This window comes from Micromonospora reichwaldensis, assembly GCF_031845925.1.
GTDB classification, from domain to species: domain Bacteria; phylum Actinomycetota; class Actinomycetes; order Mycobacteriales; family Micromonosporaceae; genus Micromonospora; species Micromonospora reichwaldensis.
Map to the genome: position 1 here is coordinate 1 of NZ_JAVRFL010000003.1, position 115,343 is coordinate 115,343.

Annotated in this window: 87 protein-coding genes and 2 pseudogenes; 62 read left to right on the forward strand and 27 right to left on the reverse strand. The window is 73.1% G+C overall.

Annotated features, from left to right (window positions below):
* The 10 genes from RM555_RS02730 to RM555_RS02775 form a co-directional block, all read left to right on the forward strand.
* The coding region (locus RM555_RS02730) for an AMP-binding protein (protein ID WP_311410279.1) at positions 1–1,628 on the forward strand (1,628 nt) is incomplete at its 5' end.
* Positions 1,625–2,785, forward strand: a complete 1,161-nt coding sequence (locus RM555_RS02735; protein WP_311410280.1) for a CaiB/BaiF CoA transferase family protein — start codon at positions 1,625–1,627, stop codon at positions 2,783–2,785. The genes RM555_RS02730 and RM555_RS02735, both read left to right, overlap by 4 nt.
* A 91-nt stretch (positions 2,786–2,876) precedes the next feature.
* Positions 2,877–4,574, forward strand: coding sequence for an AMP-binding protein (locus RM555_RS02740; RefSeq protein ID WP_311410281.1), 1,698 nt, complete (start codon positions 2,877–2,879; stop codon positions 4,572–4,574).
* 57 nt (positions 4,575–4,631) lie between these two features.
* The gene (locus RM555_RS02745; RefSeq protein WP_311410282.1) at positions 4,632–5,816 is read left to right on the forward strand and encodes an acyl-CoA dehydrogenase family protein; all 1,185 of its coding nucleotides are present in this window, start codon (positions 4,632–4,634) and stop codon (positions 5,814–5,816) included.
* The gene (locus RM555_RS02750) at positions 5,813–6,826 is read left to right on the forward strand and encodes a bifunctional MaoC family dehydratase N-terminal/OB-fold nucleic acid binding domain-containing protein (protein ID WP_311410283.1); all 1,014 of its coding nucleotides are present in this window, start codon (positions 5,813–5,815) and stop codon (positions 6,824–6,826) included. The genes RM555_RS02745 and RM555_RS02750 overlap by 4 nt, the downstream gene beginning before the upstream one ends.
* Positions 6,826–7,947 (forward strand): acyl-CoA dehydrogenase family protein, encoded by a 1,122-nt coding sequence (locus RM555_RS02755; protein ID WP_311410284.1) that lies wholly within the window; start codon positions 6,826–6,828, stop codon positions 7,945–7,947. Before RM555_RS02750 ends, RM555_RS02755 begins: the two co-directional genes overlap by 1 nt.
* Entirely contained in the window at positions 7,944–8,369 is a 426-nt protein-coding gene (locus RM555_RS02760) for a MaoC/PaaZ C-terminal domain-containing protein (protein ID WP_207914272.1), read from the forward strand. Before RM555_RS02755 ends, RM555_RS02760 begins: the two co-directional genes overlap by 4 nt.
* 1 nt (position 8,370) lies before the next feature.
* Positions 8,371–9,552: a lipid-transfer protein gene (locus tag RM555_RS02765; protein ID WP_311410285.1), complete on the forward strand. Its 1,182-nt coding sequence runs from the start codon at positions 8,371–8,373 to the stop codon at positions 9,550–9,552.
* Positions 9,553–9,697: 145 nt separating this feature from the next.
* The gene (locus RM555_RS02770) at positions 9,698–11,272 is read left to right on the forward strand and encodes an ABC transporter substrate-binding protein (RefSeq protein WP_311410286.1); all 1,575 of its coding nucleotides are present in this window, start codon (positions 9,698–9,700) and stop codon (positions 11,270–11,272) included.
* A gap of 141 nt (positions 11,273–11,413) precedes the next feature.
* Positions 11,414–12,355 carry an ABC transporter permease gene (locus tag RM555_RS02775; RefSeq protein ID WP_311410287.1) on the forward strand — a complete coding sequence of 314 codons (942 nt, stop codon included), beginning with the start codon at positions 11,414–11,416 and terminating at the stop codon, positions 12,353–12,355.
* Here the strand turns inward: RM555_RS02775 and RM555_RS30935 are convergent.
* Entirely contained in the window at positions 12,333–12,734 is a 402-nt protein-coding gene (locus RM555_RS30935) for a zinc ribbon domain-containing protein (protein WP_396888662.1), read from the reverse strand. The two genes, RM555_RS02775 and RM555_RS30935, sit on opposite strands and share 23 nt — an antisense overlap.
* Positions 12,735–12,892: 158 nt before the next feature.
* Here RM555_RS30935 and tnpA point away from each other — a divergent pair, with 158 nt between their 5' ends.
* The 6 genes from tnpA (at position 12,893) to RM555_RS02805 (ending at position 18,299) form a co-directional block, all read left to right on the forward strand.
* A complete protein-coding gene (gene tnpA, locus RM555_RS02780; RefSeq protein WP_311410288.1) occupies positions 12,893–13,288 on the forward strand; it encodes an IS200/IS605 family transposase in 396 nt (131 codons plus the stop codon).
* 108 nt (positions 13,289–13,396) lie between these two features.
* On the forward strand, positions 13,397–14,371 hold the full coding sequence (locus tag RM555_RS02785) for an ABC transporter permease (protein WP_311410289.1): 975 nt from the start codon (positions 13,397–13,399) through the stop codon (positions 14,369–14,371).
* 27 nt (positions 14,372–14,398) lie between these two features.
* Entirely contained in the window at positions 14,399–15,469 is a 1,071-nt protein-coding gene (locus RM555_RS02790; RefSeq protein WP_311410290.1) for an ABC transporter ATP-binding protein, read from the forward strand.
* The gene (locus RM555_RS02795) at positions 15,466–16,299 is read left to right on the forward strand and encodes an ATP-binding cassette domain-containing protein (protein WP_311410291.1); all 834 of its coding nucleotides are present in this window, start codon (positions 15,466–15,468) and stop codon (positions 16,297–16,299) included. The genes RM555_RS02790 and RM555_RS02795 overlap by 4 nt, the downstream gene beginning before the upstream one ends.
* 3 nt (positions 16,300–16,302) lie before the next feature.
* Positions 16,303–17,772, forward strand: a complete 1,470-nt coding sequence (locus RM555_RS02800; protein WP_311410292.1) for an MmgE/PrpD family protein — start codon at positions 16,303–16,305, stop codon at positions 17,770–17,772.
* Positions 17,769–18,299: a nitroreductase/quinone reductase family protein gene (locus tag RM555_RS02805; protein WP_311410293.1), complete on the forward strand. Its 531-nt coding sequence runs from the start codon at positions 17,769–17,771 to the stop codon at positions 18,297–18,299. Before RM555_RS02800 ends, RM555_RS02805 begins: the two co-directional genes overlap by 4 nt.
* A gap of 24 nt (positions 18,300–18,323) precedes the next feature.
* Here RM555_RS02805 and RM555_RS02810 read toward each other — a convergent pair whose 3' ends face one another.
* Both RM555_RS02810 and RM555_RS02815 read right to left on the reverse strand, forming a co-directional pair.
* Positions 18,324–19,277, reverse strand: a complete 954-nt coding sequence (locus RM555_RS02810; RefSeq protein ID WP_311410294.1) for a quinone oxidoreductase family protein — start codon at positions 19,275–19,277, stop codon at positions 18,324–18,326.
* A 10-nt stretch (positions 19,278–19,287) separates the two neighbouring features.
* Complete coding sequence (locus tag RM555_RS02815) at positions 19,288–20,553, reverse strand: FAS1-like dehydratase domain-containing protein (protein WP_311410295.1); 1,266 nt, start codon at positions 20,551–20,553, stop codon at positions 19,288–19,290.
* 148 nt (positions 20,554–20,701) lie between these two features.
* On the opposite strand from RM555_RS02815, the gene RM555_RS02820 reads away from it, so the two are divergent.
* The 3 genes from RM555_RS02820 (at position 20,702) to RM555_RS02830 (ending at position 23,093) form a co-directional block, all read left to right on the forward strand.
* Positions 20,702–21,499, forward strand: coding sequence for a hypothetical protein (locus RM555_RS02820; protein ID WP_311410296.1), 798 nt, complete (start codon positions 20,702–20,704; stop codon positions 21,497–21,499).
* Positions 21,496–22,311, forward strand: coding sequence for an SDR family NAD(P)-dependent oxidoreductase (locus RM555_RS02825; protein ID WP_311410297.1), 816 nt, complete (start codon positions 21,496–21,498; stop codon positions 22,309–22,311). The genes RM555_RS02820 and RM555_RS02825 overlap by 4 nt, the downstream gene beginning before the upstream one ends.
* Before the next feature lie 89 nt (positions 22,312–22,400).
* The gene (locus RM555_RS02830; protein WP_311410298.1) at positions 22,401–23,093 is read left to right on the forward strand and encodes a DUF6348 family protein; all 693 of its coding nucleotides are present in this window, start codon (positions 22,401–22,403) and stop codon (positions 23,091–23,093) included.
* A gap of 121 nt (positions 23,094–23,214) precedes the next feature.
* Here RM555_RS02830 and RM555_RS02835 read toward each other — a convergent pair whose 3' ends face one another.
* Genes RM555_RS02835 through RM555_RS02845 form a run of 3 tightly spaced genes read right to left on the reverse strand, consistent with a single transcriptional unit; the run spans position 23,215 to position 25,856 of the window.
* Positions 23,215–23,772, reverse strand: a complete 558-nt coding sequence (locus RM555_RS02835) for a nuclear transport factor 2 family protein (protein ID WP_311410299.1) — start codon at positions 23,770–23,772, stop codon at positions 23,215–23,217.
* A complete protein-coding gene (locus tag RM555_RS02840; RefSeq protein WP_311410300.1) occupies positions 23,765–24,586 on the reverse strand; it encodes an SDR family NAD(P)-dependent oxidoreductase in 822 nt (273 codons plus the stop codon). The genes RM555_RS02835 and RM555_RS02840 overlap by 8 nt, the downstream gene beginning before the upstream one ends.
* Before the next feature lie 55 nt (positions 24,587–24,641).
* A complete protein-coding gene (locus RM555_RS02845; RefSeq protein ID WP_311410441.1) occupies positions 24,642–25,856 on the reverse strand; it encodes an MFS transporter in 1,215 nt (404 codons plus the stop codon).
* Between the two features lie 112 nt (positions 25,857–25,968).
* Between RM555_RS02845 and RM555_RS02850 the strand changes: the two genes are divergently transcribed.
* From RM555_RS02850 to RM555_RS02860, 3 genes are read left to right on the forward strand one after another with little or no spacing between them, the layout of a single operon-like run.
* The gene (locus tag RM555_RS02850) at positions 25,969–26,853 is read left to right on the forward strand and encodes an SDR family oxidoreductase (protein WP_311410301.1); all 885 of its coding nucleotides are present in this window, start codon (positions 25,969–25,971) and stop codon (positions 26,851–26,853) included.
* A 37-nt stretch (positions 26,854–26,890) separates the two neighbouring features.
* Positions 26,891–28,039, forward strand: a complete 1,149-nt coding sequence (locus tag RM555_RS02855; protein WP_311410442.1) for an acyl-CoA dehydrogenase family protein — start codon at positions 26,891–26,893, stop codon at positions 28,037–28,039.
* A gap of 10 nt (positions 28,040–28,049) precedes the next feature.
* Entirely contained in the window at positions 28,050–29,195 is a 1,146-nt protein-coding gene (locus RM555_RS02860; RefSeq protein ID WP_311410302.1) for an acyl-CoA dehydrogenase family protein, read from the forward strand.
* A gap of 78 nt (positions 29,196–29,273) precedes the next feature.
* On the opposite strand, the gene RM555_RS02865 is transcribed toward RM555_RS02860, so the two are convergent.
* Together RM555_RS02865 and RM555_RS02870 are read right to left on the reverse strand one after the other, a co-directional pair.
* Complete coding sequence (locus RM555_RS02865) at positions 29,274–30,080, reverse strand: SDR family oxidoreductase (protein ID WP_311410303.1); 807 nt, start codon at positions 30,078–30,080, stop codon at positions 29,274–29,276.
* Positions 30,080–31,231, reverse strand: coding sequence for an acetyl-CoA C-acetyltransferase (locus RM555_RS02870; RefSeq protein WP_311410304.1), 1,152 nt, complete (start codon positions 31,229–31,231; stop codon positions 30,080–30,082). The genes RM555_RS02865 and RM555_RS02870 overlap by 1 nt, the downstream gene beginning before the upstream one ends.
* 182 nt (positions 31,232–31,413) lie before the next feature.
* On the opposite strand from RM555_RS02870, the gene RM555_RS02875 reads away from it, so the two are divergent.
* Positions 31,414–33,051, forward strand: coding sequence for a FadD3 family acyl-CoA ligase (locus RM555_RS02875; protein WP_311410443.1), 1,638 nt, complete (start codon positions 31,414–31,416; stop codon positions 33,049–33,051).
* 52 nt (positions 33,052–33,103) lie between these two features.
* Complete coding sequence (locus RM555_RS02880; protein ID WP_311410305.1) at positions 33,104–34,324, forward strand: acetyl-CoA C-acetyltransferase; 1,221 nt, start codon at positions 33,104–33,106, stop codon at positions 34,322–34,324.
* Between the two features lie 622 nt (positions 34,325–34,946).
* Here RM555_RS02880 and RM555_RS02885 read toward each other — a convergent pair.
* The 5 genes from RM555_RS02885 to RM555_RS02905 all read right to left on the reverse strand — a co-directional run bounded on the left by RM555_RS02885 (position 34,947) and on the right by RM555_RS02905 (position 39,216).
* A complete protein-coding gene (locus RM555_RS02885) occupies positions 34,947–35,714 on the reverse strand; it encodes a hypothetical protein (RefSeq protein WP_311410306.1) in 768 nt (255 codons plus the stop codon).
* Positions 35,711–36,277 (reverse strand): RNA polymerase sigma factor, encoded by a 567-nt coding sequence (locus tag RM555_RS02890; protein WP_311410307.1) that lies wholly within the window; start codon positions 36,275–36,277, stop codon positions 35,711–35,713. The genes RM555_RS02885 and RM555_RS02890 overlap by 4 nt, the downstream gene beginning before the upstream one ends.
* Before the next feature lie 128 nt (positions 36,278–36,405).
* The gene (locus RM555_RS02895) at positions 36,406–37,065 is read right to left on the reverse strand and encodes a Type 1 glutamine amidotransferase-like domain-containing protein (RefSeq protein ID WP_311410444.1); all 660 of its coding nucleotides are present in this window, start codon (positions 37,063–37,065) and stop codon (positions 36,406–36,408) included.
* A 474-nt stretch (positions 37,066–37,539) separates the two neighbouring features.
* Positions 37,540–38,616 (reverse strand): phosphotransferase family protein, encoded by a 1,077-nt coding sequence (locus tag RM555_RS02900; protein ID WP_311410308.1) that lies wholly within the window; start codon positions 38,614–38,616, stop codon positions 37,540–37,542.
* 12 nt (positions 38,617–38,628) lie between these two features.
* The gene (locus RM555_RS02905; RefSeq protein WP_311410309.1) at positions 38,629–39,216 is read right to left on the reverse strand and encodes a TetR/AcrR family transcriptional regulator; all 588 of its coding nucleotides are present in this window, start codon (positions 39,214–39,216) and stop codon (positions 38,629–38,631) included.
* 197 nt (positions 39,217–39,413) lie between these two features.
* Here RM555_RS02905 and RM555_RS02910 point away from each other — a divergent pair, with 197 nt between their 5' ends.
* Together RM555_RS02910 and RM555_RS02915 are read left to right on the forward strand one after the other, a co-directional pair.
* Positions 39,414–40,370, forward strand: coding sequence for an SDR family NAD(P)-dependent oxidoreductase (locus RM555_RS02910; RefSeq protein WP_311410310.1), 957 nt, complete (start codon positions 39,414–39,416; stop codon positions 40,368–40,370).
* A gap of 46 nt (positions 40,371–40,416) precedes the next feature.
* Entirely contained in the window at positions 40,417–41,232 is an 816-nt protein-coding gene (locus tag RM555_RS02915; protein ID WP_311410311.1) for a sugar phosphate isomerase/epimerase family protein, read from the forward strand.
* 74 nt (positions 41,233–41,306) lie between these two features.
* On the opposite strand, the gene RM555_RS02920 is transcribed toward RM555_RS02915, so the two are convergent.
* Positions 41,307–42,059 carry an enoyl-CoA hydratase/isomerase family protein gene (locus tag RM555_RS02920; protein WP_311410445.1) on the reverse strand — a complete coding sequence of 251 codons (753 nt, stop codon included), beginning with the start codon at positions 42,057–42,059 and terminating at the stop codon, positions 41,307–41,309.
* 182 nt (positions 42,060–42,241) lie between these two features.
* Here RM555_RS02920 and RM555_RS02925 point away from each other — a divergent pair, with 182 nt between their 5' ends.
* From RM555_RS02925 to RM555_RS03000, 16 genes and pseudogenes are all read left to right on the forward strand, one after another.
* Positions 42,242–43,102, forward strand: a complete 861-nt coding sequence (locus RM555_RS02925; RefSeq protein WP_311410312.1) for a CoA transferase subunit A — start codon at positions 42,242–42,244, stop codon at positions 43,100–43,102.
* On the forward strand, positions 43,099–43,926 hold the full coding sequence (locus RM555_RS02930; RefSeq protein WP_311410313.1) for a CoA-transferase subunit beta: 828 nt from the start codon (positions 43,099–43,101) through the stop codon (positions 43,924–43,926). Before RM555_RS02925 ends, RM555_RS02930 begins: the two co-directional genes overlap by 4 nt.
* Positions 43,923–45,038 carry an NAD(P)H-dependent flavin oxidoreductase gene (locus RM555_RS02935; RefSeq protein ID WP_311410314.1) on the forward strand — a complete coding sequence of 372 codons (1,116 nt, stop codon included), beginning with the start codon at positions 43,923–43,925 and terminating at the stop codon, positions 45,036–45,038. The genes RM555_RS02930 and RM555_RS02935 overlap by 4 nt, the downstream gene beginning before the upstream one ends.
* Positions 45,039–45,040: 2 nt before the next feature.
* Positions 45,041–45,916 (forward strand): SDR family NAD(P)-dependent oxidoreductase, encoded by an 876-nt coding sequence (locus tag RM555_RS02940; RefSeq protein ID WP_311410315.1) that lies wholly within the window; start codon positions 45,041–45,043, stop codon positions 45,914–45,916.
* A pseudogene (locus RM555_RS02945) lies at positions 45,913–46,706 on the forward strand (SDR family oxidoreductase). Before RM555_RS02940 ends, RM555_RS02945 begins: the two are co-directional and overlap by 4 nt.
* 60 nt (positions 46,707–46,766) lie before the next feature.
* Entirely contained in the window at positions 46,767–47,240 is a 474-nt protein-coding gene (locus RM555_RS02950; RefSeq protein WP_311410317.1) for an FAS1-like dehydratase domain-containing protein, read from the forward strand.
* Positions 47,237–47,758 carry a MaoC/PaaZ C-terminal domain-containing protein gene (locus tag RM555_RS02955; protein WP_311410318.1) on the forward strand — a complete coding sequence of 174 codons (522 nt, stop codon included), beginning with the start codon at positions 47,237–47,239 and terminating at the stop codon, positions 47,756–47,758. Before RM555_RS02950 ends, RM555_RS02955 begins: the two co-directional genes overlap by 4 nt.
* A complete protein-coding gene (locus RM555_RS02960; RefSeq protein ID WP_311410319.1) occupies positions 47,755–48,543 on the forward strand; it encodes an enoyl-CoA hydratase family protein in 789 nt (262 codons plus the stop codon). Before RM555_RS02955 ends, RM555_RS02960 begins: the two co-directional genes overlap by 4 nt.
* 12 nt (positions 48,544–48,555) lie before the next feature.
* On the forward strand, positions 48,556–49,530 hold the full coding sequence (locus RM555_RS02965; protein WP_311410446.1) for an NADPH:quinone oxidoreductase family protein: 975 nt from the start codon (positions 48,556–48,558) through the stop codon (positions 49,528–49,530).
* 29 nt (positions 49,531–49,559) lie between these two features.
* Positions 49,560–50,810: an acyl-CoA dehydrogenase family protein gene (locus RM555_RS02970; protein ID WP_311410447.1), complete on the forward strand. Its 1,251-nt coding sequence runs from the start codon at positions 49,560–49,562 to the stop codon at positions 50,808–50,810.
* A 1-nt stretch (position 50,811) separates the two neighbouring features.
* Positions 50,812–51,951, forward strand: coding sequence for an acyl-CoA dehydrogenase family protein (locus RM555_RS02975; RefSeq protein ID WP_311410320.1), 1,140 nt, complete (start codon positions 50,812–50,814; stop codon positions 51,949–51,951).
* Between the two features lie 6 nt (positions 51,952–51,957).
* A complete protein-coding gene (locus RM555_RS02980) occupies positions 51,958–52,974 on the forward strand; it encodes an acyl-CoA dehydrogenase (protein ID WP_311410321.1) in 1,017 nt (338 codons plus the stop codon).
* A gap of 79 nt (positions 52,975–53,053) precedes the next feature.
* Complete coding sequence (locus RM555_RS02985; protein ID WP_311410322.1) at positions 53,054–53,920, forward strand: enoyl-CoA hydratase; 867 nt, start codon at positions 53,054–53,056, stop codon at positions 53,918–53,920.
* Positions 53,921–53,923: 3 nt separating this feature from the next.
* Entirely contained in the window at positions 53,924–54,703 is a 780-nt protein-coding gene (locus RM555_RS02990; protein WP_311410323.1) for an electron transfer flavoprotein subunit beta/FixA family protein, read from the forward strand.
* A gap of 12 nt (positions 54,704–54,715) precedes the next feature.
* The gene (locus RM555_RS02995) at positions 54,716–55,675 is read left to right on the forward strand and encodes an electron transfer flavoprotein subunit alpha/FixB family protein (protein ID WP_311410324.1); all 960 of its coding nucleotides are present in this window, start codon (positions 54,716–54,718) and stop codon (positions 55,673–55,675) included.
* Between the two features lie 213 nt (positions 55,676–55,888).
* The gene (locus tag RM555_RS03000) at positions 55,889–56,485 is read left to right on the forward strand and encodes a helix-turn-helix transcriptional regulator (RefSeq protein WP_311410325.1); all 597 of its coding nucleotides are present in this window, start codon (positions 55,889–55,891) and stop codon (positions 56,483–56,485) included.
* 15 nt (positions 56,486–56,500) lie between these two features.
* Here the strand turns inward: RM555_RS03000 and RM555_RS03005 are convergent, their stop codons facing one another.
* The 9 genes and pseudogenes from RM555_RS03005 to RM555_RS03045 form a co-directional block, all read right to left on the reverse strand.
* Positions 56,501–56,710 (reverse strand): response regulator transcription factor, encoded by a 210-nt coding sequence (locus tag RM555_RS03005; RefSeq protein WP_121401277.1) that lies wholly within the window; start codon positions 56,708–56,710, stop codon positions 56,501–56,503.
* Between the two features lie 63 nt (positions 56,711–56,773).
* Complete coding sequence (locus RM555_RS03010) at positions 56,774–59,941, reverse strand: amino acid adenylation domain-containing protein (protein ID WP_311410326.1); 3,168 nt, start codon at positions 59,939–59,941, stop codon at positions 56,774–56,776.
* Entirely contained in the window at positions 59,931–60,941 is a 1,011-nt protein-coding gene (sbnB, locus tag RM555_RS03015) for a 2,3-diaminopropionate biosynthesis protein SbnB (protein WP_311410327.1), read from the reverse strand. Before sbnB ends, RM555_RS03010 begins: the two co-directional genes overlap by 11 nt.
* On the reverse strand, positions 60,935–61,951 hold the full coding sequence (gene sbnA, locus RM555_RS03020) for a 2,3-diaminopropionate biosynthesis protein SbnA (protein WP_311410328.1): 1,017 nt from the start codon (positions 61,949–61,951) through the stop codon (positions 60,935–60,937). The genes sbnB and sbnA overlap by 7 nt, the downstream gene beginning before the upstream one ends.
* On the reverse strand, positions 61,938–62,393 hold the full coding sequence (panD, locus tag RM555_RS03025; protein WP_311410329.1) for an aspartate 1-decarboxylase: 456 nt from the start codon (positions 62,391–62,393) through the stop codon (positions 61,938–61,940). Before panD ends, sbnA begins: the two co-directional genes overlap by 14 nt.
* A 2-nt stretch (positions 62,394–62,395) precedes the next feature.
* Entirely contained in the window at positions 62,396–63,673 is a 1,278-nt protein-coding gene (locus RM555_RS03030; RefSeq protein ID WP_311410330.1) for an MFS transporter, read from the reverse strand.
* 46 nt (positions 63,674–63,719) lie between these two features.
* Positions 63,720–70,184, reverse strand: coding sequence for a non-ribosomal peptide synthetase (locus RM555_RS03035; RefSeq protein WP_311410331.1), 6,465 nt, complete (start codon positions 70,182–70,184; stop codon positions 63,720–63,722).
* Positions 70,185–70,276: 92 nt separating this feature from the next.
* Positions 70,277–72,064 (reverse strand): annotated as a pseudogene (locus tag RM555_RS03040) (non-ribosomal peptide synthetase); the annotation flags it as partial.
* A 20-nt stretch (positions 72,065–72,084) separates the two neighbouring features.
* Positions 72,085–72,303 (reverse strand): MbtH family protein, encoded by a 219-nt coding sequence (locus tag RM555_RS03045; protein ID WP_091630286.1) that lies wholly within the window; start codon positions 72,301–72,303, stop codon positions 72,085–72,087.
* A 218-nt stretch (positions 72,304–72,521) separates the two neighbouring features.
* On the opposite strand from RM555_RS03045, the gene RM555_RS03050 reads away from it, so the two are divergent.
* The 14 genes from RM555_RS03050 (at position 72,522) to katG (ending at position 102,881) form a co-directional block, all read left to right on the forward strand.
* Complete coding sequence (locus RM555_RS03050) at positions 72,522–73,526, forward strand: TauD/TfdA family dioxygenase (protein ID WP_311410333.1); 1,005 nt, start codon at positions 72,522–72,524, stop codon at positions 73,524–73,526.
* A 139-nt stretch (positions 73,527–73,665) separates the two neighbouring features.
* Positions 73,666–80,190, forward strand: a complete 6,525-nt coding sequence (locus RM555_RS03055) for a non-ribosomal peptide synthetase (RefSeq protein ID WP_311410448.1) — start codon at positions 73,666–73,668, stop codon at positions 80,188–80,190.
* Entirely contained in the window at positions 80,187–87,305 is a 7,119-nt protein-coding gene (locus tag RM555_RS03060; RefSeq protein WP_311410334.1) for a non-ribosomal peptide synthetase, read from the forward strand. Before RM555_RS03055 ends, RM555_RS03060 begins: the two co-directional genes overlap by 4 nt.
* A 60-nt stretch (positions 87,306–87,365) precedes the next feature.
* A complete protein-coding gene (locus RM555_RS03065) occupies positions 87,366–88,256 on the forward strand; it encodes an acetaldehyde dehydrogenase (acetylating) (RefSeq protein WP_311410335.1) in 891 nt (296 codons plus the stop codon).
* Positions 88,253–89,272 carry a 4-hydroxy-2-oxovalerate aldolase gene (dmpG, locus tag RM555_RS03070; RefSeq protein WP_311410336.1) on the forward strand — a complete coding sequence of 340 codons (1,020 nt, stop codon included), beginning with the start codon at positions 88,253–88,255 and terminating at the stop codon, positions 89,270–89,272. The genes RM555_RS03065 and dmpG overlap by 4 nt, the downstream gene beginning before the upstream one ends.
* 92 nt (positions 89,273–89,364) lie before the next feature.
* The gene (locus RM555_RS03075) at positions 89,365–90,351 is read left to right on the forward strand and encodes a class I SAM-dependent methyltransferase (protein ID WP_311410337.1); all 987 of its coding nucleotides are present in this window, start codon (positions 89,365–89,367) and stop codon (positions 90,349–90,351) included.
* Positions 90,351–91,136 carry a 2-keto-4-pentenoate hydratase gene (locus RM555_RS03080; RefSeq protein WP_311410338.1) on the forward strand — a complete coding sequence of 262 codons (786 nt, stop codon included), beginning with the start codon at positions 90,351–90,353 and terminating at the stop codon, positions 91,134–91,136. Before RM555_RS03075 ends, RM555_RS03080 begins: the two co-directional genes overlap by 1 nt.
* A 111-nt stretch (positions 91,137–91,247) precedes the next feature.
* Complete coding sequence (locus RM555_RS03085) at positions 91,248–92,543, forward strand: aspartate aminotransferase family protein (RefSeq protein ID WP_311410339.1); 1,296 nt, start codon at positions 91,248–91,250, stop codon at positions 92,541–92,543.
* Positions 92,544–92,581: 38 nt separating this feature from the next.
* The gene (locus tag RM555_RS03090; protein WP_311410340.1) at positions 92,582–93,508 is read left to right on the forward strand and encodes an ornithine carbamoyltransferase; all 927 of its coding nucleotides are present in this window, start codon (positions 92,582–92,584) and stop codon (positions 93,506–93,508) included.
* A gap of 120 nt (positions 93,509–93,628) precedes the next feature.
* Entirely contained in the window at positions 93,629–96,790 is a 3,162-nt protein-coding gene (locus RM555_RS03095) for a type 2 lanthipeptide synthetase LanM family protein (protein ID WP_311410341.1), read from the forward strand.
* Positions 96,791–96,799: 9 nt separating this feature from the next.
* Complete coding sequence (locus RM555_RS03100; protein WP_132240586.1) at positions 96,800–97,006, forward strand: hypothetical protein; 207 nt, start codon at positions 96,800–96,802, stop codon at positions 97,004–97,006.
* A gap of 98 nt (positions 97,007–97,104) precedes the next feature.
* The gene (locus tag RM555_RS03105) at positions 97,105–100,044 is read left to right on the forward strand and encodes an ATP-binding protein (RefSeq protein ID WP_311410342.1); all 2,940 of its coding nucleotides are present in this window, start codon (positions 97,105–97,107) and stop codon (positions 100,042–100,044) included.
* Between the two features lie 108 nt (positions 100,045–100,152).
* On the forward strand, positions 100,153–100,581 hold the full coding sequence (locus tag RM555_RS03110; RefSeq protein WP_311410343.1) for a Fur family transcriptional regulator: 429 nt from the start codon (positions 100,153–100,155) through the stop codon (positions 100,579–100,581).
* 23 nt (positions 100,582–100,604) lie between these two features.
* Positions 100,605–102,881 carry a catalase/peroxidase HPI gene (gene katG, locus RM555_RS03115; RefSeq protein ID WP_311410344.1) on the forward strand — a complete coding sequence of 759 codons (2,277 nt, stop codon included), beginning with the start codon at positions 100,605–100,607 and terminating at the stop codon, positions 102,879–102,881.
* Between the two features lie 160 nt (positions 102,882–103,041).
* On the opposite strand, the gene RM555_RS03120 is transcribed toward katG, so the two are convergent.
* Positions 103,042–104,541: an FAD-binding oxidoreductase gene (locus tag RM555_RS03120; protein WP_311410345.1), complete on the reverse strand. Its 1,500-nt coding sequence runs from the start codon at positions 104,539–104,541 to the stop codon at positions 103,042–103,044.
* Positions 104,542–104,756: 215 nt separating this feature from the next.
* On the opposite strand from RM555_RS03120, the gene RM555_RS03125 reads away from it, so the two are divergent.
* The 3 genes from RM555_RS03125 to RM555_RS03135 all read left to right on the forward strand — a co-directional run bounded on the left by RM555_RS03125 (position 104,757) and on the right by RM555_RS03135 (position 107,817).
* Positions 104,757–105,962 (forward strand): hypothetical protein, encoded by a 1,206-nt coding sequence (locus tag RM555_RS03125; protein WP_311410346.1) that lies wholly within the window; start codon positions 104,757–104,759, stop codon positions 105,960–105,962.
* Positions 105,963–106,027: 65 nt separating this feature from the next.
* Positions 106,028–106,495 carry an SRPBCC family protein gene (locus RM555_RS03130; protein ID WP_311410347.1) on the forward strand — a complete coding sequence of 156 codons (468 nt, stop codon included), beginning with the start codon at positions 106,028–106,030 and terminating at the stop codon, positions 106,493–106,495.
* Positions 106,496–106,590: 95 nt separating this feature from the next.
* Entirely contained in the window at positions 106,591–107,817 is a 1,227-nt protein-coding gene (locus RM555_RS03135) for a PP2C family protein-serine/threonine phosphatase (protein ID WP_311410348.1), read from the forward strand.
* Here the strand turns inward: RM555_RS03135 and RM555_RS03140 are convergent, their stop codons facing one another.
* Entirely contained in the window at positions 107,818–108,183 is a 366-nt protein-coding gene (locus RM555_RS03140) for an STAS domain-containing protein (protein ID WP_311410349.1), read from the reverse strand.
* A 203-nt stretch (positions 108,184–108,386) separates the two neighbouring features.
* Between RM555_RS03140 and RM555_RS03145 the strand changes: the two genes are divergently transcribed.
* From RM555_RS03145 to RM555_RS03155, 3 genes are all read left to right on the forward strand, one after another.
* Positions 108,387–108,809, forward strand: coding sequence for an ATP-binding protein (locus RM555_RS03145; RefSeq protein ID WP_311410350.1), 423 nt, complete (start codon positions 108,387–108,389; stop codon positions 108,807–108,809).
* A 113-nt stretch (positions 108,810–108,922) separates the two neighbouring features.
* Positions 108,923–109,429 (forward strand): hypothetical protein, encoded by a 507-nt coding sequence (locus RM555_RS03150; RefSeq protein ID WP_311410351.1) that lies wholly within the window; start codon positions 108,923–108,925, stop codon positions 109,427–109,429.
* A gap of 178 nt (positions 109,430–109,607) precedes the next feature.
* Positions 109,608–111,737, forward strand: a complete 2,130-nt coding sequence (locus tag RM555_RS03155) for a cellulase family glycosylhydrolase (RefSeq protein WP_311410352.1) — start codon at positions 109,608–109,610, stop codon at positions 111,735–111,737.
* Positions 111,738–111,811: 74 nt separating this feature from the next.
* Here the strand turns inward: RM555_RS03155 and RM555_RS03160 are convergent, their stop codons facing one another.
* Complete coding sequence (locus RM555_RS03160) at positions 111,812–113,071, reverse strand: MFS transporter (RefSeq protein WP_311410353.1); 1,260 nt, start codon at positions 113,069–113,071, stop codon at positions 111,812–111,814.
* A gap of 124 nt (positions 113,072–113,195) precedes the next feature.
* Entirely contained in the window at positions 113,196–114,347 is a 1,152-nt protein-coding gene (locus RM555_RS03165; RefSeq protein WP_311410354.1) for a SagB/ThcOx family dehydrogenase, read from the reverse strand.
* Positions 114,348–115,343: the final 996 nt, after the last annotated feature.

Sequence of the window (115,343 nt, forward strand, 5' to 3'; positions counted from 1 at the left end):
CCGCCGCCACCCCCCTCCTGCCCGCCCTGTCCCGCCTGCTCGACGAACAGCCGGACCTCGCCCTCACCCTCGCCGGCACCCCGTTCACCGTGGCTGAGCTCGATGCCGCGTCGCGTCGCCTCGCCGGGTTCCTCGCCGACCGCGTCGCTCCCGGCGACCGGGTCGTCGTCCTCGCCCGCAACGGCCGCCTGGCCCTGCTCGCCTGGTGGGCGACGACGCTCCGCGGCGGTTTCGTCGTCCCGCTCAACACGAGCAACCGCGGCCCCGTACTGGCCCACCAGGTGCGCGACGCCGACCCGGTCGCGATGATCATCGAGGACGAGTTCGTGCCCGTCCTCGACGACGCCCTCGCCGGCACGGGGCTACGGGCGCCGGTCCTCGTCGGCGCCCCCGCGGGCGGCCGGCCCTCCTCGGGCCCGGTGCCCGCCTGGGCCACCGAGGTCGTCGACTTCGACGCCGCCGTCGCCGAGGGCGCGGCGGTGCCGACCACCCCGGACCTCGACGCGTACGCCACCAGCCACCTCATCTACACGGCCGGCACGACCGGACCGTCCAAGGCGTGCCTGGTCAGCCACGGCTACGTGGCGAACATGGCCCGCCAGATGCGCGAGAACCTCGAGCGCCACCCCGGTGACGTCCTCTGGTCGGCGATGCCGCTGTTCCACATGGCCGCCGTCGGGCACGTCATGGGCTCGCTCCAGCTCGGTTCGGCCATGGACGTCGCGCGGCGCTTCTCGGTCAGTGGCTTCTGGGACGAGATCCTGCGCTCCCGCGCGACGATGGCCGCGCTCATGGGCTCGATGCTGCCGATGATCGGCGGCGCCCCCGAGTCCGAGGCCGCCCGCAGGGCCTTCGGCCAGCTGCGCGTGGTGTCCGGCTCGCCGGTCACCGCCGACCTCGCCGCCCGCTGGACCGAGCGGTTCGGCGTCGAGCGGGTCGGCTCGGGCGCTTACGGCCTGACCGAGGCCAGCCTGATCACGCTCACCCCGCCGGGAGGCTACCGCGCCGGGGCCGCCGGCAAGGTCAACGACTCCTTCGAGGTACGCATCGTCGACGAGCACGACAACCCGCTGCCCGTCGGCGCGGTCGGCGAGATCGTCGCCCGCCCCACCCGCCCGGCGATCATGTTCAACGGCTACTGGCGGCAGCCGGAGAAGACCCTGGAGGTCTTCCGGGGCCTGTGGTTCCACTGCGGCGACTACGGCCGTCTCGACGAGGACGGCTACCTCTACTTCGTCGACCGCGGCAAGGACTACCTGCGCCGCGGCGGCGAGAACATCTCCAGCTTCGAGATCGAGGGCATCGTCGCCGCCCACCCGGCCGTCGGCGAGGTCGCCGTCCACGCGGTCCCCTCCCCGCTGGCCGAGGACGACCTCAAGGTGACGGTCGTGCCGGCGCCCGGCGCGCGGATCGACCCCGCGGAGCTCTTCGAGTGGCTGCACCCACGGCTTCCGCGGTATGCCGTCCCCTCCCACATCGAGGTCCGCGCCGAGCTGCCCAAGAACGCCGTCGGCCGGGTCCTCAAGCGGGTCCTGCGCGAGGAGGGCGTGACCCCGCGGACCTGGAGCACGGACCCCCGCGCCGTGACCCGCACCCCGGTCCCGGCGAGCGCCGGGGAGCAGGCGTGAGTGTCGACCCCGGCCCGGTCACCGGCCCGCGGTCCGCGGGGCCGCTGGCCGGGCTGCGCCTGGTCGAGCTCGGCGGGCAGGGGCCGGTGCCGTTCGCGACGATGATGCTCGCCGACCTCGGTGCGCAGGTCGTGCGGGTGGACCCGCCCGGCGAGCCCGACCGGCGGGAGCGCGCGCGGGTCAACGCGATCGACCGCGGCCGTACGACTGTCACGCTCGACCTGAAGTCGGAGGCCGACCGGCTGCTCGTGCACCGGCTGCTCGCCGACGCGGACGTGCTGCTCGACCCGTTCCGTCCCGGGGTGCTGGAACGTCTCGGCCTGGACCCGGCCGAGCTCACCGGGCGGTACCCGCGCCTCGTCGTGGCGCGGATGACCGGCTGGGGCCAGGACGGTCCCCTCGCCTCGGCCGCCGGGCACGACCTCAACTACATCGCCGTCTCCGGGGTGCTCGACACGATCGGCCTGCCCGGGCACGGCCCCGTCGTGCCGCCGATGTACCTGGCCGACTTCGCCGGCGGCGGCATGGTGCTGGCCTTCGGCGTCCTGGCCGCCCTGCACGAGCGCGTCACCTCCGGGCGCGGGCAGGTCGTGGACTCCTCGATGCTCGAGGGCAGCGGGCTGCTCACCGTCGTCATCCGCTCGATGCTCGGGCGGGGCGCCTGGAACCTCACCCGTGGGACGAACTACCTCGACGGCGGGGCGCACTTCTACCGGGTGTACCGCACCGCCGACGACAGGTTCATGTCCGTCGCGGCCATCGAGGCGAAGTTCTACCGCGCGTTCCTGCTCACGCTCGGCCTCGATCCGGAGGACGGGCCGGGGCAGTTCGACGAGTCGGGGTGGGCCGGCTGGGCCGAGCGGATCGGGCCGGTCTTCGCCGGACGCACCCGGCAGGAGTGGACCGGCCTCTTCGAGGGCGTCGACGCGTGCGTACACCCGGTGCTGGACGTCGCCGAGTCGGCCGGGCACCCGCAGGTGCGGGCCCGGCGCGCCGTCGTCGAGGTCGAGGGGGTCGCCCAGCCGGCCCCGGTGCCCCGCTTCTCGCGGACGCCCGCCGGGATCCCGCGGGCCCCCCGGCGCCGGGGTGAGGACACCGACCGGGTGCGCTCGGCGCTCGCCGAGGCCAGCCCGTGGGAAGCCCTGTCCAGGCCTTGACCTGCGTCACACCCCACCCTACGATCTCGACCAAGCGCTTGCTTGTTGCCGCTGGTCCGCATTCGACGACGAACGAGACGGAGCGACGTCAATGACGACTCAGACTTCGGTGGCCCGGACCTCGGGGCCCGCCGTCTTCGGCGACATCGTGCGCGGGCGTACGGGTGACGACCAACCGGGCCTCCTCTTCGAGGGCCGCACCATCACGTGGGGCCAGGTCGTGCAGGAGGCCGCCGACCGGGCCGCCGCCCTGGCCGAGGTGCCCCGGCCCGAGGGCAGGCCGCTGCACCTGGGGGTGCTCCTGGAGAACACCCCCGACCACGTGTACTGGATCTGCGCGGCGGCGCTGTCCGGCGCCACCGTCGTCGGGATCAACCCGACCCGACGCGGCGCCGAGCTGGCCCACGACGTGCGGCACACCGACTGCGACCTGCTCATCACCGAGGACCGCCTCGCCGGCCTCGTCGACGGGCTCGACCTGGGCATCCCCGCCGAGCAGGTGCGCAACACCGACTCCCCGGAGTACGCCGCCTGGCTGGCCCGGCACGCCGGCGCGCCGGTGCCCACCGACGCGGTCGACCCCGGCGCCAACCTGCTGCTCATGTTCTCCTCGGGCTCGACCGGGGCCCCGAAGGCGGTCATCTGCTCGCACGGGCGCCTCGCCGCGGTCTCCGAGGCGCTGCTGGCCCGCACCGAGCTGACCCGCGACTCGGTCAGCTACCTGTCGATGCCGCTGTTCCACGGCAACGCCGTCATGCTCAACCTCGGGCCCGCCATGGTCTGCGGCGCGACGATCTGCATGGTCCGCAAGTTCTCCGCGTCCGGCTTCGTACGCGACGTGCACGAGCACGGCGTCACCTACTTCAACTACGTCGGCCGGGCCCTCGCCTACGTCCTGGCCCAGCCGGTCGACCCGCGCGACGCGACGAGCACGCTGCGGCGCGCCGTCGGCACCGAGGCCTCGGCCACTGACATCGCGCGCTTCACCCGGCGCTTCGGCGCCGTCATCTCCGAGGGCTACGGCTCCAGCGAGGGCGTCATGCGGATCAACCGCACCCCCGGGACGCCCGACGAGGCGCTCGGCGTGGCCGTCGCCGGCGCCGAGATCAAGGTCATGAACGAGGCCACCGGGCTGGAGTGCCCGCCGGCCAGGCTCGACGGGACCGGGCGGCTCGTCAACGCCGAGGAGGCCATCGGCCAGCTCGTCGGAGTCGGCATGGCTGCCCGGTTCGAGGGCTACTACAAGAACCCCGAGGCCGCCGCCGAGCGCATCCGCGGCGAGGACTTCTGGTCCGGGGACCTGGCCTACCGCGACGCCGACGGCTACTTCTACTTCGCCGGCCGCTCCTCGGACTGGATCCGCGTCGACAGCGAGAACTTCGCCGCCGGACCGGCCGAGCGGATCATCGAGCGCTGGGACCGGGTGGCGGTCGCCCCCGTCTTCGCCGTGCCCGACCCGCGCACCGGCGACCAGGTGATGTGCGCGCTCCAACTGCGCGGCGGCGCCAGCTTCGACCCCGAGGCGTTCACCGCCTTCCTCGACGAGCAGGCCGACCTCGGCACCAAGTGGCGGCCCCGCTTCGTGCGGATCGTCACCGAGATCCCCACCACGGGCAACAGCAAGGTCGCCAAGCAGGTCCTGCGCCGCGCCGCCTGGGTCACGACCGACCCCGTCTACGTCCGCGACGGCGCGTCCACCGCGTACCGCCCGCTCACGGCGGCGGACGTCCAGGACCTCGAGAAACAGTTCGCCGACAACGGACGCACCGCGCTCCTGCCGGCCACCTGACCCGCCGGCTCGCCCGGCCCGCCGACGGGCGGCCCACGCCCCGAGAAGAGGACAGCCATGTACCTGGAGTACACCCCGGAGCATCGAGAGCTGAGCCGGGAGCTGCGCGCCTACTTCGCGCGCCTGCTCACGCCCGAGGTCCGCGAGGCGCTGGGCGGCACCAACGAGGACCGTCCGGCCTACCGCGAGATCATCCGTCAGATCGGCAGGGACGGCCTGCTCGGGCTCGGGTGGCCCAAGGAGTACGGCGGCCAGGGCCGCCCGGCGCTCGACCAGTACATCCTCTTCGACGAGATCAACCGCGCGCAGGCGCCGTTCCCCTTCGTCACCATCAACAACATCGGCCCGATGCTCATGCGCTACGGCACCGAGGAGCAGAAGCGCACCTACCTGCCGGGCATGCTCACCGGCGACGTCATCTTCGCCATCGGCTACAGCGAGCCGGGCTCCGGCACCGACCTCGCCTCGCTGAAGGCCAGGGCCGAGGCCACGCCCGAGGGGGGCTGGGTCGTCAACGGCCAGAAGGTCTTCACCAGCGGCGTCAGCCAGGCCGACTTCGTCTGGATGGCCGTGCGCACCGACCCCGCCGCCCCGAAGCACAAGGGCATCACCATCCTCATCGTGCCGACCTCGGACCCCGGCTTCAGCTGCACGCCGATCGCCACCAGCGGCATCACTCACACCAACGCCTCCTACTACGAGGACGTACGCGTCGGCCCCGAGGCCCTCGTCGGCGAGGTCAACGGCGGCTGGCGCCTCATCACCGGCCAGCTCGGTCACGAGCGGGTGGGGCTGGCCGCCATGGGCGGGCGTACCGAGCAGTTGTGGACCGACGTCGCCGCGTGGGCCGCCGAGCCCGACGCCGACGGCGTCCGCGTACTCGACAAGCCGTGGGTGCGCACGGAGCTGGCCCGCGACTACGCCGAGCTGACCGCGATGCGCCTGCTGAACTGGAAGATCGCCGTCGTCGCGGAGGGCCAGAACCCGGCCCCCGCCGCCGCGTCCGTCGCCAAGGTGTACGGCACGGAGACCCACGACCGGGTCTGCCGCAACCTCGTCTCCGTCGTCGGGCCGCGCGCGACCCGGCGCCCCGGCGCCCCGGACGCCGTCCTCGGTGGACAGCTTGAGGCCTACACCCGCGGCTCCTACATCAACACCTTCGGCGGCGGCACCAACGAGGTGCTGCGCGACATGATCGCGGTCGCCGGCCTCGGCATGCCGAGGAAGGGACGGTCCGCATGAGCACCACGACGCGGACCCCGGCCCTCGACGCCACCGACGAGGACGCCTTCCTCGCCCGCCTGCGCGAGTTCGTCGGCCTCGAGGCCACGCCCACCCGCCACGCCCAGGACGCCGTCAACCAGGCGATGATCCGCCACTTCGTCGAGGCGATGGGTGACGAGAACCCCGTCTACGTCGACGAGCGGGCCGCCCGGGCCACCGGCCGCGAGGGTGTCGTCGCGCCGCCGCCGATGCTGTCCACCTGGCTCATGGTCGGCTACCGGGCCCACACGGCCGGCGCCGCGTCGGACACCCCCATGGCCCGGCTGCTCGCGATCCTCGCCGAGGCCGGCTTCGTCGGGGTCGTCGCGACCAACGACGAGCACGAGTACGTGCGCGAGCTGCGCCTGGGCGACGAGATCAAGATGACGACGGTCATCGAGGACGTCTCCCCGCGCAAGACCACGGGCCTGGGTACCGGCCACTTCATCACGACGCTGCGCACCTACACCGACCAGGACGACGAGGTCGTGGCCCGCCAGCGCTTCCGCATCCTGCGCTTCGACCCGTCCCGCGCCAGGCCCCCGGCACCGGCCGCCGCCGACCCGGCGCTGCGGCACAAGCCGTTCGTCCTGCGCGACAACGCCTTCTGGTTCGAGGCCGCCGCACAGCGTCGCCTCGTCATCCAGGCCTGCACCGACTGCGGCACGCTGCGCCACCCGCCCGGCCCGATCTGCCCCTCCTGCCACTCGTACGCGTGGCACGAGGTAGAGGCGAGCGGACGGGGCACGGTGCACAGCTACGTCGTCAGCCACCACCCGAAGGCGCCCGGGTACGACTACCCGCTCACCGTCGTGCTCGTCGACCTGGCGGAGGGCACGCGCCTCGTCGCCGACTTCGTCGGAGCGGCCGACGAGGTCGAGATCGGCATGCCCGTGCAGGTCGACTGGCTCGACTACGACGAGAACCTCACCCTGCCGCGTTTCCGGGCCGCGACCTCCGCATCGGAGCCCGCCGGAGAGGAGAACTGATGGACTTCCAGCTCGCCGAGGACCAGGTCACGGTCAACGACCTGGCGCGCGACGTCTTCTCGCGCAACGGCGACCCGCAGCGCCTCTCCGACGTCGAGGCCGGGCCGGACCGCTTCGACCGCGTCCTGCACCGCGACCTGGCCGGGTCCGGCGTCCTCGGGCTGCTCGTGCCCGAGGAGCACGGCGGCGCCGGGCTGGGCCTGTGGGAGGTCGCCGGGGTCTTCGTCGAGCAGGGCCGCACGCTGGGCACCGTCCCGCTGTGGGAGACCCTCGTCGGCGGCGTCCTGCCGCTGGTGCGCTACGGCGACGCCAAGCAGCAGGCCGAGTGGCTGCCCCGCGTCGCCGCCGGGGACGCGGTCCTGACCGTGGCCGTCGACGACCTGGCCGACGCCCGGCCGTACGACGCCCGCGTCCGCGCCCGGTCCGGGCCCGGCGGGCAGGGGGCCAAGCTGAGCGGCACCGCCGTCGGCGTCCGCTCGGCGCACCTCGCCGACGCGATCGTCGTCCCGGCCACCGACGAGGAGGGCACGGTCGGGCTCTACCTCGTGCCGACCGCCGGCGCGGGGGTGCGCCGCGACACCTTCGAGCGCACCGACCGGGGGCTCGCCTCCGACGTGCGCCTCGACGGCGCCGCCGCGGAGCTGCTCGCCGAGGGCCCGGGGGAGGACCGGCTCGACTGGCTGCTGCGCCAGGTCTGGATCGCCGTGGCCGCCCTGCAGAGCGGCGTCAGCCAGGCCGCCGTGCGCCAGGCCGCCGACTACACCTCCGGGCGCGAGCAGTTCGGTGTGCCGATCGCGACCTTCCAGGCCGTCGCCCACCAGATCGCCGACTGCCACATCGACACCGAGGCGATGGAGGTCACCTACCTCAACGCGCTCTGGCGCGAGACGACCGACCGGCCGTCCCGCGCGGCCGTACACGTCGCGAAGTACTGGGCCGCCGAGGCGGGCGACCGCGTCGCGCGCACCGTGCAGCACGTGCACGGCGGCATCGGCGCCGACGTCACCTACCCGATCCACCGCTACATGCTCTGGACCACCCAGCTGGCCAACACCGCCGGCTCGGGGGCCTGGCACCTGCAGCAGGTCGCGGACCTCGTCGACGCGGGGGAGCAGCTGTGAGCGGCACGCAGATCACCATCGCGCAGGTGAGCGTCGGCGACACGCTGCCGGAGCTCGAGATCCCGCTGACCCGGACCCTCATCGTCGCCGGCGCCCTCGCGACCCGCGACTACGAGGACGTGCACCACGACCCGGCCCAGGCCGAGCGGCGCGGCACCCCCGACACCTACATGAGCATCAACAACACCAACGGGCTCGTCGGCCGCTACGTCACCGACTGGGCCGGCCCCGCCGCGCGCATGGTGCGCCTGAGCACCCGCCTCGGGGTGCCGAACTTCCCGGGCGACGTCATGCGGCTGACCGGAGAGGTCGTCGGCGTCGAGGAGGACACCGTGCGCGTCGCGGTGCGTGGCACGAACAGCAAGGGCGCGCACGCCGTCTCCGAGGTGACCGTGCGCCTGCCCCGCGGAACGGAGCAGTGACGTGACGTCCAACTTCCTGTCGGGGCGTACCGCGATCGTCGGCATCGGCGCGACGGAGTTCTCCAAGGACTCCGGCCGCAGCGAGCTGCAACTGGCCGTCGAGGCGGTCTCGGCCGCCCTGGCCGACGCGGGCCTGAGCCCCGCCGACGTCGACGGCATGACGACCTTCACCATGGAGACCAACCCGGAGAACATGGTCGCCCGCAGCCTGGGCATCCCCGAGCTGAAGTTCTTCTCCCGGATCCCCTACGGCGGCGGCGGCGCCTGTGCCCCCGTCCAGCAGGCCGCCATGGCCGTCGCGAGCGGCGTCGCCGACGTCGTCGTGGCCTACCGCGCCTTCAACGAGCGCTCCGGCGTCCGCTTCGGGCAGGGGCCGCCGCCGGCCAAGACCCAGGCCACCTCGGACAACGAGTACCGCTCCTGGGTCAACCCGTACGGCCTGCTCACCCCGGCCCAGCACACCGCGATGTTCGCCCGCCGCTACATGCACGCGTACGGCGCGACGAGCGAGGACTACGGCCGGGTCGCCGTGCTCGCCCGCAAGCACGCCGCGAACAACCCCAGGGCGTGGTTCCACGGCAAGCCGCTCACCCTCGAGGAGCACCAGGCCTCCCGCTGGATCGCCGAGCCGCTGCACCTGTTCGACTGCTGCCAGGAGACCGACGGCGGCCAGGCGATGGTCGTCGTCAGCGCCGAGCGCGCCAGGGACCTGCCCGCCACGCCGGCCTACATCGTCGGGGCGGCCCAGGGTCTGGGACCGGACCAGTACCAGATGGTCAGCTACTACCGCGAGGACCTGACCCGGATCCCCGAGGTCGAGCTCTGCGCCCGGCAGCTGTGGGCCCAGTCGGGCCTCGGACCCGCCGACATGGACGCGGCGATCCTCTACGACCACTTCACCCCGTACGTGCTCCACCAGCTCGAGGAGTACGGCTTCTGCGGTCGTGGCGAGGCCAGGCACTTCATCGCCGACGGCAACCTCGAGGTCACCGGGTCGCTGCCGACCAACACCCACGGTGGCCAGATCGGTGAGGCCTACCTGCACGGCACGAACGGCGTCGCGGAGGGCGTCCGCCTCGTCCGGGGGACCTCGACCAACCAGCCCGACGGCGTACGCACCGTCCTGGTGACGGCGGGCGTCGGGGTCCCGACCAGCGCACTGATCCTCTCCGCGGAAGCCTGAGCCGCCGGGCGGCCGGCACCCGCACACCCTGAAGACCATCGCATCGACCCACCGATCCCACCGATCCCGCCGGGCAGCCGCCGGACGGGGCAGCACCACCACCGATCAGCCGGAACGACTCGGCTCGTTTTTTGGAAGGATGAGAATGGGCGTCAGGAACAAGACCAAGAAACGTGTGTTCGCGCTGATCGCCATCGGGGCCCTCGCCGTGGCCGGCTGCAGCTCACCGGACAGCTCCGGCACCACCAGCGCTTCCGGGGGCGAGATCGACACCTCGGCCGTGCTCAAGTTCGCGTCGGCGGGTCCGCTGCGCGACCTCGACCCCGCCGTCCAGACGAGCTACGGCGCCTGGGGCTACCTGTTCCTCGTGTGGGACCGGCTGACCATGCTCGACAAGGACGACAAGATCGTTCCTGGCCTGGCCAAGGAGTGGAAGTTCGTCGATGGCGGCAGCGTCCTCGAGCTCAAGCTGCGTGACGACGTGAAGTTCCACGACGGCACGCCGTTCGACGCCGAGGCCGTCAAGGTCAACATCGAGCGCGGCAAGACCCTCGCGGGCTCGACCCTCAAGAGCGAGCTCGCCGACATCGAGTCGGTCGAGGTCGTCGACGCGACGACCGCGCGCCTCAAGTTGGTCAAGGGCAAGGGCGTCCAGCTGCCCGCGTCCTTCACCGGCACGGCCGGCATGATGGTCAGCCCGAAGGCCATCAAGGACGGCGTCGACATCAAGACCAACCCCGGCACCGCCGGTTCCGGCCCGTACGTCGCCACCCAGCTTGTACCCCAGGAGAAGCTCGTCCTCAAGCGGGCCGACAGCTACTGGGACCCGAACGTCGGCCGTCTCGGCGGCATCGAGCTGCAGCGCGTGCCCGACGCCGCGGCCCGCCTCAACGGCCTGCAGAGCGGCCAGGTCGACCTGGCCCCGCTCAGCTCGGCCGGTGAGATCGCCACGGTCGAGAAGATCGTCACCCCGGGCAGCGGCCTGCAGCAGCACCAGGTGAAGTTCAAGAACCTCGTCGGGGTCTACATGCGCGCCAACAAGGGCGCCGTCGCCAAGCCCGAGGTCCGCCAGGCGATCGCCCACGCGGTCGACCCGGCGGCGATCAGCGCGCTGTTCAGCGGCTACTGCACGCCGACGCGCCAGCTCGTGCCCGAGACGGACCCGAGCCGCATCCCGAACTACACCTACCCGTACGAGTTCAGCGTCGACAAGGCCAAGGCCCTGGTGCAGCAGGCCGGCGGCGCCAAGGTCTCCGTCACCTTCGCCGCGGGCACGAACGCCGAGCAGCCGGCCAACGTCGTGCAGGCGTCGCTGCGGGCCGTCGGCATCGACGCGTCGCTCAACCCCGTGCCCAACACCGAGAACGAGCCGCGCTTCATCGCCGGTGACTTCGAGCTGATGGTCGCCACGTCGTGGAGCCCGAAGGCCGACCCGGCGGCGACGGTGAACACCTACCTGCTGAACACCTACAAGCTCGCCGCGGACCCCTCGCTCGTCGCGGCCAAGGCGGCCGAGGCCGCCAACCCCGCGCTGTCGATGGACGAGCGCGCCCCGCTGTACCACGACATCTGGAAGACGACGCTCGAGCAGGCCTGGTTCCTGCCGCTGTGCAACCAGACCAACGCGAACGTGTCGAAGGCGAACGTCGTCGGCGGCGACAACATCCCGATGTCGAACATCGGTATCTGGGACCTGCGCAACATCGCCGTCACGAAGTGACCGGTCGCTCCTGACCACCCGGTGGTGCCGCCGCCGGACCACCCGCTGCGGGCGGGCCGGCGGCGACACGACACCGCCCGCGCCGCCACCAAGCCGGGCGAGGCTCCGTCCCAGGCACCACGCTCAGAGTCGAGGTAGGACATGCTCCGCTACGCCGGCAGGCGACTACTCGCGGCAATACCCCTGCTGTTCGTCGTCCCGCTGCTCGTCTTCGCCCTGATCGAGCTCGCCCCGGGGGACCCGGCCGTCATCCTCGCCGGCGACGAGCCGACCCCGGAGCGCGTCGAGGCGATCCGCGAGGAACTCAACCTCAACGATCCGGTCCTCCTGCGCTACCTGATGTGGATCGGCGACGTCGTCCGCGGCGACCTCGGCACGTCCTTCCTGTCGGACCAGACCGTGACCGAGCTGCTGACGCGGCGGATGGCCACGACGTTGTCGCTGGTGCTCGTCGCGATGATCTTCGCCATCGTGCTCGGGGCCACCCTGGCGCTCGTGGCCACGCTGCGCTCCGGCGGCATCGTCGACCGGATCGTCAACGGGTTCGCCTCGATCTCGATCGCCATCCCGGGCTTCTGGTTCGGCCTCGTGCTCGCCTCGGTCTTCGCGGTGGGGCTGCAGATGTTCCCGGCGTTCGGCTACCAACCGCTCTCCGACGGTTTCTGGCCGTGGCTCTCCCACCTCATCCTGCCGGGCATCGCCCTCGGTCTGCTCCCCGCCGCCGAGGTGACCCTGCAGCTGCGCTCGGCGCTCGGGCAGGTCATGAAGACCGACTACGTCCTCAACGCCGAGGCCAGAGGGCTGTCGCGCGCCAGCGTCGTGTTCAAGCACTCCCTGAAGAACGCGTGCATCCCCGTCATCACCGTCCTCGGCTTCCGCGTCGCGGAGGTCCTCGCCGGGTCGGTGACCATCGAGATGATCTACAACATGCCGGGCCTCGGGCGTACCGCCGTCGAGGCCGTGCAGGGGCGCGACGTCCCGGTGCTGCTCGGCTTCGTGCTGTTCAGCACGACGATCGTCGTGCTCGTCAACCTCATCGTCGACATCTCCTACGGCTACTTCAACCCGAAGGTGCGGTCTTAACGATCCCCACGGATGGGTCCGGGGGGTTTCCTCCGGGGCCAGGCCCTGGATTCCCAGCTCGGACCGCACCTGATCCACCGTCGCGGAAGGAGGCGATCAGATGTCTTACGTCGTCGGCACTGGCACGGTCGCGTTCGGCCGTGGCGAGGATCGTCCTCGCGGCGTTTCGGTCGCGGCATGCGGTATAGCCGCATGCCGCGCACTCGAAGGTACGGATACCCAGTCCGAGGCGAAGATTGGCTCTCTCGCCGCACGCGGAGCAGGTCATCGTGGTGTAGGCGGGCGGTACCAGCACCACCTTGCGGCCCGCCCGCGTACCACGCTCGATCAGTTCCTTCTTACACGCGCCGATTGCCGCGTCGGCCGCTTTGCGGGCCATCGTGGTGCGGGCGAGGAATTTCGGTTTGAAGTCCTCAACCGCGATCAGCGCGTGGTGGTCAGTGACGATCTTGGCCCAGACGCGGGCGTCGTGGGTGTTCTGTCGGGCGGCCTTCTTCGCGACCCGGGCGGCCTGGCGCTTCGCGGTCTGGTCTCGGCGTGGACGAGGTCAGGTCGAACAACACCGTCGTTTACCGCTGCCACTACCACGTCGTCTGGTGCCCGAAGTACCGGCGCAAGGTCATCGACGGCAAGGTCGACGAGCGGCTCAAAGAGATCATCCGCGAGGTTTGCGCCGAACGGAACGCACCGATCGAGACGATCGAGACGATGCCCGACCAGGTGCACCTGCTCGTGGTCGTGGACCCCCAGTACGGCATCCACCGCCTGGTCAAGCAGATCAAAGGTCGATCCTCCCGCCTGCTGCGCCAGGAGTTCCCGCACCTCAAGTCCCGGATGCCGACCCTGTGGACCAACTCGTACTTCGTCGCCACGACCGGCGGCGCCACTTTGGAGGTGGTCAAGAGGTATGTCGAGAACCAGCGCAACGTGTGACCAGCCCCCCAACCGCCCTAGCGGCGGATGGGCTATCCCTGACCTGCTCCGCAGGGGTTCCGCTTCCTCCCCACGGCTAAAGCCGGGGGTTTCCACGGAAGACATTCGATGAGCGCGAACCAGACCCCCACGTCTCCGGTGCCGGGGAACGACCCGCCCGACGCCAACGCGCCGGGCGTCCTCGCCGACACCGTCCTCGCCGAGGTGCCCGCGGCGGCCGTCGGCACGGGTGACCCGGAGCCGGTCGCCGCCCCCGGCATCCTCAGGAGCATCGTGCGTCGCCCCGCGACGATCGTGGCCGGCGTCTTCCTGCTCGTGCTGACCCTCATCGCGATCCTCGCCCCGGCCCTGGCACCGTACGACCCCGACGTGCAGAACCTGCTCCAGCGGCTCAAGCCGCCGAGCGCCGAGCACTGGCTGGGGACCGACGACTACGGCCGGGACGTGCTGAGCCGGCTCATCTTCGGGGCGCGGGTCTCGCTGTGGGCGGCGCTGCAGGCCGCGGCCGTCGCGCTCGTGCTCGGCCTGCCCCTCGGCATGATCGCGGGCTACCGCGGGGGCTGGGTCGACGCGATCCTCACCCGCCTCATGGACGCGCTCATGAGCGCCCCGTCGCTCGTGCTGGCCATCACCATCGTCGCGGTCCTCGGCGCCGGCATCACCAACGCGATGCTCGCCATCGGCCTGGTCATGGCCCCGCGCTTCTTCCGGGTGGCCCGCGCCGGCACGATGGACGTGCGGCACGAGACCTACATCGAGGCGTCGATCGCCCTGGGTTGCAGCACCCTGCGCACCACGGTGCGGCACGTGCTGCCCAACGTGCTGCCGCCGATCATCCTCGTCATCTCGGTGTCGCTGGGCACCGCCGTCGCGGCCGAGGCGAGCCTGAGCTTCCTCGGGCTGGGCGTGCAGGCCCCCGCGGCCAGCTGGGGCTCGATGCTCTCGACGGCCTCCTCGAACATGCGCCTCGCGCCGTACCTCGTGTGGCCGCCCGGCGTGATGATCTTCCTCGCCGTCCTCGCCTTCACCTACGTCGGTGACGGCGTCCGTCGCGCCCTCGTGCGCACCCGGTCGGGCAATTGACCGGCCCGGCAACCACCAGGAGCTGACATGGCACGTGACACGGCATCCGGCGGGACCGCCGGCACCAGGACCGGCGCCACCGATCCGGCGGCGGACCTGCTGCGCGTGGAGAACCTGAGCGTCGAGTTCCCCGCGCCCTCGGGTGGGTGGCAGACGACCGTTCAGGACGTCTCGTTCTCGCTCAAGCCGGGGGAGTCGATGGCTCTCGTCGGCGAGTCCGGGTCGGGCAAGACGGTGACCTCGATCGCGGTGATGGGCCTGACCGCGGCGACCGGCGGGCGGATCGCCTCGGGCCGGGTCGTCTTCGACGGCGTGGACCTCACCGCGGGCACCCCGAAGCAGTGGCGGGACCTGCGCGGCCCGGGCATGGGCATGATCTTCCAACAGCCGATCCGCAGCCTGAACCCGGCCTACACCGTCGGGGACCAGATCGCGGAGTCGGTGCGCAAGCACCTGGGCATGAACCGCAGACAGGCCCGGGCCCGGGCCGTCGAGATGCTCGACATGGTGCAGATCCCACGGGCGGCGCAGCGGGTCGACGAGTACCCGCACGCGTTCTCCGGCGGCATGTGCCAGCGCGTCATGATCGCGATGGTCATGGCGTGCAACCCGCGCCTGCTCATCGCCGACGAGCCGACGACGGCGCTCGACGTGACGGTGCAGGAGCGGATCCTCGAACTGCTGCGGGACCTGCAGGAGCAGACCGGTGTGGCGCTGCTGTTCGTCAGCCACGACCTCGCGGTGGTGGCCGAGCTGTGCCGGGAGGTCGTGGTCATGTACGCCGGCGAGGTGGCCGAGAACGCGCCCTCGGAGCAACTCTTCTTCCACCCACGGCACCCCTACACCTCGGGCCTGCTCGGGTCGATCCCGAAGCCTGGTCTCAGCACCGACCGACGGTTGCGCGCGATCCCCGGCGGCATCCCCTCCCCGGGCGCCTGGCCGCACGGGTGCCGGTTCAGCAGCCGGTGCGAGTACACCCAGCCGGGCCGGTGCGACGTGGCCCACCCGGGCCTGGTCCGTGTCGACGGCGCCGCCGGGCACCACGCGCGGTGCGTGCGCGTCGCGGAACTCTCTCTGGACGGAGTGACGGTCGGATGAGCCTGCTCGAGGTCGAGGGCCTCACGAAGTCGTTCAGCTCCGGTCGGGACTGGCTCGGCCGGCGTACGAAGTGGTCGCACGCGGTCAAGGGGGTGAGCTTCACCCTGGAGCGCGGCGAGTGTCTCGCGGTGGTCGGCGAGTCCGGCGCGGGCAAGTCGACGGTCGGGCGCATGGTGCTGCGCCTCATCGAGCCGGACTCCGGGTCGGTGACCTTCGACGGGATGAACGTGCTGGCCACGAAGCCGAAGCAACTGCGCGAGCTGCGCCAGCGGATGCAGATGATCTTCCAGGACCCGTACAGCTCGCTCGACCCGCGAATGACGATCAAGGACGCGGTCGCCGAGCCGTTCCTCGTGCACACGGACAAGGACCGCGGCACGCGTGAGCGGGAGGCCGTCGAGCTGCTCGACAAGGTTGGCATCGGCTCGCGTTACCTGGGCCGCTACCCGGCGGAGCTGTCCGGCGGGCAGCTGCAGCGGGTCGCGATCGCCCGGGCGTTGACGATGAAGCCGAGCCTCATCGTGTGCGACGAGCCGGTCGCGGCGCTGGACGTGTCGGTGCGGGCGCAGGTGCTCAACCTGCTCCGGGACCTGCAAGAGGAGCTGGGCCTGGCGTACCTGTTCGTCTGCCACGACCTGGCGCTCGTCGAGGTCATCGCCGACCGGGTCATGGTGATGGCCTCCGGTGAGGTCGTGGAGACGGACACGACGGAGCAGATCTTCGCCGACCCGCGGCAGGAGTACACGAAGAAGCTGCTCGCGGCGATCCCCGTGCCGCTGCCGCGCGACAGGCAGGGCAACCGGCTCGTCGCGCCGGGAAAGGTGGGCTGAGCGGTGACCGACGCGACGGAACCGACCCGGACGCAGCTGCTCGCGCGGTTCGCGACCACGCGCCACGAGGACATCCCCGAGCCGGTACGCGACTACGGCAAGCTCGTCCTGCTCGACTCCCTCGTCTGCGGGCTGGCGGCGGTGCGGTTGCGGCGCAGCCGCATGGTCCAGCGGGTCGCCGCCCGGTTCGGCGGCCCGGCCGAGGCGACGGTGTTCGGGCTGGGCCAGCGCGTCGCGGCGATCAACGCCGCGCACGCCAACGCGGACATGATGAACGCGTTGGACGCGGACGACACCTTCTTCAACTCGGCGCACTTCGCGGTGTTCGGGGTCGCGGCCGGACTGGCCGAGGCCGAGCGGCTGCACGCCGACGGGGCGAGCCTGTTGCGCGCGAGCATCATCGCCTTCGAGATCAACGCGCGGCTGAACCTGTCGACCTCGCTCATGGCCTTCTCCGACGGTCAGTTCCGCTGGTCGCCGCTGTCGTCGCACGGGTACGCCTCGATGGGCACGGCCGCCGCGTGCGCCGTCGTCGGCGGCTGGGAACCGGAGCGCCTGACCCACGCGCTCGGCCTGGTCGCCTGGCTGGCCCCGCCGGCGAAGAACTCCTACATGGCCGAGCGACGCTCGTTCAACGCGTTCAAGTACGGCCCGTACGGGGCGATCGCGCACGCCGGGATGCTCGGCGCGGCACTCGCCGAGGAGGGCTACACCGGCGACCTGGACGTGCTGGACCGCACCCCGGGCTTCATCGAGGCGATGGGCTTCCTCGGCGGTGATCGGCACGAGATGGTCGCCGGCCTGGGGTCGACGTGGTGGATCAGCGAGACGTCGCTCAAGCCGTACCCGACGTGCCGCTTCACCCACGCGGCGCTCGACGCGATCCGCGCGTTCCCGAGCACCCACGGGGTGCCGGTGTCGCAGATCGAGTCCATGGAGATCCGGCTGAGCCCGGCGGCCTACCGGACGTTGCAGTTCCGGGAGCCGGCCCCGCAGATCCCGGACACGCTCGTCGCGCCGCTGGACGGTGCCTTCAACATGCCGTACGCCGCGGCGCTGGCGTTGCTCGGGCACGCCCCGGGTCCGCAGTGGTACGACCCGCAGCGGCTGACGGACCCCGAGGTGTGGGACCTGGCGCGCCGGATCACGACCGCGCCCGACCCGGTGCTCGACGCCGAGTGGGAGGCCGACCTCAGGGAGCACCCGGGTGGTCAGATCCGCCGGACGCGGGGAGCGCTGACGATCCGGGCCGGCGGCCGGGAGTACGTCGTCGAGTCGGACTTCGCCCAGGGCGACCCGTGGAGCGAGGCGACCCGGGCGGACTGGGACTTCGTGGTCGGCAAGCTGGCCACGTTCTGCGACGGGATCCTCGACGCGGGTACGCAGGAGCAGCTCGTCGAGGTGGTCCGGGGCATCGAGGACGTCGCCGACGTCGCCGGGACGCTGTCACCGTTGCTGGCCCGGGCGCGATGAGCAGGGGGAAGCGGATCGGCGCGGAGACGAGGTCGTTCGCCTCGTACGGCCGGTCGTGGCTGATCGTCATCCGTGGGCCGCGCGGGATGGCGTTCGACCGGTTCCTGGTGCGACGGACCGGGTTCTCGCTCGTGTCGTTGCAGTACGCGCTGGCGGGCAGGTTTCCCTACAACCCGACGCTGCTGCTGACGACGGTGGGCCGCCGGTCCGGGCAGCTGCGCGACGCGGCGTTGCCGTACGTGCCGCACGGGCCGGACCTGGTGGTCGTCGGCTCCAAGGGCGGCGGTCCCAAGGACCCGGCCTGGGTGGTGAACGCGCGTCATCACGACCTCTGCTGGATCGTCCTGCGGCGCCAGACGATCGCGGTGCGGGCGCGGGTGACCGACGGGGAGCGCGACCCGGAGCTGTTCGCGCACGTCGTGGCGCAGAAGCCGAACGTGGGGCGCTACGCCGAACGGGCCGCGGGCTTCGGGCGGCAGATCCCGCTCGTCGTCCTGTCCGCCGTGTCGGGGGAGCCGCTCACCTAGGAAGTCCTGTCGCCGCGGCCCCGCTCAGCCGGTCGTGAGGACGATCCGCCCGACGAAGTCGGAGGCCTCCAGCCGGTCGTGCGCGGCCGCGGCCTGTTCGAGCGGATACGTGGCGGCGACCGCGGGGGCGGCGGCGACGGCCGAGAGGGTGAGGGCCTCGCGCAGTTGGCGGGCCACCGCCTCGGGCCCGGGCCGGCCGATGCCGCGCAGCGTCCAGCCCTTGACCATGAGTCGACCCAGGTGCAGGTGGGCGTGGCTGTCGGCGGTCACGCCGCAGGTGACCAGCCGCCCGCCGGGGGCGAGAATCTTGAGCGCATTGGACCACAGGGTGCCGCCGACCGACTCGACGACGACGTCGGCCTCGCCGCCGGGCAGGGCGGCACGCAGGGACTCGACGACGTCGGGGCGGTAGTGGTCCACGACGTCGAGGGCGCCGAGAGCGCGTACAGCGTCGGCCTTCGCCGGGGCGCTGGTGCCGACGACGCGCGCGCCGAGGTGGTGGGCGTACTGGACGGCGAAGGAGCCGACGGCGCCCGCGGCGGCGACGACGAGGACCCGGTCGCCGGGGCGCACCCCGGCGAGGTTGACGACCGCGTCGTAGGCGGTGCGTCCGGCGGTGGGCACCGCCGCGGCGTGGACGGCGTCGAGCGCGGCCGGCCGCGGGAGGCAGTGCGTGGCCGGGACGACGACGAACTCGGCGTGGGTGCCGGTGGTCAGCCCGACGACCGCGCCGCCGGGAGCGAAGCCGGTGACGCCGGGGCCGGTCCGCACGACGGTGCCGGCGACGTCCCGGCCGAGGATCGCCGGCCCGGTGACCGCCATCCCGTGGGTGCCGCGCCGGATGTACGTGTCGACCCGGTCCAGGCTCGCCGCCTGGACCCGCACGAGCACCTGACCGGGGCCGGGCGCCGGGGCGTCGAGCTGGCCGAGCCGCAGGCTGTCGGGGGAGCCGGAGTCGACGACGTAGCTGGCGAGCACGGGGTTCCTCTCAGGGCAGGGCGAGGGTGGCGGAGGCGATGACGTGGTCGCCGAGGCTGTTGGTGCCGCGTACGTCGACGGTGACGTGCGTTCCCCCGGTGGCCCCGGGCGCCGGCTCCAGGCCCTTGACGACACCGTCGAGGGTGCAGGTGTCGCCGGGGTGGTTCTGCGCGGCGAGGCGGGTGCGGAAGTCGACGACGCGGGCCTCCGGTCCGGCCCAGTCGGTGAGGTAGCAGTTGACCAGCGCGCTCGAGCCGAGGATGTTCATGTAGACGTCGCGGGCGCCCCGCTCGAGGGCCGCGTCGCGGTCGAGGTGCACGTCGTTGAAGTCGAAGGTCGCGGTCGCCAGCGCCGCGATGGACAACTGGGTGACGGGGACCGGCCAGGGGGCGAGGCGTTGCCCGGGGCTCACCTCGGCCCCGGTGCGGGTGCTCGTGCGGCGTTCGGGCCGCGGGGCGGTGAGCACCGGCAGGAGCTGGCCGTCGCGGGTGCGCCGGTGGGCCACGACGATCGGCATGCCGTCGTGCACGAGGTCGGGGCGCAGGTCCACGACGTCTGCGCTGAGGCGGGTCCCGTCGGCGAGCTCGGCGGTGCCGACGAGGTAGGGGCGCTCGTCGAGGGGGGCGGCGGCATAGCCGGGTTGCAGGTGCGCGGTCAGGGTGCCGGTGGTGCCGGCGGGCGGCAGGTCGGTCGGGGCGGTACCGACCGGGCGTACCGGCCGGGCGAGGCGGTCCCCGGGCGTCGCCGGGACCTCGGCCCGGGTCGCCGGGTTCCAGCGGAGCATCCGCAGGACGACGCGTCCGACCGGCTCGCCGTCGAGGGTGCGGTAGTCGCTGACGAGGTCGACGAAGTGTCCCCGGCCGAGGCGGGTGGACTTCTCCGGGGAGACCGCGCCGATGGAGGGGAACTGCTCGAGGTGGTCGCCGGGGCGCAGCGGGCGTACGTAGGTGTGCTCCGTCTGCACGGCGGCCACCGAGGTGAAGCCGCGCTCGGCGAGGACCTCGTTGACCCGGTCGAGGCTCTCGGCGTGGCGGTGGCTGCGCCGGTTGCCCGGCAGGGTCCACATGTTCAGCGAGGTCGCCGGGGCCACGATTCCGCCCCAGGCGGAGCGGGCGGCCCACTGCGGGTCCTGGTAGGCGGGGTTCTCGTCGCCGACGGCGTCGCACCAGATGCGGATGGCCGCCTCGGTGACCGCGTCCTTGGCCCGGCGCGGCGGGTCGGTGAGGCCGATCAGGGCGTCGAGCCGGGCGCGGAAGTCCGCGTCGCTGGCGGTCATGGGACTCCTTCGCGGACACAAGGTCAACCAAGCGCTTGCTTGACCGTAGTGCCGGCGCGGCCCTAGGGTCAAGCGTCAGCGGCCGAGCGCGGCGGCTACACCGGTCCGATCGCGCTCCACCAGCGCCCCCACCGTGGAGAGGGCCGAGATGATCCCGAGCACCCCGGAGACCGCCACCCGCGCCTTCTTCTCGTTCCCGAAGGTGACCGACCCCGCCCGCCATCGCGACTACAACGCGTGGCACCAGCTCGACCACCGCCCCGAGAACCTCGCCCTGCCCGGCGTCGTCCACGGCGACCGCTGGGTGCGTACCCCCGCGTGCGAGCGGCTCGGCAGCTATCCCGACCCCGCCCTCGCCGGCAGCCAGTACCTGGCGATGTACTGGTTCGCCGAGCCGGCCGCGGACTCGATCGCCGAGTGGAAGGACCTCGGCGACCGGACGATCCACCAGGGCCGGCGTCCGGAGCTGGCCTGGACCGAACGGCCGATGACCCGGATGTTCCGCCCCGTCCGGGGCTACGTGGCGCCCCGGGCCCTCGTCACCCTCGCCGCGCTGCCGTTCCGGCCCCACCGCGGGGTGTACGTCGAGGTGAGCCGGGTCGAGACGTCCCCGCACCCCGACGTGGCCGACCTGTCCCGGTTCGAGCACGAGACCCAGGTGCCCGACCTGCTCGCGCGCGACGGCGTCGCGGGCGTGTGGACCTTCCGCAGCGCCCCGAGCCGCGGCAACCCCGACGGACCGGTCACGCGGATCCGTCTCACCTACCTCGAGGCCGACCCGGTGGGGTTCGCGCGGGCCCTGGCCGCCGACCCGCTGCCGGCCCCGCCCGCGGCGCTCGCCAGCACGGCCACCCCGCTGCTCACCGGGCCCCTGGCCACCATCACCCCCTGGGAGTGGAACTGGTTCGACGAGCCCGCCGCGACGGAAAACGGGGCGGGGGCATGAGCGGGGCCGCCGGCGTGACCGGGCTGCGCGAGCGCTACGGGCCCTGGGCCCTGGTCGTCGGCGGTTCCGAGGGGGTCGGCGCCGCCTTCGCCGAGCAGCTGGCCCGGGCCGGCCTCGGCATCGTGCTCGTCGCCCGCAAGCCCGAGGCCCTCGAGGAGGTCGCCGACCGGGTCCTGGCCCACGGGGCCCCGTGCCGCGTGCTCGCACTGGACCTGCTCGACGCGGACGCGACCGCCCGGATCGCCGAGGCCGTCGCCGACCTCGACCTCGGCCTGCTCGTCCTCAACGCCGGCGCGAACACCTACCGCAGCCGCTTCGTCGACGCGGACCTCGCCCGGGTCCAGGCCGTCATCGATCTCAACGTCACCCGCCCGCTCGAACTCTGCCGGGAGCTCGGTGCCCGGCTCGCCGCACGCGGCCGCGGCGGCATCCTCGTCGTCGGCTCCTCGGCCGGCTACCTCGGCCACGCCGACATCGGCGTCTACGCCGCGGCCAAGGCGTTCGCCCGGATCTTCACCGAGGGCCTGTGGCTCGAACTCGGGCAGGTCGGCGTCGACGTGCTGCACCTCGTGCTCGGGCTCACGGCCACCCCCGCCATGCAGCGGGCCGGCCTCGACCTCACCGGAGCGGCCCACCCGGCCGACGTGGCCGCGCAAGGGCTGGCAGCCCTGGGCGCCGGCCCGGTACACGTCGTGCGCCAGCAGGCCGAGGTCGCCGCGCGGCGCTCCGGCCCGGACCGGGCCGCCCTCGTCGCCGGCAACCACGGCGGGATGCGCGCGATGCTCGGCGGGTCGCGCCCCGACCCGAGCTGACGGCCCGGTCCGGCGGCTGGTGCCTTGACCGCTCGTTCACGGTCTTGCTCGGCCCACGGCACCGAGCACTACCGGTACGCTGAACCATCATGATCGAATATCGGCCGACTCCACAGCCCCTTCCTGCCGAGCGTGTGCTGGAGCTCGCCGCGCCGATGCTTGCCGAGGTGGGTGGCGAGTGGCGGCTGACCGATGGGCCCATGCTGCGGTCGGGATCGTTGGGCGTTCGGGTTCTTCCGGCGGACAGCGACGATTACCGTCACCTGGACCTGGAGATCCTGCTGAATGCGGACCGGCCTGATGTGCCAACGGTCGTCGACTGCACGCTTGGCCTCGCGGCCGATCCGGTCGAGGCGGCCCGTCAGGCGATCCAGGCGTGGATCGAGACCTGCCTGGTGACGGTCCTGGAGATGATCGAGCAGCGAGGGCGACTGGCGAACCACTTCAGGTCCGGCGACCAAGGCGGGTTCGCCGGCTGGCATGCGATCGTTGGCAGTGCGACCGGATGGTCCACCGACGGAACACAGGGCAAGCAGGAGTGGTTCGCCGAGGCGATGCCGTGGTCGACCCTGGCGCCGGTGATCGCGGCCGGGCTCGACCGCCCGTATCTCAACGGTGTTCGTATGCTGGTCGGCCAGGGTGGTGACTTCACCGACTGTGAGGTCCGGATCAACGGCCGGCGGCACGAACCGTCCGCTGCGGCGCTCGCCGCCCTGGACTGGCCACGCACCGACAATTTCGGCCTGGCCCGCACCTTCGTCCTCCTGGTCGGCCCCGACTAGTGCCCCGATAACGAACGTGTGAGGTGTTGGGGCCAGGCTGCTCTGATCCGCAGCGACGCCGCCCGGCCGGCAGGCCAGACGGCGTCGTCATCCAACACCGTGAACATTCGTGGTCACGGCATCAGGCACCCCGGCAGTCGGGCGGCCACGGGCGGCTGACCGGGTCGGACCCGTCGCGGGCTCCCCGCAGCGAGGCCTCGGGGATCGGCCACTGCCCGGCGAGGTCGTCGACCCGCTGCCACTCCGAGACGGTGAGACGTTCCCGCACCCGCCACTCACCCGCCCGCCGGGTGACGAGGTCGATATAGCGGAACCCGCTGACGATGTTGCCGTGCGGCGGCTCCGACGGGCTGCGCTGGAACGCGATGCCGTACGTCTCGGCCCGGGCCCGGTCCGGGTCGGCCGGGTCGAGCTCGACCAGGACGTTCGTCAGGTAGTGCATCGTCATGGTGCGCCGCGCCACGAGCGCGAAGACCACGTCCAGCGTCGTGTCCCGGTCGGCCACGGTTCCGCCGAGGGTGATCCGGGCGTCCGGGTGGAAGGCGCTCGCGGCGAGGTCCCGGTCCATCCGGTCGACCCCGCGCGCGTAGCGCAGCAGGGCCCGCTCGATGGCCCGCTCGGCGAGCAGCGCGTCCAGCCCGACCGAGCCGGACGGGATGGACCGGGGCTGCTCAGACACCGAAGCCCCCGTCGACGTCGAGCTTCTGCCCGGTGACGAAGTCGGCCCGGTCGCTGGCCAGGAAGCAGGCAGCCTCGGCGACGTCGAGGGCGTCACCGAACCGCCGCAGCGGGGTCGAGGACCGGGCGACGGCCAGGGCGCGTTCGTCGAGGTCCCCCGAGGCGATGAGCCGCTCGGCCATACCGTCGGTGAGCATGCCCGGCCCGACGCAGTTGAACCGGATGCCGAAGCGGCCCTCCTCGTTGGCGAAGGCCCGCACGAGCGCCTCGACAGCCGCCTTCGGTGCGGCGGAGAGGCCGTCGCGGGTGGGGTAGCGCGCCGTCGCCGCGGTCGTGATCGCCACGACGTTGCCGCGGCTCTCCCGCAGGGCCGGCAGGCAGGCCGAGACCAGCGTGAAGAAGGCGGTCGTGTCGTTGGCCACCTGCGCGGCGAACTGCCCGGGGCGCACCGTCGACAGGTGGCGCATGGGCACGTGCGGCCCGGCCGCGTGCACGACCGTGTGCAGCGGACCGTGGCTTCCGATGAGTTCGGTCACGAGCGCGGCGGTGGCCTCGGCGTCGGTGAGGTCGAGGTGGTGCGCCGAGTGCGTGCCGGACGTGACGGGCGGCAGCGCGTCGCGCACCTGCCGGGCCGCCTCGGCGTTGCCGCGGTAGGTGATCGCCACCGCCGACCCCCGGCGGGCCAGCTCGAGGGCGACGACCCGGCCGATCCCGCCGCTGCCGCCGGTGACGAGCGCGAACCCGGTGCGGTGGGCGAAGTCGGCGGGCACGGGCAGCGCCGCCGCGGGTGTGGTCGGAGAGGACTGGTCGGTCACGGCGAACTCCTTCGAGGGGCGGTGGGTCGGCAGGGAGCAGGAGGGGCCGGGGTGGTCACGTCGCGGGCAGGGGGGCGGTGCCCCCGCGCCGCAACCGCACGATCACCGTGATCGCCGTCGCGAGGCACGCGGCGGCGTACAGCAGGAAGGCGGTCGCGGAACCGAACCACGTGCTCAGCCCGCCGAGCAGGAGGGCACCGAACGGCATGCCGCCCCAGCCGAGGAAGTAGAGGCTCATCGCCCGGCCGCGCTGCGCGTCGTCGACGACCCGCTGGACGACGGTCTGCAGGATCACCATGGCGCCGATGCTGAACGAGCCGCACAGCAGCGCGGCCCCCGCGAGCACGGGGACTGTCGTCGCCGCCCCGAGCAGCGCGGTGCTCATGGCGAGCAGGCCGAGGGTGGCCGCGGCGTGCCACACGGTGGCGACGCGCCCGGAGAGCCGGGCCACGACGAGGACCCCGAGGAACGAGCCCAGCCCGGTCAGGGCCACGAGAATGGGGAAGACCGTGTCCGGATGGTCCGAGGTCGAGGTCGCCCGGATGGCGAGCTGGGTCGTGAAGGTGCACCCGAAGAAGGCGTTGACCCCCACGATGACCAGGCAGAGCGCGGCCGGGGGCCGCTCCCGGGCGTGCCGGATGCCGGCGCGGACCTGCACCGCCAGGCTCTCGCGGACGACGGGGGTGACCGGCGGGACGCGACGGGTGCGCACCGCGACTGCGGCGGCGACCGCGGCGAGGCTGAGCGTCGCGTACATCACGAACGTGCCCAGTGGTCCCCAGGCCACGAGGATCAGCCCGGCGACCGCGGGGCCGATCGAGCGGGCGAGGTTGAGCCCGGCGGCCTGGATCGGGACGGCGTTGCCGAGCGCCTCGGCCGGGACGGTGTTGGCCACGAGCGCCTGGGTCACCGGGGACAGGAAGCTGATCCCGGTGCCGGCGAGGAAGGCGAGCACGAGCAGCACGGGCAGGTCGACGACCCTGGCCGCGACCGTCGCCGCGCAGACCCCGGCCAGGGCGCTGGTTGCCAGGAGCACGCCGATCTGCAGCCGCCGCCGGTCGAAGGCGTCGGCCAGCACCCCGGCGGGGATGGAGAAGAGCGTGAACGGCACGAGCAGGCAGAAGAAGAGCGCGCCCATCGTCGCGGGGGTGCCGTCGACCTCGGTGAGCACCGACTGGAAGGCGATGTTGCAGCCCCAGTAGCCGGCCTGGGACAGCACCAGGGTCAGGAGTACGAAGCGGAAGTCTCGGAATCGCAGGGCCGAGAACATCGTCACGTGGTCCGCCGTCCTTCTGTCGTTTCGCGGACCCTACCAAGCGCTTGCTTGCATAGCTAGTGTCGGATGTGGTTTTCTGGCCGCACCACGAGTGAAGGGGCGTGTCGTGAGCGGCTTCTGCGTAGGACGAACGGTGATCGTGACCGGTGCGGGACAGGGGCTGGGCCGGGCGCACGCCCTCGAGTACGCCCGGCAGGGCGCCGACGTGGTCGTCAACGACGTCGGGAGCAGCCGGGAGGCGGCCCAGGCCGTCGTCGACGAGATCCGCGCAGCGGGCGGTCGCGCGGTCGTCAGCACCGGCGACGTCAGCGACTGGGCCTACGGCGAGCGCCTCGTGCGCGAGACCGTCGAGACCTTCGGCGGGCTGCACACCCTCGTCAACAACGCCGGCATCAACCGCGACCGGATGCTGGTCAACATGAGCGAGCAGGAGTGGGACGTCGTCCTTCGGGTCGACCTCAAGGGCCACTTCGTCCCGATGCGCCACGCCGCCGCGTACTGGCGGGACGAGGCCAAGGCCGGCCGACAGGTCGCCGCGCGCGTCGTCAACACGTCCTCCGGCGCGGGACTCATGGGCAGCGTCGGGCAGGGCAACTACGGCGCCGCCAAGGCCGGGATCGCCGCCCTGACCCGGATCGCGGCCGTCGAGTGGGCCCGCTACGGCATCGTCGTCAACGCGATCGCCCCCTCGGCCCGTACCCCGATGACCGAGGCCGTCTTCGCCGAGGCGATGGCGGCCCCCGAGACGGGCTTCGACGCGATGGACCCGGCCAACGTCTCCCCACTGGTGGTCTGGCTCGGGTCCGACGCCGCGCAGGCCGTCACCGGAGCCGTCTTCGAGGTCGCCGGCGGCGAGGTCTCGCTCGCCGACGGCTGGCGCCACGGGCCGACCGCCACCAGGGGCGAGCGGTGGAAGCCGGAGGAACTCACCGACGCGATCGCCGACCTCGTCGCCCGCTCCGCGCCGCCGACCCCCGTCTACGGCGCCTGACATGGGTACGGACGCGGCGCAGGCCACCGGTGCGCCGGTGAGCGACGAGCAGTTCCGGGCCGAGATCCGCGGCTGGCTCCACGAGGCCCTCACCGGGCCGTTCGCCGGGGCCGTCGGCACCGGCGGCGAGGGACGCGAGCACGAGGCGCACGAGCTGCGCCGCGAGTGGGAGCGCCACCTGGGCCGGGCCGGCTGGATCGGCCTCGGCTGGCCCAGCGAGTACGGCGGTCGCCCCGCGACCCTCGCCCAGCAGGTCATCTACCACGAGGAGTACGCCCGCGCGGCCGCCCCCGGCCGGCTCGGGCACATGTCCGAGCAACTGCTCGGCCCGACGCTGCTCGCATTCGGCACGCCGGAGCAGAAGGCGCGGTTCCTGCCCGGCATCACCAGCGGCGAGGACATCTGGTGCCAGGGCTACTCCGAGCCCGACGCCGGCTCGGACCTCGCCGGGGTGCGTACCCGCGCCGAGCGCCGGGGCGACAGCTACGTCATCACCGGGCAGAAGGTGTGGACCTCCCTCGCGCACCTGGCCGACTGGTGCTTCGTGCTGTGCCGCACCGACCCCGGCTCGACCCGTCACAAGGGCCTGTCCTACCTGCTCGTGCCGATGCACCAGCCCGGCGTCACGGTGCGCCCGATCACCCAGCTGACCGGCACGAGCGAGTTCAACGAGGTCTTCTTCGACGGGGCCGTCGCCGCCGTCGAGCACCGCGTCGGCGCCGAGGGCGAGGGCTGGAAGGTCGCCATGGGCACCCTGGGCTTCGAGCGCGGCGTGTCCACCCTCGGCCAGCAGATCGGCTTCCGTCGGCGCCTCGACGCCGTCATCGCCCGGGCCCACGAGAACGGCGCCTGGCAGGAGCCGGCGCTGCGTGACCGCCTCGTCGATGCCTACATCGGGCTGGAGGTGATGCGGCACACGGCGGTGCGGCTGCTCGCGTCCGCCGGTGCGGGGCTGTCCGGCCTGGAGGCGTCGATCTCCAAGCTGCAGTGGGCCACGTGGAACCGCTCGCTCGGCGAGTTGGCGGTCGACGTCGAGGGGGCCGGGGCGCTGCTCACCGGGCCCGGGTACGAGCTGGACGACGCCCAGACCCACTTCCTCTTCAGCCGCGCCAACACGATCTACGGCGGCTCCAACGAGATCCAGCGCAACATCATCGCCGAGCGCCTGCTCGGTCTGCCCCGGTGAGGTGAGGACGATGACCGAAGCGAGCGCCGGTCCCCAGCGTGTGGCCGAGGCGTTGTCGCCCGAGGCGGCCGAGGAGGTGGCCCAGGTCCGCGCCTCCGTCGTCGAGGTGCTCGACGAGCGGGCCGGCCTGCGCCGTACCCACGAGCTCATGGTCGAGGCGCCGGGCCACGACCCGCGACTGCACGAGCTGCTCACGGCCGAGCTGGGCCTGCTCGGCCTCGTCGTGCCGGAGCATCTCGGCGGGCTCGGCCTCGACGTGTCCGCCGCGACCGCCGTCATCGAGGAGCTCGGGGCCCGGCTCGTGCCCGGCGCGCTCGCGACGAGCCTCACCGCTGTCCTCGCCGCCCGCGCCCTCGGCCCGAGCGCCGAGCCCCTGCTGGCGCGCGTCGTGGCCGAGCAGCTGACCCTCGCCAGTGCCCTCGCCGAGGACGGCGCGGGCTGGGATGTCGAACGGACCGCCACCCGGGCCACCGGCACCGGGGACGAGTGGGCGCTGACCGGGACCAAGACCCTCGTCGCCGGAGTCGAGGCCGCCCGGGTCGTCCTCGTCACCGCCCGGAACGCCGGCGGTGACCTCGGCGTCTACGCCGTGGACCCGACCGGCGCCGGGGTGGACGTGCATACGCGCATGACCCTCGACCAGACCCGGCGGCTGAGCACGGTGCGCCTCCGCGAGGCCGCCGCCAGCCGGGTCGACGCCCCCGGCGGCGAGGGGGCCCGGGTGCTGCTCGACCACGTGCGCGCCATGCTCGCGCTGGAGTCGGCCGCCGCCGCCCGCGCCTGCCTCGACCGCACCGTCGAGTACCTCAAGGTCCGCAAGCAGTTCGGCCGCCCGATCGGGTCGTTCCAGGCCCTCAAGCACCGCTGCGCCGACCTCGCCGTCGCGGTCGCCGGGGCGCGGGCCACGGCCGACCACCTCGTCACGACGCTGCGTACCGGGGCCGCCACCCGCTCGCACGACGCGGCACTGGCCAAGCTCGTGTGCACCGACACGCTGATGACCGTCGCGGCCGAGGCGATCCAGCTGCACGGCGGCATCGGGTTCACCTTCGAGCACGACGCGCACCTGTTCTTCAAGCGCGGCAAGTCGGCCCAGCTGCTGGCCGGTTCCCCGGCGACGGTCCGCGCCGAGGTGGCGGCGCTCGCCGGTCTCTGAGCCGGCCGCCGACAGCACATGACAGCGGGGTCCGCGCCGGTCGATGCGGACCCCGCTGTCGTACGTGCGCCGCTGGGCTCAGCCGAGCGGACCGGTGCCGGGCGGCTGGGCGGCCAGATGGCGCGACGGGATCTCACCGCCACCGGCGACGACGATCTCGGTGCCGGTGACGTAGCCGGCCAGCGGCGAGGCGAGCAGCAGGCAGGCCGCGGCGACGTCGGACGGGGTGGCCATCCGCCGCATGGGGATCGTCCGGGCCACGCGGTCCTGTCCCGCCTCGTCGCCGTAGTAGAGGTGCGACAGCTCGGTCCGCACGAGACCCACCGTCACCTGGTTGACCCGTACGGCTGGCGCGAAGTCGATTCCGAGGCACCGGGTCAGCATCGTCAGGCCCGCCTTGGCAGCGGCGTACGCGGCCGTGTCCGGGGCCGGGTTGGCCCCGGCGACCGAGCCGATGTTGATGATCGTCCCGCTGCCCTGCCGCTGCATGACCTCGTTGGCCTGCTGGGCGACGTAGAACGGCGCGAGCAGGTTGAGCGTGACGATCGCCGAGACGAAGCGGGGGGAGACCGTCGCGGTGTCGGCGTTCGGCGCGCCGCCGGCGTTGTTGACCAGGATGTCGAGCCGGCCGAACCGGTCCACCGCCGCGCCGACGAGGGCCCTGGCCTGCTCCGGGTCGCGCACGTCCGCCTGGACGAAGACGGGCGTGTGTCCGTCGACCTCGGGCAGTTGCTCGGGCTCGCTGCGGCCGCACACGAGCACCCGCGCCCCGGCCCTGAGGAAGGTGCGGGTGATCTCGGCGCCGATGCCCCGGGTGCCGCCGGTGACGATGGCGACCTGGCCGGTCAGGTCGACGCCCTCGGGCGTCGTGGGGGAGTGGGCCATCAGAGCCTCTCGATGATCGTCACGTTGGCCTGGCCGCCGCCCTCACACATCGTCTGCAGGCCGTAGCGTCCGCCGGTGCGCTCGAGCTCGTGCAGGAGGGTGGTCATGAGCCGGGCGCCGGTGGCGCCGAGGGGGTGGCCCAGGGCGATCGCGCCGCCGTTGACGTTGACCCGCTCCGGGTCGGCCCCCGTCTCCCTGATCCAGGCGAGCACGACCGAGGCGAACGCCTCGTTGACCTCGAACAGGTCGATGTCCTGGATCGACAGCCCGGTACGCCCGAGCGCGTGGGCGGTGGCCGGGATCGGGGCGGTGAGCATCCACACCGGGTCGTCGGCGCGTACCGACAGGTGGTGGATCCGGGCGCGCGGGGTGACCCCGTGCGCGGCCACGGCCCGCTCGCTCATCACAAGCAGGGCGGCGGCGCCGTCGCAGATCTGGCTCGCCGCGGCGGCGGTGACCCGGCCGCCCGGGGTGAGCGGATTGAGGCCGGCCATCTTCTCCAGGCTCGTGTCGGCGCGCGGGCAGGTGTCGGTGCCGACGTCGCCGACGGCGCGGATCTCGCGGGTGAAGCGGCCCTCGGCGATGGCCCGCAGGGCCCGCTCGTGGCTGCGCAGGGCGAAGCGCTCCATGTCCTCCCGGCTGATGTCCCACTTCTCGGCGATCATCTCGGCGGAGCGGAACTGCGAGATCTCCTCGTCGCCGTAGCGCTCGCGCCAGCCGGTGGAGCCGGAGAAGGGGTCGGCGAAGCCGTACTGCTGGCCGGTGAGCATCGCGGCCGAGATGGGGATGGCGCTCATGTTCTGCACGCCCCCGGCGACGACGACGTCGTTGACCCCGGCCATGACGGCCTGGGCCGCGAAGTGCACCGCCTGCTGGCTCGAGCCGCACTGCCGGTCCACGGTGACCCCGGGCACGTGCTGCGGGAGGCCGCCGGCGAGCCAGGCCGTGCGGGCGATGTCGCCGGCCTGCGAGCCGATGGTGTCGACGCAGCCGAACACGACGTCCTCGACGGCGTCGGGGTCGATCCCCGAGGAACTCATGAGGCTGGTGAGCGCGGCGGCGCCCAGGTCAGCGGAGTGGATGCCCGCGAGCGCGCCGCCGCGTCGCGTGACGGGGGTGCGGACGGCGTCCACGATGTATGCCTCTGCCACCGGGTTCCCTTCCTGCGGATGCCTCGCCGGTCGGTGCCGGACGTCGGATCGGTTGAGTCTGCGTGGCTCGCTGACGGGGTGGCCGGCGTCGCCGCAGCTAGTCTAGCAAGCGCTTGGTTGGTAGTCTGTGCTCCGCGCCAGACAAGTGACCGGCTCCGCGTGAGGAGATGTGCGTGAGTGACGTGTTGACCACGATCCCCGCCCTGCTGCGGCAGGCCGCGCAGGACGCCGCCGAGATCGAGGCCCTGGTCGACGGTGACGTACGGATGACCTTCGCCGAGCTCGACGCGGCCGTCACCCGGTTCGCCCGGGCCGCGGTCGCGCACGGTCTCGAACCGGGGGACCGCGTCGTCGTCTGGGCCCCGAACAGCGCCGACTGGGTCGTCAGCGCCCTCGGCGTGCTGGCCGCCGGGGGCGTGCTCTGCCCCGTCAACACCCGCTTCCGGGGGGAGGAGGCGCGGTACGCCATCGCCAAGGTCCGGGCCACGATGGTCATCCTCGACGACACCTTCCTGCGCGCCAACTACCTGGCCGCGCTGCGCGGCGACGGGCCGCCACCGGCCGTCGGGCGGCCCGTGCCGCTGCTGCCCTCGGTGCGTACCGTCGTCGACCTGTCCGCCGCCGCCGACCGCGAGCAGGCCGGTGCCGGCGTGTGGTCCCTGGCCGGCTTCACCGCGCTGGCCGACCAGGTCGACCCCGCCGTCGTCGACGGACGGATCGCCGCCCTCGACCCCGAGGGCCTGGCCGACATCCTGTTCACCTCGGGGACCACCGGCTACCCCAAGGGCGCGATGGTCTCGCACGCCTCGAACCTGCGCGTCGACCTGCAGTGGGCCCGGCTCGTCGGGCTGCGGCGCGGCGACCGCTACCTCATGGTCAACCCGTTCTTCCACAGCTTCGGCTACCGGGCCGGCATCCTGGCCTGCCTGATCATGCGCGCCACGATCATCCCGGTCGCCGTGTTCGACGTCGGGACCGTGCTGCGCCTCGTCGAGCGGGAACGCGTCACCGTCTTCCCCGGCGCGCCCACCGTCTACACCTCCCTGCTCGAGCACCCCGACTTCGGCGCCTACGACGTCAGCTCGGTACGCCTGGCCGTCACCGGCGCCACGATCGTCCCGGTGCCGCTGCTGCGCCGGATGCGCGAGGAACTCGGCTTCCGCGACGTCATCACCGCCTACGGCCTGACCGAGACGTGCGGCACCGCGACCGTGTGTCCGCCCGACGCCGACATCGAGCGGATCTCGACCAGTTGCGGACGGGCGATCCCGGGCACCGAGCTGCGGATCGCCGGTCTCGACGGGCAGGCGCTGCCGGCCGGTGAGTCCGGCGAGGTCCTCGTGCGTGGCTACAACGTGATGCTGGGCTACTTCGAGGACCCGGTCGCCACCGCGCAGGCCATCGACGAGGACGGCTGGCTGCACACCGGTGACGTCGGCTGGGTCGACGAGGACGGCTACCTGCGCATCACCGACCGGATCAAGGACGTCTACGTGGTCGGGGGCTTCAACGTCTACCCCGCCGAGGTCGAGCGCGTGCTGGGCGAGCACCCCGTGGTCTCCGACGTCGCCGTCGTCGGGGTCCCCGACGCGCGGATGGGCGAGGTCGGCCGCGCCTTCGTGCAGACCGTTCCCGACTGGAGTGGGGACGAATCGGTGCTCGTCGACGAACTCGAGGCGTGGTGCCGGGAGCGGCTGGCGAACTTCAAGCGCCCCCGCAGCTTCAGCGTCGTTCCGGCCCTGCCACGAACCCCCAGCGGAAAGATCCAGAAGTTCAAGCTCACCGCGGCTCGCGGGCCCGACACCCCCGACCAGACCTGACACCGACGGCACCGCCGTCACGGGCACACCGGGCCGAAAATCGGAGGACACCATGCAGGACGTAGTCATCGTCGCCGCGGCGCGCTCGCCGATCGGTCGGGCCTTCAAGGGGTCGTTGGCCTCGATGCGGGCCGACGACCTGGCCACCCAGATGGTCCGGGCGGCCCTGGCCCAGGTGCCGTCGCTCGACCCGACCCGGATCGACGACCTCATGCTCGGCTGCGCGCAGCCGGCCGGCGAACAGGGCTGGGGCCTCGGGCGCGTCGTCGCCGTCGAGCTCGGGCTCGACCGGGTCCCCGGGACGACGGTGCAGCGCTACTGCGCCTCCAGCCTGCAGACGACCCGGATGGCGCTGCACGCCATCCGCGCCGGTGAGGCGGACGTGCTCGTCTCCGCCGGGGTCGAGGTCGTCTCGCACTTCGCCGCCGGTAAGTCCGACGGCATGCCGGACACGAAGAACCCGATCTTCGCCGCGGCGGGGGAGCGCACCGCCGCCCGCGCCCAGGGTGGCGCCGGCCCGTGGACCGACCCGCGCGCCGCGGGTGAGCTGCCCGACGTCTACGTCGCGATGGGCGAGACCGCCGAGAACGTCGCGAGCCACCGCGGGGTGAGCCGCGCCGAGCAGGACGAGTGGGCCGCCACGAGCCAGCAGCGGGCCCAGGCCGCGATCGAGTCGGGCTTCTTCGCCACCGACATCACGCCCGTGACCCTCGCCGACGGCACCGTCGTGGCCACCGACGACGGCCCCCGCGCCGGGGTGACCGTCGAGTCGCTCTCCGGCCTCAAGCCGGTCTTCCGGCCCGACGGTACGGTGACCGCGGGCAACTGCTGCCCGCTCAACGACGGGGCGGCCGCCCTCGTCGTCATGTCCGGCCGCAGGGCCGCCGAACTCGGCATCACGCCGTTGGCCCGGATCCTGTCCACGGGCGTCTCGGCGATCTCGCCGGAGATCATGGGTCTCGGCCCGGTCGAGGCCTCGAAGCGGGCCCTCGCGCTGGCCGGGCTCTCGATGGCCGACATCGACCTCGTCGAACTCAACGAGGCGTTCGCCGCGCAGGTCGTCCCCTCGATCTGGGACCTCAAGGCCGCTCCCGAGCGGGTCAACGTCCACGGCGGCGCGATCGCCCTGGGCCACCCGTTCGGCCAGACCGGAGCCCGGATGGCGACGACGCTCATCAACGGGCTGCGGGCCCGCGACGGCCAGCTCGGTCTCGAGACGATGTGCACGGCCGGCGGCCAGGGCATGGCGATGGTCGTAGAACGGCTCTCCTAGGGCCCCGCGCCCACCGGGCACAGGGGCCCTGACCAGCGCCCGGTCAGTCGTTTGACCGGCAGGCCATTCCCGGTCCGGTCGATGTCAACCCGGACCGGCGCGAGCCCACTCTCTGACCGCCTGCTGCCGGCCTTGCCCCAGATTCGGGGAGGACCGCCTCGCCGGCAGTTGCCCGCCGAGCAGAATCCGGCTGCCGGTTCAGGCGGCAGGATGCCCAGGTCGTCGGTCCGCTGCGGGTGACGGGACCAGCGTCCGTGGGGCCGGAACGACGGTGTCGAGCTGCCCCACGCATGCGATCAACCGGCGCCAAACCCCTGCCCCGTCCGTGGGGGCAGCTCGACAGCGCGCCTGACCCGGTGCCGGCGTACGGGTTCCGGTGCAGGTCGGGTACCAGAAGTGCAGAGGTGGGGCGCGAAGCACTCGGGACGCTACGAGGGCGGCCGACCCGACGACCCACGTCCGCTACTCACGATGAGTAGATCGGTGGACGTGAGCTGGCACCCGCTGTTGGGTGACGCGCTGGCGGCACACGTTCATTGCCGCGACGGCCATGAATACTGCGGGACCGATCCGGACGCGATGGCGTTACCGGGAAGTCGGGGTCGGTGTACGCCGTTGAAGATCAACCGCCGGTCCCGGGGTGCACCCGCTTTCTCAGGTTGGGTGGCGACCGTTCCGCCACCACCTTTCCGGCGGCGTCGTACCCGACCAAGACCGGCGGGTCGACGCTCTCGTTGGCGAGGTACCAGAAGAAGAACACGTCTTCCGCGCGTACGGCTGACCGCACGGACCCGTCGGGCAGTCGCAGTTCCGCCCGTACCGCATCCCCGGCGGCAGCCCACATCGTGTGTATTCCCCCGCCGTCCTCGGATCCGCCCATGGTGCTGAGCGGCTCCGTGCCCCGGTCCGTCGCGCCCGTGCACTGTCCCCCGGCAAGTTTGAAGCTTGTCGGGGCCGGCCGGTCGAGGTCACCGGGCGGCTCGAACAGGGGGGCTATGCAGGTGGTGCCGTCCTGGCCCTTGGCGGACCAGACGGACAGTACGGTGCCGTCCGGGCCCGGTGCCTGGGCCACTCGTCGTGCTGTCTGGACGTCCACCGCGCCCCCGGTTTCGGTCGCCCAGAACGACAACGGCTTAGTGAATGACTCGGGCAGCAGTCCTCCGGCGACGGCGATGCCCGCACCCGAAGCGACAAGGCCGGCAGTCAACAGGGCGGTAAACACGACCCGCCGTCTGTGCGACCGTGGAGGGGCCTCCGGGAGGTCGCCGGCGATGTTGACCAACAGGTGTGCGAGCGCTGCTTCCCGAGTCGAGGCAGGCCAGCGGTCATCGACTGCGGTAACCGGCCTGAGCTTCTCGACACTGATCATCATGTCGCGATCCTTGGTCATGCGGTGCCTCCTGCAGATGGCAGTGGACGTTGGGCAGCGTCGACGTGAGGCGGTGCGTCCGGCTCGCCGCTGGCGCGTAGTCGCCGCCGCGCCCTGAACACACGTACATGGAAGGCCGGTAGTGAGCAGCCCGCCACCCGCGCCGCCTGCTCCGGGGTCAAGCCGTCCCAAGCGATCAGCAGCAGCGCCTCCCGCTCCTTCGGGGTCAGCGTCGCCAGTTGGGTCAGCACGGTAGCGCGCTCCGTGGCGAGAACATCGGCGGCAGCCGCCGGTTCCGCGACCTGCCGGAACCGTTCCAACTCGACGGCCACTCGTGCCTGCCGATGTCCCGATCGGCGCAGGTTGGAGATGGTGTTGCGGGCGACCACGAGCAGCCAGGGCAAGGGGTCGTCCGGAACGCTGGCGAGCTTCCGCCAGGCCACCAGGAACGTCTCCGACACCACATCCTGTGCGGAATCGGAGTCAAGGTGTCGCAACGCGTACGCCATCACCCGAGGTCCGTGTTCAGTCCACAGCTCCACGAACCGTTGTTCATGCCGCTCGGCTGCGTGCTCTTCTCTCACACCACGTAGTGTCCGGCCACACTTCGGAACTTACGGCGACAAGCTGCGAGAGAGCGGGCAGGTGCAGTTCACCCCGGGACGGTGGTCATGCGGCCTTCGCGCCTCGGCGAGCCCAGCGCCGTTCGCGGCTACGAGGGGAACAGCCTCCAGTGCCCCTCGGAAACGACCTCGACGGTGCCGCCGGTCACTCTGATGGCCGTCTGGTCGTCGATTGCGTACGCCGGACCGCCGATCTCGGCCGCCCATCTCTCGGCACCAGCCATGGTGTTGTCCGGCTCGAGACCCAGGTGCGGGAAGATCGAGAAGTCGACGACCCCCAGTGTGCGGTCGTCGGGCGCTGACTGCCACTCGACGAAGTCCGCACCGATCCGGGGGGTCAGCACCATGCTCCCCGCACTCAACCCCACCCAGACGGTGTCCCGCAGCGACGGCAGGAGATCCGCCAGCCCGGACTGCCGCATCCAGTGGCACAGGTACGTCGCATCGCCGCCGGCCACGAGCATGACGTCAGCCGCCCGGACCCAGGGGACCCACCGCTCCTCGCCGATGCTGGGCAGCGCTGTCAGCTCGAGGACGCCCAGTGACTTCCAGCCCAGGTCGCACATGGGTAACGGCGTCTGCCCGGTGATGAAGCGCCAGGCCGAGGCTGGCCCGCCCATGGGGTTGCCGTACACCGCCGTAGGGATGCAGAGGGCACTGGAGTCGGCGATCGGCTTGCCCAGCAGGTCGACCAGCGCGTCGCGGATGCTCGGGTTCGTGACGCCCGCGGACGTGAGAAGAAGCTTCACGCTTGCCTCCTGTGCGTAGCGGTCATGACGCTCTCCCCGAGAGTCGGAGATCGGGTGCATGGGAGTGCAGACTGGACACCATAACGAAACTCATCGCCGTTGCGACCCCTCAAGCCCTTCGCACGCACATCGGCGGTTCCGGACACCACCGGGGCTTGGCAAATGTCACTGTGGGTAGTCGATGATCTTTGTGTGCTGGCGGCGACTCGGCGGTCAGCCTGCTGCGTGACTTGCGGATGTCGATGGCCGTTGGTACTCGGTGGGCGTACGCGGCTCGGCGCTGCAGCCCGTACGCCGACACCCGGCACCGCACAACCTCGGCACGGGCAACGACCCGCATCCTCGTCGACTCTCGCTGGCGGCCGGCAGGTGCGCGGTCGTCGACCCTCGGCAGGGGCCCCGGTGCGGACACGACCGGGTTCCTGTGCCGGGTCGGAGGGTGTCGGGGTGCGTGGGTCCACGGCCGGGCCAGGATCAGTGCCGGCGCAGCGCTGCCGCGAGGGTCGCGGCCCGGCCGGCGACGGCGGCCGACTGCGCGGCGAACGAGGCCGCGGTGCGGTCGCCACCGCTCATCGCGCCCTGCACGACCCTGGTGTGCACGCCCTCGACGATGCACGCGGTCTTCCACCAGTTGTAGGCGACGAAGTAGTCGATCCGGGCCGGGTCGGTGCCGGTGGCGAGGCAGTACCGGGCGAGCAGCTCGTTCCGGGTCGAGAAGCCGGGCAGGACCGTGGCCGGATCGTGCAGCGCACGGGCCGCGTCGTCGGCCTGCGCCCAGTAGACGAGCAGCTGGCCGACGTCGGCCAAGGGGTCTCCGACCGTGGTCAGCTCCCAGTCGAGCACGCCCTGCACCCGCCACCGGGAGTCGAGCATGCAGTTGTCGAGGCGGAAGTCCCCGTGCACGATCCCCGAGCGGGACTGCTCGGGAGCCGCGGCCACGAGATGCTCGTGCGCGGTCTGCAGATCGGGCAGGTCGCGGATCCTGGTCCGGTGCCAGTTGTCGTGCCAGCGCCCGAGTTGGCGGGTGATGTAGTCACGGCGACGGGCCAGACCCCCGAGCCCGATGAGCTCCGGCCCGAGCCCGTGCAGGGCCACGAGGGCGTCGACGAGCGTGGGGCCGATGAGCGCGCGGTCGGCCTCGGTGGTGAGCCGCTCGACGTCGGCGGGGCTGCGCAGGATCGTGCCGTCGAGGTGCTCGAGCACGACGAGCGGGGCGCCCGCCACCTCGCCCGTCTCCTCGACGGCGAGCACTCGCGGCGCCGGGAGGTGGCCGTGCAGCCCGCGCAGGATCCGCGCCTCGCGCAGCACGTCGTGCGCGGTGGCCGGGTGGTCCCCGAGCGGTGGACGTCGCAGCACGACGACGTGGTCGGCCGCGTCGGTGGTCCGGTAGGTGAGGTTGGAGCGTCCCCCGGCGATGAGTTCGTGTCGCAGGTTCCCCCGCAGCTCGGGCACGGCGCGGCCGAGCCAGGCGTCGACCCCCGCCGGGAGCCCGGCGTGTCGGGTGGTGCCGCTCGGGGCCGGACCGGTCCGGGCATGACCTGCTGCCGTCATGGGGGCGCCTCCTCAGTCGCGGGCGAGGATCCCGTCGAGGTACACCGAGACGAGGTCGTCGGCGAAGGTCGCCCTGGTGTACGACGGGGTCGGCTTGAACCAGCGGACCGAAAGCCACAGCGAGTCACGCAGCATGCGGTGCAGCACGCGTACCGGGATGTCGTTGCGGAAGTCGCCCGTGGCGATGCCGGCCTCGAGCACCTCGATCCAGGCCCGCTGGATCGACGTGGCCGACTCGCGGATGTGCTCGTAGCCCTCGATCGTGGGCAGGTAGTTGCTCGAGTTCTGGTAGATCTCGGTCGCGTGCGGGTGTGCCTCGATGTTGGCCAGCGAGCTCGTCACCAGCTCGCGTAGCTGGGTCGCCGGGCCCTCCCCGGACGCCAGCACCTTGGCGTAGCGGTCGGTCAGGTCGGTGAGGTAGTCCGAGATGATCGCGTCGACCATCTCGTCCTTCGACTTGAAGTGGTGGTAGAGGCTGCCCGAGAGGATGCCGACCGAGTCGGCGATCTCGCGGACGGTCGTGGCGCCGATTCCCTTGGCGGCGAACAGGTGCGCAGCGTTGTCGAGGATGACCGAGCGGCGGTCCTGGGTCGTCGACATCTGGGATGCTCCCGGTTCCTCGAACGTAGTTGGTCAAGCGCTTGTTTATACCACTCGGCACCGCCTGCGCCGGTGCAGGTGAGGACCTTCCTTGACTTGGGCGCCGCCGCCACCTACGGTTCGGCCAATCAAGCGCTCGTTCGGTCGCGCGAGGGTGTGGCGCTCCGGACCCCGATCGCCGAAAAGGGGCTGCCCGCATGCCCGATCCGAGGACCGGTCCGACCCCGACCGTCCCGCCCGGCAGCGGGCCCGGTCGTTCACCCGCCGCCAGCCCGGACGAGGGGGCCGGCCTGCTCGCCGGCCGCGTCGTCATCGTCACCGGCGCCGCCAACGGGCTGGGGGCGGCGTACGCGCGCGGCATCGCCGCGGCCGGGGCCCACGTGGTCGCCGTCGACGTCGACGAGCAGGGACTCGAGCGGCTCGGCGGGCAACTCGCCGCAGCTGGTGGCCGTGGCTCGGCTCGGGTCGCCGACGTCGCGGACTGGGCGACCGCGCACGACGTCGTGCGTGACTGCCTCGCCGAGCACGGCCAGCTCGACGGCATCGTCAACAACGCCGGCGTCTTCGCCATGGCGCACGCCGGCACGGAGTCCGAGGCCACGGTGCGCCGGCTGCTCGAGGTCAACGTGCTCGGCACCATCGCCTGGGGTGACGCCGCGATCGCGGCGATGCGCACCCAGGGCCACGGAGTCCTGGTCAACGTCACCTCGGGCGAGCAGATGGGCCGCGCCGAGACGGCCGTGTACGGGGCGACGAAGGCCGCGATCGCCACGCTCACCTACGCGTGGGCGGCCGAGCTCGCCGAGGCCGGGATCCGCGTCAACGCCATCTCCCCGAACGCGCAGACCCGGATGGCCGAGGTGCTCGCGCAGTTCCGGGGTGCCCCGAGCGGGCAGAACGCGGGGATCGCCCCCGAGGCCAACGTGCCGCTGCTGATCTACCTGCTCTCGGACCTCAGCGCCGAGCTCACCGGCCAGGTGCTGCGCGCCAACGGTCCCGAGCTCATGCTGACGACCCACCCGGCGCTCGTCGACCCCGTGCTGCGGCACGCGGCGTGGACCCCGGAGCGGATCGCCGAGGCCGTCACGGCGCGGCTGCGGCCGCACCTGGCGCCCCTCGGGGTGCGCCGGGTGCGCGTCGAATACCTCGACTGACCCGACGTCCGACACCCGGACGATCCGCCAACCCGACAGGGGCCCGATGTCCGCCACGATCAACCCGCTCTGCGTCAGCGGCATGGCCGCGATGTCCTGGGACCTGCCCGGGGAGATCGCGATGTACCGGCGTACCGGCACCGACCTCGTCGGCCTGCAGTGCGGCAAGGTCGCCGCCTTCGGCGTGCCGGCCCTCGGTGACCTGCTCGCCGAGCACGATGTGCGGCTCGGCTACCTCGTGCACGGCTTCACCGCCCATCCGGACGACGAGTCGGGCTGGGCGCAGCAGGTCGCGGCGCTGCGGGCCGGCGTCGTCGACGCCCGTACGCTCGGCGCCGACCTCGTCTATCTCACGTCGGGCCCCTCGGCGCACCTGACGTGGGAGGAGGCGGCCGACCGGTTCGCCGAGCGGATCGCCCCGGTCGTGGCCACCGCCCGCGAGCACGGGGTGCGCCTCGGCGTGGAGAACACCCTGCCGGTCAGGTGCGACCTCAGCTTCACGCACACCGCGCGGGACGCCCTCGCCCTGGCCGACCTCTGCGGCATCGGCATCTGCCTCGACCTCTACTGCTGCTGGCAGGAGCGGGGCTTGACCGACCTGGTCCGCGAGCGGGTCACGCGGATCGAGATCGTGCAGGTGTCCGACTTCCGGGTCGGCACCTCGACCTTCCCGAACCGGTGGGTGCCCGGGGACGCCGACCTGCCGATCGCCGGCCTGCTGGGCAGCGTGCTGCGGGCCGGCTACAGCGGCATCGTCGACGTCGAGCTGCTCGGCCCGGCCATCGAGGCCGAGGGGGCCGAGTCGGCGGTGACCCGCTCGATCGCGTGGCTGCGCGAGCAGATCGCGGCGGCGCGCCCCTGAGTGGTCAGGGCACGTCGGCCGCGAGCGGATCGGCGGTGGCGCGAGCGGATCGGCGGCGGCGCGCCCCTGAGCGGTCAGGGCGCGTCCGCCCACCGTGGCGCGCGCCTGGCGACGAACGCGGCCGCGCCCTCGGCGGCATCCGGTCCGGCGAGCAGCTCGAGGGTCGCGAGTCGGTTGGCGGCGGCGAGGTCGCGTTCGCGGGGGTCCAGGCTCAGGTGCATGAGCCGTTTGGTCGCCAGCACCGCCGCCGGAGACTGGGCCGCGATCCGGGCGGCGAGCGCGAGCGCGCGCGGGAGGACCTCGTCGGTGGGGACCACGGCGTTGACCAGGCCCAGCTCGTGGGCCCGGGCCGCCGGAAGTGGCTCGGTCGTCAGCCCGAGTTCGAGGGCGACGGCGAGCGGCAGGCGACGGGGCAGGTCGGTGCCGCCCTCGGAGGCGGCGATGCCGCGCCCCACCTCGGGCAGTGCGAAGTAGGCGTGCTCGGCCGCGACGACGAGGTCGCAGGCGAGGGCGAGCTCGAAGCCGCCGCCGACGGCGGGCCCGTTGACCGCGGCGATGACCGGCTTTCGGTAGCCGCCGCGCAGTAGCGTGAGTGGACTGCGGGCCACGTCGACCAGGCGCCCCTCGGCCGCGGCGCGCAGGTCCATCCCGGCGCTGAAGGACAGCTCGCCGGTGCCGGTCAGCACGACCGCGCGCACGCCCGGGTCCGCGTCGTACCCGAGCAGGGCGTCGGTCATCGCCAGGAGGGTGTCGGGGTCGAGGGCGTTGCGCACCTGCGGCCGGTTGATCCTGATGACACCCGCCGCGTCGACGCGCTCGCACACCACTGCGTCCAACGTCCCGTCCTCCTTCGCGTCAGGGTCTTGACCCTCTCCGGATGGCTGTTAGTCTACCAACCAAGCGCTTGCTACGTGGTGGCCCGGCCGCGGGTGCCCGGCACGCCACTGGCCTTCCGCACCGCTCGCCGCCGCGCTCGAGCAGTGCCCCGAGACGGAACGATGAGGGACACATGGCCGACAAGACTCTGACAAGCCGCGACGTCGTGTCGCGGCTCGAATCCGGGATGACCATCGGCATCGGGGGATGGGGCTCACGGCGCAAGCCCATGGCCCTCGTGCGCGAGATCCTGCGCTCCGACCTCAGGGACCTGACCGTCGTCAGCTACGGCGGGCCGGACGTCGGCCTGCTCTGCGCAGCCGGCAAGGTCAGGAAGGTCGTCTTCGGTTTCGTCTCGCTCGACAGCATCGCCCTCGACCCGCACTTCCGCGCCGCGCGGCAGAAGGGCGCCGTCGAGGTCGCCGAGTACGACGAGGGCATGCTCCAGTGGGGGCTGTACGCCGCCGGCATCCGCCTGCCCTTCCTGCCGACCCGCGCCGGGCTCGGGTCGGACGTCCTGAAGCACAACCCCGACCTCAGGCTCGTCCAGGACCCGTACGGCACCGAGCAGCTCGTGGCCATGCCGCCGCTGCGCCTCGACGCGGCCCTCGTGCACATGAACCGCGCCGACGCCCAGGGCAACGGCCAGTTCCTCGGGCCCGACCCGTACTTCGACGACCTCTACTGCCTCGCCGCCGACCAGGCCTTCATGTCCTGCGAGCGGATCGTGCCCACGGCCGAGCTCAGCGCCGCCGGGCACTCGGCGACCATCAAGATCAACCGTCAGCTCGTCGCCGGCGTCGTCGAGACCCCGAACGGCGCGCACTTCACCTCCTGCGTACCGGACTACGAGCGCGACGAGGCCTTCCAGCGCGAGTACGTCAAGGCCGCCGGCGACCCGCAGGCCTGGGCCAAGTTCGAGAAGCGGTACCTGTCCGGTACGGAAGATGACTACCAGGCGGCCGTCGCCGCCCGAGCCGAGGAGGTCGCATGAGCAGCGCCGCCACCGAGTCCGCGGACCAGCCCACGGGCAGCGCCACCACTGTCGACGCGCCGGTGACCCGCGCCGAGTACTGCGCGGTCGCCGTGGCGGACGCGTTCGCCGGTGACGGCGAGTCCATCGCCAGCGCCTTCGGCACGATCCCTGCCGTCGGCGTCCGCCTCGCGCGGCTCACCGTCGCCCCCGACCTGCTGCTCACCGACGGCGAGGCCCACTTCGTCTCCGGCACCTGGCCGATCGGCGCGGACCCGCACGCCACCGAGGGCGTCGTCGTCGAGGGCTGGAGCCCGTTCCGTACGATCTTCGACCTCGTCTGGCACGGCAAGCGGCACGTCATGATGATCCCGGTCCAGATCGACGGGCACGGCAACACCAACATCTCGGCCATCGGCGACTACGCCCAGCCGAAGGTGCAGCTGCTCGGCGTGCGCGGCGCCCCCGGCAACAGCGTCTACCACCCGACCAGCTACTGGGTGCCCCACCACTCCACGCGCAGCTTCGTCCGTACCGTCGACATGGTCTCCGGCGTGGGCACCGACAGCGCCCGCGCCGCCGGCCCGGCCGCGAGCGCGTACCACGATCTGCGCCGGGTCGTCACCAACCTCGCGGTCCTCGACTTCGGCGGCCCCGACGGCGCGCTGCGCCTGCTCAGCCTGCACCCCGGCGTCACGCTCGCGGAGGTCCGCGCGGCCACCGGCTGCGACCTGCACGTCGAAGGCGAGGTCCCGGCCACCCGTGAGCCGACCGCCGAGGAGCTGCGCCTCATCCGCGAGGTCATCGACCCCCGCTCGCTGCGCGACCGCGAGATCCCCACATGAGCCGGGCCCAGGAGCCGCACCCGACGCTGCGCACCCGGGCGACCGACCTGTTCGGGGTGCGGTACCCGATCGTCCAGACCGGCATGGGCTACGTCTCCGACGTGCGCCTGACCACCGCGACGGCCAACGCCGGCGGGCTGGGCATCCTCGCGGCCGGCCTGCTGTCCTACGACGAGCTCGTCGTGGCCGTCGAGCAGATCCAGGCCGGCACCGACGCGCCGTTCGGCGTGAACATCCGCGCCGACCAGCCCGACGTCGTCAAGCGCATCGACCTGCTCATCTCGGCCGGCGTCAAGGTCGCCTCCTTCGCGCTGGCCCCCAAGCAGGAACTCATCGCCAGGTGCAAGGACGCCGGCCTCGTCGTCGTCCCGTCGATCGGCGCGCGACGCCACGCCGAGAAGGTCGCCGCGTGGGGCGCCGACGCCGTCATCGTGCAGGGCGGTGAGGGCGGCGGCCACACCGGCGGGGTGCCCACCAGCCTGCTGCTGCCCCAGGTCGTCGACGCCGTCGACATCCCGGTCATCGGCGCCGGTGGCTTCTTCGACGGCCGCGGCCTCGTCGCCGCGCTCGCCTACGGTGCCGAGGGCATCGCCATGGGCACCCGCTTCCTGCTCACCAGCGACTCGCCGGTCCAGCCGTCGGTCAAGGACGTCTACCTGGCCAAGACGGTCAACGACACCGTCCTGACCCTCCAGGTCGACGGCGTCCCGCAGCGCGTGCTGCGCGCCGGCACGATCGAGGAGCTGGAGCGCACCTCCGCCCCCGGCCGGCTGCTGCGGGCCGTGCGCAACGCCGCCGCCTTCCAGAAGCTGTCCGGCACGCCGTGGGGCGGCATGGTCCGGGAGGGCCTGGCCATGCGCAAGGCACACGACCTGACGTGGAGCCAGGTCGTCATGGCGGCCAACGCCCCGATGCTCTACCGGTCGGCCCTGCTCGAGGGCAGGACCGACGTCGGCGTCATGGCCACCGGCCAGGTCGTCGGACTCATCGACGACGTCCCGAGCGTCGCCGAGCTCATCGACCGCATCATCGACGAGGCCACCCGGACCCTCGACCGGCTCGGCGTGCCCGCGCCGGCCGCGTCGGCCCCGGCCGTGCCCGAGGAGGATTAGTCATGGGAGCACTGCAGGGACGGGTCGTCGTCGTCACCGGCGCCGGCCGTGGCCTCGGCCGAGAGCACGCGCTGCTCGCCGCCGCCGAAGGCGCCTCGGTCGTCGTCGCCGACACCGGCGCCGCCGCCGACGGCACCGGCGGCGACCCCTCGGTCGTCGAGGCCGTCGCCGCCGAGATCACGACCGCCGGCGGGCAGGCCGTGGCCAGCACCGCGGACGTCGCCACCACCGAGGGCGCTCGCGAGCTGCTCGCGCTCGCCCGCGACACCTACGGGCGCGTCGACGGCCTCGTCAACAACGCCGGCATCCTGCGGGACCGGATGTTCGTGAACATGAGCGAGGACGACTGGGACGCGGTGATCCGTGGCCAGCTGCGCGCGACGTTCGCGCCGTGCCGGGTGTTCGCCGAGCACTGGCGCACCGAGTCCAAGGCCGGCAACCAGCCGGTCGCCTCGATTGTCAACGTCTCCTCCACCTCGGGCCTCATCGGCGCCGTCGGGCAGACGAACTACGGCGCGGGCAAGGCCGCCATCGCCGCCCTCACCGTCATGCTCGCCCAGGAGATCGGCCGCTACGGCGTACGCGTCAACGCCATCGTCCCGGTCGCGCGTACCCGGATGACCCAGGACCTGCCCGGCATCGGCGAGCTGGTCGCCGCCCCGGCCGACCCCGCCGCGTTCGACGTCTACCACCCGGGCAACGTCTCCCCGCTCGTCGCCTGGCTGCTCACCGCCGACGCGCCGGTGACCGGCGAGGTGTACTACGCCAAGGGTGGCGAGATCCGTCGGTTCGCGCCGTGGAGCTACGACTGGACCCTCGACAAGGGCGCCCGCTGGAGCGTCGGGGAGATCGCGAAGGAGATGGCCGCCCGTGCCTGACACCGGTCACACCAGCGCCGCCGACTGGGCCGGCCCCGCCCACGGGCTGCTCTCCGGGCGCTCGGTGCTCGTCACCGCCGCGGCCGGCACCGGCATCGGCTTCGCGACGGCGCGCCGCGCCGCCGAGGAAGGCGCGCGGGTCGCCGTCAGCGACCGGCACGAGCGCCGCCTCGCCGAGTCGGTCGACGAGCTCGAACGCCTCACCGGGACCCGGCCGCTCGGGGTGCCCTGCGACGTCACCGACCAGGCCCAGCTCGACCACCTCATGGACACCGTCGCCGCCGACCTCGGCGGCATCGACGTGCTCGTCAACAACGCCGGCCTCGGCGGCACCGCGGCCGTGCAGGACATGACCGACGACCAGTGGGACTCCGTCCTGTCGGTGACCCTGACCTCGACGTTCAAGGCGACCCGGTCGGTGCTGCGGCACATGATCCCGGCCGGCAGGGGGGTCATCGTCAACAACGCCTCCGTCATCGGCTGGCGCGCGCAGAAGGGACAGGCGCACTACGCCGCGGCCAAGGCCGGCGTCATGGCGCTGACCCGGTGCGCGGCTCTCGACGTCGCCGAGCACGGCATCCGGGTCAACGCGGTGTCCCCGAGCATCGCGGTGCACGCCCACCTGGCCAAGGTGACAAGTGACGAGCTGCTCGCCCAGCTCTCGGCCCAGGAGGCCTTCGGCCGGGCCGCGACGCCGTGGGAGATCGCCAACGTCATCGTCTTCCTCGCCAGCGACTACTCGTCGTACATGACCGGCGAGGTCGTGTCCGTCTCGAGCCAGCACCCGTGACCGTCCGGTGCGTGCCGGCGACCCGCGCCAGCGCGTACCGATGAACGAAAGGAGCCCGTCGTGGCCAACCCCGACGCGCAGGGCGTCACCGGCGCCCCCTTCCGGCTCGACGTCGAGCGCGGCAAGATCCGCGAGTTCGCGCTGGCCACCGGCGCGGCCGACGCGGCCTACCTGCGGGAGGAGGACCCGGTCGTGCAGCCGACGTTCCTCACGACGACCTTCTTCTGGCAGGGCGAGGACGCCAACCCGTGGTCCGCGGTCGAGCTGGACCAGCAGCGCGGCCTGCACGCCGAGCAGCAGTACACCTTCTTCGGCGAGCCGCCGCGCGCCGGGACCAGGCTCACCTGCCAGTCGCGCATCGGCGAGATCTACACCAAGGTGGGGCGCCGCGGCGGCGAGATGACCTTCGCCGTGATGTACACCGACTTCCGCGACGAGACCGGGCGTCTCGTCGCCCAGGCCAAGCTCACCGGAGTCGAGACGGCCCGGCCGCCGGACACCGGGGCCGCGACGCGGGACGGAGCCTCCGCATGAGCGACACGACCGCCACCACCCCGCCCGGCACGACCGAGGTCGGCCTGCCCGTCCCGGCGACCCCGCCAACGCGCACCCACGGCCCGGTGACCCGCACCGACTTCGTCCGCTACCAGGGCGCCTCGGGTGACATGAACCCGATCCACCACGACGAGGTCTTCGCCAGGGCCGCCGGGTTCCCGAGCCCCTTCTCCGTGGGCATGTGGCAGGCCAGCCTGCTCGGCACGTACGCCACCGACTGGCTCGGCGGCCGGAACGTGCGGGACTTCCGCATCCGGTTCCTGGCCCAGGTGTGGCCGGGCGACACCCTCACGCTCGACGGTGCTCCGCTGCGCACCTACGTCATCGAGGGCGAGGACGGACGTGAGGGCCGCGTCGACGTCGAGCTGACCTGCCGGCGGCAGACCGGCGACACGGCCGTCACCGCGTGGGCGACGTTCGTGCTGCCCGAGGCGGCCCTCGACGCCGCGACACCCGGGACCGGCGAGCAGCCCGAGACCACCGAGGAGCAGGGATGAGCCCCACGACCCACGCGTCCGTGACGACGACCGTGCACCCCGACGGGATCGCCGAGGTCGTCGTGGACAACCCGCCGGTCAACGCGCTGCCCGTGGCCGGCTGGTTCGCGCTCGCCTCCGCCCTCGACGCCGCCGGCGCCGACGAGTCGGTGCGGGTCGTCGTGCTGCGCGCCGAGGGCCGCGGCTTCAACGCCGGCGTCGACATCAAGGAGATGCAGCACACCGCCGGCTTCACCGCGCTGCTCGGCGCCAACCGCGGCTGCTTCGCCGCGTTCAAGGCCGTCTACGAGTGCCCCGTCCCGGTCGTCACCGCCGTCAACGGCTTCTGCCTCGGGGGCGGCATCGGGCTGGTCGGCAACTCCGACGTCATCGTCGCCTCCGACGACGCCACCTTCGGCCTGCCCGAGGTCGACCGCGGTGCCCTCGGTGCCGCGACCCACCTGTCCCGGATGGTGCCCCAGCACCGGATGCGCGCCATGGTCTACACCTCGGCCACGGCCACCGCCCAGGAGCTGCACGCGTACGGCTCGGTCCACAGCGTCGTGCCCCGCGAGCAGCTGCGCGAGGCGGCGTTCGCCGTCGCCACCCAGATCGCCGCGAAGGACCCCACCGTCATCCGGGCCGCGAAGGCCTCCCTCAACGGCATCGACCTGTGGGACGTCAACCGCAGCTACCGCTTCGAGCAGGGCTTCACCTTCGAGCTCAACCTCACCGGGGTCGCCGACCGGATCCGCGACGAGTTCGCCGGCACCGACAAGGCGGCGCGCCCGGGCAGCGAGGGCTGAGCCGTGCGCGCGATGGTGGTCCGTGAGCTCGGGGGCCCCGAGGTGCTCACGCTCACGGACGGGCCGCAGCCGCTGCCCGGCCCCGGGCAGGTGCTCGTCGACGTCGTCGGCGCCGGGGTCAACTTTCCCGACGGCCTCATCGTCGCCGGCACCTACCAGACCAGGCCGGAGCTGCCGTTCGTGCCCGGCTGCGAGGTCGCCGGCACGGTCGCGGCGCACGGCGACGGGGTGACCGGCCCGCCCGTCGGCGCCCGCGTCATCGGCTTCTGCGGCATCGGCGGCTACGCCACCCAGGTGCTCGTCGACGCCCGCCTGGTCCACCCGTTGCCCGCGGGCATCGACCTCGTCGAGGCCGGCACGATTCCCGTCGTCTACGGCACGTCGTACCACGGGCTCGTCGACCGGGCCGGCCTCGCCGCCGGCGAGACGCTGCTCGTGCTCGGCGCCTCCGGCGGCGTCGGCCTCACCGCCGTGCAGATCGGCAGGGCTCTCGGCGCGACCGTGATCGCGGCCGCCTCGAGCGAGGACAAGCGCGAGCTGTGCCTGGCGCACGGGGCCGACCACGCCATCGGCTACGCCGACCTGACGGCGACCGTGCGCGAGCTGACCGGCGGCGCCGGTGCCGACGTCGTCTACGACCCCGTCGGCGGCGACGCCGCCACCGCCGCGCTGCGTACGCTCGCGTGGGCCGGGCGGTTCCTCACCGTCGGCTACGCGACGGGCGAGATCCCGCAGGTCAAACTCAACCGGCTGCTCCTCACCGAGGGCGCGGTGCTGGGGGTCCTCTGGGGCGCCTGGGCCAGGCGCGACCCGGAGGCGAACGCCGCGAACATGACGACGCTGCTCGGGTGGATCGCCGCCGGCCGGTTGAGGCCACACGTCAGCGAGGTCTTCCCGCTGGAGGAGGCCGCCCACGCGCTCGGCACGGTGCTGAACCGTGGCGCCCGCGGCAAGATCGCCCTCCGGATGAAAGCAGGCAGGGAATGAAGGTGGCTGACGCGACCGAGCTGACCCAGATGGATCTCGGCCCCGGCCCGCGCTCGCGGGAGCTGCTCGCGACGTTGCGCACGTTCATGGCCGAGCACGTCTACCCCGCCGAGAAGGTGTACGCCGCCGAGCTCGGCGCCGCGGCCCGCGAGAACGGGGGAGTGTCCCACGTCCTGCCGCCGGTCGTCGAAGAGCTGAAGGTCACGGCGCGCAGGCTGGGTCTGTGGAACCTCTTCCTGCCTGACCTGTCGGGCCTCACCAATCTCGAGTACGCCTACCTGGCCGAGGAGACCGGACGCTCGCCCTACCTCGCCCCCGAGGCGCTCAACTGTGCCGCGCCGGACACGGGCAACATGGAGCTGCTGCACATGTTCGGCACGCGCGAGCAGAAGCGACAGTGGCTCACCCCGCTGCTCGAGGGCACCATGCGTTCCGGCTTCGCGATGACCGAGCCGGACGTGGCCTCCTCCGACGCGCGCAACATCGCCACCTCGATCGTGCGCGACGGCGACGCGTACGTCGTCAACGGCCGCAAGTGGTGGACGACCGGCGCGGCGGACCCGCGCTGCGACATCCTCGTGCTGATGGGCAAGACCGACCCGGAGGCGGCCGTCTACCGGCAGCAGTCGATGGTCCTCGTGCCGGTCGACACCCCCGGGGTGACGATCGTGCGCTCGCTGCCGATCTTCGGCTACCACGACCAGCACGGCCACTGCGAGATCCGGTTCGACGACGTTCGCGTGCCGGTCACGAACCTGCTCGGCGCGGAGGGCGACGGTTTCGCGATCGCCCAGGCCCGCCTCGGCCCGGGCCGCATCCACCACGCGATGCGCTGCATCGGCATGGCCGAGCGCGGCCTCGAACTCATGGTGCGTCGGACGATGGCCCGCGAGGCGTTCGGCGGCCCGCTCTCCGAGCAGGGCGTCGTGCGCACCTGGATCGCCGAGTCCCGCCTGGAGATCGAGCAGGCCCGCCTGCTCGTGCTCAAGACGGCCTGGCTCATCGACCGGGTCGGGGCCGAGGGCGCGGCGACCGAGATCGCCGCGATCAAGGTCGTCGCGCCGCGGGTCGCCCGCAACGTGCTGGACCGCTCGATCCAGGCGCACGGCGGCGGCGGGGTCACCGACGACTTCCCGATCGCCCGGATGTGGGCCAGCGCCCGGATCCTCGGCATCGCCGACGGCCCGGACGAGGTGCACCTGCGCACGGTGGCGCGCACGCAACTAAGCCGCTACCGGGACGCGGCGCCGACGGGCGCCGCCGAGACGGAACGGAGTTGAGATGGACCTGACCTGGTCGGCGCAGGACGAGCAGTTCCGGGCGGAGGCCCGCGACTGGCTCGTGGCGAACGTGCCGCGGCAGCCGCTGCCCTCCGGGGACACCGCGGCGGGCTTCGCCGCGCACCTGGAGTGGGAGCGGGCGCTGCACGCCGACCGGTGGTCGGTCGTGTCGTGGCCCAGGGAGTACGGCGGCCGCGACGCCTCGATCTGGCAGTGGCTCATCTTCGAGGAGGAGTACTACCGGGCCGGTGCGCCGCAGCGGGTGACGCAGAACGGCATCTTCCTGCTGGCCCCGACGATCTTCGAGTTCGGCACGAAGGAGCAGCGGGACGAACTGCTGCCGCGGATGGCGGCGGCGCGGGACCTGTGGGCCCAGGGCTGGTCGGAGCCGAACGCGGGCAGCGACCTGGCGGGGATCCGGTCCCGGGCGGTACGGGACGAGCAGGCCGGCGGGTGGCGCCTCAGCGGGCAGAAGACGTGGTCGACCCGGGGCGCGTTCTGCACCCACCTGTTCGGGCTGTTCCGCACCGACCCGCAGGCCCAGCGGCACCGGGGGCTGACGTACTTCCTCGTGCCGCTCGACACCCCGGGCGTGACCGTGCGCGGGTTCGACCGGCTCGACGGCGACGAGGGTTTCGCCGACGTGTTCTTCGAGGACGCGTTCGTACCGGACTCGGCGGTTCTCGGCGGCGTCGACCAGGGCTGGTCGGTCGCGATGTCGACGACCGGGTCGGAGCGGGGCCTGACGCTGCGCTCACCGGGACGTTTCCGCAAGGCGGCCGACGCGCTCGTGGCGCTCGCGGGCGAGCGGGCCGAGGCGGCGACCGACCTGCTCCGCGACCGGGTGGCGCGCTCGTGGATGCAGGCGCACGCCTACCAGCAGTTCACGCTCGCGCAGGTCACCGACATCGTCGAGGGTCGCCCGGCCGGTGCGCGGTCGAGCCTCAACAAGGTCTTCTGGTCCGAGCTGGACATCGCGTTGCACGAGACGGCGCTGGAACTGCTCGGCCCGGACGCGCTCGTCGACGGCCCCTGGACCCGCGGCTACCAGTTCTCGCTGTCGGGCCCGATCTACGCGGGCACCAACGAGATCCAGCGCAACATCATCGCCGAGCGCCTGCTCGGCCTGCCGAGGAGGTGACCGGGCGTGCGGTTCGCTCCGAGTGACGAGCAGCGTGACCTCGAGGCGGTCGTCCGTCAGGTGCTCACCGAACGGTGCCCGCCGGCGACGGTGCGCGCCGGAGCCGGGTCGGCGCAGGTGGCCGCCCTGGCCGAGAGCCTGGCCGGCCTCGGCGTGGCGGGGCTGCTCGTGGCCGAGGACGACGGCGGGCTGGGCCTGGACGAGAACCACCTCGTGTCGGTCTTCGCGCAGATCGGGTACGCCGCCGCCCCGCTGCCGCTCACGGCGACCCTCGCGGTCGCTCCGGCGGTGCTCGCCTCGGGCGCCCCGGACCTGCTGGCGAGCCTCGTCGAGGGGGCTCTCACGGTCGGTGCCGACCCTGCGGCGACCGGGCGGGTCGCGTTCGGTTCCGGCGTCGGCCTGGTGCTGAGCGGCGGCTTCGGCGGGACCGGGCGCATCGAGGTTCTCGACGTGTCCGAGGCGACGGCCTCGGCGTCGCCGTCGGTGGACTTCGCGCTGGACCTGACCGGGTACGCGGGCGCGCGGCTCGTGGCGACCGTGGACGACCCGCGGGTGGTGCGGCTGGCCTGGGAGCGGGGAGTGCTGGCGGCCTCGTCCGAGCTAGTCGGGCTGTCCCGACGGATGCTCGACCTCACGGTCGAGCACGTGCGCGCCAGGGAGCAGTTCGGGGTGCCGGTCGGCAGCTTCCAAGCGGTCAAGCACCACCTCGCCACGGCGCTGCTGCAACTGGAGTTCGCCGCGCCGGTGGTGGCGACGGCCGGGTTCGAGCTGGCCGCGGGCGTCCCGGGCCGGCTGCGCTCACTGGCGACGGCCAAGGCGTTGGCGTCCGAGGCGGCGCACGTCGTGGGCCGGGCCGCGCTGCAGTGCCACGGCGCGATCGGTTACACGACCGAGTACGACCTGCAGCTGTTCCTCAAGCGTTCGTGGGCGCTGGAGGCGTCGTGGGGCAGCGCCGCCTGGCATCGGGCGGCCCTGCTGGCGGACCTCGGTGTCGCCCTGACCGGCGCGCGCCCCGCGTCCTGACCGCTGGCCCGTAGGCACTCGCCGGCGGCCCACGACCCGCACGACGTACACCCGACCCCGGGGCGAGAAGGAGATCCAGATGAGCGAGACCAGCGGCGCGGCGGTGGAGGTCGTCCGGTACGAGACGCGGGGGCCGGTGGCCGTCGTGACGATGAACCGACCGGAGTACCGCAACGCGCAGAACTCGGCGATGACCTATGCCCTCGACGACGCGTTCTACCGCGCGGCCGCCGACGACGAGGTGAAGGTCATCGTTCTGGCGGGTGCGGGGAAGCACTTCTCGGCCGGCCACGACATCGGCACGCCGGGTCGGGACGTCGACTCGTCGTTCGACCGGCGCGCCGGCCTGTGGTGGGACCACGTCGGAAAGGCCGGGGTGGACAGCCGGTACGCCCGCGAGTCCGAGGTGTACCTCGGGATGTGCCGCCGCTGGCGTGAGCTGCCCAAGCCGACGATCGCCATGGTGCAGGGAGCGTGCGTCGCCGGTGGCCTCATGCTCGCCTGGGCGTGCGACCTGATCGTCGCGTCGGACGACGCGTTCTTCGCCGACCCGGTCGTGCGCATGGGGATCCCCGGGGTCGAGTACTTCGCCCACCCGTGGGTGCTGGGTCCGCGGTTCGCCAAGGAGTTCCTCTTCACCGGCGACCGGATGCCGGCGGCGCGCGCGGCCGAGCTCGGCATGGTCAACCGGGTCGTCGCCAGGGACGATCTCGAGGCGGAGGTCATGGGGCTCGCCGCGCGGATCGCGCAGATGCCGCGGCTGGGTCTCGCGCTGACCAAGAAGGCGGTCAACCAGGCCGAGGACCTCATGGGCCTGCGGGACGGGATGGATGCGGTGTTCGGGCTGCACCACGCGGCCCACGCGCACAACGCCGAGGTGGGCACCGACTCCCTCGGCGGCCAGGACGCCCGGAGCATGCGTGACGCCGCGAGAAGGGAAGCGTGAGCGATGAACATCGTCGTACTCGTCAAGCAGGTGCCTGATTCGGGCGCGGACCGCAGCCTGCGTGCTGACGACAACACCGTCGACCGCGGTTCGGCGAACAACGTCATCAATGAGATGGACGAGTACGCCATCGAGGAGGCGTTGAAGATCAAGGAGGCGCACGGGGGTGAGGTGACGGTTCTGACGATGGGTCCGGACCGGGCGACCGAGTCGATCCGTAAGGCGCTGTCCATGGGTCCGGACAAGGCGGTGCACGTGGTGGACGACGCCCTGCACGGGTCCTGCGCCGTCGCGACCTCGAAGGTGCTCGCTGCCGCGCTCGGTCAGTTGAACGCCGACCTGGTGCTCTGTGGTAGCGAGTCGACCGACGGTCGGGTGCAGGTGTTGCCGCACATGCTCGCCGAGCGGTTGGGCATCGCGGCGTTGACCGGCGCGCGCAAGCTCACCGTGGACGGCTCGACCCTGACCGTGGAGCGGCAGACGGAGGAGGGCTACGAGGTGGTCACGGCCACCGCGCCCGCGGTGGTGTCGGTGTGGGACACCATCAACGAGCCGCGGTATCCGTCGTTCAAGGGCATCATGGCGGCGAAGAAGAAGCCGGTGCAGACGCTGTCGCTGGGTGACCTGGGTGTCGCTGCGGGCGAGGTGGGTTTCGAGGGCGCGACCAGCGCGGTGCTGGAGCATGCGAAGCGTCCGCCGCGTTCCGGCGGGGCGAAGGTCACCGACGAGGGCGACGGCGGCGTGAAGCTGGTCGAGTTCCTCGCCACCGAGAAGTTCGTGTGAGGGGTTGGGGTCATGTCTGAGGTTCTGGTCGTCGTCGAAGCCACTCGGGAGTTCGGCGTCAAGAAGGTCACCCTGGAGATGCTCACCCTCGCCCGCGAGTTGGGCTCTGCGAGCGCGGTGGTGCTCGGTGGTCCCGGTGCGGCTGAGGCGTTGAGCGCCAAGCTGGGTGAGTACGGGGCGGAGAAGATCTACGCGGCCGAGAGTGAGGAGATCGACGGCTACCTGGTGGCTCCGAAGGCGACCGTCGTGGCGGAGTTGGTGTCGCGGGTGCAGCCGGCGGCGGTGCTGTTGGCGTCGTCGCAGGAGGGTAAGGAGATCGCGGCCCGGCTGGCGGTGAAGTTGGACAACGGCATCCTGACCGACGTGGTCGGCCTGGCCGCTGACGGCACGGCCACGCAGGTGGCGTTCGCTGGTTCCACGATCGTGAAGTCGAAGGTGACCCGTGGTCTGCCGTTGGTCACGGTCCGGCCGAACTCGGTGAATCCGGTCCCGGCGGCGGCGAGTCCGGCGGTCGAGCAGCTCACCGTGGCGGTGGGGGACACCGACAAGCTGGCCAGGGTCGTGGAGCGGGTCGCGGAGCAGAAGGGTTCGCGTCCGGAGCTCACCGAGGCCGGCGTGGTCGTCTCCGGTGGTCGTGGTGTGGGTAACGCCGACAACTTCAAGCTGGTCGAGGAGTTGGCCGACCTGCTCGGCGGGGCTGTCGGGGCGTCGCGTGCGGCGGTGGACTCCGGTTACTATCCGCACCAGTTCCAGGTGGGTCAGACCGGTAAGACGGTTTCCCCGCAGCTTTACGTCGCTCTGGGTATCTCCGGTGCGATCCAGCACCGGGCGGGTATGCAGACGTCGAAGACGATCGTCGCGGTCAACAAGGACGGCGAGGCGCCGATCTTCGAGTTGGCTGACTTCGGTGTGGTGGGCGACCTGTTCAAGATCGTCCCGCAGGCCGCGGACGAGATCCGCAAGCGCACGTGACGCGGCAGTGTCGATGATGCCTACGACGGATCCCTTCTCCCTGCTCGTCATGAGGCATCGGGAAAGAACCTGATCGCGGCGTAGCGCGCGGCCGGGTGCGGAAGCTGTCCGGGGATGCCGAGAATATGGGGGCCGTTCCCCGTACCGGTCGCCGCAGGCGCGGTGACATTCTCGTTGCCGTCCGTCAGCGACGAGTTTCCTGGAGTGGTGCGCATGGACGAGCAGGTACGGGTGCAGGTCATCGCCGCCGACCCGGCGGTACGGGTCGGTGTCGACGAGATGGTGCGGGTGTGCCCGGAGTTGACCGTGGTGGTCGACCGGCCGGACGTGGTGCTGGTGGTGACCGACGAGGTCGGCGACGCGGTGCTGGTCCTGTTGCGCTCGCTGTCCCGCGCCGGTCGGCGGGTGCTGCTGGTGGCCGACACGTTGCGGGAGTCGGACGTGGCCGAGGCCGTGGCGGCGGGTGCCGGCGGGCTGCTGCGCCGTTGCGAGGTCCGCCCGGACCGGCTGCGCCCGGCGGTCCGGGCGACGGCCGAGGGCAGCTTCACCGTGCCGTCGGACCTGCTGGGGGACCTGCTGACCCGGGCCGACGAGCGGGCGCCGGAACGGCCGGCGGCCCGGCGGCTCACCACGCGGGAGCGGGCGGTGCTGCTCATGCTCGCCGACGGGCACGAGACCGAGGAGATCGCCCGCTCGCTGGCCTACTCGGTCCGCACCGTGACCGGCATCGTGCACGCGATCACCCACCGGTGGCAGGTGCGCAACAGGGCGCACGCCGTGGCGTGCGCCCTGCGCGAGGGGCTCATCTGAGCCGGACGCGCCGGGTCAGATCAGCCCGTGCCGGATGGCGTACGCGGTCGCGTGGACCCGGTTGGAGACCTGCAACCGGGCCATGAGGTCGTAGATCATGTTCTTCACGCTGTGTGGGGAGCAGCGCAGTTCCCGCGCGATCCCCGCGTTGTCGTACCCCTCGGCGACGAGTTCGAGCACCCGGAGCTGCTGGGCGGTGAGTACGGGCTTCGACGCGTTCCTCATGATCGTCTCCTGGGCCGTGTGGTGGTGACTACCGACCCAGGCTAGGAACGGCCCGTCGCCCGCTCATCGGGCCGCCGCACCCAGATTGCCGGCCGCCGCCCCCGCATTTTCCGCACCAGCGCCCACGACCCACTGCCGGGCCAACCGCCCGACCGCCTCCTCGGGACGACGGACCGCCGCGGCGAGGATCCCGCTGAAGCCGGCGGCGAACGAAGCGGCCCGATCGGCGGTGAACAGGTCGTCGTGGTACTGGAGGCACCCGGTCAGCCGCGTTCCTTCCCCCCGCACGGTGAGCAGCAGGTCGAAGGGGGAACCGCCCTGACCGTGCCGGAACGGCTCGGCGGTCACCCCGGGCAGCCGGAGCCGACCGGTCAGGTCACCGAGAGTCTGGAAGGCGACCTGGACCAGCGGGTTGCGGCCCAGGTCGCGCTTCGGACGCAGCGCCGTCACCAGCCGGTCGAAGGGGAACCCCTGGTGCCGGTACCCGGCCAGCGCCACGTCACGTACCCGCAGCAGCAGGTTGGTGAAGGCCGCCTCGGGCGGGCAGGGCACGCGCAGGGCGAGGGTGTTGGCGAACATCCCGATCCCGTTCTCCGCCGCCTCCGTGTCGCGGCTCGCGGCGAACGTGCCGACCACCAGGTCGTCGCGGCCGGCGAGCTGCCCGATCAGCGCGGTGAACGCGGTGAGCAGCACCATGAACGGGGTCGAGTTGGTGGCCCGGGCCAGCGTCCGCACCGCGGCGGTGGTCTCCGCCGACAGGTCGAACCGGACGCTGGCCCCGCTCTGCCGCAGCCGCGCCGGTCGGGGCAGGTCGGTCGGGAGATCCAGGGCGGGCGGCGCGCCGGCGAGGTGCCGACGCCAGTAGTCGAGGTCGGCCGGATCGGTCGCGGGCAGCGGGGCCGGCGGCAGCGGGTCGACGGCCGCCGTGTCGCCCCGGCGGCGCCGCGCGTACGCCTGGCAGAGGTCGCGCCACAGCACGTCCATCGACCAGTCGTCGGCGACGATGTGGTGGACGGTGGCGGCCAGGACGTGCTCCTCGGGGGCCAGCCGCAGCAGGGTGACCCGGAGCAGCGGCCCCTCGGCGAGCGCGAACGGCACGGCGGCGAGCCGCTCGACGGCCACCCGCGCCTCGGCGGCGTCGGCCACGGTGCGCGCCTCGATCGGCACCCGGGCGTCCGCCCCGACCTCCGCGTACGGCACGCCGCGCCGGGACCGGAAGGTGGTCCGCAGGGCCGGGTGCCGGCGCACCGTGTCCGCCAGGGCGGCGCGCAGCGCGTCGACGTCGACCGGTCCGCGCAGGTGGTAGGACTCCGTGATCGTGTAGGTGGTCGATCCCGGATCGAGCTGGTCGGCGAACCAGATCCGGTGCTGGGCGGCGCTGAGCGCCCCGGTGGCCGGCCGGTGGGTGTCGACGTCCGGTGCGCCCGGCGGCTGGCTTTCCCCGGCTGCGGCACCGGGGCCGGCCGCCGCCCGGCCGGCCCCGACGAGGTCGGCCACGGTGGCGGTGAGCACGTCGGCGGGGGAGAGCGAGCGGCCCCACAGGTGGCGCAGGCGGGAGCAGACCCGGGCGGCAGCCAGCGAGTCGCCGCCCAGCTCCACGAAGGTGTCGTGCACCCCGACCGGCCCGGCGCCGAGCACCTCGGCCCAGATGCCGGCGAGCCGGCGCTCGTCGTCGGTACGCGGCTCGACCCGCTCCCCGTCGGCGAGCCGGTGCCCGTCGGGCGCGGGCAGGGCCGCCCGGTCCAGTTTGCCGCTCGGCCCGACCGGCAACGCCGGCACGGCCACGAACGCCGACGGGACCATGTGCCCGGGCAGCCGTTCGGTGAGGTGGGCCCGGAGCACCCGGACGCCGGGGACGGTGCCGGCCACCACGTACCCGACGAGCTGCCCGGCGTGCACGGCGGTGGCGGCGGCCCGCACGCCCGGCACGGTACGCAGCGCCGCGTCGATCTCACCCAGCTCGACCCGGTGGCCCCGGATCTTGACCTGGTGGTCGATCCGGCCCAGGTAGTCCACGGCCCCGTCGGGCCGCCGCCGGGCCAGGTCCCCGGTGCGGTACAGCCGGGAGCCGGGCGGGCCGAACGGGTCGGGGACGAACCTCTCGGCCGTCAGCCCGGGCCGGCCCAGGTAGCCCCGGGCGAGCTGCACGCCGGCCAGGCAGAGTTCGCCGACCTCCGCCGCTGCGCCGCGCTCGTCCAGGATGTGGGTGCGGGTGTTCGCCACCGCGTGGCCGATGCTGACCGGCTCACCCGCCCGGCAGCGCGACCCGGTCACCTCCACCGCCGCCTCGGTCGGGCCGTAGAGGTTGAGCAGCTCGCAGCCGATCAGCTCGTCGGCCTCGGTGACCAGGTCGCCGGTCAGCTCCTCGCCGCTGCAGACGATCCGGCGCAGGGTGGGCAGGCGGGCGCCGGTGTCGCGGACCTCGGCGAGGAACGCCCGCAGCATCGACGGTACGAAGTGGATCGCGGTGATCCCGTACCGGCGGATCGTGTCGATCAGGTGGGCCGGGTCGCGGTGTCCGCCGGGGCGGGCCATCACCAGCCGCGCGCCGGCGGCCAGGGTGCCGAAGATCTCCGGCACCGAGACGTCGAAGCCGTACGGGGTCTTCTGGAGCACCCGGTCGTCGGGGCCCAGCGGATGCGCGTCCAGCCCCCAGCGGACCCGGTTGACGATGGCGCGGTGCGGGATCACCACGCCCTTGGGCCGGCCGGTGGACCCGGAGGTGTAGATGACGTACGCCGGATGATCCGCGTCGACGGTGACCCGCGGTGCCCGCGCCGGCCACCCGGGGGTCTCCCGGCCCGGCGACACGGTGGCGACGGTCCGGCCCGCCTCGGCGAGGGCCGGCAGGCCCGGGTCGGTCACCACGGTGTCCAGCCCCGCGTCGGCCACCAGGAGGGCGGTCCGCCGGGCCGGATGCTCCGGGTCCAGCGGCACGTAGGCGGCTCCGGCGGTGAGGACGCCGAGCAGGGCCACCACCAGGTCGCCGCCCCGGTGCAGGCACACCCCGACCCGGGACTCCGGGCCGACGCCCCGCGCGACCAGCAGGTCGGCGAGCCGGTCGGCCCGCCCCACCAGTTCGGCGTAGCTGAGCTGCTCCCGTCCGGTGACCACCGCCACGGCGGCCGGGGTGCGCGCCGCCTGCCCGTGCACCAGCTCGTGCAGGGCCGGCTGTCCCGGGTAGCTCCGGGCCGTGTCGTTCCACGGTGCGACGCCCGGCTCAGTCGGCATCCGGGTCCTCCGGCGGGGCGGTCAGGAAGTCCGGCAGCCGGGTGCCGACGCCGTCGCGTTCCGCGGCCCGCCGCACCAGCTCGGCCACGGCGAGGTCGAGCACGCCCAGGCCGAACGGCGAGTAGACGGTGACCCGCTCCGGGTCGTGCCGCCAGCCGGCCCCGTCCAGGATTTCGCCGATGCCGGCGGCGATGAAGTCGCGGTTGCCGGTCTCCTGCTCCGCCAGGTGCAGCGAGGTGGCCGCCCGGCAGACGTGGTCGGCGTCGTCGACGACGTTGACGACGTTGACCGCGGCGCGGATGTCCGCCGGGAAGATGTCCCGCAGCGACAGGTGCAGCACGAGTGCCCCCGGCCGGCAGTGCGCCAGCCCCAGGTGCGGTACGCCCGCCGTCGTGGCCAGGCAGACCAGCGGGTGGGCGCCGAGCGCCTCCTCGACGCCGCCGGCGACGCGCACCTTCAGGTCCCACCGCGCGCAGCGCCGGGCGAACGCGGCGGCCCGCCCGGCGTCCAGATCGAAGACGGTCACCTCCGTCAGGCCGGGCAGCGCCGCGCGGAGGAACCGCAGCACCTCGAAGTTGATCACGCCGCAGCCGATCAGGGAGACGCCGCCGGCCGGCGGGGCGAGGGCGCCGGCGGCCAGGGCGGCGCTGGCTGCCGTCCGGCGGGCGGAGATCGTGGAGCCCTCGATCAGGGCGACCGGGTGGCCGTCGGTCATCGAGTTCACGACGATCGCGGCGGAGGCGCGGGCCAGCCCCCGGTCGACGTTGCCGGGGAACGACGAGATCCACTTCATGCCGGCGACCGGGGAGTCGTCGCCCAGGTACGCGGGCAGTCCGATGATCCGGTTGCGGGCGTCCTCCGGGAACCGCAGGAACACCGAGTGCGGCAGCACGGTGCGCCCCCGCGCGTGCAGGACGTAGGCGCGGCGGACCGCGTCCAGGACGGCGTCCTCCCGGTCGGCCAGGATCTGCCGGACCTCGCCGGCGGACACGATCAGCATGGCGGCACGTCCATCATCCGGTCCCTCCACAGGTGGGTGACGTCGCCGAAGTGCCCGGTCACCCAGTCGTCGTCGTAGATCGTGTTCAGGTAACGCTCACCCCGGTCGGGAAAGATCAGCGCGCAGGTCGCGCCGGCCGGGATCAGGTCGCGAAACTGCTCCAGGGCGGCCACCACCGCGCCGGACGAACCACCGGCGAGGATGGCCTCCCGGCGGGCCAGCCGGCGGCAGCCGACCACACAGTCCAGGTCGTCGACGTGCATCACCTTGTCGGCCAGCCCGTCCCGGTAGAGCTTCGGCCGGACCCCCGCGCCGTGGCCGGGGATGAGCCGCTTGCGTGGGGGGTGGTCACCGAAGATCGCGCTGCCGGCGGCGTCCACCGCGACGATGGTCAGCGCCAGCTCGTGCCGGCGCGCGTAGTCGGCACAGCCGCGCAACGTGCCGCAGGAACTGGTCGCGCAGAACAGGAAGTCCAACGGGGTGGGCACCCCCTCGACGATCTCCCGCATGGTGGTCTCGTGGGCGCGGGGATTCAACGGGTTGCCGTACTGGTCCGGCCACCAGGCGTTCGGGATGGTCGCGACCAGCTCCTGGACCCGGCGGATGCGCTGCGGCAGGTACTCGCCCGTGGCCGGGTCGGTGCGGGTCACCACCTCCACCTCGGCGTCGAACGCGCGCATGACCGCGATGTTCTGCGCGTTCGTGCGGGGGTCCACCACGCAGATGAACCGGATGCCGAAGTAGCGGCACACCTGGGCCAGCCCGATGCCGAGATTGCCCGAACTGGACTCGACCACCACCGACCGGCCGGGTTGCAGCTGCCCGGCCCGCAGCCGGTCGATCAGCATGCCCAACGCCGAGCGGTCCTTGATGCTGCCGCCCGGGTTGTGCGCCTCCAGCTTCGCCCAGAGGGTGAACGAGGCGTCCGGCATGAGCTTGTCGAGCCGGACCAGCGGGGAGCCGCCGATCGTGGTCAGCACCCCGCCGACGTCGGTCTCATCGGCCCGCATGTTCACTCCCGCTACGGGGATCCGTAGCGGCCCGCAGGGTGTTACCGGGAACGGTCGCGGTGCCGGGGATCGCCTCGGCCGGGTCGTCGGTGGTGCCGAGCATCCGGTTGCCCTCGTCCACCATCACGACCCGGGGCGAGTACCCCTTGGCGTCCGGGTCGGCCATCGCCGCGTAGCTGATGATGATGACCAGGTCGCCGGGATGGATCAGCCGGGCGGCGGCCCCGTTGATCCCGATGACCCCGCTGCCGCGCCTGCCGGCGATGACGTACGTCTCCAGGCGGGCGCCGTTGTTGATGTCCACCACGTGCACCTGCTCGCCGGCGAGCAGGTCGGCGGCGTCCATCAGATCCTCGTCGATGGTCAGCGAGCCGACGTAGTGCAGGTCGGCCTGGGTGACCACCGCGCGGTGGATCTTCGACTTGAGTATGGTGCGCAACACCTTCAGCTCCTCCTTGAGGGCTCGATCGGCAGAAAGCCCGCTCGACGTATCGAGCGGCTGAGCGTCGCCAGAGCGGCGAGCAGGACCATCCAGACGGCCATCGACCACGCGGCGGATGCCGGCCCGAGCGACTCCAGCAGGTAGCCGCCGACCAGGGAACCGAGCGCGACCGCGCCGTTGGCCAGCAGGCTGACCGCGCTGAGCACCCGGCCCTGGATGCGGTCGGGGGTGATGGCCATCTGGTACCCGGCGACCGCCACGTTCCAGATCGGCCCCACGAACCACATCAGGGCGTACGCGGCGCCGATCAGGTAGCGGTCGTCGGTGAGGGCGATGACGCAGGTCATCAGCGCCCACACCCAGTTCGCGGCGATGACGATCGCGCGCATCGGGAACCGCCCGGCGCACCACGTCGCCACCAGCGAGCCGAGCACCCCGCTGGTGCCGGCCACACCGAGCAGCAGGCCGATGGCGGCCGGGGCCGCCCCGGCGGCCTCGAACGCCACGATGATGATCAGGAACAGGACGCGGAACAGCAGGTTACTGCCGGCGACGAGCAGGGTGGCCGTGCGCAGGAACGGCTGCCCCCACAACCACCGCAGCCCGTGCGTGAGGTCGGCGGCCAGCTTCCCGGGACGGGTGTCGGGGTCGGTCGCGTCGCCCGGTGCGGCCTGGAAGTCGCGGCGGATGAACAGCAGCGTCAGCAGGGAGACCAGGTAGGAGACGGTGTCCAGCACGAACGGCCAGATCCGCCCCAGCCCGAACAGCGCGCCGCCGAGCGGGGTGCCGGCCATCACCGCGGCCCGCTCACGGGCCTCGTTGCGCGACAGCGCCGTGGTCACCTGGCTCGGGTGCACCACGTTCGGGATCGCGGCACCGGCCGCCAGCTCGTACCCGACCGACAGCGTCCCCTCGACGAAACCGACGGCCAGCACGTGCCACAGGTGCAGCTCGTCGACGGCGATCGCCGCCACGATGCTGCCCACCCCCAGGGCCCGCAGCACGTCGCACCAGATCATCACCCGCTTGCGGTCCCACCGGTCCACCAGCGCCCCGGCCGGCAGCTGGAACAGCAGCGTCGGCAGCAGCGCCACGAAACCGGCCAGGCCGGCGGCGCCCGGCGAGCCGGTCAGCGCCAGCACCAGCAGCGGGTACGCCACCAGCGACGCGGTCGAGCCGAGCATGGAGACCGCCGACCCGCTCCACAGCAGCAGGAAGTCCCGGTTGCGGTGCAGCGGCGGGATCCGCTCCCCGGCGACCGGAGCGCCGACCCGGCTCACCGGTCGCCACCGATCCGGCGGCGACCGGCGGGGCCCCCGCGCGCGGTCACCGGGCACCCCGGCGGGCGGCGACGTCGGCCAGCCGGCTCCGGGCGGTCAGCCTGGGGACCGCCGGCCGGTCGTCCAGCTTCGGGTAGCCGGGCAGCGCCCCGACCAGCCGGGCGACGGTCGGGTGGTCGAACAGGGCCCGGACCGGCACGTCGACGCGGAGCAGGTCCCGCAGCCGGACCGCGACCCGGGTGGCCAGCAGCGAATGCCCGCCGACCTGGAAGAAGTTCTCGTGCACGCCCACCTCGCCGGTGCCGAGCACCTCGCCCCACACCTGCGCGACGGTCCGCTCGTCGGCGGTACGCGGCGCCACCCGCGCGGGTTCCCGCCGCCCGCCGGCACCGGGTCGCGGCACCGGCAGGGCGTTGCGGTCGATCTTGCCGGTCGGGGTGAGCGGGAAGGCGTCCAGCGTCACGTAGGCGGCCGGGCACAGGTAGTCCGGCAGCGTACGGAGCAGGAACTCGCGCAGCTGTTCGCCGGTCGGTACCGGGTGCCGCCCCCCGCCGACCAGGTACGCGACCAGTTCCTGCTCCCCGCCGTACCGCTGCGGGTGCACCACGGCGGCCCGGACGTGCTCGTGGGCCAGCAGCGCCGCCTCGACCTCGGCCGGTTCGATCCGGTGTCCCCGGATCTTCACCTGGTGGTCGACGCGGCCGAGGATCTCCAGGTGCCCGTCGGCGTGCCAGCGGGCCAGGTCACCGGTGCGGTACATGCGCGCGCCCGGCGCCCCGGCGTGCGGGTCGGGAACGAACTTCTCCGCCGTGAGGGCGGGTCGGGCGCGGTAGCCCCAGGCCACCCCGTCCCCGCCGATGTGGATCTCACCGGGGACGCCCACCGGTACCGGCTCCAGCCGCTCGTCCAGGATGTGCAGCCCGGCGTTCGGGGCCATGCCGAAGTCGACGGGTCGGCCGTCCGGGGCCAGCCGGGTCGTGGTGGACCAGACCGTGGTCTCGGTCGGCCCGTAGATGTCCCACACGGTGGCCCCGGTCGACGCGAGTCGCACCGCCAGCTCGGTCGGCAGCTTCTCGCCGCCGCAGAGCACGGTCGCACCCGGCGGTGCGGACCAGCCGGAGTCCAGCAGCATCCGGTACGTCACGGGGGTGGCCTGGAGCACCGCCGGCCCGGCGCGGTCGATCAGCTCTGCCATCCGCTGCGGGTCGCGGGTCTGCTCCGCGTCGGCGATCACCACCCGGCCGCCGACCAGCAGCGGCAGGTACAGCTCCAGCACCGAGGGGTCGAACGACACGGTGGTCAGGCCCACCACGGTGGCCCCCGCCGGCAGACCCGGCCGGTGCCGCATCGCGGCGAGGAAGTTGCCCAGCCCCCGGTGGCTGATCATCACCCCCTTCGGGGTGCCGGTCGATCCCGAGGTGTAGATGACGTACGCCAGGTCGTCGGCCGACGGCCGGTCGGGCAGCCGCCGCTCGGGACGGGTGGCGATCGCCGCCCGCTCGGCGTCCAGCAGCACGGTCCGGATCCCGGCGGTGTCCAGCCGCCCGGCCAGCGCGGTCCCGGTCACCATCACCTGCGCGCCGGCGTCCGCCAGCATGAAGGCGGTCCGCTGCGCCGGGTAGTCCGGGTCCAGCGGCAGGTACGCGCCACCGGCGGCCAGCACCGCGAGGAACGCCACGACCAGGTCCGCGCTGCGGTCCAGGTGCACCCCGACCAGCGTCCCCGGCCCGACGCCCAGCTCCCGCAGGTGGTGGGCGAGGCGGTTGCTCCGGCGGTCCAGCTCGGCGTAGCTGAGCACGTCGGCGCCGAAGACCACCGCGTCCGCGTCCGGGGTGGCCGCCACCTGCCGGGCGACCCACTCGGGCAGCGTCCCGTCCGGGACCGGCAGCGCCGCGCCGGCGCCGAGGCCGAGCAGGGCGCGCCGGTCGGGCTCCGGCAGCCCGCACCGGCGCGGGTCTCCCGACGGGTCGGCGACCATCGCCTCCAGCACCCGCCGGTAGGTCCGGGTGAGCAGGTCCAGGTACCCGTCGGAGATCCGGTCGGTGCCGGCCTCGATGATCAGCTGACCGGGCTCGCTGGACACCGAGAGGCCGAACTCGTTCGGGGTGGTGTCGGTGATCGCCGACCGGTCGATGCCGTCGAGGTCGAGCACGTGCATGTCGGTGTAGTTGAAGAAGACGTCCACCAGCGGCTTCTGCCCGCCCCACTCGCGTTGCATCGCCGGCAGCGGGTAGTGCCGGTGCGGCCAGAGCGCGACCTCCCCGGCGAAGACGCGGCGGGCCTGCTCGGCCCAGGTCGACGCGGTCAGCTCCACCGCGAACGGCACGGTGTTGAGGAACATGCCCCGCACCTGGTCGCCGTCGGTCAGCTCGGGCCGTCCGTTGCAGACCAGCCCGCTGTGGAAGCGCCGCTGCCCGGTCACGACGCCCAGCACGGCCAGGTGCGCGGTGAACAGCAGGCTCTTCAGCGGTACGTCCGCCGTCCGGGCCAGCTCCCGCAGCCCCGGCATCAGGTCGGCGAAGGGCAGCCGCGCCGCCCGGTACCGGGCACCTTCACCCGCCCACGTCGCCGGGATGCCGAGCCGCTCGTGGGTCCGTACCCGCGACGCCCAGAACTCCCGGTCCACCCCGGCGGCCACCGCGCGGCGTTCGAGCGCCACCGCGTCGGCGAACCGGACGGCCGGCACCGGGGCGGGCTGCGGGTCCTGCCCGTCCCGGATCCGTCGGTGGTACGCCAGCAGCTCCGGGACCAGCGAGTTCTGGCTCCAGCCGTCCAGGATGGCGTGGCTGTAGCTGACCAGCAGTCGCCACCGGTCGTCGGCCAGTTGGTAGGCGTGCAGCCGCAGCAGCGACGGCGTGCCCAGGTCGAAGCGGTCCCGGCGCTCCTCGGCGACCAGCCGGGCCACCGTGCTCTCCTCCTCGGCGGCCGGCAGACCCCGCAGGTCGGTGTGGCCGACCCGGATCTCCGCGCTCGGGTGGATGAGCTGGAGCGGCTCGTGGTAGGAGGTCAGGTCGATCGAGGCGCGCAGGATCTCGTGCCGGGCGGCGAGCAGCCGGGCGGCGGCGCGCAGGGCGGGCAGCGAGAACGCCTCGCCCTCGACCGGGTAGCAGAGGCTGTTCAGGTACAACTCGCCGGTCGGGTCGGCGAGCATCTCGTACGCCATGCCGGCCTGCGCCATCGACAGCGGGTACGCGTCGACGACGCCCTGGGGCAGCCGGGCCCGGTCCTCCTCGCCGATGAGCGCGAACCGGTCCACCAGGCGGGTGGCCTCGGCCGGCAACCCGCCCTCCCGGGCGTCGACGGCCGCGGCGAGTTCGGCGACCGTCCGGTACCGGAAGAGGTCCGTGACGGTGAGGTCGAGCCCCTGGTCGCGGAGGTTCCCGACGACCCGGATGGCGCGGATGCTGTCGCCGCCGATGTCGAAGAAGCGGTCGTGGATGCCGATCGGTCCGTCGTTCCCGGCGAGGGCCCGGGCGTAGGCGGCCACGATCAGGTGCTGGGTGGGGGTGGCCGGTGGGGTGTGCCCGCCGCTGCGCGCGGCGTGCGTGCCGGGCGGGGGGAGCGCGTTGCGGTCGATCTTGCCGCTGCTGGTCAGGGGGAGTCCGGTGAGCGTGACCCAGTGGGTGGGGACCATGTACTCGGGCAACCGCGCGCGCAGGTGGGTGCGCAGGGCGTCGGCGTCGACGGGGTGGCCGTCGGCGGCGACGAGGTAGGCGACGAGCTGCCGGTCGTCGCCGGGGCCGTGCGGGTGCACGACGGCGGCGCGGACGCCGGGGTGGTCGGCGAGGGCGGCCTCGATCTCGCCGAGCTCGATGCGGTTGCCGCGGATCTTGACCTGGTGGTCGAGGCGGCCGAGGTACTCGATCGTGCCGTCCGGGCGCCAGCGGGCCTGGTCGCCGGTGCGGTAGGCGCGCCGGCCGCCGTCGGTGGGGGTGAAGCGTGTGGCGGTGAGCGCCGGCCGGCGGTGGTAGCCGCGGGCCAGCTGCACGCCGGTGAGCAGGAGTTCTCCCGGTACGCCGACGGGGACCGGGTTGCCCCAGGGGTCGTGGATGTGGGCGCCGGTGTTGGCGATGGGGCTGCCGATGGTGACGGTCTGCCCGGGGTGGACGCGGGCGGCCGTCACGTCGACGGCGGCCTCGGTGGGTCCGTAGAGGTTGTGCAGCTCGACGTCGAGGTGGGCGTGCACGGCGGCGGCGAGGTCGTCGGGCAGCGCCTCGCCGGAGCAGACGACGCGGCGCAGGTGGGGCAGGGCGGTGCGGGTGGCGGCGAGGTGGGCGGTGAACGCGCGCAGCATGGAGGGGACGAAGTGGACGGTGGTGACCCGCCGCCGGTCGATGGTCTCGGCGAGGTAGGCGGGGTCGCGGTGCCCGTCGGGGCGGGCCATGACGAGGGTGGCGCCGGTGGTCAGGGGCCAGAAGAACTCCCACACGCTGACGTCGAAGGTGTGTGGGGTCTTCTGCAGGATCCGGTCGGTGTGGTCGAGCCGGTGGGTGTCCTGCATCCAGCGGAGCCGGTTGACGATGGCGCGGTGGTCGACGAGGACGCCCTTGGGGCGGCCGGTGGAGCCCGAGGTGTAGATCAGGTAGGCGGGGCTGCGGTCGTCGGTGGTGACGCCGGGTCGTCCGGCGGGTTCGTCGGCGAGCGTCGGGTCGTCGAGGTGGACCCGTGGGCCGGGGGACCAGTCGTGCTGGTCCGGGGCGTCGACCAGGGTGACGGGGTCGCCGGCGTCGGCGAGCATCCAGCGCAGCCGCTCGACGGGGTGGCCGGGGTCGAGCGGGAGGTAGGCGGCGCCGGTCTTGAGCACGGCGACGAGGGCCACGGCGAGGGCGACGCGGCGTCGCGCGCTGACGGCGACGATCCGCTCGGGTCCCGCGCCGAGGGCGATCAGCCGGTGGGCGAGCTGGTTGGCGCGGGCGTCGAGCTGGGCGTACGTCAGCTCCTCGTGCTCGTCGAGCACGGCGACCGCGTCCGGGGTGGCGTCGACCTGCGCCTCGATCAGCCGGTGCAGCAGCGTGTGACGGGGGTGGTCGACGGCGGTGTCGTTCCAGGCCGCGAGCTGGGCGCTCTCGGGGTCGGTGAGCATGGGCAGCCGGGTGACCGGGGTGTCCGGGTCGGCGGCGACGGCCGTCAACAGCCGCCGGTAGTGCCCGGCCAGCCGCTCCACGGTCGCGCCGTCGAACAACGCCGTCGCGTACTCGACGACCCCGGAGAAGGAGCCGTCCGCCTCCTCGGTCACCTGCACGGTCAGGTCGAACTTGGCGGTGTGCCAGAGCGTCGGCACCTGCCGCGCGCGCAGCCCCGCCCCGGCGAAGTCGGCCGCCGTGGCGTTCTGCATCACGAACATGGTCTGGAACAGCGGGTTGCGCGACAGGTCCCGCTCCGGGGACAGCGCGTCCACGATCCGCTCGAACGGCACGTCCTGGTGCGACTGCGCGTCCAGCACCGTTTCCCGGACCCGGGCCAGCACGTCGACGAAGGTCGGCTCGCCGGACAGGTCGGTGCGCAGCACCAGTGTGTTGACGAAGTACCCGATCAGGTCCTGGACCTCGGGGCGGGTACGCCCGGCGACCGGGGTGCCCACCGCGACGTCGGTCTGCCCGGTGTAGCGGGCCAGCAGCACCTGGAACACGGCCAGCAGCACCATGAACGGGGTCGCCCGGTGCCGCCGCCCGATCGAGGCGAGGGCGCGACCGAGGTCGGCCGGCACGGTGAACGGCAGGGTCGCGCCCCGGGGGTCCTGCACGGGCGGGCGGGGCCGGTCGGTCGGCAGCTCCAGCGGCGTGAGGCCGGCCAGCCGGTCGCGCCAGTGGTCGAGCTGCCCGGTCAGGCCGGCCGCCCGGTCCCGCTGCCGCACCGCGAAGTCCGCGTACTGGATCGGCGGCGGGGTGAGCGGGGACGGCTCGCCGGCGACCAGCGCCGGGTAGAGCGCGCCGAGTTCCCGGGCCAGCACGCCGACCGACCAGCCGTCGAACGCGATGTGGTGGGCGACCAGCACCATGACGTGCTCGTCCTCGGCGAGCCGGACCAGCCGGACCCGCAGCGGCGCGTCCCGACCCAGGTCGAACGGGGTGTTCGCCTCGTCCCGGATCAACGAGTCCAGCCGCTCCCGCCGCTGCGCCGGGGCGCAGCCGGTCAGGTCGACCACGGGCAGCTCGACGGGCTCGGGCGGGCCGACCACCTGGCTCGGCCGGCCGTCCACGACCCGGTAGCGGGTCCGCAGCACCTCGTGCCGCCGGACGACCTCCCGCCAGGCGTCGCGGAGGGCCGTCGGGTCCAGCGGGCCGGTCAACCGCCAGCTGAACGGCACGACGTACTCCGCGCCGCCGGGCCGGATCTGGTCGAGCAGCCACACCCCCTGCTGCGGGTAGGACAGCGGCAGCGGGCCGGTCGGCCGCGGTGAACTCGGGGTGCCCGGCGACCGGTCCGGGGTTCGCCCGGCCAGCAGCGCCTCCACCAGCGCCCGACGACGGGCGTCGGTCGAGGTCGGGGCCGGGTCCTCGGGAGTCGTCATTCCTTGCCCACCTGCGCCAACATCGTCTCCAATTCGGACTCGGACATCCCCGCCACCCGTTCCTCGACGGCCCGCTGGAGCACCGTCGCCAGCTCCGCCACGGTCGGCGCCTCGAAGACCGCGCTGACCGGCAGGTCGACCGGGAACCGTTCGTGCAGCAACGCGACGACCTGGGTGGCCAGCAGGGAGTGACCGCCGAGGTCGAAGAAGTCGTCGTGTGTCCCGCAGCGGTCGACGCCCAGCACCTCGGCCCACACCTCGGCGACCGCCCGTTCGGTGGGGGTACGCGGCGCCACCGTCGGTCCGTCGGCGACCGGGCCGGCCGGGGCGGGCTCCGGCAGCCGCCGGCGGTCGACCTTCCCGCTGCCGGTCAGGGGCAGCTCGTCGAGCGTCACCCAGCTCTGCGGGACCATGTGCCCCGGCACCCGCTCGGCCAGGTACGCGCGAACCGCCCGGTGGTCGGCGGGCTCGGTGCCGGCCGGCAGCAGGTACGCGACGAGCTGCGGGCCGCCCACCGCGCCGTGGTGCACGTCCACCACGGCGGCGCGGACGGCGGGATGCTGGCCGAGCACCGCCTCGATCTCGCCCAGCTCGATCCGGAAGCCCCTGATCTTCACCTGCTGGTCCCGCCGGCCCAGGTACTCGATGCTGCCGTCCGGCAGGTACCGGGCCCGGTCGCCGGTGCGGTACATGCGCTGTCCGGGCCGGTCGGCGAACGGGTCGGGGACGAAGCAGGCGGCGGTCAGTCCCGGCCGGCCGAGATAGCCCCGGGCGAGCTGGATCCCGGCGAGCACGAGTTCCCCGGGCTCACCGACCGGCACCGGCCGCAGCTCGCCGTCCACGATGTACGTGCGGGTGTTGACCACCGGCCGGCCGATGGTCACCGCCTCGCCGGGCAGGCAGCGGGTGCTGGTCACCTCGACCGCCGCTTCGGTCGGCCCGTAGAGGTTGACCACCTCGCAGTCGAGCCGGTCGTGCGCCGCGGCCACCAGGTCGGCGGGGAGCGCCTCTCCGCTGCACAGCACCCGCCGGATCGACGGCAGGCTGGTCCGGCCGGCGGGCAGCACGTCCAGGAACGCGCGCAGCATCGACGGCACGAACCGGATCGAGGTGACCTGCCGTTCGGCCACCACCCGGGCCAGGTACGCCGGATCGCGGTGCCCGCCGGGACGGGCCGTCACCAGCGTCGCCCCGGTGGTCAGCGGGGAGAAGAGCTCACACACCGAGACGTCGAAGCCGTACGGCGTCTTCTGGAGCACCACGCCGCCGTCGGCGCCAAGGGCGTCCGGCATCCAGCGCACCCGGTTGACGATCGCGCGGTGCTCCACGACCACGCCCTTCGGGCGGCCGGTGGAGCCGGAGGTGTAGATCACGTAGGCGGCGTTGGCCGGACCCACGACCGGCTCCGGGTCGCCGTCCGGCAGCCCCCGGTGGTCGTCGTCGACCCGGATCGGGGCGCCGGTGGCGGCGGCCAGCGGCTCGTGGTCGACGCCCGGGCCGGTGACGACCGTCGTCGCCTCCGAGTCGGTCAGCAGGTAGCGGATCCGGTCGGCCGGCTGGTCCGGTTCCACCGGGAGGTAGGCGCCGCCCGCCTTGAGCACCCCCAGCAGCGCCACCACCAGGTCGACCCCCCGGTGCAGGCACACGCCCACCACCGACTCGGCGCGCACCCCGGCCGCCCGCAGCCGCCGCGCGAGCCGGTCGGCCTCGCGGTCCAGCTCGGCGTAGCGGACGGTCCGCTCGTCGGACACCACGGCGATCGCGTCCGGGGTACGCCGTACCTGCTCCTCGAACAGCTCGTGCAGGCACGGGTCGGTCGGGTACGCGACCTCGGTGTCGTTCCACCCTGTCGGGACCCGGTGCCCGTCGGCCGCGGTCAGCTTCGCCATGGCGGTCACGGCTACCGGCCCGCCGCCTGCTCCATGCGCCGGCGCAGGCTGAGCGGGCGCATGTCGGTCCACACCTCGTCGATCCGCTTCAGGCACTCCTCGCGGGTGCCCTCGGTGCCCTCCGCGCGCCACCCCAGCGGCAGCTCCCGGTCGCCCAGCCAGATCGAGTACTGCTCCTCGTCGTTCACCACGACCCGGTACGCGCGCTCATCGGTGTTCTCGTCGGACATGCCGGCTCCTCCTCGGGAAAGGGCAGCCGTGTCGTACGACACGACACTGGTCCCACTGCCGGTCACACCCTGCCGGGACGCCGATCGCCGTACGTAGAGAAGAACTGGCAGAAAAACGCGTACGAGCCTTGCCGGGGATTCTCTTTCTGACCTGTGCCTCAGCGGAGAGGCTGAGCCGTGCCGCGTGACCGGCAGCCCAGAGGTCGACAGGAGAAGCGATGAGTACGCCCCGGATGACGGTGCCGCCGCTGCCGCGCGGGCCGGCCGAGAAGCCGCTTCCGTTCGTCCTGACCGCCGGTGCGCCGGGTGAGCCGATCGGCGGGCGGCTGGCCGCCGACCGGGCCGCGATCCGGGCCCGGCTGCGTGAGCACGGGGCCGTCCTGCTGCGCGGGTTCGACGTCGGTGGGGTGGCCGGCTTCGAGGGGGTGGTCCGTGCGCTCTCCGGTGAGCCGCTGGACTACGCCGAGCGCTCGTCGCCCCGCAGCACGATCCAGGGGCGGGTCTACACCTCGACGGACTTCCCGCCGGCCGAGGAGATCTTCCTGCACAACGAGAACTCCTACCAGGCCGACTGGCCCATGGCGCTGTACTTCTACTGCCTGCGTACGCCGGCCACCCTGGGCGCCACCCCGCTCGCCGACACCCGCCTGGTGCGCCAGCGCATCGACCCGGCGGTGTGCGCCGAGTTCGTCGCCCGGGGCTGGCTGGTGGTGCGCAACTTCCACGAGGGCTTCGGCGTGCCCTGGCAGCGGGCGTTCAACACCGACGACCGGGACGAGGTGTCGCGCTACTGCGCCCGCAGCGGCATCGAGGTGGAGTGGACCGGCTCGGGGCTGCGTACCCGCGCCCGCCGCGACGCCGTGCACCGGCACCCCGGCACCGGTGAGCTGCTCTGGTTCAACCACGTGACCTTCTTCCACGTGACCACGCTGGCCGAGGAGGTCTGCGCCGGGCTGCGGGAACTGTTCGACGAGACCGAGCTGCCCACGAACACCTACTACGGCGACGGCGGGCGGATCCCCGACGACGTGGTGGCCCACCTGCGGGACTGCTACCGGTCCGCCCAGCGGCGCTTCGACTGGCAGCGCGACGACGTCCTGGTGGTGGACAACATGCTCGCCGCGCACGCCCGGGAACCGTTCACCGGCGACCGCAGGATCGCCGTGGCGATGGCCGAGCCGTACCGCGCGGCGCTCGCGGCGGCCGGCGCGACCCCGGGGTGACCGTCGGCGGTGTGCCCGGGACCCTCGCGCACACGGAACCAACTCCCCACGGCATCGCAGCGATGCCCGGCCCGGACACGGAGGCGAAGGACCCATGGCAGACGGCGACAGCCGGTACGTCGGCACCGGCGGGGCGGTGCTGTCCGATCACGAGGGCGGCCACGCCGTGTCGTCGGCGCAGGAGCAGCTCTGGTTCGTCGACCAGCTGCGCTCCGGTGCCAGCGAGTATCTCCTGCACCAGGCGGTACGGGTGCGCGGCCCGCTCGACGCCACGGCGCTGCGGGCCGCGCTGAGCGGGATCAGCGCGCGACACGAGATCCTGCGGACCCGGTACGACACGGTGGACGGACGTGCCGTGCAGGTGATCGACCCGCCCGGCCCGGTCGACGTCGACCTCGTCGACCTGGGCGACTCGCCGGCCGGCGACCGGGACGGCCGCCTCGACGAGGTGCTGGACGCCACCCTCGACGCCCCGTTCGACCTGCGTGGGGACGCGCCGCTGCGGGCCCGGCTGATCCGCTGCGCGACCGACGACCACGTCCTGCTGCTGGTGGTGCACCACATCGCCTTCGACGGCTGGTCCTGGGGCGTGCTCGCCAGGGAGCTGCACACCCTCTACGGGGCGTTCGTCGCCGGCCGGCCCGACCCGCTGCCGCCGCTGCCCGTGCAGTACGCGGACTTCGCCGCCTGGCAGCGCGAGAACTGGCTGTCGGGGCCGCACGTCGACGCCCAGGTCGGCTACTGGCGGGAGCGGCTGTCCGGGCTCGGCCCGCTCGACCTGCCGACCGACCGGCCCCGGCCCGCGCACTGGCAGGCAGCCGGCGACGGCCTCACCTTCACCGTGCCGGCGGACCTGGCGACCGCCCTGACCCGGCTCGGCGCGGACCGGGGCGCCACCCCCTTCATGGTCTTCCTCGCCGCCTTCCAGCTCCTGCTCGGCCGGTACGCCGGTCAGACCGACGTGGCGGTCGGGGTGTCGGTGGCCGGGCGGCACGAGGTCGAGCTGGAGGACCTGATCGGCCTCTTCGTCAACACCGTCGTGCTCCGGGCCGACCTGGCCGCCCCGGCGTGCTTCCTCGACCTGCTCGACCAGGTCCGCGGCACCACCCTGGACGCCTACGACAACCAGCAGGTGCCGTTCGACCGGATCGTCGCCGAGCTGTCCCCGGAGCGGGACCTGTCCCGCAACCCGCTGTTCCAGGTGGGGTTCGGGCTGCACAACGCCGACCGGGCCGCCTTCGCCCTGCCCGGCCTGACCGTCGCCGAGCAGCCCACCTCGTGGACATCGGCCGCCTTCGACCTCTCCCTGCAACTGGTGGGACGGCCGGACGGCTCGTACCACGGGGAGGTGGTCTTCCCCACCGCGCTGTTCGACGGCCCCCGGGTGCACCGCATGGTCGCCAACTACCTGCACCTGCTGGCCGCCGTCGTCGCCGCCGGCCAGGTCCCCCTGGACGAGTTGGACCTGCTGGCCCCCCGGGAGCGCCGGGAGGTGCTCGGCGAGTGGGGCCGGGGCGCCGACCGGCCCGCGGGTCCGGGGCTGCCGGAGCTCTTCCTCGCCCAGGCGGCGGCGACCCCCGACGCGACCGCGCTGATCGCTGACGACGGCACCGAGGTCGGCTACGCCGAGCTGGCCGGCCGCGCCCGGAAGCTCGCCGCGCACCTGCACACCGTCGGCGTTCGCGTCGGCTCCCCGGTCGGGGTCGCGGTGCACCGCGGGCCGGACCTGGTGACCGCGCTGCTCGGGGTGCTGCTCGCCGGCGGCGTCTACGTGCCCCTCGCCCCCGACCAGCCGGTCGACCGGCTGGAGTTCATGGCGGCCGACGCCGGGGTGTCAGCGCTGGTCACCGAGTCGGCCCTGCGGGGCCTGCTGTCGGCCAACGACGCCCCGGTGGTGCTCGTCGACACCGCTCACGGCGCCGACGACAGCAGGACCGACGCCGAGGGCGGCACCGCGACGGTGTCGCTGCCGGCCACCGACCCCGACGCCGCCGCCTACGTCATGTACACCTCCGGATCGACCGGCCGGCCCAAGGGCGTCGTGGTCACCCACGCCGGCATCCGCAACCGGGTGCTGTGGTCGGTCGAGCAGTACCGCCTCACCGCCGCCGACCGGGTGCTCCAGAAGACCGCCCTCGGCTTCGACGCCTCCATGTGGGAGTTCCTGGCGCCGCTGGTCAGCGGCGGCGCGGTCGTCCTGGCCGCCCCGGACGCCCACCGCGACCCGGGCGCGATGCTGCGGGCGATGCGGGCCCACGACGTGACGGTGCTGCAACTGGTGCCGTCCGTGCTGCGGGTGCTGCTGCACGAGGCCGACCTGTCCGGCTGTGCCGCGCTGCGGCTGGTCTGCTCCGCGGGGGAGCCGCTGCCGGCGGCGCTCTGCGAGCAGCTTCGGGCCCTGCTGCCCGTGGAGGTCTGGAACACCTACGGCCCCACCGAGTGCGCCATCGACGCGACCGCCTGGCGTTACCGCGGTGACGAGGGGACCGGGACCGTCCCGATCGGCCGGCCGCTGCCCGGCTGCGGCGTCCTGGTCCTCGACGCCGACGACCGGCCGGTGCCGGTCGGGGTGGCCGGCCAGCTCTGCCTCGGCGGGATCGGCCTGGCGCGAGGCTACCTGGGCCGACCCGGCCTGACCGGGGAGAAGTTCACCCCCAACCCGTACGGCGGCCCGGGGGAGCGCCTGTACCGGACCGGGGACGTGGCCCGGTGGCGCGACGACGGCAGCCTGGAGTACCTGGGCCGCCTCGACCACCAGGTCAAGCTGCACGGGGTACGCATCGAGCCGGGCGAGGTCGAGGCGGCCCTGCGGCGGCACCCCACCGTCGACGCGGCGGTGGTGGCCCTGCACCGGCCGCCGTCGGGCGACGCGGAGCTGGTCGCGTACGTGGTCCCCGCCGCCGGTGCCCGGATCGATCCGGACGGACTGCGCGACGCGCTCGCCGACCGGCTGCCCGCCGCGCTGGTCCCGTCCACCGTGATCAGCCTGGAGAGCCTTCCGCTGACCGCGAACGGCAAACTGGACCGGGCGGCCCTGCCGGCACCCGACGGCCCCCGCCCCGATGCCGGGCGGAGGTACCTGCCGCCGGCCACCGACACCGAGCGGGCCGTCGCCGGGATCTGGGCCGAGCTGCTCGGCGTCGAACGGATCGGCCGGGACGACAACTTCTTCACCCTCGGCGGCCACTCCCTGCTCGCCATCCGGGGCGTGCTCCGGGTGCGCCGGGCACTCGACGTGGAGCTGACCGTCGGGCAGCTCTTCACCGCCCCCACCGTCGGCCAACTCGCCGCCCTGGTCGACGAGGCCCGCCACGGCGCCGGGTCCACCGACGAGCCGGCCGACGCGGCGATCCGGCCGGTGACGCGGGACGGGAAGCTGCCGCTCTCCCTCGGCCAGCGCCGGCTGTGGTTCCTGGACCAGCTCGAACCGGGCAGCCTCGAATACCTGATCCCGATCTCGATGCGGTTGACCGGCCCGTTGGACGTGGCGGTGTTCCGGCGGGCGCTGGACGAGGTGGTCAACCGGCACGAGATCCTGCGTACCCGCTACCACTCGGTCGACGGCGAGCCGGTGCAGGTGGTCGACCCGCCGGGACCGGTCGGGTGGGAGCTGATCGACCTCAGCGGCGCCCCGGACGTCGTCGACGGTGCCGAGGTGCTGCTGCGGGTCGCGGCCGGCCGGCCCTTCGACCTGGCCACCGAACGCCCGATCCGGGCCCAGGTGATCCGGGTCGCCGCCGACGAGCACCTGGTCGCCCTGACCATGCACCACATCGCGTTCGACGTCTGGTCGATGGACATCCTCCTGCGCGAACTCGACACCCTCTACCGCAGGTACGCGCGGGGCGGTGCGGCCACCGCACTGCCCGACCTGCCCGTGCAGTACGCGGACTTCGCGGCCTGGGAGACGGCCCGCCAGGACAGCCCCGAACTGGACGCGCAGCTCGCCTACTGGTCCCGGCAACTGGCCGGGTCGACCCCGCTGGAGCTGCCCATCGACCGGCCCCGCCCGGCGTTGCGCGACCCGGCCGGTGACAACGTCGTCGTCGACGTGCCGACCGATGTCGGGCGGGCGCTGGCCGAGCTGGGCAACCGGGAGGGCGCCACCCTGTTCATGGTGCTGCTGGCGGCCTTCCAGGTCCTGCTCGGCCGGTACGCCCGGCAGCACGACGTGGCCGTCGGCACCCCGGTCGCCGGCCGGACCCGGCAGGAGACCGAGGACCTGCTCGGCTTCTTCGTCAACAACCTGGTGATGCGCGCCGAGCTGGTCGACGACCAGCCCTTCCCGGTCCTGCTCGACCAGGTGCGCCGCACCGTGACGGACGCGTTCCGCAACCAGGACGTCGCCTTCGAGCGGCTGGTCGACGCGCTGCGGCCGGACCGGGACCTGTCCCGCAATCCGCTGTTCCAGGTGATGTTCGAACTGCAACACCTGGAGCGAATGACCGCGACCCTCGGCCCGACCACCATCGCGCACGTCGACAGCACCGTCCCGGTGGCCAAGTTCGATCTCACCCTCTCCGTGGAGCAGCACCCGGACGGCCGGCTGCGCTGCTGGTTCGAGTACGCCACCGCGCTCTGGGACCGCCCCAGCATCGAGCGGATGGCCGGGCACTACCTGCACCTGCTCGCCCAGGTGGCGACCGCGCCGGGAACCGCCCTGCGTGACCTGACCCTGCCCACGGGCGCGGAGCGGGCGTACCTTCTCGGGCCGTTGGCCGGCGAGCCGGTCGCGCCCGCTGGGCCGTTGCGCGCCGCCGAGCCCGCCGGGCCGTTGCGCGCCGCCGAGCCCGCCGGGCCGTTGCGCGCCGCCGAGGCCGCCGGCGCCGGCGTGGTGGAGCTGTTCGGCCGGCGGGTCCGGCAGCACCCGGACGTCGTGGCGGTGGAGTTCGACGGCCGGCGGCTGACCTTCGCCGAGCTGGACACCCGGGCCAACCGGCTCGCCCACCACCTGCGCGAACTCGGGGTACGCCCGGAGGTCCCGGTCGCGGTCTGCCTGGAACGCGGCCTGGAGGTGGTGGTCACGCTGCTCGCGGTGCTCAAGGCGGGCGGGGTGTACCTCCCGGTCGACCCGGACCACCCCACCGAGCGGCTGCGCTTCATGATCGCCGACGCGAGGGCCGCGGTGGTGGTCACCGAGGCGAGCTTCGCCGACCGGGTCGCCGCCGACGGGGTGGCCGTGGTCGCCGTGGACGCCGACCGGGCGGTGATCGCCGGTCGGGACGGCACCGCGCCGGACCCGTCGACCGGGTCGGACGACCTCGCCTACGTCATCTACACCTCGGGCTCCACGGGCCGGCCCAAGGGCGCGATGATCCCGCACGGCGCGTACGCCCACCACTGCGAGGTCATCGCCCGCGCGTACGACATCGCACCGGGCGACCGGGTGGTGCTGCTCTCCGCGCTCACCTTCGACGTGGCGATGGACGGCATGATGGCCACGCTGCTGGCCGGGGCGACCCTGGTGGTCAGCGACCCGGTCTTCTGGAGCCCGGCCGAGCTGCCGGACCGGCTCGCCCGGCACCGGATCACCCACATGGAGATCACCCCCGCCTACTACCGGGAGGTGATGGACGCCCTGCCGGCCGGCGACGACCGGCTGCGGCACCTGAAGCTGATGAACGTCGGCAGCGACGTGGTGACCGTCGCCGACGCCCGGCGCTGGGCGGCCACCGGACTGCCCGGCCGGTTCCTGGTCAACTACGGCCCGACCGAGGCGACCGTCACCTGCCTGCTGCACCCGGTCACCGGCGACCCGTCCGGCGAGCGGAACGAGACCCTGCCGATCGGCCGCCCGGTCCCCGGCACCCGGACCTACGTGGTCGACGAACACCTGGACCCCGTCCCGGTCGGGGTGCCCGGCGAGCTGCTGCTCGGCGGGGTGCGGCTGGCCCGGGGCTACCTGGGCCGGCCCGCACTGACCGCCGACCGGTTCGTGCCCGACCCGTTCGGCGACGACCCCGGCGGACGGCTCTACCGCAGCGGCGACCTGGTCCGGTACCGGCCGGACGGGACGATCGAGTTCCTCGGCCGGATCGACCAGCAGGTCAAGATCCGGGGGTTTCGGATGGAACTCGGCGAGATCGAGTCGGCGCTGGCCGAGCACCCGGCGGTCCGTGCGGTCGCGGTGGTGGCCCGTGAGACCCAGCCGGGGGAGAAGGGCCTGGTCGCCTACCTGGTCTGCCGGGACGGCACCCCGCCGGCGGTCGGCGAACTCCGGGCCCACCTGCGCGACCGGCTGCCGGACTACATGGTGCCGGCCCAGTGGATGGTGCTGGACGCACTGCCGTTGACCACCAGCAAGAAGGTCGACCGTCGGGCGCTGCCCGCGCCGACACCCGTGCGCGCCGATCCTGGCCGGGCGTACGAGGCACCCCGTACCCCGTTGGAGGAGGCCGTGGCCGACATCTGGGCCACCGTGCTGGAGGTCGACCGGGTCGGCGTCCACGACGACTTCTTCGACCTCGGCGGTCACTCGCTGCTCGCCACCCGGGTGCTCGCGCACCTGCGGCAGGGCTTCGACCTCGACCTGCCGCTGCGCCTGCTGTTCGAGCAGACCACAGTGGCCGACCTCGCCGACGCGGTGCAGACGGCCATCGAAAACGAGATCTCACAGCTTTCCGACGCCGAGGTGGCGGAACTGCTGAAGGAGGGCAACCTGTGACCGCCAGCCACACCCCGAGCGCGTCCCCGCGACAGGAACTGCTCCAGCGGCGCCTGCGTGGTGCCGGTCGGGCCCGCCGCGCCGACACCATCGCCCCGGCGCCCCGCACCGGTCCGCTGCCGCTCTCCTTCGGGCAGCACCGGCTCTGGGTGCTCGACCAGTTGCAGCCCGGCGGCACCGGCTACCTGATGTCCGTCGGCCTGCGGCTGCGCGGCACGCCGCGCGCCGGCGCGCTGCGCCGGGCGTTGACCGAACTGGTCGCCCGGCACGAGATCCTGCGGACCCGGTACGTCGTCGTCGACGGCGAACCGGCACAGGTCGTCGACCCGCCCGCCCCGGTCGAGGTGACGACGATCGACCTCGGCCACGCCGACCGGGAGGCGGCCGGGCAGCGCCTCACCGTGCTGCTCGGCGCGCCGGACCCGGTCGACCTGGCCGCCGGCCCGGCGCTGCGGGCCCGGCTGGTCCGCCTCGCCGAGGACGAGCACGCCCTGGTGCTCACCATGCACCACATCTCCTCCGACGGCTGGTCCGAGGGGATCATCCTGCGCGAGCTGGCCGCCCTGTACGACGCGTTCGTCGCCGGCCGGCCCTCCCCGCTGGCCCCGCTGCCCATCCAGTACGCGGACTTCGCGGTCTGGCAGCGGACCCGCTTCGCCGGGGACCGGCTGGACCGGCAGCTCGACCACTGGCGGGACCGGCTGGCCGGGCTGACGCCGTTGGAACTGCCGACCGACCGGCCCCGGCCACCGGTGTGGAACCCGGACGGCGGGCTGGTCACGTTCACCGTGCCGGCCGCCCTCGCCGGCCGGCTGCGTGACCTGGGCCGGGCGTCGAACGCCACTCCGTTCATGGTGCTGCTGGCCGCGTTCCAGCTCCTGCTGACCCGCCACACCGGGCAGACCGACGTCGCGGTGGGCACCCCGGCCGCCGGCCGGGACCGCCTGGAGACGCACGGCCTGGTCGGGCTCTTCCTCAACACGCTGGTGCTGCGGACGGACCTGTCCGGCGAGCCGACCTTCGTGGAGCTGCTGGCCCGGGTCCGGGAGGCGGTGCTGGACGCGCAGTCGCACCAGGACGTGCCGTTCGAGCGGATCGTGGACGCGCTGTCCCCGGAGCGGGACCTGTCGCGCAACCCGCTGTTCCAGACCATGTTCCTCTTCGAGGAGGGCGGGTCGACGGGCTTCGCCGCGGGCGGCCTCGTGGGGGAGGAGCTTGACGCCGGCCCGACCACGGCGAAGTTCGACCTGACGCTCGGGCTGACCGAGGAGGCGGACGGCTCCCTCTCCGGCGGGGTGGACTTCCCGACGGCGCTGTTCGACGACGCGACCGTGCGGCGGCTGGCCGGGCACTACCAGCGGTTGCTGAGCGCCGTCGTCGCCGACCCGGACGCCCCGGTCACCCGGCTACCCATGCTCACCGACGCCGAGACGGCCCAGCTCGCGGCGTGGAACGACACCGCCGTCGACCACCCCCGGCACACCCTGACCGGTCTGCTGGACGCGCAGGCGGCCCGTACGCCCGACGCGGTCGCGCTGCGCTTCGACGGCGCGGAACTGTCGTACCGCCGGCTGCACGCCGAGGCCGGCGCCCTCGCGCGGCGCCTGCGCGACGCCGGGGTCGGACCGGAGTCCGTCGTGGCCGTCTGCCTGCCGCGCGGCCTGGACCTGATGCGGGCCCTGGTGGCGGTCCTGAAGGCCGGCGCCGCCTACCTGCCGCTGGACCCGGACCTGCCGGCGCGCCGGCGCGCCTTCATGGTGCGCGACTCCGGCGCCCAGCTCGTGATCGACGAGGACTTCCTGGCCGCCGAGGAGGACACGTCCGCCGACGACCCGCAACCGTCGGCGGAGATCACGCCCGGGCACGCCGCCTACCTCATCTACACCTCCGGGTCGACCGGCCGACCCAAGGGCGCCCTGATCGAGCACGGCGCGATCGTCAACCGCCTGCGGTGGATGCAGGACGCCTACCGCCTCGACGCCTCGGACCGGGTGCTGCAGAAGACGCCGGTCGGGTTCGACGTGTCGGTGTGGGAGCTCTTCTGGCCGTTGGTCACCGGCGCGACGCTGGTCCTCGCCCGCCCCGGCGGGCACCGCGATCCGGCGTACCTGGCCGAGGTGATCCGCACGGAGGGCATCAGCACCGTCCACTTCGTACCGTCGATGTTGCGGGCCTTCCTGGCCGAGCCCGTCGGGGCGCTGCCGTCCCTGCGGCGGCTGATCTGCAGTGGCGAGGCGCTGCCGCCCGACCTGGCCGAGCGGGTGCACGAGCGGATCGGCTGCGAGCTGCACAACCTGTACGGCCCCACGGAGACCACGGTCGACGTCACCGCGGCGCGGTGCGAGCCCGGCGAGCCGGTCACCATCGGCCGCCCGATCGCCAACACCGCCGCCCACATCGTCGACGCCGCCGGTCAGCCCGTCCCGGTCGGTGTGCCCGGCGAGCTGCTGATCGGTGGCGTGCAGCTCGCCCGGGGCTACCTGGGCCGGGCCGCGTTGACCGCCGAACGGTTCGTCCCCGACCCGTTCGCCGCCGCGCCGGGGCGGCGCCTGTACCGCACCGGTGACCTGGCCCGCTACCGCCCCGACGGCAGCATCGAGTACCTCGGCCGGATCGACCACCAGGTGAAGATCCGCGGCCAGCGCGTCGAGTTCGGCGAGGTCGAGGCCCTGCTGTACGAGGCTCCCGGCGTCACCGCGGCGGCGGTGGCCGTCCACGACGAGCAGCTCGTCGGCTACCTCGTCGGGCCGGAGACCGTCGATCCGGTACGCGCGTACCTGGTCGACCGCCTGCCGGACGCGATGGTCCCGGCGCGCTGGACGATCCTGCCCGCCCTGCCGCTGACCGCCAGCGGCAAGGTGGACCGCCGCGCCCTGCCGGCACCCGAGGCGGCGCCGGGCGCGCAGGGCGGCGGTTACGTCGCCCCCCGCGACGAGATCGAGAAGTGGATCGCCGACGCGTTCGGCGTGGCGCTCGGCCTCGACACGGTCGGCGTGACGGAGAGCTTCTTCCTGCTCGGCGGCGACTCGATGCGGGCGATCCGGATGGTGGGGCTGCTGCGCGCGGCCGGCCTCACCGTGTCGGTCCAGGACCTGTTCACCCACCAGAGCGTGGCCGAGCTGGCGGGCGTGGCCGTGCGGACCGGGCCGGGCGAGGAGACCGAGTCGACCGTCGGCCGGTTCGCGCTGGTGGGCGACGCGGACCGCAGCCGGCTGCCGGACGGGCTCGTCGACGCCTATCCGATCACCCAGAACCAGGCGGGCATGCTGTTCGAGATGCTCTCCGGCGGCGACCGGCCGGTCTACCGCAACGTCTCCTGCTACGGGATCACCGACCGGCAGTCCTTCTCCCTGGACGCGCTGCGGGAGGCCGGCCGGCTGCTCACGGACCGGCACGAGATCCTGCGCACGTCGTTCGACCTGTCCCACTACTCCGAGCTGATGCAGCTCGTCCACGCGTCGGTCGACCTGCCGATCGGCTACGACGACCTGCGCGGGCTGCGGCCCGACGAGCAGGAGGAGGCCGTACGCGCACACCTGCGGGCCGAGCGCGTCCGGCCGTTCGACATCACCACGGCGCCGCTGCTGCGCTACCACGTGCACCAGCTCGGCGACTGCGAATGGCGGCTGACCCACTCGGAGAGCCACGCGATCCTCGACGGCTGGAGCCACACCTCCACGGTGGCGATGCTGATCTCGCTGTACCGGACGCTGCGCCGGGGCGAGCGGCCCGCCCTGCCGCCACCGCCGGCGGTGCGCTTCGCCGACCTCGTCGCCCGCGAGCGCGCGTCCCTCGCCTCGGCGACGGACCGTGGCTTCTGGGCGGCGACCGTGGCCGGGTCGGACCGGCTCGAACTCCCGCCGGAGTGGGGCACCGGCTCGGACGCCCCGGCGAACATCGTCGAGGTGCCGTGGGCGGACCTGCGTCCCGCACTGCGCCGGCTCTCCGCCGCCGCCGGCACCTCCCTGAAGAGCGTGCTGCACGCCGCGCACCTCAAGGTGCTGAGCATCGTCACCGGCCGGCAGCGGTTCTTCACCGGCCTGCTGTGCAACGGCCGGCCCGAGCGGCTGCGCGGCGACGAGGTCTTCGGCATGTACCTCAACACCGTGCCGTTCGCCGCCGACACCTCCGCCCGCACCTGGCGGGCCCTGGTCCAGGCCGTCTTCGCCGGCGAGGCGCGCCTCTGGCCGCACCGCCGCTACCCGCTGCCGGCCATGCAACGCCAGTGGGGCAACGGCTCGCCACTGCTGCGGGTCGGCTTCTCGTACCTGGACTTCCACGTGCTCGACGGTCCCGCCGAGTCGGTCGAGATGGTCGACGACTTCAGCCCGAGCAGCGTCGGGCTGGACGTGTGGACCTTCCCGGGGGTCCTGCGGCTGGGCGCCCGGCCCGCCGACATCGACCGGCCGTACCTCGAACTGCTGGCCCGGACCTACCGGCACGTGCTGGAGGCGATGGCCGCCGACCCCGACGGCGACACGGACGTCGGCCTGAGCGCCGCCGACCGGGCCTGGGCGGTCGAGGCGTACCAGCCCGTCGAGCCTTTCGCGGCGGCCCCGTTCGTCCACGACCTCGTCGCCCGGCGCGCGGCCGCCGCGCCCGCCACGGTGGCGGTACGGCACGGCGACGCCACGCTCACCTACGGGCAGCTCGACGACCGGTCCGACCGGCTCGCCGCGCGCCTGGGCGAGCTGGGCGTCCGGCCCGACACGGTCGTCGGCATCCACCTGCCCCGCGGGATCGACCTCATCGTCGCGATGCTGGCCGTCCTCAAGGCCGGCGGGGCGTATCTGCCGCTCGATCCCGCCTATCCCGCCGAGCGGGTCGGCGACATGGTCCGCGACGCGGCGCCCGTGGTCGTGCTGACCGACGGCGACCTGGCCCCGCGCCTGCCGTGCACGACCGCGACGGTGCTGGTCGCCGACCTCGCGAACGGCCGGCCCCCGGCGGCCTACCCGCCGGCGGCACGGCTCAGCGGGGACAACCTCGCCTACGTCATCTACACGTCGGGCTCCACGGGGCGGCCCAAGGGCGTCGCGGTCACCCACCGCGCCGTGCTCAACTTCTGCCACGCCCAACGGCGGGTCCTGCAGGCGCGGCCCGGCGACGAGGTGCTCCAGTTCGCCTCGCCCAGCTTCGACGCGTCGGTCTGGGAGATCCTGCTGGCCCTCGCCAACGGCGCGGCGCTGGTGCTGCCCCCGCCGGACGCCGACCCCGGCGACCTCCGCCGCCACGCGGCCGAACTCACCCACATGACCCTGCCGCCGCCGCTGCTGGACCGCCTCGACCCGGCCGACTTCCCGCGCCTGCGGGTGCTGGTCACCGGTGGCGAGGCGTGCACGGCCGAGCAGGCGGCGCGCTGGGCCGACCGGGTCCGCGTCCTGCACGCGTACGGGCCCACCGAGACCACCGTCGTGGCCACCATCGCCGAGCTGCGGGCCACGGACACGGCGCCGCCGCCGATCGGGCTCCCGCTGGACAACGTGCGCGCCTACGTCGTCGACGACGAACTGCGCCTGCTGCCCCCCGGCGTACGCGGGGAACTGGTCCTCGGCGGGGCGGGCGTGGTGCGCGGGTACCTCAACCGGCCGGCGCTCACCGCCGAGCGGTTCGTGCCGGACCCGTACGCGTCGCGACCGGGCGAGCGCGTGTACCGCACCGGCGACGTGGTCTCCCGGGACCCCGACGGCACCCTGCACTTCCACGGGCGCCGGGACCACCAGGTCAAGGTCCGCGGGTTCCGGATCGAGCTCGGCGAGATCGAGCACGCCCTCGCCGCCCACCCGGCGGTCGCCGCCGCCGTGGTCGCCGTGCACCGGGCCGGCACCCCGGACGCCTCGCTCGTCGCCTACACCCGCCCCGCGGACGCGACCGCGGCGTCCCCGGCCGAGCTGCGTGACCACCTGCGGGAGCGGTTGCCGCAGCACCTCGTCCCGCACCACTACCTGGCCGTGGACGACTTCCCGTACACCCGCAACGGCAAGGTCGACCGGGCCGCCCTCCCGGCGCCGGACGGCTCGCGGCCGGTGACGGACGTCGAGTACGTCGCGCCGCGCTCGGACGTCGAGAGGCACATCGCCACGGCCTGGAGCGAGGCGCTGGGCATCGAGCGGATCGGTGTGCACGACGACTTCTTCGCCCTCGGCGGCCACTCGCTGGCGATGATGCGACTGACCGCGACGCTGCGCAGCCGGCACGGCTACGAGCTGACGTTCGGCTCCTTCGTCGAACACCGCACCGTCGCCGGGCTGGCCGCGACACTTCAGGACCCGGCGGCGACGGCCGGCGCGATGATGTGGCTGCGGCGCGGCGGCGACGGCCGGCCCCCGCTGTTCTGCGTGCACCCCGGTGGCGGCAGCGCCCACTGGTACCTGCGTCTGGCCCCGCACCTGCCCCCGGACCAGCCGGTGGCGGCGTTCGAGTGGCCGGGCCCGCATCCGGGGGGCACGCCCACCACGGCGCAGATGGCCGAACGCTACGGCGACGAACTCCGCCGGGCCCAACCGCACGGGCCGTACCGGCTGTTCAGCTGGTGCGGCGGCAGCGGCATCGCCAGCGAGATGGCCCACCGGCTGGTCGAGGACGGGCAGGAGGTGACGCTGATCCTGCTCGACCCGGGCCTGGACATCCACACCCGCGCCGACGCCTGGAACGAACTCGCCCTGATCCGCCGCCTCGAGTTGCTGCTGCACGAGGTGAGCACGGGTGGCGACGAGGCCGACACGCCGGAACGCCGCCGGGAGATCCTCGACCTGCTCGAACACCTCGTCGACGACATCGACGAGGAGACCGGCATCGCGCTGCCCGAGCGCGGCGTGGGGGACTCGTGGCCGCGCCAGGTTCGGATCTGGCGCGAGGTCATGGAGGTGGACGTCGAGTACCGGCACCGGCCCTGGCCGGGGCGGCTGGAACTGATCGTCAGCGACGAACTCGCCGACGGCCAGCACGAGGTCACCTCCGGCCAGAGCTACCCGGACTACCTGGCGCGCTGGGAGGAGCTCTGCACCGGCGGCGTGCGGGTGCACCGGGTGCCGGGCGACCACTTCAGCGTCATCAAGCCGCCGCACGTCACCACGCTCGCCCGCGTCATCGCCGACGTGCTGGGTGAGGGCTGACCGTCTGTCACGGATGCCGGCCGCGCCCGCCGTGCGCGGCCGGACGAGAGGAAGAACTGGATGAGTACCCACACGAGCCCGCCACCCCTACGGGTAGCCATCGTGGGCACGGGCAACATCGGCACGGACCTGCTGTTGAAGGTCGAGGCGTCCCCCCTGCTGGAGTGTGTCCTGTTCGCCGGGCGTCGCGCCGGATCACCCGGGATCGAGCTGGCCGCGCGGCACGGGGTGCCGACCAGCGTGGACGGCATCGACGCGGTCACCGCCCGCGCCGAGCACATCGACCTGGTCTGCGACGCGACCTCGGCCGACGACGCCACCCGCCACTGGTCGCTCGTCGCGCCCACCGGGCTGCCGTTCGTCGACCTCACGCCGGCGCACCTCGGGAAGTTCTGCGTACCGGCGCTCAACCTGGACGACTGCCTCGACGAGCAGTACCTCAGCATGGTCACCTGCGGGGGACAGGCGGCGGTCCCGATGGCCCACTGCATGGCGGAGGCCGCGGAGGGCATCGACTACCTGGAGATCGTCTCGGCCAGCGCCTCGGCCACCGTCGGCCCCGCCTCCCGGGCCAACCTGGACGAGTACGTGCACACCACCGAGCAGGCGACCATCGAGTTCTGCGGCGTGCGACGCACCAAGACCGTGCTGGTCATCAACCCCGCCGAGCCCGGCATCGTCATGCGCAACTCCGTCGCGGTGACGACCGCCGAACGGATCGACATGGACGCCCTGCGCGCGTCCGTCGCCATGATGGAGAAGCAGATCAGGTCGTACGTCCCCGGCTACCGCGTCGTCGTCCCGCCGGTGACCGTCGGGGACCGGATCACGATCACGGTGGAGGTCGAGGGCCGGGGCGACTGGTTCCCGCGCTACGCCGGCAACCTCGACATCATCACCTGCGCCGCACTCGCGGTCGCGGAGGCCCGGGCGGAACGGCGGCGGTCATGAGCGGCGTACCGAAACTCAGCATCTGCGACACGACCCTGCGCGACGGCAACCACGCGGTCGGCCACCAACTCGGCCGCGCGGACATCAGCGCCTACGCGCGGGCGGCGGAGGCGGCCGGCGTGGACGTCGTCGAGGTGGGCCACGGCAACGGCCTCGGCGCCTCCTCCATCCAGGTCGGCATGGCCGCGCTCACCGACGCCGAGATGCTGCGGGCCGCCAAGGCCGAGCTGCGTACGGCCCGCCTCGGCGTGTTGTCCATCCCCGGGTTCGCCAGCGTCGAGCGCGACCTCAAGCCGGCGCTGGACTGCGGGGTGGACGAGGTCCGGGTCGGCGCGCACTGCACCGAGGCGGACGTCACCCGGCAGCAGGTCACCATGCTGCGGGCGATGGGTGTCGCCGTCAAGGGGATGCTGTTGATGAGCCACATGGCCTCCGCGGCGAAGCTGCTGGAACAGGCCCGGCTCATGCAGGGCTACGGCGCCGAGGCGGTCATCCTGATGGACTCCGCCGGCGCGTACACGCCGGAGAAGGTCCGCGAGAAGGTCGGCGAACTCGTCGAGCACCTCGACATCGCGGTCGGTTTCCACGCGCACAACAACCTCGGCATGTCGGTCGTCAACAGCATGACGGCGATCGAGGCCGGCGCCACCATCGTCGACGTCACGGCGCGCGGCTTCGGCGCGGGCGCGGGCAACGCACCGATCGAACTCGTCGCGGCCAACCTGCACGTCGGGCAGGTCGAGACCGACATCCAGCTCTTCGGCGCGCTGGACGCGGCCGACGTGGCACAGGAGCGGTTCGTCAAGCACGTGCCCACCAACGACAGCGTCACCATCGCCAGCGGGATCGCCGGCGTGTTCTCCGGGTTCGCCGCGCCGGTGCGGCGCGCGAGCGCCCGCTTCGGCGTCGACCCCCGCAGGATCCTGCTGGAGCTGGGCAACCGCCGGGTGGTGGCAGGCCAGGAGGACACCATCATCGAGGTCGCCATGTCGCTGGCCGCCGAGCAGAGCCATTGAGCCGGTACGCGCGGCCCCCCGGGCCCGCATCACCCGACGTAGGGCTGGCACCACCTCACCAAGGGCCCGCATCACCTGACGTAGGAGGACCAATGCAACGCCATTCCTCGCTCGACGAGGCGGCCGACCTGGCCGGTGTCGCCGCGCTGCTGCAGATCGGCGCGGAGATCGGGGTGGACCGGCTGCTGGACTCGGGCGCCACGTTCGACGCCGCCGAGCTGGCCAGGACCGCCGACCTCCCGCAGGCCGGGGCGGAGGACTACCTCGCCGCGCTGGTCGCCGCCGGACTGGTGGTCGGCACGGACGTACCGGGCCGCTTCCGGGCGGCCGAGGACTACCCGGACCGGCGGTACGCGGCCGGTTACGTGTCCTGGGCCATGAGCGCCAACGGGCCGTTCCTCGCCAACGCCCGGGAGTTCCTGACCGACCGCGACGCGGCGGCCCGGGTCCACCGGCGGAACGGACGCCGGGTGGCGGTCAGTTCGAGGTGGATCGGCGAGCGGGCGTTCTATCCGCCGGTCGTCGACCGGGTCGCCTCGGCCGGTGCCTCGCACGTGGCCGACCTCGGCGCCGGCGCCGGCGGGCTGCTCATCGAGCTCCTCGGGCGGGACCCGGGGCGTACCGGCGTCGCGCTCGACAGCAGCGGCGCCGCGTGTGCCGCCGCGCGGGAGGCCGCCGCCGCCGCGGGGGTGGCCGACCGGCTCCAGGTCGTCGAACGTACGGTCCAGTCCCTCGCGGACGATCCCGGACCGGTCGAGGGCGCGGACGCCGTACTGGCCTGTTTCGTCATGCACGACATCGTGGCGGACGAGCCGGTGGCCAAGGACGTGCTGGGCGCCTGCCGCGACGCGCTGGCGCCGGGCGGGTTCATGGCGGTCGCCGACGCGGTCTCCTACGCGCCCGATTCCGCGGAGCGGAGGTTCAGCGCGCTCTTCACCTACCTGCACGCCAGCTTCATGCGCGTGACCCTGCCGACCGAGCGGCAGTGGCTGGACACGTTCCGGTCCGCCGGCTTCTCCGAGACGGTGTGCGTACCGCTCGGCGTGCCCGGCGGTCGGCTCTTCGTGGCGGCCAGGTAGTGGACACCACGCTGTCGCTGCACCGCGCGCTCGCGGGGGAACTCAGGACGGCGGCGCGGACCCTCCGCGCCGTACCGCCGATCTCGGCCCGGCACCCGCAGCTCGACCTGGCGGACGCCTACGCCATCCAGAGCGAGCTGCGCGAGATGGAGCTGGCGGACGGCGCGGTCCTGGCCGGGCTCAAGATCGGCGCGACGAGCGAGGCGATCCAGACGATGTTCGGCATCGACCATCCCGACTTCGGCTACCTGACCGACCGGATGGTCCTCGACGACGGTGCCGACCTCGACCTGGGCCGGTTCATCGCGCCGAAGGTCGAGGGCGAGATCGCGTTCCGGTTCGCGCGGGACGTCGCCGGCCCGACCGTGACCGCACAGGACGTGCTGGCCGCCACCGCGGAGGTCCTGCCGGCGCTGGAGGTGCTCGACAGCCGGATCCGGGACTGGCGGATCGGCCTCGTGGACACCGTCGCCGACAACGCCTCGTCGGCGTTGGCCGTCCTCGGCGCCGGCGTGCCGCCCGACACGACGGACCTGGCCGGCGCGCGCATGCAGCTGCGTAGCCGCCACGGCGTGCAGGCCGGGCGGGGCTCGGCCGTGATGGGCCATCCGGCCGAGTCCGTGGCCTGCCTGGTGCGCATCCTGTCCGGGTTCGGCACCGGGATCAGGGCCGGGCAGCTCGTGCTCTCCGGTTCCTGGGCGGCGGCGGTGGACCTCGTGCCGGGGGACACCGTGCGGGCCTCCTTCGGCCCCCTGGGTCAGGTCGCGCTGACCACCCGCGGCTGACGTGCTCCGGGGCCCCGGCAGGGCCCCGGCACCGCCCGCCGGTCGGGGAGCACGCACCCGACCGACCTGTTTCGACGACGAGACGACTACGACCGAGGAGACCCCGGACCGATGACCATGCTGGTGGACGAGACGGTACCGCCGCACAAGGCGGCCTACGACTTCTCCCTCTTCGAGGCGATGGAGTCGGAGGTGCGTTACTACTGCCGCAAGTTTCCGGTGGTGTTCGACCGGGCCCGGGGCGCCGAGCTCTACGCCGAGGACGGCCGGATGTTCACCGACTTCTTCTGCGGCGCCGGCACCCTGAACTACGGCCACAACCATCCCCACCTGAAGCGCCGCATCACGGAGTACCTCGCCAGGGACGGCGTGATGCACGGCCTGGACATGTACACCGTGGCGAAGCGGACCTTCCTGAGCCGGCTCCGCGAGCGGGTGCTGGCCCCGCGCGGGCTGGACCACAAGGTGCAGTTCTGCGGGCCGACCGGCACCGACGCGGTGGAGGCGGCGCTGAAGGTGGCCCGCCGGGCCACGGGACGCCGCGGCGTGGTCTCCTTCAGCGGGGCGTACCACGGCATGTCCCGGGGGTCGCTGGCGGTCAGCGGTGGCCGCCGGGCCCGCGCCGCCGGGCAGGTGGGCACGGCGGACGTGACGTTCGTGCCGTACGAGGACGGTCCGGCGGGGCCGTTCGACTCGATCGGCTACCTGGAGCGGATGCTGTCCGACCCGTCGTCGGGGCTGGACCTCCCGGCCGCCGTGATCGTCGAGCCGTTGCAGATGGAGGGCGGGGTGTACCCGGCGTCGGCCGACTGGTTGCGCCGGCTGCGCGACCTGACCACCCGGTACGGCGTCCTGCTCATCTTCGACGAGATCCAGTCCGGCTGCGGACGGACCGGCACGTTCTTCTGCTTCGAACACGCCGGCGTGGTGCCGGACATCATCACCGTCTCCAAGGCGATCGGCGGGTACGGGCTGCCGCTGTCGATGGTGCTGTTCCGGCCGGAACTCGACGTCTGGTCGCCGGGGGAGCACACGGGCACCTTCCGGGGCAACCAGCTCGCCTTCGTCGCCGGCGCCGCCGCCTGCGAACTCTGGGGCCAGGACGGTTTCCGGACCACCGCCGCGGTCGGCGCCCGGCGACTGGAACGCTTCGGTGCCGACCTGCGCGACAGCGAACCGGCGCTCGCCGTCCGGGGCCTGGGCATGGTCCTCGGCATCGACCTGCGGGCGGCCGGCGGCGCCGAGCGGGCCGATCGGATCCAGCGGCGCTGCTTCGAGAGCGGGCTGATCGTCGAACTCTGCGGGCGCGACGACGAGGTGATCAAGGTGATGCCGCCGCTCACCATCGACCTCGCCCGGCTGGAGCGGGGCCTCGCCGTCCTGCACCGGGCCATCCGGGCCAGCTGACCGCCGCCCGCCACCGCGACCGTTCCTGGAGGATCCCGATGGACCGTCGTCCCCGCCGTCACCTGCTGTCCATCAAGGAACTCAGCGACGCCGACCTGCGGCACCTGGTGGCCCGCAGCGCCGAGTACGCCGCCGGCCGGGTCGGGCCCGCCGACCAGTTGCGCGGCCTGGTCACCGCGGTCTACTTCCGCCGCACCTCGACCCGGACCCGTACCGCCTTCTCCAGCGGCGCCCTGCGGCTCGGCTCCCAGCTGATCAGCTACGGCCCCGGGGACCTGCAACTGAACACCGGCGAGACGGTCGAGGATACCACCCGGGTGCTGTCCGAGATGGTCGACCTGTTCGTCGCCCGGACCGCCGACCCGGTCGCCGAGCTGCGGGCGTTCGCCGGGCAGGACCGGATGGGGGTGATCAACGCGATGAGCGCCGAGGAGCACCCCACGCAGGCGCTGGCCGACCTGAGCACCATGACCGAGCGGTTCGGCCGGGTCGACGGGCTGCGGGTGCTCTACGTGGGGGAGGGCAACAACACCGCCGCCGCGCTCGCGCTGGCGCTCAGCCGGTTCACCGGAACGCGGCTGCACCTGCGCACGCCGCCCGGGTACGGCCTGGACCCGGACGTCCTCGCCGCCGCCCGGGCGGCCGCCGCGCGGACCGGTTCGGTGGTCGCCGAGGCGCACCACATGGCGGACCTGCCGGAGGTCGACGTCGTCTACACCACCCGCTGGCAGACCACCGGCACCACCAAGCCGGACCCGGACTGGCGGGGCGTCTTCGCGCCCTTCCGGGTCGACGGGGCGCTGCTGGCGGCGAGCCCGGAGGCGGTGTTCATGCACGACCTGCCGGCGCACCGGGGCGAGGAGGTCACCGCCGGCGTGCTGGACGGTCCCCGCAGCATCGCCTTCGCACAGGCGAGGCACAAGATGTCCAGCGCCCAGGCCGCGTTGGAGTGGTGCGCCGGGTGAGCCCGGCCGCGGGTCGCGCGGCACCCGCCCGAACCCGCACCCGGCGGTGCGCCGGCGCCGCCGAAATATGGGTACCGGTTACCCATGTGACCCCCTCCGGGCCGCCGGCACGATATCGGCGTGGAGAGATCGGGGACGCGAAATGCGGCGGCGGTGGGCGGTGCGGGCGACGCCTGGTGGGCGCCCGGCCTCACGCTGGCCGAACGGGTACGGGCAGCCGACGACGGCGGGTCCGTCGTCGCCGGCCCCGGGTCCGAGCACGCCGTGCGGCGGTTGCAGGACTGGCGTTCGGCGTACGAGCTGGGGACGACGGGTCAGTTCGCGCACCGCCTGGCGGCCCTGAGGATCACCGAGCGGCAGTTCCTGGCTCTCCTCGACCGACCGCCGGCGGCGCTGGCGGCCGGGTCGGCGGCACCGGGCTGGGCCGAGTTCACCGAGCGGGCGCTCGGCCTCGCCCCCGATGGCGCCGCCGACCCGACCCCGGGCACCCCGTGGTCCGACGCGTTCGCGGGCGTGCTGGCGCCGTTCGTCGCAGCGGCCTGCGCCGACCTGCGGCAGCGGGTACGGGCTCCCGGGACGCCCGCGGTGGTGGACCTCGCCGCCGTGTACGCCGGGTTCGCCGACGCGCTGCGCGCCCGGCTGGTCGCGATGGCGTCGCGTACCTTCGTCCTGGAACTCAACGTCGCCCGCGCCGCCGGCCGGCTGGTGGGTCCCACGCCCGAGCACCGGTTCGCCGCCTTCGTGGCCGACCTCGCCCAGCGCGAGCGGCTGACGCGAGTGATGACGGATTATCCCGTGCTGGCGCGGATCCTGGCGACCGCCTGTCGGCACGCCGTCGAGGCGGCGGCCGAGCTGCTCGACCGGTTCGTCGCGGACCGGGCGGAGATCGTCCGGCGGTTGTTCGGCGGCCGCGATCCGGGCCCGCTGGTCGGGGTAGACGTGGCGGGGGACTCGCACGGGCACGGGCGGGCGGTGGCGCTCCTGCGCTTCGCCTCCGGGGCCCGGGTGGTCTACCGGCCGCGCTCGGTCGCCGTCCACGTGCACTTCAACGAGGTTCTGGACTGGCTCAACGGGTTGCTGCCGGAGCTGGAGCTGCGCACGTTGACCGTGCTCGCCCACGGTGGCTACGGGTGGATCGAGGTCGTCGACCGCGCCGCCTGCTCCGACGCCGCCCAGGTGGGCGCGTTCTACCGCCGGCAGGGGGTGCTGCTCGCGCTGCTGTACCTGCTGGGCATGACGGACATCCACCACGAGAACCTGATCGCCTGCGCCGACCAGCCCGTCCTCGTCGACGTCGAGACGCTGCTGCACCCCGACCTGCCCGTGCCGACCGCCGCGCCCGACCCCGCCGCCCGGGCGCTGCGGACGTCGGTGTACCGCACCGCCCTGCTGCCGCAGCCGCTCATCGGCGAACGCGGCCTGCTGGACATCTCCGGCCTGGGCGGCGACCCCGGCGCGCAACAGCTCCGGGAGGTCGTCGAGTGGGCCGCGGCCGGCACCGACACGATGCACCTGGTGCGTGGTGCCGCGCCCGTGCGGGCGGCCGAGAACCGCCCGACGCTGGACGGTGTCCCCGCCGACGCCGCCGGGTACACGGGCGAGCTGCTCGCCGGCTTCCGCGCCGGGTACCGCGCCATCGCCCGGCGGGCCGGCGACCTGACCGGCCCGGACGGCCTGCTCCGGCGGTTCACCGCCGACGAGCTGCGGGTCATCGCCCGGTCGACGCGGACCTACACCGTGCTGCTGAGCGAGTCCACCCATCCCGACGTGCTGCGCGACGCGCTCGACCGTGACCAGATCTTCGACCTGCTCTGGGCGGCCTCGGTGGACGACCCGGTACGCAACCGACTCGTGTCCCGCGAGATCGAACAGCTCTGGGACGGCGACGTCCCCCTGTTCACCTGCCGCCCCGACGACCGCGACCTGACCGGGGGCGACGGCGTCGGATTCGTCGACGTGCTCGACGAGCCGGTGCTGACGACCGCGCTGCGCAGGATCGCCGCCATGGGCGCGGTCGACCAACGCGACCAGGAGTGGATCGTCCGGGCCGCGCTCGCCGGCCGGCTCGGCGGGGCACGCCACGAGTGCGCGGAGCCGGTCCCCGTCCGGTGGGAGGCCACGGCGCCGGACCCGGGCCGGCTGCTCACGGTCGCCTGCGGCATCGCCGACAAGATCATCTCGGACGCCTACGACGACGGTGTGTTCGCCAACTGGCTCGGCCTGGAACCGGTGGACGGCGGGCACAGCACGATCATGCCGCTGGGCGCGGGGCTGGGAAACGGATACCCGGGCACCGCCCTCTTCCTGGCCGAGTTGGCCCGGCTGACGGACGTCGACCGCTACGCCGAGGCCGCCCGCCGGGCGGTGCGTCAGCTTCCCGTGCTGCTCACCGCGATGCAGGCCCGGCCGCACCTGGCGAACACGGTCGGCAGCGGCGGGTTCACCGGCCTCGGGGGGATCGCCTACGCGGCGGCCCGGCTCGCCGACCTGCTGCGGGACGACGCGCTCGGCGACTCCGTCGAGCCGGCGGTACGCCTCGCGGCGATCGCCGCCGCGACGGACCCCAACCCGGGCGTGCTCGACGGCCTGGCCGGCTGTCTCGCCGCGATGCTCGCCGTCAACGAGCTGACCGACCTGCCGCTCGCCGCCGAGACGGCCCGCGACTGCGCCAAGCGGCTGCTGGCGGCCGTCCCCGCGCTGCCCGCGCAGCCCGGCTTCGCCACCGGCACGGCCGGGATCGGCTGGGCCCTGCTGCGGTTCGCGCAGGCGGAAGGCGACGAGCGGTACGCCGAGGCCGGCAGCGCGATGCTGGCCCGTGCCGCCGCCGGCCCGGTCCCGGACCCGTCGGCGCACTCGTGGTGCCACGGCGTACCCGGAATCGCGGTCGCCATCGCCGACCAGGGCCCGCTGTTGGCAGACCCCGCGCTGGCCGCCTTCGTGGACCGCGCGGCGACCGCCGTGTCGAGATCCGGGCTGGTCGACGACCACAGCCTCTGCCACGGGGAGCTGGGCAGGCAGGAGATGCTGTCGGTCGCCGCCGCGCGCGGACGCCGGGCCGCCGTCAGCGTCCGCTCCGACCAGGCCGGGCAACTGGTCGCCGCGCTGGACCAGGCCGGCCCGAGATGCGGTGCCGCCGGCGGCGTGAGCGTCCCCGGCCTGCTGGACGGCCTGGCCGGGATCGGCCACGGACTGCTCCGTATCGGCTTCGCCGATCGAGTGCCCTCGGCACTGCTGCTGCATGCCGAGCCGACGACATCCGACGTGGTGTCGAGAACCAGATAGGGGGAAGATATGCGGAACGACCTGACTGTTCCTCGACCGGCGGGGGCGGCCGAGGAACCCGAGCCGGCCGACACGCACCCGGCGGGCGACATCAAGTTCAGCTTCCTGTGGCACGTCGGGAGGCGGTCGGGCATCCTGACCGGCCTGATGATCGCCGCGCCCGCCATCGCGGCCATCATCGACACCGGTGGCACGGGCGGTCACTCGTCGGAGTGAGCCCGGCCGGGAGCGGCACCTTCCCGTGTCGTTTCATCGACAGCGGGCGCCCGTGTTCGACGCGGTAACGCGGGTGCCGCTCACGTTAGCCTGCGGGCATGCGCTTCTCCTCGCCGGTGGTGATCGGACGTGACGCCGAAATCCGCGCCGTCAACGCTCGACTGGCGGCCACCCGGTCCTCGTCCGGCGGCACGGTCTTCCTGATCGGCGAGGCGGGGATCGGCAAGACCCGGCTCGCGGAACACTGCGCGCACGCGGCGGCGGAGGCCGGTATGGAGCTGCTACGGGGCCGTAGCAGCTCCACCGGCCCCATCGTCCCGTTCCGCCCGCTGACCGAGGCGATCTTCGCGCTGTCGCGTACGGGCCGGCTGCCGGACAACACCGAGCTGGCGCCCTACCGCCCGGCCCTCGCCCGGCTCGTCCCCGAGTGGCGGGACCCCGCGGTGCCGGAACGGGTGGCCTCGATCGTCGAACTGGCCGAGGCGGTCCTGCGGCTCGTCACCGCCGTGGCCGGCGGCCGGGGCTGCGTCCTCATCCTCGAGGACATCCACGACGCCGACGCCGAGACCCACGCCGTCGTGGAGTACCTGGTCGACAACCTCGCCGACCTGCCCATCCTGCTGGTGGCCACCATGCGGCCGGGCAGCGGCCCCGCGACCGAGCTGGCCTGGGCCGCGGCCGTGCGTCGCTCCGCGACCGTCGTCGAACTCCACCCCCTGGCCGACCGGGAGGTCCACGAACTCGCCGCCGCCTGCCTCAACACCGACGCCCTGCCCGCCGAACTGACCGACCGGCTGGTACGCGACAGCGAAGGCAACCCGTTCGTCGCCGAGGAGCTGCTCAACAGCATGATCGGCGCGCGCGCACTGGTCCGCGACGGCGACGGCTGGCGGTTCACCGACGACCCGGCCATCGCGTTGCCGAACACCGTCACGCTCAGCGTGACCCGCCGGCTGGCCGGCCTCGATCCGCAGGCGCGGACACTGCTGCACACCGCCGCGGTGCTGGGCCGGCGCTTCCCCGTGGCCGCGCTGCGGGCGGCGACCGGTCTCGAGGAGCGGGCCATGCTGAGCCATCTGCGTTCCGGCGTGGACGTCGAGGTCGTCATGCCCGACCGGTCGACGCCCGACTGGTACTCCTTCCGCCACGCGCTGACCGCCGACGCGATCCTGGCCACGCTCACCCCTGCCGAACGGTCCGCGCTGGCCAAACGCGCCGCCGACGCGCTGGAGTCGGCGTACGCCGGGCTGCCCGGACACTGGTGCCAGCTCGCGGCCGAACTCAGGCAGACCGCCGGGGACAACCACGCCGCGGGCCTGTTGTTCGCGGAGGCGGGCCGGCGGGCACTCGGCGACGGCGCCACCACGTCGGCCGTCACCCTGCTCGACCGCGCGTACCAGCTGATGTCCGACCCGCCCGACCCCGAGGCGCGCGCCGGCATCCTCGAGTCGCTGCTCAACGCCCTGGCCGAAGCCGGCCACGCGAACCGGGCGTTCGCCCTGGTCGACGACGCGACCTGGGTGAACGCCGTGACCCTCGGCGTCGAGCAGCACGTCAGCATCCGGACCCGGCTCGCCTGGGTCGCGGTCACGACCGGGCGGTGGTCCGACGGCGCGTCCCAGGTGCGCATCGCCCGGGCGGTCCTCGGCAGCAGTCCGCCGCCGGGGCCGGCGGCCCGGGTGGACGTGGTCGAGGCGCACCTGATCTTCGGCGACGGTGACGGCTGCGGCCGGACCACGCAGGCCGAGCAGCTCGTGCTCCAGGCCCTGGCGGTGGCCGAACGGGTGCCGATGGCGGAGACGGCGTGCCAGGCGCTGCAACTCCTGGCCATGATCGCCCGGAGCCGGAGCTTCGACGAGGCGGAGTCCTACCTGACCAGGATGCTGGCGATAGCCGAGGAACACCGCCTGCCCCTGTGGCGCATCAACGCCCTGTTCCGGCTCGGGGTCAACCAGAGCATGCGCACCGGCGAGCAGACGCTGCTGCGCCAGGCGGAGCAGGCCGCGCAGCTGTCCGGCGCCATCATGATCGGGCAGAGCATCGAGGGCGTGTACGCGATCCGGGCCGTCATGCAGGGCGACTACCCGACGGGGGACGAGCTCGCCGCCCGGTGCGCCACGGCGACCGCCCGGCTGCGCAACATCGACGACCAGCAGTTCGCGCTGGTGACGGCCGCCGCCTCCGCCGCCCACCGGGGACGACGGCGACTGATGGAGCAGCGGCTGGAGGAGTTCCGGGCGGTCGGTGGGGGAGAGTCCGCGCACGTCCCCCTCGCCTACGGCTTCTGCGAAGCCGTCTGCGCGCTGCTCGAGGAGGACCGGCCGGCGGCGATCCGGGCCCTCGACCTGGCCCGCGCGTGGGAGGACGACCACCCGAACACCTACTACATGACGGGCCGCTTCGGACTGCGACCGCTGCTCGACGCGCTGGCCGGGTCGCTGGACCGCACCGGCATGGAGGCGGTGGCGCTTGCCCCGGGCGCGACCCTGCGCTGGAACCGGCAGTTCCTGCACCTGGCGAAGGCGGTGGTGTACGGGCGCGCGGGGCAGCGCGAGCGGGCCGCCACGGAGGTCGCGCTGGCCCTGGAGGCCGCGGCGCCGTACCGCATGTCGTACCACCTGGGGTTGCGTCTGGTCGCGGAGGCCGCGCTCGCCGACGGGTGGGGCGAGCCCGTCGCCTGGCTGCGGGCGGCGGAGGACCACTTCCACAACGTCGACGCGCCGGTGATCGCCGGGGCCTGCCGGGGGCTCCTGCGTCAGGCCGGCGCATCGCTCGGGCAGCGGCGCTCCGGTCACGACCGCATCCCGGCGAGGCTGCGCGCCGTCGGGGTGACCGTCCGCGAGCACGAGGTGCTCGTGCTGCTCGCGAAGGGTCACGACAACCAGGATCTGGCCGCGCTGCTGCACCTCTCGCCGCGTACGGTCGAGAAGCACGTCGCCAGCCTGCTGCTCAAGACCGGGCACGCGAACCGCAGGACGCTGCGCGACAACGTGGACGAGCTGCTGGGGCCCGACAGCCGCTCCGGGAGCCGGCGGTGAACGGCCCCGACCGCCCGCCGGGAGGCCGGGACCGCGCCGGTCGAAGGTGCGCGGGTTGAACCCGGGAAAAACTTGATCCGTTCCAAAATACTGGACTATGTTCGACAGGTGACGCCCGACTTCGAGACCCAGCTGCGGGCGGTCTCGTTGCGCGTGACGCGGCCCCGGTTGGCGGTGCTCAGAGCGCTGCGCGACCACCCGCACGTCGACACCGACACGGTGATCGCCCTGGTGCGGGCGGACCAGCCCACGGTCTCCCACCAGGCGGTCTACGACGTGCTGCGCGCGCTCACCGACGCCGGCCTGGTGCGGCGCATCCAGCCCGCCGGGGCGACCGCCCGCTACGAGTCCCGGGTGGGCGACAACCACCACCATGTCGTATGCCGCTCCTGCGGCGCGATCGCCGACGTCGAGTGCGCCGTCGGCCATGCACCCTGTCTCACCGCCTCCGACGACCGTGGCTTCGTGGTCGACGAGGCGGAGGTCGTCTACTGGGGCACCTGCCCCGAGTGCGCGACCGAACGCACCGTTCAGTGAACCGCCAGTCCGGAAGGAAGCAGATGAGCGACACCCAGGACAATGGCCCCGTCAGCGCGCAGGGCGTGGACAAGAAGGAGGCGGCCGGTTGCCCGGTCGCGCACGACTCCGTGACCGCGCACGGCAGCGAGAGCGAGAACCCGGCGATCGACTCGCCGACGCCGAAGACCGGAGGCCGTCCGCGCACCAACCGGGACTGGTGGCCCAACCAGCTCGACCTCTCGGTGCTGCACGCCCACTCGTCCAAGGGCAACCCGCTGGGGGAGGACTTCAGCTACGCCAGGGAGTTCGCCAAGCTCGACGTCGAGGCCCTCAAGCAGGACATCGTCAAGGTCCTCACCACCTCGCAGGACTGGTGGCCGGCCGACTTCGGCCACTACGGCGGCCTGATGATCCGGATGAGCTGGCACGCCGCGGGCACCTACCGCATCGAGGACGGTCGCGGCGGCGCCGGTGACGGCGGCCAGCGGTTCGCCCCGCTCAACAGCTGGCCGGACAACGCCAACCTCGACAAGGCCCGCCGGCTGCTGTGGCCGGTCAAGCAGAAGTACGGCCAGAAGATCTCGTGGGCCGACCTGCTCGTGCTCGCCGGCAACGTCGCCCTGGAGTCGATGGGCTTCAAGACCTTCGGCTTCGCCTTCGGCCGGGAGGACGTCTGGGAGCCCGAGGAGATCTTCTGGGGCCCGGAGGACACCTGGCTCGGTGACGAGCGCTACGCCTCCGAGAAGGACATGGTGACCGGCGTCGGGGCCACCGAGATGGGGCTCATCTACGTCAACCCGGAGGGCCCCCGCGGCAACGCGGACCCGCTCGCCGCGGCGCACTTCATCCGCGAGACCTTCGCCCGGATGGCGATGAACGACGAGGAGACCGTCGCCCTCATCGCTGGCGGCCACACCTTCGGCAAGACCCACGGCGCCGGCGTCGCCGACGACCACGTGGGCCCCGAGCCCGAGGCCGCCCCGCTGGAGTCGCAGGGCCTCGGCTGGCTGAGCACCTACGGCAGCGGCAAGGGCGGCGACACGATCACCAGCGGTCTCGAGGTGACGTGGACCGACGTGCCGACGCAGTGGAGCAACCGCTTCTTCGAGATCCTCTTCGGCTACGAGTGGGAGCTCACCACGAGCCCCGGCGGCGCGAAGCAGTGGGTCGCCAAGGACGCCGAGGCGATCATCCCGGACGCCCACGACCCGTCGAAGAAGCACAAGCCGACGATGCTCACGACCGACCTGTCGCTGCGCGTCGACCCGGCGTACGAGAAGATCTCCCGCCGTTTCCTGGAGAACCCCGACGAGTTCGCGCTGGCGTTCGCCAAGGCCTGGTACAAGCTGCTGCACCGTGACATGGGGCCGGTCGAGCGCTTCCTCGGGCCGTGGGTCCCGGAAGCCCAGCTGTGGCAGGACCCGGTGCCGGCCGTCGACCACGAGCTCGTGGGCGACGCCGACGTCGCCGCGCTCAAGGCGAAGGTCCTCCAGTCCGGCCTGACGACCGCGCAGCTGGTCTCCACCGCCTGGGCGTCGGCCGCCAGTTTCCGGTCCACCGACAAGCGTGGCGGCGCCAACGGCGCGCGGATCCGTCTCGAGCCGCAGCGCAGCTGGGAGGTCAACCAGCCGGAGCAGCTCGCGACGGTCCTGGAGGCCCTCGAAGGCATCCGGCAGGAGTTCAACTCCGCCGGCGGCGCGAAGATCTCGCTCGCGGACCTGATCGTGCTGGCCGGCTCTGCGGCCGTCGAGAAGGCGGCGCGCGACGCCGGCGTCGAGGTGACCGTGCCGTTCCGGCCGGGCCGCACCGACGCCACCCAGGAGCAGACCGACGTCGAGTCCTTCCGGGTGCTCGAGCCGCGCGCCGACGGGTTCCGCAACTACCTGCGTGCCGGCGAGAAGACCCAGCCGGAGGTGCTGCTCCTCGACCGCGCCTACATGCTCAACCTGACCGCGCCCGAGATGACCGTCCTCGTCGGCGGCCTGCGCTCCCTCGGGGCCAACGCCGGCGGCACGCGGCACGGCGTCCTCACCGACCGGCCCGGCGTGCTCACCAACGACTTCTTCGCCAACCTGCTCTCCCCGGGCACCCGGTGGAAGGCGTCGGAGTCCGCCGAGCACGTCTACGAGATTCGGGACCTGGCCAGCGACGAGGTGAAGTGGACCGCCACCGCGGTCGACCTCATCTTCGGCTCGAACTCCCAGCTGCGGGCCCTCGCCGAGGTCTACGCCAGCCAGGACGCGCGCGACAAGTTCGTCGCCGACTTCGTCGCGGCCTGGGCCAAGGTCATGGAACTCGACCGGTTCGACCTCGTCTGACCCGGCTCCGGACGACGAGCCCCGGTCGATCGCTGGTGGATCGACCGGGGCTCGTCCGCCGTCGGGCTCGCTCACCTGGGCGGCAGCACCGCTGGCCCCCGTCCTGCCGATCACGCAGGCCAGGTAGGACATGCCCGCGGGGCCCGGGTGGACCTGTGGGTCAGAGTGTCGCGGGCGGGATGCTCTGCTCGTACTGGAAGACGTTGTGGGGGTCGTACTTCGCTTTGATCTTGCGCAGCCGCCGGAAGTTGGATCTCCAGTAGGCGGTTTCCCATTCCGCCATGCCGATGTTCGGCACGTTGACGTAGGCGCCGTTCACGTACGGCCGCAGGGCCTGGCTGAACTCGGCGATCCAGGTCTGGGCGATCGGGGTGACGGCGTCGCCGCTGTCCGGCTCTCCACGGGTGCCCCAGCCGGCGCCGGGCTCGGAGTAGAAGAGCGCGTCGCGGTGCGGGAATGCCGCGCCGCCGAAGGGTTCCTGCGTCTGGGCTCCCGTGCCGAAGGCCTGGGTGAAGAAGTTGCTGTCGTCCGAGGGGGCGTTCTCCATGAACGCGCGGATCAGGCTGATCGCCCTCCTCGGGAAGGGTTCGCTGGTGAACTGCGAGAAGAACTTCCAGTTCGCCGGTTCGTCCTCGGTCGGTATCTGGAATCCGGCATACGTGTCGCCCCAGCCGCCGGTCTGCACGGTGACCTCGGGGTTGCCGATCGAGAGGATCGGCCCGAGCAGCTCCCTCGCCTCCGCCTCCGACCCTTCCGCGAGGACCCCGAACAGCAGGATCTGGGATTTGTGGATCTCGAGTTGGCTGCCGAGACGGTGGTCGGCGAACGGTGCGGTGCGCTGCCATGTGTCGAAGACCCCGTACAGGTCGTCGAGGCCCTCCCACGTCGCCTGCAGGTAGGCGACGCTCTTCAGTGGCGCCACCTTGTAGGTGAGTGCGGTGACGATCCCGAAGTTGCCGTTTCCCGCGCCCCGGAGCGCCCAGAGCAGGTCCGAGTGGTTCCACGGGTCCACCTCGATCGCCTTCGCGCCGTCGGCACCCGACGCGACGACGATCTCCGCTCCTATCAGGTTGTCGCAGGCCATGCCGAGGTACCGGGTGAGGAAGCCCAAGCCGCCCCCGAGGGTCGCGCCGGACAGGCCCACGCTTCCCTCCGTTCCGGTCGTCACCGCCAGGTCGTACTTCCCGAGCGCCGTCACCGCCTCCAACTGGTTGAGCCCGGCGCCGACCCTCGCGGTGCGACTGGCGGTGTCGATGTGGGTCGACTTCAGCTCGCTGACGTCGATCACGATCCCGTTGTCCACGTTCGACCAGCCCTCGAGGCTGTGCCGGCCGCTGCGCACCCGCAGCGCGACGTCGTTCTGCCGCGCCCACGTGAGGGCGTTGACCACGTCCTGGGTCTCCTGGGCGAAGACGATGACCAGCGGATAGCGGACGAAGAGTTCGTCCCAGCCGAGGCTCGCCTTCCCGTACCCGGGGTCCGAGGGGCGGACGATTCGTCCGGTCAGCTTCGCCGACGGGAATCTCGCGCCGATGGACGAACCCGATCCGTCGGCCGCGATGCCCGGGGTGCTTCCGGCGACAACGCCCGGGATGACGACCGCGCCGGCGCCAACGGCCGCCGTCGCCTTGAGCAGGTTGCGGCGAGAAAGGTCGCGCATGGTCCGAATCCTCTCGATCGGGTTACGCCAGTTACTCGACCAAGAGAACTCCCGCCCTCCGGCTGGCGTGCAGATTCACGGTAATGCGGGAGATTTGTCGGGATATCCGAGATCTTGTCGCGGAACCCGGTCGGGTGATGCGGGCTCACGTCAGGGGCGGGGCGGGCCTGAGCGGGGGATTCGCGCACGGTCCGGGCGGCTCCTAGCATCACGGGGTGCGTGTGAAGTCGCTTGCCGCCCTGCTCGTCCTGTCCGTCGCCGGGGCGGGCCTGCCCGCCTGCGGCGACTCCGCCGCCGACGGCGACCTGCCGCCGGCCCCGACAGCCGCGGCGACGCCGGCCGGTGGGGCCGAGGCGAGCAGCCCCGGGGCCGCCCCGACGGCCCGTTCCGGACTCGGCGGGCCCGCCGCGAGCGCCAGCCCGGGGCCCTCGACGAGGGCGGCGGCGCTGAAGGCGGGCAACCCGGACGGCGGCGCGGCCGTGCCGGCCGAGGCACGCGCCGTCGACACGTCGAGGCCGACCCGGACGATCGGTAGCGGCACCGCCGCCAGCTGCACCTCGGCCGCGGTGGTGAAGGCGGTCGCGGCCGGCGGCGTCATCACGTTCGACTGCGGGCCGCGACCGGTGACGATCAAGATGACGGCCACCGCCAAGGTCCGCAACGCCAACGGGCCCAGGGTGGTGCTGGACGGCGGCGGCATGGTCACCCTCAGCGGCCAGGGGCAGCGGCGGATCCTCTACATGAACACCTGCGACAGCGCGCAGGGCTGGACCACCTCGCACTGCCAGAACCAGGACCACCCCCAGCTCACCGTGCAGAACCTGACCTTCGCCGACGGCAACTCCACCGGCGAGCGCACCGAGGGCGGCGGCGGTGGGGCGATCCTCGTCCGGGGCGGCCGGTTCAAGGTGGTCAACTCGCGCTTCGTCCGCAACCGCTGCGACCGGACCGGCCCCGACCTGGGCGGCGCGGCCATCCGGGTACTCAGCCAGCACGAGAACAAGCCCGTGTACGTGGTGGGCAGCACGTTCGACGGCGGCGTCTGCGCCAACGGCGGCGCGCTGAGCAGCATCGGCGTCACCTGGGTGGTGCTGAACAGCGTCCTGCGCGACAACCGGGCGGTCGGCACCGGGGCCAATCCGGCCAGGCCCGGCACACCGGGCGGCGGCAGCGGCGGGGCGATCTACTGCGACGGCAACGAGTTCACCGTCCGGATCGCCGGCACCGTCATCGAGGGCAACGAGGCGAACGAGGGCGGCGGGGCCGTCTTCTTCGTCAGCAACGACCGCACCGGCACCATGCGGATCGAGAATTCCACCCTGCGCCGCAACCCGAGCAACGGCTTCGAGACGCGCGGCTACCCCGGCATCTTCTTTCTCGGCGCCCGCAACCCGACGTTGACCGGTTCCCGGCTGAGCTGACCCCCACCGCCCCGGGTCGGTCGATGAGGTTGGGCACGGCGCAGGCCCGGTCCTAGGATCGGGTCATGGGACGGACCGACCGCGCCAGCCGGGTGATCGCGGCACCACCGGCGACCGTCTACGGCGCCCTGCTCGACCGGGAGGCGCTCGAGGCGTGGCTGCCGCCGGACGGCATGCGCGGGCGGATCGAGCGGTGGGATCCCCGGCCCGGAGGCGGCTTCCGGATGATCCTGACCTACCACGACGCCGCCGACAGCCCCGGCAAGACGTCGGACGCGACGGATGTCGTCGACGTCGGGTTCGCCGCCCTGGTGCCACCCGAGCGCGTGGTGCAGCGGGCGGTGTTCGAGGCCGACGACCCGGCGTACGCGGGCACCATGACGATGACCTGGCACCTCGCTGCCACCGGCGCGGGGACCGAGGTGACCGTCACCGCCACGGACGTGCCACGCGGTATCGGGCAGGCCGACCACGAGGCCGGGATCGCCTCCTCGCTGGCCAACCTGGCGTCGTACGTCGAGGCGGCTGGCTGAGGTCGTCGCGGGGGAGGATCGCCGTGCTCGGCGCTCGCCGGCCGGGTCGGTAGGCTCCGACAGTGGAGAGCGGTCGAGGGCGGAACGTGGTTCAGATGTTGTTGGATGCGGCGGAGAACGCCTCGCCGGCCGAGGCGGTGGAGGCGGTTACGCGGGAACTCGGCGCGGCGCTGGGGGCGCGTACCGTCGCGTTCCTCATCGCGGACCTCAGCGGCCGGGCGCTGGTCCGGTTGACCCACATGCCGCTCGACGGCGCCGGTGCGGGACGCCGGGACGGCGAGGAGGCCGCCACGGTGGTGCCGTTCGACGGTGGCCCCGCCGAGCAGGCGCTGCGCACCCAGGCGGTGCAGGTCCTCGCACAGCCGGACGGGTGGACGGTGCTGGCGCCGGTGACCGAGCGCGGCGAGGCGATGGGCCTGCTCGAGATGGTCCTGCCGGACGAGCCCGATGCGCGAACGCTGGAGGAGATCGCGCGCACGGCGCACGTGTTGGCGTTCGTGGTGATCGCCAACCGGCGGTACACCGACCTGTTCGAGTGGGGGCAGCGGACGACCCCGTTCACCCTCTCCGGGGAGATCCAGCGTCGCCTGCTGCCCGCCTCGTTCACGTGTGAGGCCAGCGCGTTCACCCTGTCCGGCTGGCTCGAACCCGCCGCCAGCATCGGCGGGGACACCTTCGACTACAGCCTCGCCCGCGACGTGCTGCACTTCAGCGTCACCGACGCGATGGGCCACGGGGTGTCCAGCGCGCTGACGGCCACCCTGGGCGTGGGCAGCCTGCGCAACAGCCGCCGTCGCGGGGCCGGTCTGGTGGAGCAGGCCGACGCCGCGAACGCCGACGTGGCCGCACACAGCGCCGTGCCCGGCAGTTACATCACCGCGGTCCTCGGCCGTCTCGACCTGCGCACGGGGGTGTGCGCGCTGCTCAACGCCGGGCACGTGCCGCCGCTGCTGGTACGCGACGGGGACACCCGGGCGCTGTCGCTACCGGCCAACTTCCCCCTCGGCATGTTCGCCGAAGCCAGTTACGGCGCAGGCGAGATCACGCTGCGACCGGGCGACCGTCTGGTGGTGATCACCGACGGGATGCGGGAGCGCAACGCCGCCAGCCTGGACCTTCCGGCCCAGTTGCGGTCGATCGTCGGTCTGCACCCACGCGAGGCCGCCCGGGCGTTGGCCGATGCCGTGCTCGAGGTCAGCGGGCCGACCCTGGCCGACGACGCCACGCTGTTCATCCTCGACTGGCACGGCGGGCACAGCGAGGACCGGAGCACCAGCGCCGGCGCCGACCAGGCACGCGCCAGCGGCGCGCTGCCCGACTGACTACCGGCCCGTCGCGTCGTGCCCGGACGGCAGGTCGGCCTCGGCCGCCTGCACGCTGTCGTAGATGTCGACGACGCGGTCCACCGACGTGACCGTCAGGACGCTCCGCACGGCGGGCTGCACCGCGGCGAGGCAGAGCCGACCGCCGGCGTCACGCAACGCCTTGAACATCACCACCAGCGCGCCCAGCCCGCTGGAGTCCATGAACCCCACCTCGGCCAGGTCCACCACCACCTGGCGGTCACCGGCGTCGACCAACCGTTGCAGACCCTCACGCAACTGCGGAGACGTCGCCAGGTCCAGCTCGCCGCGCACCTCGAGCACGGTGCAACCCCGGCCCGGCCGGACCGACAACAGCAGTGCCACAACAGCCTCCCCACGCCGATGATCCCCGGTCACCCTATGCTGCCGGGAGGCGGACCGCCGCCGGCCGGCGTACGTCGCACCGACCCGTCCGGCCGTTTCACCACGGCAACTCCGGGTAGTGCTGATCACCACGGAAGCGTCCCGCCTCGACATGTGGCACAGTAGTCCGGCGCGGTCACCCGGCGGGGAGGAGGAACTGCGCGATGCGCGTAACCACGACGCTGTCACTCCCGCGTCGACCGTCCTCGGTGACCCGCGCCCGCCACGTACTCGCCACCCTGCTGAGCCTCACCGACGCCGCCGAGGACTCCCGTGGCCACCTCGCCGTGCTGATCACCGAGGCGTGCACCAACGCGGTGCTGCACGCGGATCCTGACAGCACCGTCGACATCACCATCGTGATCGACGACGACGTCTGCCTGCTCGAGGTCGGCAACCGTGGCAGCATCCCCGCCGGCGCCGGGCTCGACGCCGCACTTCCCGCCCCGCTCACCGTCGGCGGTCGCGGACTGCCCTTGATCACCGCACTGGCCGACACGGCCGCCTTCGTCTCCGGGCCTTCGGACCAGGTGCTGCTACGCGTCACCAAACACCTCACCGGCGTACGCACATCACCGGTCCCCTGACCGTCGGCGACGGCCGCCCCTGGTCGGGTTGGTGACCTCATGCTTGCCGTGCGTGACCGGATGGTCGAGGGTCGAACCCTGCTCACATCCGTCGCACATTGCCGAGGAGTCCCATGCAGCCGTTCGACCTGACCAGTGGCGACCAGATCCTTCTGCAGCCCGCGCTGGCAAACACCGTCAGCGGGATGAACCTCTCCGTACGCACCGATCTCGGCACCCGGGTGGAGGCGTGGCGGGCGGCGCCCACCGTCACCGGTGACCAGAGGTTCTTCTGCCACGGCTACTCGCTGGGCACCTTCGGGGCGCACAGGTACACCGTCTGGGGCGACTTCCTGCCGCAGGTGCTGGCCGACGAGTACCAGACTCTCGGGCGGATCGACAACGCGCGCAACGTCGCGGCCAGGGGCGTGCTGGTCTGGTGGCTGGGGGGCACGGACGCATACCACTCCGCCGTGGTGGAGCAGCCGGCGTTCCTGCCCACCGGCGCCCTGGACCCGGCGCACACCAGGGTCAGCTCGAAGACCGGCACCGGCCCGCTGTGGATCGGTGTGCTGGCCCAGGACGTGAAGCAGCAGTACCGCTCCGCGGCGTACATCGAGGTGTACCGCCGCAACCAGTGAGGCGCGGCGCGGGGCGGTCGGACCTCCGGCCGCCCCGCGCCTCACTGCCCAGATAGAGGTACGCCGATTGACAAAGTTTGGAATGCAAACTTAATCTGCGGTTCGCGATCGGGTGCGGCCGCGTTCGTGGTGGCGCCTGCCGCGAGCCCGTCCCAGCGGCACCCACGCGAGGAGCGTCATGGCCGAGATGCGAGGCACGACGAGAAGAACCCGATGGCGGCTGAGCCTGTTCACCAGCGCCCTCACCCTGCTGTTGGTGAGCCTCGGCCTGACGTTCGCGGTGAGCGCGCACGCGGCGGCCGGCTGCCGGGTGGCGTACTCGGCCAACCAGTGGCCCGGCGGCTTCACCGCGAACGTGGCCGTGACCAACCTCGGTGACCCGGTCAACGGTTGGCGGCTGACCTGGACGTTCCCCTCCGGGCAGCAGGTGACCTCGGCGTGGAACGCCAACGTCACCGCCGCCGGCGCCAACGTCACCGCCACCGACGTCGGCTACAACGCCGCCATCGGCACCAACGCCACGGTGTCCTTCGGCTTCAACGGCTCCTGGTCGGGCGCGAACACCGCCCCCACGTCGTTCGCGCTGAACGGCGTCACCTGCACCGGCGGCGTCGGCCCCACCACCGCGCCACCCACCACCGCGCCGCCGACCACCGCTCCACCCACCACGCCGCCACCCACCACGCCGCCGCCGACCGGTGACCCGATGGCCTACGTGGCCGCGATGCAGCCCGGCTGGAACCTCGGCAACACCTTCGACGCGGTCGGCAGCGACGAGACGGCCTGGGGCAACCCGCGGGTCACCCAGGCGCAGCTGGACGCCATCCGGGCGCAGGGCTTCAACAGCATCCGGATCCCGGTCACCTGGAGCAACCACCACGGCCCCGCGCCGGCGTACACGATCGACGCGGCGTGGCTCAACCGGATCAAGGAGGTCGTCGGCTGGGCCCTGGACGACGGCTTCTACGTGATGATCAACATTCACCACGACTCGTGGCAGTGGATCAACGCGATGCCGGCCGACCGGACCACCGTCCTCAACCGCTACAACGCGCTCTGGACCCAGATCGCGGCCGCGTTCCGGGACGCCTCGCCGAAGCTGCACTTCGAGAGCGTCAACGAGCCGCAGTTCGCCAACAGCTCCGGCGACGCCCAGAACGCCCAGCTGCTGCACGAGCTGAACACGTCCTTCCACCGGATCGTGCGGGCCTCCGGCGGTAACAACGCCACCCGGATGCTCGTCCTGCCCACCCTGCACACCTCATCGGACCAGGCCCGCATCGACGAGCTGACCAGCACCTTCACCCAGCTGGGCGACCGCAACCTGATCGCCACCGTGCACTTCTACGGCTACTGGCCGTTCAGCGTGAACGTCGCCGGGGGCACCCGGTTCGACGCCACCACCCAGAAGGACCTGACCGACGCCTTCGACCGGGTGCACAACGCCTTCGTCGCCAAGGGCATCCCGGTGGTGATCGGCGAGTACGGCCTGCTCGGCTTCGACCGGCACACCGGCACCATCCAGCAGGGCGAGAAGCTGAAGTTCTTCGAGTTCCTCGGCTGGTACGCGAAGACCAGGAAGATCACCACCCAGCTCTGGGACAACGGGCAGCACTTCAACCGGCTCACCTTCCAGTGGAAGGACCCGGAGCTGTTCGCGCAGATCAGGTCGAGCTGGACCGGCCGGTCCGGCACGGCCCACGCCGACCAGGTGTACGTGCCGCGTACCGGCTCGATCACCGCCAGGACGCTCGCGCTGAACCTGAACGGCACCACCTTCCAGGGGCTCTACCAGGGCGGCACCGCCCTGGCGCAGGGCACCGACTACACCGTGTCGGGCAGCCAGCTCACGCTCACCGCGAGCGCGCTGACCCGGCTGGTCGGCAGCCGGGCGTACGGGGTGAACGCCACCCTGCACGCGCGGTTCTCCGCCGGGGTCCCGTGGCGGATCAACGTGATCACGTACGACCCGCCGGTGCTGTCGAACGCGACCGGGAGCACCACCTCGTTCGCCGTGCCGACCCAGTTCCGGGGTGACCAGCTCGCCACCATGGAGGCGAAGTACGCCGACGGCAGCAACGCCGGCCCGCACAACTGGACGCCGTTCAAGGAGTTCGACGTCACCTTCGCCCCCGACTACACCGGCAACCGCCTCACGCTGACCGAGGCGTTCTTCGCAGAGGTCAACGACGGCGCGCGGGTGACCCTCACGTTCCACTTCTGGAGCGGCACGACCGTCACCTACCACGTCACGAAGTCGGGCAGCGGCGTCACGGGCGTCACCGCCGCCGCGGCCCGGGTGGGCTGACCCGGCAGCGGTCTCCACGCGCAGCGGGCCGTGACCGCCAGGCGGTCACGGCCCGTTCCGCGTACCCGATGGGATCATCCGCTGCGGTCCGCGCCGGCGGCGTGGGCGCGGGCGGGGTCGCTGAAGGTGCTGACGCCGGGGACCAGCAGCGTGACGGCGCTGGCCGCGGCGGTCAGGGCGGCCGCCGCGACGAGGGTGGGCTGGATCCCGAACGCCGCGACCGCCGGCCCGGTGAGGGCGTAACCGACCGGCAGCAGGGCGAACGCGCTGAGCTGGTCCAGGGCGAGGGTCTTGCCCAGCACCTCGGCGGGGATCTCACGTTGCAGGGCGGACAGCCAGGAGATGAAGTAGATCTCCACGACGAATCCGCCGAGGGCGAAGCAGAGCGCCGTGACCGGCAGCGGCAGGGCGAAGGCGAGGCTGGCGGGCAGGGCGGCGTAGGTAGTGAGGGCGAGCATGCTGACCGTGCCGGGCCGCCGGGGCCGCCACCGGCCGGCCAGCGCGATGGCCGGGAGGGCGCCGGCGGCGGCAGCCGCGAGGACGAGCCCGTAGGCGAGTTCGCCGCCGAGGCGGTCCGCGGCGATCAGCGGCAGCAGCGTCAGGCTGGGCGCGGTGCCGGCGAAGAGCTGGACCGCGACGGCAGCCATGACGGCGGCGACCCAGGGGCGGCGCCGGACGGTGGCGATGCCGGCCGCGGCGTCGGCCAGGACGCTGGTCCGGGCCCGGTTGTCGGCGGCGACGTCGCGTACGCCCAGCACCGCGAGGGCGCCGGTCGCGAACAGCAGGGCGGCCAGGCCCAGCGCGGCGTGGATGCCGATGGCGGTGACGATCGCGGCGCCGGCGAGCGCCCCGAGGAGGGTCGCGGAGCGCTGCACGGCGGAGACCATGGCGTTGCCGCGCTCCAGCAGGCCGGCGGGGAGCAGCGCCGGGATCAACGACCGCATGGCCGGCCGGGACAGGGACTCGGCCACGCCGGAGAGCGCGGTGACGATGCCGAGCGCGGCCAGGGGCAGGTCGTCGAGGGCGAGCAGCGTGCCGAGGACGATGGCGGTGCGCATCAGGTCGGCGGTGAACAGGATCCGGGGCCGGGAGACGCGGTCGGCGAGGATGCCGCCGGCGAGCAGGCAGACCACCAGGGCGATCGCCCGCCCGGCGAGGATGACGGCGATGGTGCCGGCACCGGCCCCGAGTTGTACGGCGTGCAGCGCGAACGCGACCGGCAGGATCTGGTCGGCGACGGCCCCGGCGGACTGGCTGGCCCACACCCGCAGGAACCGCGGATGCTGGCTCAGCTTCTGCGCGGCGGCGGTGGCGGGGCTGGCGGGCGCGCTCATGGCGTGCGGCGCGTCCGGCGGTGGCCGATGGCCGACGCGCCGACGACGGACGCCGGGCCGGTGGCGTGGCCGGGCGGGGCCCCGCGGCTGCCGGTGCCGGGCGCCGCGGTGTGGCCGGTCGGGCTCATCCGAGCTGCTCCGGGTCGGCGGTCGGGTCGGCCGGTGACCGGTGGGAGCTGGCGGCCAGGCGGAACGGTGGTGGATATCCCGGCCCGGTGGGACCGGTGCCGTCGTCGGGTGCGGGATTACCGGCGGAGAGCAGGTAGGTGGCGAACTCGTGGTCGGGATCCACGCCGAGCATCGCCTCGACGCCGCTGTCGTGGAACGCCACGGTCTGGAACGGTGCCAGGCCGAGCGCCGTGCAGGTCAGCGCGAAGGTCTGACCGTAGTGGCCGGCGTCGAACATCCACAGCCGGTAGGCCCGGGGGTGGCGGTACTTCCAGGACAGGCGGGCGGCGACGGTGGTCGTGAGGCAGGTGAAGGCCCCCTGGTAGGAGGGTTCCTGCTCGTACGCCAGGGCGGCGATGCGCTCGCGGTCGACGGTGGCGTCGAGGAGTTCCAGGCGGTGCACCTCGGGCGCGTAGTGGTAGAGGCCGGCCGGGACGCCGGTGACGTCGTGGACGGCCACGTAGCACTCGACCTCGTGCCGGCCACCGGCGGAGGCGCTGATGCGTCCCTGCTGCGGGCCGAACGCGCCGCCGTCGAGGAATCGCTGGGGCGCGAAGGTGCAGGACAGGACGGTGGCGAGCGCGTCGATGCCGACCGGGGTGCCGGCGAACGCGCGGTGGGTGCGCCGGGCGGCGAACACCTCCTCGACGGGCGTACGCAGCGGCAGGGTGCGTCGGGGAAGGTGCACGGCCGGGGCGTCCGGGTACCGCTTGAACGGGGCCGGAGGTGCGCCGTCGGCGGCGATCTGCGCGGCGGTGGCGTCGCGTTGCGGCGAATCCACGAGGTAGTTGGCGTCGCGGGCCTCGGTGTGCATGCGCGACGCGATCGGCCCCCAGTGCTGCCAGACGGGCGGGGTGCAGGCGTCGTCGGTGTCGGCGACGAGGATGCCGGCGTCGCGGAGCTTGTGGACCGCCTGGACGGCGGCGTCGGCGGCCTCGCCCCCGAACTGGGCGGCGACCTCGTCGACGTCGGTGAAGTCGTCCAGCCGCTGCAACAGGCTCAGCAGGTCGGGGGTGACCCGCAACCATCGGCGTTGACCGGGCAGGGCGACCATCAGCGCATCGCTGTCCCAGCGGCAGACGAGCTGGTCGCGGCGACGTACCCGCATTCCGGTGCCCTTTCCACGACGAAGCACGACGGACGGAGTGGTGCCGGACCCGCGTGCGGGTCCGGCACCGGGCGCGTCAGACGGCGCCGTGGTTCAGCACAACGTCGTTCGTCTCGACGATCACGATGTCGAAGGCCATGGCTCGTACCTCCTCTCCGGCGCGGTGGGCTCGGTGCACCCCTGGACGGGACCGTCCCCGCTGTATCCGGGACGGGCGTTCGGGGGAACCTGGGTGCCGCGGAAACGCAGTCAGGATGCGGATCGGTCGGGCGGACGAGGCAGGAAAGTCGACTGCGGCGAGCGTTCGGGACTCCGAAAGAAAAATTCGGAGCCATTCCCCGAGCGGTACGCCGTCACGACGACTCCCCTCATCCGTTCCCGCTTGCGGCAATAGAGAAGGTAGCGAATGCGTCGACCCCCTGCCAAGGGGTCGGCGACCTTTCTCGGGGCGTCTTACAGCGAGAATCAATGGAGATGCGAGGCGACCGCCAGGGCCGGCGGCGGCCGGCTCGCCGGGCACCTGGTCGTCGACGCGACGGGGCGGTTGTGCCGGCGGTCAGGTGCCGGGAGCCGGCGTGCCGGCCAGCGACTAGACGCAGGCGTTCGCGCAGGTGGCGCCCTCTGTACGGCCGACCCCGCGTCCGCTGGCGAGCGCTTGCCGGGCGTCCCGGGTGGGATGGCCGGAGCGTGGCCGGGTTCGGCGCACCGCCGCGCAGGCGGGTGGTCGGGTGCTCCTCGGCGGCGATGGGGCGAATCGCGTGTCCCGGGACGGGCAAAGCCGCCGGGCGGTGCGGAATTCCTTCTCGATGGGTGGCGGGTGGGGCATTCGTGCACGTGCTGGCGTATCGCCTCGGCGGGCCTTTGGGCATTGGCTTGCAGGCATTCCCACCGGCGACTCGACGGCCGGTCGACGCATTCGGATGCGTCAAAGTCCCTGGGCGGCCGACTGGCTTCGCGGCCGAGGGGGAGGGCCGCACCGCACCCACCGCCAGCCCG

Bases quoted from the DNA above. Each gene is read 5' to 3' on its own strand.
- RM555_RS02740 (WP_311410281.1), top strand. From the start codon at position 2,877: ATGACGACTCAGACTTCGGTGGCCCGGACCTCGGGGCCCGCCGTCTTC.
- RM555_RS02745 (WP_311410282.1), top strand. From the start codon at position 4,632: ATGTACCTGGAGTACACCCCGGAGCATCGAGAGCTGAGCCGGGAGCTG.
- RM555_RS02750 (WP_311410283.1), top strand. From the start codon at position 5,813: ATGAGCACCACGACGCGGACCCCGGCCCTCGACGCCACCGACGAGGAC.
- RM555_RS02755 (WP_311410284.1), top strand. From the start codon at position 6,826: ATGGACTTCCAGCTCGCCGAGGACCAGGTCACGGTCAACGACCTGGCG.
- RM555_RS02770 (WP_311410286.1), top strand. From the start codon at position 9,698: ATGGGCGTCAGGAACAAGACCAAGAAACGTGTGTTCGCGCTGATCGCC.
- RM555_RS02775 (WP_311410287.1), top strand. From the start codon at position 11,414: ATGCTCCGCTACGCCGGCAGGCGACTACTCGCGGCAATACCCCTGCTG.
- RM555_RS30935 (WP_396888662.1), bottom strand. From the start codon at position 12,734: ATGGCCCGCAAAGCGGCCGACGCGGCAATCGGCGCGTGTAAGAAGGAA.
- RM555_RS02785 (WP_311410289.1), top strand. From the start codon at position 13,397: ATGAGCGCGAACCAGACCCCCACGTCTCCGGTGCCGGGGAACGACCCG.
- RM555_RS02790 (WP_311410290.1), top strand. From the start codon at position 14,399: ATGGCACGTGACACGGCATCCGGCGGGACCGCCGGCACCAGGACCGGC.
- RM555_RS02795 (WP_311410291.1), top strand. From the start codon at position 15,466: ATGAGCCTGCTCGAGGTCGAGGGCCTCACGAAGTCGTTCAGCTCCGGT.
- RM555_RS02805 (WP_311410293.1), top strand. From the start codon at position 17,769: ATGAGCAGGGGGAAGCGGATCGGCGCGGAGACGAGGTCGTTCGCCTCG.
- RM555_RS02815 (WP_311410295.1), bottom strand. From the start codon at position 20,553: ATGACCGCCAGCGACGCGGACTTCCGCGCCCGGCTCGACGCCCTGATC.
- RM555_RS02820 (WP_311410296.1), top strand. From the start codon at position 20,702: ATGATCCCGAGCACCCCGGAGACCGCCACCCGCGCCTTCTTCTCGTTC.
- RM555_RS02825 (WP_311410297.1), top strand. From the start codon at position 21,496: ATGAGCGGGGCCGCCGGCGTGACCGGGCTGCGCGAGCGCTACGGGCCC.
- RM555_RS02830 (WP_311410298.1), top strand. From the start codon at position 22,401: ATGATCGAATATCGGCCGACTCCACAGCCCCTTCCTGCCGAGCGTGTG.
- RM555_RS02845 (WP_311410441.1), bottom strand. From the start codon at position 25,856: ATGTTCTCGGCCCTGCGATTCCGAGACTTCCGCTTCGTACTCCTGACC.
- RM555_RS02860 (WP_311410302.1), top strand. From the start codon at position 28,050: ATGACCGAAGCGAGCGCCGGTCCCCAGCGTGTGGCCGAGGCGTTGTCG.
- RM555_RS02865 (WP_311410303.1), bottom strand. From the start codon at position 30,080: ATGGCCCACTCCCCCACGACGCCCGAGGGCGTCGACCTGACCGGCCAG.
- RM555_RS02880 (WP_311410305.1), top strand. From the start codon at position 33,104: ATGCAGGACGTAGTCATCGTCGCCGCGGCGCGCTCGCCGATCGGTCGG.
- RM555_RS02885 (WP_311410306.1), bottom strand. From the start codon at position 35,714: ATGACCAAGGATCGCGACATGATGATCAGTGTCGAGAAGCTCAGGCCG.
- RM555_RS02900 (WP_311410308.1), bottom strand. From the start codon at position 38,616: ATGACGGCAGCAGGTCATGCCCGGACCGGTCCGGCCCCGAGCGGCACC.
- RM555_RS02905 (WP_311410309.1), bottom strand. From the start codon at position 39,216: ATGTCGACGACCCAGGACCGCCGCTCGGTCATCCTCGACAACGCTGCG.
- RM555_RS02910 (WP_311410310.1), top strand. From the start codon at position 39,414: ATGCCCGATCCGAGGACCGGTCCGACCCCGACCGTCCCGCCCGGCAGC.
- RM555_RS02915 (WP_311410311.1), top strand. From the start codon at position 40,417: ATGTCCGCCACGATCAACCCGCTCTGCGTCAGCGGCATGGCCGCGATG.
- RM555_RS02925 (WP_311410312.1), top strand. From the start codon at position 42,242: ATGGCCGACAAGACTCTGACAAGCCGCGACGTCGTGTCGCGGCTCGAA.
- RM555_RS02930 (WP_311410313.1), top strand. From the start codon at position 43,099: ATGAGCAGCGCCGCCACCGAGTCCGCGGACCAGCCCACGGGCAGCGCC.
- RM555_RS02935 (WP_311410314.1), top strand. From the start codon at position 43,923: ATGAGCCGGGCCCAGGAGCCGCACCCGACGCTGCGCACCCGGGCGACC.
- RM555_RS02940 (WP_311410315.1), top strand. From the start codon at position 45,041: ATGGGAGCACTGCAGGGACGGGTCGTCGTCGTCACCGGCGCCGGCCGT.
- RM555_RS02955 (WP_311410318.1), top strand. From the start codon at position 47,237: ATGAGCGACACGACCGCCACCACCCCGCCCGGCACGACCGAGGTCGGC.
- RM555_RS02960 (WP_311410319.1), top strand. From the start codon at position 47,755: ATGAGCCCCACGACCCACGCGTCCGTGACGACGACCGTGCACCCCGAC.
- RM555_RS02965 (WP_311410446.1), top strand. From the start codon at position 48,556: ATGGTGGTCCGTGAGCTCGGGGGCCCCGAGGTGCTCACGCTCACGGAC.
- RM555_RS02970 (WP_311410447.1), top strand. From the start codon at position 49,560: ATGGATCTCGGCCCCGGCCCGCGCTCGCGGGAGCTGCTCGCGACGTTG.
- RM555_RS02975 (WP_311410320.1), top strand. From the start codon at position 50,812: ATGGACCTGACCTGGTCGGCGCAGGACGAGCAGTTCCGGGCGGAGGCC.
- RM555_RS02985 (WP_311410322.1), top strand. From the start codon at position 53,054: ATGAGCGAGACCAGCGGCGCGGCGGTGGAGGTCGTCCGGTACGAGACG.
- RM555_RS02990 (WP_311410323.1), top strand. From the start codon at position 53,924: ATGAACATCGTCGTACTCGTCAAGCAGGTGCCTGATTCGGGCGCGGAC.
- RM555_RS02995 (WP_311410324.1), top strand. From the start codon at position 54,716: ATGTCTGAGGTTCTGGTCGTCGTCGAAGCCACTCGGGAGTTCGGCGTC.
- RM555_RS03000 (WP_311410325.1), top strand. From the start codon at position 55,889: ATGGACGAGCAGGTACGGGTGCAGGTCATCGCCGCCGACCCGGCGGTA.
- RM555_RS03005 (WP_121401277.1), bottom strand. From the start codon at position 56,710: ATGAGGAACGCGTCGAAGCCCGTACTCACCGCCCAGCAGCTCCGGGTG.
- RM555_RS03010 (WP_311410326.1), bottom strand. From the start codon at position 59,941: ATGCCGACTGAGCCGGGCGTCGCACCGTGGAACGACACGGCCCGGAGC.
- sbnB (WP_311410327.1), bottom strand. From the start codon at position 60,941: ATGCTGATCGTGTCCGCCGGCGAGGTCCGGCAGATCCTGGCCGACCGG.
- sbnA (WP_311410328.1), bottom strand. From the start codon at position 61,951: ATGCGGGCCGATGAGACCGACGTCGGCGGGGTGCTGACCACGATCGGC.
- RM555_RS03035 (WP_311410331.1), bottom strand. From the start codon at position 70,184: ATGACGACTCCCGAGGACCCGGCCCCGACCTCGACCGACGCCCGTCGT.
- RM555_RS03045 (WP_091630286.1), bottom strand. From the start codon at position 72,303: ATGTCCGACGAGAACACCGATGAGCGCGCGTACCGGGTCGTGGTGAAC.
- RM555_RS03050 (WP_311410333.1), top strand. From the start codon at position 72,522: ATGAGTACGCCCCGGATGACGGTGCCGCCGCTGCCGCGCGGGCCGGCC.
- RM555_RS03065 (WP_311410335.1), top strand. From the start codon at position 87,366: ATGAGTACCCACACGAGCCCGCCACCCCTACGGGTAGCCATCGTGGGC.
- dmpG (WP_311410336.1), top strand. From the start codon at position 88,253: ATGAGCGGCGTACCGAAACTCAGCATCTGCGACACGACCCTGCGCGAC.
- RM555_RS03075 (WP_311410337.1), top strand. From the start codon at position 89,365: ATGCAACGCCATTCCTCGCTCGACGAGGCGGCCGACCTGGCCGGTGTC.
- RM555_RS03085 (WP_311410339.1), top strand. From the start codon at position 91,248: ATGACCATGCTGGTGGACGAGACGGTACCGCCGCACAAGGCGGCCTAC.
- RM555_RS03090 (WP_311410340.1), top strand. From the start codon at position 92,582: ATGGACCGTCGTCCCCGCCGTCACCTGCTGTCCATCAAGGAACTCAGC.
- RM555_RS03100 (WP_132240586.1), top strand. From the start codon at position 96,800: ATGCGGAACGACCTGACTGTTCCTCGACCGGCGGGGGCGGCCGAGGAA.
- RM555_RS03105 (WP_311410342.1), top strand. From the start codon at position 97,105: ATGCGCTTCTCCTCGCCGGTGGTGATCGGACGTGACGCCGAAATCCGC.
- katG (WP_311410344.1), top strand. From the start codon at position 100,605: ATGAGCGACACCCAGGACAATGGCCCCGTCAGCGCGCAGGGCGTGGAC.
- RM555_RS03120 (WP_311410345.1), bottom strand. From the start codon at position 104,541: ATGCGCGACCTTTCTCGCCGCAACCTGCTCAAGGCGACGGCGGCCGTT.
- RM555_RS03130 (WP_311410347.1), top strand. From the start codon at position 106,028: ATGGGACGGACCGACCGCGCCAGCCGGGTGATCGCGGCACCACCGGCG.
- RM555_RS03135 (WP_311410348.1), top strand. From the start codon at position 106,591: ATGTTGTTGGATGCGGCGGAGAACGCCTCGCCGGCCGAGGCGGTGGAG.
- RM555_RS03145 (WP_311410350.1), top strand. From the start codon at position 108,387: ATGCGCGTAACCACGACGCTGTCACTCCCGCGTCGACCGTCCTCGGTG.
- RM555_RS03150 (WP_311410351.1), top strand. From the start codon at position 108,923: ATGCAGCCGTTCGACCTGACCAGTGGCGACCAGATCCTTCTGCAGCCC.
- RM555_RS03155 (WP_311410352.1), top strand. From the start codon at position 109,608: ATGGCCGAGATGCGAGGCACGACGAGAAGAACCCGATGGCGGCTGAGC.
- RM555_RS03160 (WP_311410353.1), bottom strand. From the start codon at position 113,071: ATGAGCGCGCCCGCCAGCCCCGCCACCGCCGCCGCGCAGAAGCTGAGC.
- RM555_RS03165 (WP_311410354.1), bottom strand. From the start codon at position 114,347: ATGCGGGTACGTCGCCGCGACCAGCTCGTCTGCCGCTGGGACAGCGAT.